At 62.7% G+C, this 115343-nt stretch carries 103 protein-coding genes, 8 tRNA genes and 1 pseudogene (2 of these 112 running past the window's edge); 30 read left to right on the forward strand and 82 right to left on the reverse strand.

Translation table 11 applies throughout. The features are described from left to right. The 3 genes from BLT26_RS09965 to BLT26_RS09975 form a co-directional block, all read right to left on the reverse strand. On the reverse strand, positions 1-491 hold the start of the coding sequence (locus BLT26_RS09965) for an acyl-CoA dehydrogenase C-terminal domain-containing protein (protein ID WP_091512948.1). 1303 nt of this gene lie to the left of the window's left edge; the window shows 491 of its 1794 coding nt (coding positions 1-491); it begins with the start codon at positions 489-491; its stop codon lies off the left edge, out of view. A 180-nt stretch (positions 492-671) separates the two neighbouring features. Beyond that, positions 672-1742 (reverse strand): AraC family transcriptional regulator, encoded by a 1071-nt coding sequence (locus BLT26_RS09970; RefSeq protein WP_091512950.1) that lies wholly within the window; start codon positions 1740-1742, stop codon positions 672-674. Between the two features lie 3 nt (positions 1743-1745). Continuing rightward, positions 1746-1946 (reverse strand): hypothetical protein, encoded by a 201-nt coding sequence (locus BLT26_RS09975; protein ID WP_091512953.1) that lies wholly within the window; start codon positions 1944-1946, stop codon positions 1746-1748. A gap of 142 nt (positions 1947-2088) precedes the next feature. On the opposite strand from BLT26_RS09975, the gene BLT26_RS16685 reads away from it, so the two are divergent. Beyond that, positions 2089-2211: a hypothetical protein gene (locus BLT26_RS16685; protein WP_281245469.1), complete on the forward strand. Its 123-nt coding sequence runs from the start codon at positions 2089-2091 to the stop codon at positions 2209-2211. Positions 2212-2247: 36 nt separating this feature from the next. Here BLT26_RS16685 and BLT26_RS09980 read toward each other — a convergent pair whose 3' ends face one another. The 7 genes from BLT26_RS09980 to BLT26_RS10010 all read right to left on the reverse strand — a co-directional run bounded on the left by BLT26_RS09980 (position 2248) and on the right by BLT26_RS10010 (position 13565). Then, positions 2248-3639: a class II fumarate hydratase gene (locus tag BLT26_RS09980; protein WP_091512957.1), complete on the reverse strand. Its 1392-nt coding sequence runs from the start codon at positions 3637-3639 to the stop codon at positions 2248-2250. A gap of 471 nt (positions 3640-4110) precedes the next feature. Next, positions 4111-4545: a hypothetical protein gene (locus tag BLT26_RS09985; protein ID WP_091512960.1), complete on the reverse strand. Its 435-nt coding sequence runs from the start codon at positions 4543-4545 to the stop codon at positions 4111-4113. A gap of 292 nt (positions 4546-4837) precedes the next feature. Then, positions 4838-6877, reverse strand: a complete 2040-nt coding sequence (gene ligA / locus BLT26_RS09990) for an NAD-dependent DNA ligase LigA (RefSeq protein WP_091512963.1) — start codon at positions 6875-6877, stop codon at positions 4838-4840. A 111-nt stretch (positions 6878-6988) separates the two neighbouring features. Then, positions 6989-8056 carry a cell division protein ZipA gene (gene zipA, locus BLT26_RS09995; protein WP_091512970.1) on the reverse strand — a complete coding sequence of 356 codons (1068 nt, stop codon included), beginning with the start codon at positions 8054-8056 and terminating at the stop codon, positions 6989-6991. A 24-nt stretch (positions 8057-8080) separates the two neighbouring features. Next, a complete protein-coding gene (gene smc / locus BLT26_RS10000; protein ID WP_091512972.1) occupies positions 8081-11584 on the reverse strand; it encodes a chromosome segregation protein SMC in 3504 nt (1167 codons plus the stop codon). 192 nt (positions 11585-11776) lie between these two features. Further along, positions 11777-13036, reverse strand: a complete 1260-nt coding sequence (gene ccmI / locus BLT26_RS10005; RefSeq protein ID WP_091512976.1) for a c-type cytochrome biogenesis protein CcmI — start codon at positions 13034-13036, stop codon at positions 11777-11779. Beyond that, on the reverse strand, positions 13029-13565 hold the full coding sequence (locus tag BLT26_RS10010) for a cytochrome c-type biogenesis protein (RefSeq protein WP_245720668.1): 537 nt from the start codon (positions 13563-13565) through the stop codon (positions 13029-13031). The genes ccmI and BLT26_RS10010 overlap by 8 nt, the downstream gene beginning before the upstream one ends. 191 nt (positions 13566-13756) lie before the next feature. On the opposite strand from BLT26_RS10010, the gene BLT26_RS10015 reads away from it, so the two are divergent. Both BLT26_RS10015 and BLT26_RS10020 read left to right on the forward strand, forming a co-directional pair. Then, positions 13757-13832, forward strand: a tRNA-Val gene (locus BLT26_RS10015). Between the two features lie 47 nt (positions 13833-13879). After that, positions 13880-13956 (forward strand) — tRNA-Asp (locus tag BLT26_RS10020). Between the two features lie 241 nt (positions 13957-14197). Here BLT26_RS10020 and BLT26_RS10025 read toward each other — a convergent pair. From BLT26_RS10025 to BLT26_RS10085, 13 genes are all read right to left on the reverse strand, one after another. Beyond that, positions 14198-14917 carry a DUF4197 domain-containing protein gene (locus BLT26_RS10025; RefSeq protein WP_091512980.1) on the reverse strand — a complete coding sequence of 240 codons (720 nt, stop codon included), beginning with the start codon at positions 14915-14917 and terminating at the stop codon, positions 14198-14200. A gap of 247 nt (positions 14918-15164) precedes the next feature. After that, entirely contained in the window at positions 15165-15599 is a 435-nt protein-coding gene (locus BLT26_RS10030) for an OsmC family protein (protein WP_091512983.1), read from the reverse strand. A gap of 130 nt (positions 15600-15729) precedes the next feature. Beyond that, positions 15730-16338 (reverse strand): IMPACT family protein, encoded by a 609-nt coding sequence (locus tag BLT26_RS10035; protein ID WP_245720669.1) that lies wholly within the window; start codon positions 16336-16338, stop codon positions 15730-15732. Next, positions 16301-16885 carry a DsbE family thiol:disulfide interchange protein gene (locus BLT26_RS10040; RefSeq protein WP_091512987.1) on the reverse strand — a complete coding sequence of 195 codons (585 nt, stop codon included), beginning with the start codon at positions 16883-16885 and terminating at the stop codon, positions 16301-16303. The genes BLT26_RS10035 and BLT26_RS10040 overlap by 38 nt, the downstream gene beginning before the upstream one ends. 33 nt (positions 16886-16918) lie before the next feature. Next, positions 16919-18904 carry a heme lyase CcmF/NrfE family subunit gene (locus BLT26_RS10045; protein WP_091512990.1) on the reverse strand — a complete coding sequence of 662 codons (1986 nt, stop codon included), beginning with the start codon at positions 18902-18904 and terminating at the stop codon, positions 16919-16921. Then, positions 18901-19350 carry a cytochrome c maturation protein CcmE gene (gene ccmE / locus BLT26_RS10050; RefSeq protein WP_091512994.1) on the reverse strand — a complete coding sequence of 150 codons (450 nt, stop codon included), beginning with the start codon at positions 19348-19350 and terminating at the stop codon, positions 18901-18903. Before ccmE ends, BLT26_RS10045 begins: the two co-directional genes overlap by 4 nt. A gap of 55 nt (positions 19351-19405) precedes the next feature. Next, the gene (gene ccmD / locus BLT26_RS10055; RefSeq protein WP_091512997.1) at positions 19406-19639 is read right to left on the reverse strand and encodes a heme exporter protein CcmD; all 234 of its coding nucleotides are present in this window, start codon (positions 19637-19639) and stop codon (positions 19406-19408) included. A gap of 1 nt (position 19640) precedes the next feature. After that, positions 19641-20384: a heme ABC transporter permease gene (locus BLT26_RS10060; protein ID WP_091513001.1), complete on the reverse strand. Its 744-nt coding sequence runs from the start codon at positions 20382-20384 to the stop codon at positions 19641-19643. A 12-nt stretch (positions 20385-20396) separates the two neighbouring features. Beyond that, a complete protein-coding gene (gene ccmB / locus BLT26_RS10065; protein WP_091513004.1) occupies positions 20397-21140 on the reverse strand; it encodes a heme exporter protein CcmB in 744 nt (247 codons plus the stop codon). Then, on the reverse strand, positions 21127-21798 hold the full coding sequence (ccmA, locus tag BLT26_RS10070; RefSeq protein WP_091513007.1) for a cytochrome c biogenesis heme-transporting ATPase CcmA: 672 nt from the start codon (positions 21796-21798) through the stop codon (positions 21127-21129). Before ccmA ends, ccmB begins: the two co-directional genes overlap by 14 nt. A 121-nt stretch (positions 21799-21919) precedes the next feature. After that, positions 21920-23647: an ATP-binding SpoIIE family protein phosphatase gene (locus BLT26_RS10075; RefSeq protein WP_175453079.1), complete on the reverse strand. Its 1728-nt coding sequence runs from the start codon at positions 23645-23647 to the stop codon at positions 21920-21922. 26 nt (positions 23648-23673) lie between these two features. Beyond that, the gene (locus BLT26_RS10080; protein WP_091513014.1) at positions 23674-24021 is read right to left on the reverse strand and encodes an STAS domain-containing protein; all 348 of its coding nucleotides are present in this window, start codon (positions 24019-24021) and stop codon (positions 23674-23676) included. A gap of 330 nt (positions 24022-24351) precedes the next feature. Continuing rightward, positions 24352-24534, reverse strand: a complete 183-nt coding sequence (locus tag BLT26_RS10085) for a PA3496 family putative envelope integrity protein (protein WP_139169484.1) — start codon at positions 24532-24534, stop codon at positions 24352-24354. Between the two features lie 366 nt (positions 24535-24900). Between BLT26_RS10085 and BLT26_RS10090 the strand changes: the two genes are divergently transcribed. The 3 genes from BLT26_RS10090 to BLT26_RS10100 all read left to right on the forward strand — a co-directional run bounded on the left by BLT26_RS10090 (position 24901) and on the right by BLT26_RS10100 (position 27084). Further along, positions 24901-24976: transfer RNA gene (locus BLT26_RS10090), tRNA-Arg, on the forward strand. Between the two features lie 321 nt (positions 24977-25297). Then, positions 25298-25999: a 2OG-Fe(II) oxygenase family protein gene (locus BLT26_RS10095; protein WP_091513020.1), complete on the forward strand. Its 702-nt coding sequence runs from the start codon at positions 25298-25300 to the stop codon at positions 25997-25999. 506 nt (positions 26000-26505) lie between these two features. Then, positions 26506-27084, forward strand: coding sequence for an HdeA family protein (locus tag BLT26_RS10100; RefSeq protein WP_175453080.1), 579 nt, complete (start codon positions 26506-26508; stop codon positions 27082-27084). Between the two features lie 77 nt (positions 27085-27161). Here the strand turns inward: BLT26_RS10100 and BLT26_RS10105 are convergent, their stop codons facing one another. After that, complete coding sequence (locus tag BLT26_RS10105; protein ID WP_091513026.1) at positions 27162-29180, reverse strand: mechanosensitive ion channel family protein; 2019 nt, start codon at positions 29178-29180, stop codon at positions 27162-27164. A gap of 336 nt (positions 29181-29516) precedes the next feature. Further along, positions 29517-30554, reverse strand: coding sequence for an isoaspartyl peptidase/L-asparaginase family protein (locus BLT26_RS10110; protein ID WP_091513030.1), 1038 nt, complete (start codon positions 30552-30554; stop codon positions 29517-29519). Between the two features lie 427 nt (positions 30555-30981). Between BLT26_RS10110 and murQ the strand changes: the two genes are divergently transcribed. Further along, on the forward strand, positions 30982-31947 hold the full coding sequence (gene murQ, locus BLT26_RS10115; protein WP_091513032.1) for an N-acetylmuramic acid 6-phosphate etherase: 966 nt from the start codon (positions 30982-30984) through the stop codon (positions 31945-31947). On the opposite strand, the gene glcF is transcribed toward murQ, so the two are convergent. The 8 genes and pseudogenes from glcF to BLT26_RS10155 form a co-directional block, all read right to left on the reverse strand. Continuing rightward, entirely contained in the window at positions 31944-33230 is a 1287-nt protein-coding gene (glcF, locus tag BLT26_RS10120) for a glycolate oxidase subunit GlcF (protein WP_091513035.1), read from the reverse strand. The genes murQ and glcF overlap by 4 nt on opposite strands. After that, the gene (locus BLT26_RS10125) at positions 33221-34297 is read right to left on the reverse strand and encodes an FAD-binding protein (protein WP_091513038.1); all 1077 of its coding nucleotides are present in this window, start codon (positions 34295-34297) and stop codon (positions 33221-33223) included. The genes glcF and BLT26_RS10125 overlap by 10 nt, the downstream gene beginning before the upstream one ends. Beyond that, complete coding sequence (locus BLT26_RS10130; RefSeq protein WP_091513403.1) at positions 34290-35756, reverse strand: FAD-linked oxidase C-terminal domain-containing protein; 1467 nt, start codon at positions 35754-35756, stop codon at positions 34290-34292. Before BLT26_RS10130 ends, BLT26_RS10125 begins: the two co-directional genes overlap by 8 nt. Positions 35757-35761: 5 nt before the next feature. Then, positions 35762-36952, reverse strand: coding sequence for an acyltransferase family protein (locus BLT26_RS10135; protein ID WP_091513041.1), 1191 nt, complete (start codon positions 36950-36952; stop codon positions 35762-35764). Positions 36953-36955: 3 nt separating this feature from the next. Then, positions 36956-38173 (reverse strand): exo-beta-N-acetylmuramidase NamZ family protein, encoded by a 1218-nt coding sequence (locus BLT26_RS10140; protein WP_091513043.1) that lies wholly within the window; start codon positions 38171-38173, stop codon positions 36956-36958. Positions 38174-38212: 39 nt separating this feature from the next. Beyond that, positions 38213-38398: pseudogene (locus BLT26_RS10145) on the reverse strand (M15 family metallopeptidase); the annotation flags it as partial. A gap of 60 nt (positions 38399-38458) precedes the next feature. Further along, positions 38459-40381: an aminotransferase class I/II-fold pyridoxal phosphate-dependent enzyme gene (locus BLT26_RS10150; protein ID WP_245720670.1), complete on the reverse strand. Its 1923-nt coding sequence runs from the start codon at positions 40379-40381 to the stop codon at positions 38459-38461. An 18-nt stretch (positions 40382-40399) separates the two neighbouring features. Next, positions 40400-41794, reverse strand: coding sequence for a Na+/H+ antiporter NhaC family protein (locus BLT26_RS10155; RefSeq protein WP_091513053.1), 1395 nt, complete (start codon positions 41792-41794; stop codon positions 40400-40402). A gap of 383 nt (positions 41795-42177) precedes the next feature. On the opposite strand from BLT26_RS10155, the gene BLT26_RS10160 reads away from it, so the two are divergent. Next, complete coding sequence (locus BLT26_RS10160; RefSeq protein ID WP_091513056.1) at positions 42178-42504, forward strand: antibiotic biosynthesis monooxygenase family protein; 327 nt, start codon at positions 42178-42180, stop codon at positions 42502-42504. 13 nt (positions 42505-42517) lie between these two features. Here the strand turns inward: BLT26_RS10160 and BLT26_RS10165 are convergent, their stop codons facing one another. The 4 genes from BLT26_RS10165 to BLT26_RS10180 all read right to left on the reverse strand — a co-directional run bounded on the left by BLT26_RS10165 (position 42518) and on the right by BLT26_RS10180 (position 47041). Next, positions 42518-43255: a 5-oxoprolinase subunit PxpA gene (locus BLT26_RS10165; protein WP_091513059.1), complete on the reverse strand. Its 738-nt coding sequence runs from the start codon at positions 43253-43255 to the stop codon at positions 42518-42520. A gap of 12 nt (positions 43256-43267) precedes the next feature. Then, a complete protein-coding gene (locus BLT26_RS10170) occupies positions 43268-44221 on the reverse strand; it encodes a 5-oxoprolinase subunit C family protein (protein WP_091513062.1) in 954 nt (317 codons plus the stop codon). Continuing rightward, positions 44214-44921, reverse strand: coding sequence for a 5-oxoprolinase subunit PxpB (gene pxpB, locus BLT26_RS10175; protein WP_091513065.1), 708 nt, complete (start codon positions 44919-44921; stop codon positions 44214-44216). Before pxpB ends, BLT26_RS10170 begins: the two co-directional genes overlap by 8 nt. A 185-nt stretch (positions 44922-45106) precedes the next feature. Next, a complete protein-coding gene (locus BLT26_RS10180; protein WP_091513067.1) occupies positions 45107-47041 on the reverse strand; it encodes a glycoside hydrolase family 3 protein in 1935 nt (644 codons plus the stop codon). A gap of 377 nt (positions 47042-47418) precedes the next feature. Between BLT26_RS10180 and BLT26_RS10185 the strand changes: the two genes are divergently transcribed. After that, a complete protein-coding gene (locus BLT26_RS10185) occupies positions 47419-48900 on the forward strand; it encodes a hypothetical protein (protein WP_217631412.1) in 1482 nt (493 codons plus the stop codon). An 11-nt stretch (positions 48901-48911) separates the two neighbouring features. Here the strand turns inward: BLT26_RS10185 and BLT26_RS10190 are convergent, their stop codons facing one another. Genes BLT26_RS10190 through BLT26_RS10215 form a run of 6 tightly spaced genes read right to left on the reverse strand, consistent with a single transcriptional unit; the run spans position 48912 to position 55700 of the window. Continuing rightward, positions 48912-49346, reverse strand: a complete 435-nt coding sequence (locus BLT26_RS10190) for a potassium channel family protein (RefSeq protein WP_091513072.1) — start codon at positions 49344-49346, stop codon at positions 48912-48914. A gap of 17 nt (positions 49347-49363) precedes the next feature. Beyond that, a complete protein-coding gene (locus BLT26_RS10195) occupies positions 49364-50884 on the reverse strand; it encodes an efflux transporter outer membrane subunit (protein WP_091513075.1) in 1521 nt (506 codons plus the stop codon). Next, on the reverse strand, positions 50859-51983 hold the full coding sequence (locus tag BLT26_RS10200) for an HlyD family secretion protein (RefSeq protein ID WP_091513078.1): 1125 nt from the start codon (positions 51981-51983) through the stop codon (positions 50859-50861). The genes BLT26_RS10195 and BLT26_RS10200 overlap by 26 nt, the downstream gene beginning before the upstream one ends. A gap of 3 nt (positions 51984-51986) precedes the next feature. After that, positions 51987-52199, reverse strand: coding sequence for a DUF1656 domain-containing protein (locus tag BLT26_RS16750; RefSeq protein WP_091513081.1), 213 nt, complete (start codon positions 52197-52199; stop codon positions 51987-51989). Between the two features lie 50 nt (positions 52200-52249). Further along, complete coding sequence (locus BLT26_RS10210; RefSeq protein WP_175453081.1) at positions 52250-54439, reverse strand: FUSC family protein; 2190 nt, start codon at positions 54437-54439, stop codon at positions 52250-52252. 25 nt (positions 54440-54464) lie between these two features. Then, entirely contained in the window at positions 54465-55700 is a 1236-nt protein-coding gene (locus BLT26_RS10215) for a cation:proton antiporter (RefSeq protein ID WP_091513087.1), read from the reverse strand. 423 nt (positions 55701-56123) lie between these two features. Between BLT26_RS10215 and BLT26_RS16310 the strand changes: the two genes are divergently transcribed. After that, entirely contained in the window at positions 56124-56351 is a 228-nt protein-coding gene (locus BLT26_RS16310; protein ID WP_139169486.1) for a hypothetical protein, read from the forward strand. A gap of 31 nt (positions 56352-56382) precedes the next feature. Here the strand turns inward: BLT26_RS16310 and BLT26_RS16690 are convergent, their stop codons facing one another. Continuing rightward, positions 56383-57228: an endonuclease gene (locus tag BLT26_RS16690; RefSeq protein ID WP_091513410.1), complete on the reverse strand. Its 846-nt coding sequence runs from the start codon at positions 57226-57228 to the stop codon at positions 56383-56385. A gap of 474 nt (positions 57229-57702) precedes the next feature. Here BLT26_RS16690 and BLT26_RS10225 point away from each other — a divergent pair, with 474 nt between their 5' ends. Further along, complete coding sequence (locus BLT26_RS10225; RefSeq protein WP_091513096.1) at positions 57703-58878, forward strand: efflux RND transporter periplasmic adaptor subunit; 1176 nt, start codon at positions 57703-57705, stop codon at positions 58876-58878. Between the two features lie 12 nt (positions 58879-58890). Continuing rightward, positions 58891-62034, forward strand: coding sequence for an efflux RND transporter permease subunit (locus BLT26_RS10230; protein WP_091513100.1), 3144 nt, complete (start codon positions 58891-58893; stop codon positions 62032-62034). A gap of 110 nt (positions 62035-62144) precedes the next feature. Here the strand turns inward: BLT26_RS10230 and BLT26_RS10235 are convergent, their stop codons facing one another. The 7 genes from BLT26_RS10235 to BLT26_RS10265 all read right to left on the reverse strand — a co-directional run bounded on the left by BLT26_RS10235 (position 62145) and on the right by BLT26_RS10265 (position 69150). Then, a complete protein-coding gene (locus BLT26_RS10235; protein WP_091513104.1) occupies positions 62145-62564 on the reverse strand; it encodes a type IV pilin protein in 420 nt (139 codons plus the stop codon). A 48-nt stretch (positions 62565-62612) separates the two neighbouring features. Further along, positions 62613-64601 carry a type IV pilus modification PilV family protein gene (locus BLT26_RS10240; protein ID WP_139169489.1) on the reverse strand — a complete coding sequence of 663 codons (1989 nt, stop codon included), beginning with the start codon at positions 64599-64601 and terminating at the stop codon, positions 62613-62615. Positions 64602-64631: 30 nt separating this feature from the next. Continuing rightward, positions 64632-65774, reverse strand: a complete 1143-nt coding sequence (locus BLT26_RS10245) for a hypothetical protein (protein WP_139169490.1) — start codon at positions 65772-65774, stop codon at positions 64632-64634. Positions 65775-65821: 47 nt separating this feature from the next. Beyond that, positions 65822-66601 carry a PilW family protein gene (locus BLT26_RS10250; protein WP_175453082.1) on the reverse strand — a complete coding sequence of 260 codons (780 nt, stop codon included), beginning with the start codon at positions 66599-66601 and terminating at the stop codon, positions 65822-65824. Position 66602: 1 nt separating this feature from the next. Continuing rightward, entirely contained in the window at positions 66603-67268 is a 666-nt protein-coding gene (locus BLT26_RS10255; protein WP_091513118.1) for a GspH/FimT family pseudopilin, read from the reverse strand. Positions 67269-68285: 1017 nt separating this feature from the next. After that, positions 68286-68373 (reverse strand) — tRNA-Ser (locus tag BLT26_RS10260). Between the two features lie 213 nt (positions 68374-68586). Continuing rightward, positions 68587-69150, reverse strand: a complete 564-nt coding sequence (locus BLT26_RS10265) for a nitroreductase family protein (RefSeq protein WP_091513121.1) — start codon at positions 69148-69150, stop codon at positions 68587-68589. A gap of 252 nt (positions 69151-69402) precedes the next feature. Between BLT26_RS10265 and BLT26_RS10270 the strand changes: the two genes are divergently transcribed. After that, a complete protein-coding gene (locus BLT26_RS10270) occupies positions 69403-70803 on the forward strand; it encodes an adenylate/guanylate cyclase domain-containing protein (RefSeq protein ID WP_091513125.1) in 1401 nt (466 codons plus the stop codon). A 60-nt stretch (positions 70804-70863) separates the two neighbouring features. Here BLT26_RS10270 and BLT26_RS10275 read toward each other — a convergent pair whose 3' ends face one another. From BLT26_RS10275 to msrB, 12 genes are all read right to left on the reverse strand, one after another. Further along, the gene (locus BLT26_RS10275; RefSeq protein WP_139169492.1) at positions 70864-72318 is read right to left on the reverse strand and encodes an alpha/beta hydrolase; all 1455 of its coding nucleotides are present in this window, start codon (positions 72316-72318) and stop codon (positions 70864-70866) included. 41 nt (positions 72319-72359) lie between these two features. Further along, positions 72360-72881 carry an HdeD family acid-resistance protein gene (locus BLT26_RS10280; protein WP_091513132.1) on the reverse strand — a complete coding sequence of 174 codons (522 nt, stop codon included), beginning with the start codon at positions 72879-72881 and terminating at the stop codon, positions 72360-72362. Between the two features lie 106 nt (positions 72882-72987). After that, on the reverse strand, positions 72988-73833 hold the full coding sequence (gene queF, locus BLT26_RS10285; protein WP_091513133.1) for an NADPH-dependent 7-cyano-7-deazaguanine reductase QueF: 846 nt from the start codon (positions 73831-73833) through the stop codon (positions 72988-72990). 36 nt (positions 73834-73869) lie between these two features. After that, complete coding sequence (locus BLT26_RS10290) at positions 73870-74643, reverse strand: ABC transporter permease (RefSeq protein ID WP_091513136.1); 774 nt, start codon at positions 74641-74643, stop codon at positions 73870-73872. Next, positions 74643-75575, reverse strand: a complete 933-nt coding sequence (locus BLT26_RS10295; RefSeq protein ID WP_091513139.1) for an ABC transporter ATP-binding protein — start codon at positions 75573-75575, stop codon at positions 74643-74645. Before BLT26_RS10295 ends, BLT26_RS10290 begins: the two co-directional genes overlap by 1 nt. A gap of 117 nt (positions 75576-75692) precedes the next feature. Next, entirely contained in the window at positions 75693-77057 is a 1365-nt protein-coding gene (locus tag BLT26_RS10300) for a patatin-like phospholipase family protein (RefSeq protein WP_091513144.1), read from the reverse strand. 259 nt (positions 77058-77316) lie between these two features. Next, a tRNA-Gly gene (locus BLT26_RS10305) sits at positions 77317-77392 on the reverse strand. Positions 77393-77432: 40 nt separating this feature from the next. Continuing rightward, a tRNA-Glu gene (locus BLT26_RS10310) sits at positions 77433-77508 on the reverse strand. 117 nt (positions 77509-77625) lie between these two features. Continuing rightward, positions 77626-77701, reverse strand: a tRNA-Gly gene (locus BLT26_RS10315). A 2-nt stretch (positions 77702-77703) separates the two neighbouring features. Then, positions 77704-77779: transfer RNA gene (locus BLT26_RS10320), tRNA-Glu, on the reverse strand. 161 nt (positions 77780-77940) lie between these two features. Continuing rightward, positions 77941-78696, reverse strand: a complete 756-nt coding sequence (locus tag BLT26_RS10325) for a DUF1499 domain-containing protein (RefSeq protein WP_091513148.1) — start codon at positions 78694-78696, stop codon at positions 77941-77943. A gap of 2 nt (positions 78697-78698) precedes the next feature. Beyond that, positions 78699-79115 carry a peptide-methionine (R)-S-oxide reductase MsrB gene (gene msrB, locus BLT26_RS10330; RefSeq protein WP_425435280.1) on the reverse strand — a complete coding sequence of 139 codons (417 nt, stop codon included), beginning with the start codon at positions 79113-79115 and terminating at the stop codon, positions 78699-78701. 46 nt (positions 79116-79161) lie between these two features. On the opposite strand from msrB, the gene BLT26_RS10335 reads away from it, so the two are divergent. Beyond that, entirely contained in the window at positions 79162-80376 is a 1215-nt protein-coding gene (locus tag BLT26_RS10335) for a pyridoxal phosphate-dependent aminotransferase (RefSeq protein ID WP_091513155.1), read from the forward strand. 14 nt (positions 80377-80390) lie between these two features. Next, the gene (locus tag BLT26_RS10340) at positions 80391-80789 is read left to right on the forward strand and encodes a hypothetical protein (protein WP_091513158.1); all 399 of its coding nucleotides are present in this window, start codon (positions 80391-80393) and stop codon (positions 80787-80789) included. A gap of 80 nt (positions 80790-80869) precedes the next feature. On the opposite strand, the gene BLT26_RS10345 is transcribed toward BLT26_RS10340, so the two are convergent. From BLT26_RS10345 to BLT26_RS10365, 5 genes are read right to left on the reverse strand one after another with little or no spacing between them, the layout of a single operon-like run. Continuing rightward, positions 80870-81832, reverse strand: a complete 963-nt coding sequence (locus BLT26_RS10345) for a class I SAM-dependent methyltransferase (protein ID WP_091513162.1) — start codon at positions 81830-81832, stop codon at positions 80870-80872. Beyond that, the gene (locus BLT26_RS10350) at positions 81829-82968 is read right to left on the reverse strand and encodes an ATP-NAD kinase family protein (protein ID WP_091513166.1); all 1140 of its coding nucleotides are present in this window, start codon (positions 82966-82968) and stop codon (positions 81829-81831) included. Before BLT26_RS10350 ends, BLT26_RS10345 begins: the two co-directional genes overlap by 4 nt. Further along, a complete protein-coding gene (locus tag BLT26_RS10355) occupies positions 82965-84092 on the reverse strand; it encodes a 4-phosphoerythronate dehydrogenase (RefSeq protein ID WP_245720671.1) in 1128 nt (375 codons plus the stop codon). Before BLT26_RS10355 ends, BLT26_RS10350 begins: the two co-directional genes overlap by 4 nt. Then, a complete protein-coding gene (locus BLT26_RS10360; protein ID WP_091513170.1) occupies positions 84089-85030 on the reverse strand; it encodes a 5'-3' exonuclease in 942 nt (313 codons plus the stop codon). The genes BLT26_RS10355 and BLT26_RS10360 overlap by 4 nt, the downstream gene beginning before the upstream one ends. After that, entirely contained in the window at positions 85027-85608 is a 582-nt protein-coding gene (locus BLT26_RS10365; RefSeq protein ID WP_245720672.1) for an elongation factor P hydroxylase, read from the reverse strand. Before BLT26_RS10365 ends, BLT26_RS10360 begins: the two co-directional genes overlap by 4 nt. A gap of 293 nt (positions 85609-85901) precedes the next feature. Between BLT26_RS10365 and BLT26_RS10370 the strand changes: the two genes are divergently transcribed. Then, the gene (locus tag BLT26_RS10370; protein ID WP_091513177.1) at positions 85902-86588 is read left to right on the forward strand and encodes a hypothetical protein; all 687 of its coding nucleotides are present in this window, start codon (positions 85902-85904) and stop codon (positions 86586-86588) included. Positions 86589-86629: 41 nt separating this feature from the next. Here BLT26_RS10370 and tusA read toward each other — a convergent pair whose 3' ends face one another. Then, positions 86630-86860 (reverse strand): sulfurtransferase TusA, encoded by a 231-nt coding sequence (gene tusA, locus BLT26_RS10375; RefSeq protein ID WP_091513181.1) that lies wholly within the window; start codon positions 86858-86860, stop codon positions 86630-86632. A gap of 139 nt (positions 86861-86999) precedes the next feature. On the opposite strand from tusA, the gene BLT26_RS10380 reads away from it, so the two are divergent. Beyond that, complete coding sequence (locus BLT26_RS10380; RefSeq protein WP_091513185.1) at positions 87000-87287, forward strand: antibiotic biosynthesis monooxygenase family protein; 288 nt, start codon at positions 87000-87002, stop codon at positions 87285-87287. On the opposite strand, the gene BLT26_RS10385 is transcribed toward BLT26_RS10380, so the two are convergent. The 4 genes from BLT26_RS10385 to BLT26_RS10400 form a co-directional block, all read right to left on the reverse strand. Continuing rightward, the gene (locus BLT26_RS10385; RefSeq protein WP_091513190.1) at positions 87262-87909 is read right to left on the reverse strand and encodes an alpha/beta family hydrolase; all 648 of its coding nucleotides are present in this window, start codon (positions 87907-87909) and stop codon (positions 87262-87264) included. The genes BLT26_RS10380 and BLT26_RS10385 overlap by 26 nt on opposite strands. After that, a complete protein-coding gene (locus BLT26_RS10390; RefSeq protein ID WP_091513194.1) occupies positions 87899-88123 on the reverse strand; it encodes a YheU family protein in 225 nt (74 codons plus the stop codon). The genes BLT26_RS10385 and BLT26_RS10390 overlap by 11 nt, the downstream gene beginning before the upstream one ends. A gap of 69 nt (positions 88124-88192) precedes the next feature. After that, the gene (locus tag BLT26_RS10395) at positions 88193-89146 is read right to left on the reverse strand and encodes a class I SAM-dependent methyltransferase (protein ID WP_245720673.1); all 954 of its coding nucleotides are present in this window, start codon (positions 89144-89146) and stop codon (positions 88193-88195) included. Between the two features lie 40 nt (positions 89147-89186). After that, complete coding sequence (locus BLT26_RS10400) at positions 89187-89492, reverse strand: MTH1187 family thiamine-binding protein (protein WP_245720674.1); 306 nt, start codon at positions 89490-89492, stop codon at positions 89187-89189. Between the two features lie 179 nt (positions 89493-89671). On the opposite strand from BLT26_RS10400, the gene BLT26_RS10405 reads away from it, so the two are divergent. The 4 genes from BLT26_RS10405 (at position 89672) to mnmC (ending at position 93322) form a co-directional block, all read left to right on the forward strand. Then, entirely contained in the window at positions 89672-90202 is a 531-nt protein-coding gene (locus tag BLT26_RS10405) for a glycine cleavage system transcriptional repressor (RefSeq protein ID WP_091513197.1), read from the forward strand. 107 nt (positions 90203-90309) lie between these two features. Then, on the forward strand, positions 90310-90774 hold the full coding sequence (gene trmL, locus BLT26_RS10410; protein ID WP_091513201.1) for a tRNA (uridine(34)/cytosine(34)/5-carboxymethylaminomethyluridine(34)-2'-O)-methyltransferase TrmL: 465 nt from the start codon (positions 90310-90312) through the stop codon (positions 90772-90774). A gap of 17 nt (positions 90775-90791) precedes the next feature. Next, complete coding sequence (gene fldB / locus BLT26_RS10415) at positions 90792-91316, forward strand: flavodoxin FldB (protein ID WP_091513205.1); 525 nt, start codon at positions 90792-90794, stop codon at positions 91314-91316. Beyond that, a complete protein-coding gene (gene mnmC, locus BLT26_RS10420) occupies positions 91313-93322 on the forward strand; it encodes a bifunctional tRNA (5-methylaminomethyl-2-thiouridine)(34)-methyltransferase MnmC2/FAD-dependent 5-carboxymethylaminomethyl-2-thiouridine(34) oxidoreductase MnmC1 (protein ID WP_091513208.1) in 2010 nt (669 codons plus the stop codon). Before fldB ends, mnmC begins: the two co-directional genes overlap by 4 nt. Before the next feature lie 18 nt (positions 93323-93340). On the opposite strand, the gene BLT26_RS10425 is transcribed toward mnmC, so the two are convergent. Beyond that, entirely contained in the window at positions 93341-94009 is a 669-nt protein-coding gene (locus BLT26_RS10425; protein WP_091513211.1) for a DUF502 domain-containing protein, read from the reverse strand. A gap of 12 nt (positions 94010-94021) precedes the next feature. Between BLT26_RS10425 and BLT26_RS10430 the strand changes: the two genes are divergently transcribed. Next, positions 94022-94807 carry a glutaminyl-peptide cyclotransferase gene (locus BLT26_RS10430; protein ID WP_091513215.1) on the forward strand — a complete coding sequence of 262 codons (786 nt, stop codon included), beginning with the start codon at positions 94022-94024 and terminating at the stop codon, positions 94805-94807. Positions 94808-94836: 29 nt separating this feature from the next. Here the strand turns inward: BLT26_RS10430 and BLT26_RS10435 are convergent, their stop codons facing one another. Beyond that, positions 94837-95259 (reverse strand): hypothetical protein, encoded by a 423-nt coding sequence (locus BLT26_RS10435; protein WP_139169494.1) that lies wholly within the window; start codon positions 95257-95259, stop codon positions 94837-94839. Between the two features lie 175 nt (positions 95260-95434). Between BLT26_RS10435 and recQ the strand changes: the two genes are divergently transcribed. Together recQ and BLT26_RS10445 are read left to right on the forward strand one after the other, a co-directional pair. Beyond that, positions 95435-97258, forward strand: coding sequence for a DNA helicase RecQ (gene recQ / locus BLT26_RS10440; protein WP_091513223.1), 1824 nt, complete (start codon positions 95435-95437; stop codon positions 97256-97258). Positions 97259-97484: 226 nt separating this feature from the next. Continuing rightward, complete coding sequence (locus BLT26_RS10445; RefSeq protein WP_091513226.1) at positions 97485-98981, forward strand: CoA-acylating methylmalonate-semialdehyde dehydrogenase; 1497 nt, start codon at positions 97485-97487, stop codon at positions 98979-98981. A gap of 86 nt (positions 98982-99067) precedes the next feature. Here the strand turns inward: BLT26_RS10445 and BLT26_RS10450 are convergent, their stop codons facing one another. From BLT26_RS10450 to djlA, 3 genes are all read right to left on the reverse strand, one after another. Continuing rightward, positions 99068-99898: an OmpW/AlkL family protein gene (locus BLT26_RS10450; protein ID WP_091513230.1), complete on the reverse strand. Its 831-nt coding sequence runs from the start codon at positions 99896-99898 to the stop codon at positions 99068-99070. A 365-nt stretch (positions 99899-100263) separates the two neighbouring features. Next, positions 100264-100569, reverse strand: a complete 306-nt coding sequence (locus BLT26_RS10455; RefSeq protein ID WP_091513233.1) for a BolA family protein — start codon at positions 100567-100569, stop codon at positions 100264-100266. A 25-nt stretch (positions 100570-100594) separates the two neighbouring features. Continuing rightward, the gene (gene djlA / locus BLT26_RS10460; protein ID WP_091513236.1) at positions 100595-101368 is read right to left on the reverse strand and encodes a co-chaperone DjlA; all 774 of its coding nucleotides are present in this window, start codon (positions 101366-101368) and stop codon (positions 100595-100597) included. 245 nt (positions 101369-101613) lie between these two features. Between djlA and BLT26_RS10465 the strand changes: the two genes are divergently transcribed. Beyond that, positions 101614-103821, forward strand: coding sequence for an NHL repeat-containing protein (locus BLT26_RS10465; RefSeq protein WP_091513240.1), 2208 nt, complete (start codon positions 101614-101616; stop codon positions 103819-103821). An 86-nt stretch (positions 103822-103907) separates the two neighbouring features. On the opposite strand, the gene BLT26_RS10470 is transcribed toward BLT26_RS10465, so the two are convergent. The 3 genes from BLT26_RS10470 to BLT26_RS10480 are packed head-to-tail and all read right to left on the reverse strand — an operon-like array spanning position 103908 to position 107317. Further along, positions 103908-105221 (reverse strand): sodium ion-translocating decarboxylase subunit beta, encoded by a 1314-nt coding sequence (locus BLT26_RS10470; RefSeq protein ID WP_091513244.1) that lies wholly within the window; start codon positions 105219-105221, stop codon positions 103908-103910. A gap of 11 nt (positions 105222-105232) precedes the next feature. Beyond that, positions 105233-107026: a sodium-extruding oxaloacetate decarboxylase subunit alpha gene (oadA, locus tag BLT26_RS10475; protein WP_091513247.1), complete on the reverse strand. Its 1794-nt coding sequence runs from the start codon at positions 107024-107026 to the stop codon at positions 105233-105235. Between the two features lie 57 nt (positions 107027-107083). Further along, positions 107084-107317 (reverse strand): OadG family protein, encoded by a 234-nt coding sequence (locus tag BLT26_RS10480; protein WP_091513251.1) that lies wholly within the window; start codon positions 107315-107317, stop codon positions 107084-107086. Between the two features lie 245 nt (positions 107318-107562). On the opposite strand from BLT26_RS10480, the gene BLT26_RS10485 reads away from it, so the two are divergent. The 5 genes from BLT26_RS10485 (at position 107563) to BLT26_RS10505 (ending at position 113574) form a co-directional block, all read left to right on the forward strand. Next, entirely contained in the window at positions 107563-108567 is a 1005-nt protein-coding gene (locus BLT26_RS10485) for a tRNA dihydrouridine synthase (protein WP_091513255.1), read from the forward strand. Positions 108568-108632: 65 nt separating this feature from the next. Further along, the gene (gene ligA, locus BLT26_RS10490; RefSeq protein WP_091513259.1) at positions 108633-110684 is read left to right on the forward strand and encodes an NAD-dependent DNA ligase LigA; all 2052 of its coding nucleotides are present in this window, start codon (positions 108633-108635) and stop codon (positions 110682-110684) included. Between the two features lie 112 nt (positions 110685-110796). Continuing rightward, a complete protein-coding gene (locus tag BLT26_RS10495) occupies positions 110797-110997 on the forward strand; it encodes a dodecin family protein (RefSeq protein WP_091513262.1) in 201 nt (66 codons plus the stop codon). A gap of 10 nt (positions 110998-111007) precedes the next feature. Continuing rightward, complete coding sequence (gene polX, locus BLT26_RS10500; RefSeq protein ID WP_091513264.1) at positions 111008-112726, forward strand: DNA polymerase/3'-5' exonuclease PolX; 1719 nt, start codon at positions 111008-111010, stop codon at positions 112724-112726. A 41-nt stretch (positions 112727-112767) separates the two neighbouring features. Continuing rightward, the gene (locus BLT26_RS10505; RefSeq protein ID WP_091513268.1) at positions 112768-113574 is read left to right on the forward strand and encodes an Fpg/Nei family DNA glycosylase; all 807 of its coding nucleotides are present in this window, start codon (positions 112768-112770) and stop codon (positions 113572-113574) included. Here BLT26_RS10505 and ftsH read toward each other — a convergent pair. Next, positions 113571-115343: the 3' portion of an ATP-dependent zinc metalloprotease FtsH gene (gene ftsH / locus BLT26_RS10510; RefSeq protein ID WP_091513272.1), read on the reverse strand. The gene runs 201 nt beyond the window's last position; the window shows 1773 of its 1974 coding nt (coding positions 202-1974); its start codon lies beyond the right edge, outside the window; the stop codon is at positions 113571-113573. The two genes, BLT26_RS10505 and ftsH, sit on opposite strands and share 4 nt — an antisense overlap.

The following is a 115343-nucleotide window of genomic DNA, read 5'->3' on the forward strand; positions in this document are numbered from 1 at the left end:
AGGCACATGGTGCCGGTCCAGGTTCCCTCTACCAGCTTGGTCAGGTAGGTGGCCTTCTGCTCTTCGGTGCCATGGGCTTCCAGGGTGTTCATGGCGCCGTGGGACAGGCCCGGGTACATGCCCCAGGACCAGTTGGTGGTGCCCACCATCTCGCTCATCAGGGTACCCAGGGAAGGCGGCAGGCCCTGGCCGCCGTACTCGACATCATGCGCCAGCGACGGCCATCCGGCCTCGACAAATTGCTGGTAGGCCTCCTTGAAGCCCTCCGGCGTGGTGACCTCACCGTCGTTCCAGGTACAGCCCTGCTGGTCGCCGACGGCGTTCAGCGGCGCCAGCACGTTTTCACAGAACTTGGCGCCCTCTTCGAGAATGGCGTCCACCAGGTCCGGTGTGGCCTCCTCGTAGCCCAGGGAAGCGTAGTGCTGGTCCCAATCGAGCAGTTCGCGCATGGCAAAGCGCATGTCGCGCAAAGGAATCTTGATGTCGGTCATCCTGCTACCCTCAATCTTACGGTTGTCTCACGCGCCGATACCAAAACCGGGCGGTCAGATTTGTGACTAGAACTTACGATTGGTTCATCATAGTAGCAGGTGCTCGATTCCCTCTATGGCGAAATCCGTCCAAAGCGCTGACAAAAACCGCACAGGAATGAGAGGAAAATAAGTGGACGATCAGTCAGCAGCGCTGGTGAACGCGCGCCCGCTCTTGCGGTATTCGCCCGGGGTGACACCGGTCCACTTCTTGAAAGCGCGGAAGAAAGCGCTCGACTCATCGAACCCGAGCATCTCGGCGATCTGCCCATTGGAAAGATCCGGGCAGCTGAGATAGTGGAAGGCTGCCTCCATGCGGCATTCGTCCTTCAACTTCTGGTAGGAGGTCCCCTCCTGCTGCAGGCGCCGGCGCAGGGTGGTTACCGACATATTCAGGCGTTCCGCCACCACCTCGGCCGCGGGCATTGATTCACTCACGTCGCGGTTGAGAATGGTCTTCACCTTGGTCTTGATGCTGTTGGCGCTGCCGTCGCTGATCACCAGGTGATAGGGTGCGGTGCGGATGAAATCCTCCACCGTCTGTGGATTCTGCACGATCGGGTAGTCCAGGTAGCGGCTGTCATACTCCAGGGCGTTGCTACGCTGCTCGAACAGCAGCTCGCCCGCCTCACTCTGCGCCAGGGAGCGGAACTCCTCCGGACAGGGAAAGGAAAAGTGCAGCCTCGCCAGCGGGATTTCCCGTCCGACCAGCCAGCAGTAGAAACGATGCCACACCGCCAGGGTGGTGCGGATGGTGCTCGGACTGGTTGCAGCGATCAGCTGGTCAAACTCTCCCTGCTGCAGGGAACTTATCCCACGGATGGCTACCCGCTCGCGCCCCCCGCCACTGTCCTCCAGGACCGGCTTGACCTTGAAACCACGACAGATTTCCATGAACTCGGCGCTGAGCTGGATTGCCTGCCGGACGGTTGCACAATTGACCACCGTCAGGCACAGCAGCCGGAAGGAACCCGAACGCACGCGCCCGCCACTGAGCATCCCGAACCACTCATCCTGCACCTGCCACATGACCCGCTGGTACAGCCGGCCGTATTTAAGTGCCGAGAAGGCCGCGGCGCCCTCCAGCTCCCGCTCCTCGATACCCACGGCCGCGAGCAAATCCTTGCGGTCACACCCGTGACGCGCGGCCTCCTCAAGCAGGCGCTCGAGATAGGCGATGGGGATGCGGATATCCTCTTCGGTAACGCTCATTGATTACTTGCGCCTGCGCCACCAGCTCAGCAATGCCCCTGCACCAAGCCCGGCGGCGATCAGGACCACGAGGAATCCCAGCAGCAGGACCAGGTAAGCGAGTACATCCTTTACCGGCAGGTCCCAGGCCCAGATGGCCGCAGCCACAAAGCCGATGCAGGCGAGCACACTGGTAAGGAACGAGCGGCGACTTTTCTTGGCCATGGAGTTTCCGGACTGCTTGCTAGGGCTGAACAATTGGTCATACCGGACTGCGGTACTACCATTCAGGGGTCGGCTACTATAGCCGATGCGGCCGGGAATCGTGAGGCATCGCCCCTTCCCTGTCAACGCCACAGGAGAGTTCATGGGCAAGAGACTACTCTATCGCCGCGAGGACCGCGTAATCCTCAAGCACTTGTTTATCTGGCTCGAATGCCTCGCCCTGTTCATGGCCGCAGTGCTGCTGGCACTCTGGTTACTGGCATGAGGGGGAGGAGCTGCTGTATCCGGGCGCTGCGCTGATTCAGTCCCCTCCCGGCACACCGCCCCGGATCAACTTGCGGGGGTCCAGCAGGCGCTTGAGCTCTTCCTCACCGAGATCACTCATCTCCACCGCCACTTCCAGTACAGGCCGCCCCTCCTTGTAAGCCCGCTTGGCAATTTCCGCCGCCTTGTCGTAACCGATGACCGGGTTCAGGGCAGTGACGAGAATCGGGTTGCGCTCGAGCGCCCGCTCTATGTTTTCGCGGTTGACCCGGAACGGCGCAATGGCCTTGTCCGCCAGCAGCTGCGCGGCTGACGTGAGCAGCTGGATGCTTTCCAGCAGGCTGGCTGCTACCAGCGGCAGCATCACATTGAGCTGGAAATTACCGCTCTGCCCGGCAATACCGATGGTGGTGTCATTACCCATTACCCGGGCCGATACCATCGCTACCGCTTCCGCGATGACCGGGTTCACCTTCCCCGGCATGATGCTGCTGCCGGGTTGCAGCGCCGGCAACTCGATCTCGCTGAACCCGGCCAGGGGACCACTGTTCATCCAGCGCAGGTCATTGGCAATTTTCATCAGAGCGACGGCGAGCACCTTCAGCTGCCCGGAGAGCTCCACCGCTGTGTCCTGGCTGCTGATTGCAGTAAACGCGTTGTCGGCCGGGCGGAACTGCTGGGTGGTATCGGCGCTGAGTTTCTGCGCAAACAGCTCGGCAAAGTCTGGATGGGCATTCAGCCCCGTACCCACGGCCGTGCCCCCCTGGGCCAGCTGCGCAAGGCGTGGCAATGTGGTGCGAATACGCTCCCGGCAATGCTCTACCTGCATTGCCCAGCCGGAAAGCTCCTGGCCCAGGGAAATCGGCAACGCATCCATAAGGTGGGTGCGACCGGTCTTCACTACTTCCGCCAGTGCGGCCGACTTTTCATCCAGGGTGCTGTGCAGGTGGCGCAACGCCGGCAACAGGCGGTCGCGCACCGCGAGCAGAGCCGAGACGTGTATGGCACTTGGGATCACGTCATTGCTGCTCTGGCTCATATTGACGTGGTCATTGGGGCTGACTTCCACGCCGCTGTCGCGCGCCGCAATATGGGCCAGCACCTCATTGACGTTCATATTCGTGCTGGTGCCGGACCCGGTCTGGTAGATGTCCACCGGGAACTGGCTCTCCAGCTCATCGCTGCCGACGGCATCGCAGGCTGCGACAATCGCCGCCGCACGCTCCTCGTCCAGCAGTCCCAGGTCGAGGTTCGCCAGGGCGGCGGCCTTCTTGATCACCAGTACCGCGCGAATAAACTCTTCCGGTAAGGGCTGGCCGCTTACCGGGAAATTATCCACCGCTCGCTGGGTCTGGGCCCCGTACAGGGCCCGGGCCGGCACACGGACCTCTCCCAGGCTGTCTTTTTCGGTGCGAAAATCATCACTCATTGGACATCCTTCCCAGACTGTTGGGGTGATCTATGGCCCGCGTTTTCACCCGCTAACCATTTTCACCCGTTAACATAGTAACTTTATGCGGCTCTCCCGGGTCCCTGGGGCAATTTGCAGGTAATTGCCCGGCGCCGGTGTGACCCCAGCTGGCGGGTGGCAACCACAGCAACGGATGATATTGTCGGAAGCGGGCAAATGTGACACCAGCTCCCCCATCCTGCCCGCCCCTGGGACCGTTAATCACAGCTTAACCCCACCTCACGGTAACGCAAAACCAGGGAGCGCATGGCTACTGGCAGCCATTTCTTGATTTTTGGGGTTGTTGAGGAAATGATTCCACCGCCGTCAGTCGCCGGTGCGGGGAAGGCATAAAGGGCAGGCCGGCAAGGAAATGCGTACGCGACTCGCTGAACGGCGGGGAAGCCAGCGTGAAGAGCACCTGTTGGGGGAGGAGCTTACAGGGAAGGATCAGATGCTGACCCGCCCCTCCTGCGTCCACTCACACCGGACCTGCATATCGCCACTGCCCGGCTCGTGGTACAGGCCCGTTGCTTCCCAGGTAAAGGAGTGCGTGCCGGAGAGCTCGGTCTCGAGATGTACGGTCGCAGATACCCAGTACATGCTGCCGAGCAGCTCCTCGAATTTCTGGATCCAGTGATTCCACTCGTATTCCACGGCGCGGTACGAGGCCCCAAAATGGATCACATCGGTCTGGTACTGGGACTGCTTCACCTTGATGGTGGGAATGGAAAACATATCGCGGCACAGGAAAGGCCACTCGTCGGCACTGGGCAGGGCCAGCACCGCTTCGCGATTCACGCGGCGACGGTCCGATCCCCCGGCGAGGCTGTTACTGTCCTTGATACATCCATAGACAATCGATTCCTGGTCACCCTGCACCACTATTGTGTCCCTCAGCACAGCAGAGCCGGACGAGCGCCATCCGGCCAGTTGAGAATTCGCCAACCCACTTTAACGGCGGCAACGCGAAAATGCCATAACGCTAATCGCAAATAAACGCGGGCCGGCTTCACTGCTCAAAGAGTGAGCGCGGCCTCGCCGGATGACCGCCATCCGGCGACAACTGTCTCCTTGCGGCCTGTAACCGCCCTTCCAGTGGTGCACCTCATGCCGGCATGCGATGGAAAAACAAAGGTGAGCAGCAAGTGGGGTACGCAGCAGCCCCCCTGCGCACTCAGATCTCAATTCCGCGGCTGCGCAGCATCGCCAGGAATTCATCTTCGTCGAGGGTGGCAATTCCCAGTTCGCGGGCCTTGTTCAGCTTTGAGCCGGCACCGGGACCGGCGACCACCGTATGGGTGTTTGCCGATACACTGCCGGCCACCTTGGCCCCCAGCCGCTGCAGGTAATCCTTGGCCTCGCTGCGCGAGAGTGTTTCCAGCTTGCCCGTAAGCACCCAGGTCTGGCCCGCCAGCGGCTGCGACTCTCCGCCGGTTTCTTCCGGCTGCCAGTGCACGCCCGCCTGTCGCAGGGCCTCGATTTCCTCCTGGGTGTGCGGCTGGCCGAAAAATTCGGCTACAAAGTGCGCCACTATCGGCCCCACATCCTCGACTTCTTGCAGGGCCTCTTCGTCGGCCTGCATCAGCGGCTCCAGGTCGCCGAAGTGTCGGGCCAGGTTGCGCGCGGTGGCCTCACCAACCTCCCGAATACCCAGCGCGTACAGGAACCGCGGCAGGGTGGTGTCCTTGCTGCGCTCGAGGGCGTCGATCAGGTTCCGGGCGGATTTCTCACCCATTCGCTCCAGCCCGGCCACCTCCGCGGCCTCGAGGCGGTAGAGCCCGGAAACCGAGTGCAGCAGGCCCTCGTCCACCAGCTGCTCCACCAGCTTGTCGCCGAGCCCGTCGATATCCATTGCCTTGCGCGACGCAAAATGCTTGATCGCCTGCTTGCGCTGGGCACTGCAGACAAGCCCTCCGCTGCAGCGCGCCACCGCCTCCCCGGGCGTTGACTCCACCGGGGAGTCACACACCGGGCAGTGGTCGGGAAACACGATATCCCGCGCATCTTCCGGCCTGCGGCTCTCCACCACGGAAACGACCTGTGGGATCACGTCGCCGGCCCGGCGAATCACCACCGTATCACCTATCCTGACCCCCAGCCGCTCGATCTCGTCCCGGTTGTGCAGGGTCGCATTGGAGACGGTGACGCCACCGACAAATACAGGCTCTAGTCGTGCTACCGGCGTCACCGCACCGGTACGCCCGACCTGGAACTCCACGTCCCGCAGCACCGTCATCTCCTCCTGGGCCGGAAACTTGTAGGCCGTGGCCCAGCGTGGTGCACGGGCAACAAAACCGAGGCGGCGTTGCAACGGGATACTGTTCACCTTGAACACGATACCGTCGATATCGTAGGGCAACTCCGGACGCTTCTCTTCCAGGCTGCGGTGATACTCGATGCAAGCCTGGATGCTGCTGGCTGCCGCCATCTCGCTGTTGATCCGGAATCCCCAGCGGTGCAGCTGCTGCAGTATCTCAGTGTGCTTCTCAGGCAGGCCACCGCCCTCGACCAGGCCAACTCCATAGGCGCAGAGTTCCAGGGGCCGCCGCGCAGTCACGCGTGAATCCAGCTGGCGCAGGCTGCCGGCCGCGGCATTGCGCGGGTTGACGAAAACCTTTTCCCCGGCAGCCCTTGCAGTATCGTTCAGGCGTTCGAAGCCCGCCCGGGGCATGTAGATTTCCCCACGCACCTCCAGCACTGCCGGCACATCATCCTCGATCAGCCGCAGGGGCACTGAACCGATGGTGCGTACATTCTGCGTGATATCCTCACCGGTCGTGCCATCGCCACGGGTCGCCGCCCGCTCCAGCACACCCTCGCGGTAAAGCAGGCTGATGGCGATGCCGTCGAGTTTTGGCTCGCACGCATATTCCACCGCTTCCGTCGTATTCAACCGCTCCCGTACCCGGCGGTCGAACTCCTGTAATTCGTCGTCACTGAACGCATTGTCCAGTGACAGCATGGGCACCTCATGGCGCACTTCGGCAAATTCCGTCAGTGGCTCGGCGCCGACGCGCTGGGTCGGGGAATCCGGCGTAACCAGCTCCGGATATTCCTGCTCCAGCTCCTGTAATTCACGCAGGCGGCGGTCGTATTCGGCGTCCGGCAGTTCAGGCGCATCAAGGACGTAGTACTGGTAGTTGGCGCGCTGCAGGATGGCGTGGAGTTCCTGGGCGCGTTCGCGTTTTTCCGTGGGGATCTTCTTATTCGTCATCGATTGTTCGCAAAAAACACGGCAAAAATATTCAGGGAAGGAATTCTACACGCAAGCGCGGCGACCGGCTCCGGTGAGGGGCTGTCGCCTCGCCTGGGGGAAAGAGGCCTGTCAGGCCTGCGCGCGCGCCAGGGCCCGGCGACGCTGGAACTCCATGACGCGCTGGCGGTAATGCTCCGCCGTCTGGGCGGTGAATACGCTGCGGTTTTCGTCCTTGAGCTCCCCGCCGAGATGCTCGGCAATTTCGCGGGACACCGACAGCATCAATTCGAATGCCTTGATCGCCTCGCCCTCAACCGGCAGGGCGAGAAACAGGCTTACCCCGGGAGTGGTGAACTCCTCCATCCTGCCCAGCTCAAATATTCCGGGAACCACCATGTTGGCAAGGCTGAAAATCACCGGGCCGTCATCGCCGCCCCCCAGGTGATAGTGGAATATATCCATATCCCCGAAGCGCATGTTGACCGCCATGAGGGCCCGCAGCAGGTCATTGCCCTCGAAAACGTCACCCTCGGGAGCCATGATATTGATAATCAATACCTCGTCCACCCGGGGCCTCTCGGCACCACCGGCCCCGGACCGTCGCTCCCGTCGGTCCACTCTCGATGTGACACTTGCCTCTTCCGGACGGGGCTCCGCGGCCCTGTTTTTCTTCAGCACGGGTTCGACCTGCTCTTCCTGCTCGGTTTCACTCAGGGCTTTGAGGCTGTCTGACTCATCAAGTTCCGGCTCACGCCGGATCTCTTCGTCCCCGCTCTCTGCGGCGACCGAGTCCATCAGGGTCGGGACCTGCTCCTCGAGGTTGAGTGAGGCCTGGCGGGGCTCGTCTCCCTCTCGGTCCGAATCCGGTGCGGCCGGAGATGGCTTTTCCACTGGCTGGGCTCCCTCTTGTACCTTGCGGTTGACCTGCAGCGCCTCTTCCAGTGCACGGCGTTGCACCACGCGTACGCTTCCGGGAAGCTCCCGAGCGATCTGGGCACGCTTCCGCGCCTCCTCGGGATCAACCCACTCACTCTCCTCCCGGGTGGCCTTGCCGCCATAGGCGTCGCCATACATCGCCCGCGTCAGGTTGCGCGAGGTTCGGCTCGCCTCCCGGTATCGCACAATCGTACGACGCACACCGTCAACCAGCGCCAGCACCACCACCAGCGCCAGGATCATGATCAGCCAGTTGTCCATAGCAAGCGTCTCTCCTTTACGCCCTTACGCGGATGCCAGCTCGGCCGCCTCTTCCACATCCACAGACACCAGTCGCGACACCCCCGGCTCGTGCATGGTCACACCGAGCAGCTGGTGCGCCATCTCCATGGCGATCTTGTTGTGAGTAATGTAAATAAACTGCACATGTTCGGACATCTCCTGCACCATGCGCGCGTAACGCCCCACGTTGGCATCATCCAGCGGTGCATCCACTTCGTCCAGCATACAGAAAGGCGCCGGATTGAGGCGAAAGATGGAAAATACCAGTGCGATGGCCGTGAGTGCTTTTTCCCCGCCCGAGAGCAGGTGGATAGTGCTGTTACGCTTGCCGGGCGGGCGCGCCATGATCGCGATACCGGTATCCAGCAGGTCCTCCCCGGTCAGCTCCAGGTAGGCATGGCCACCACCGAACACCTTCGGGAAGAGCTCCTGCAAACCGCTGTTGACCTTGTCGAAGGTCTCCTTGAAACGGGTCCTGGTTTCCCGGTCGATGCGCTTGATCGCATTCTCCAGGGTCTCGAGCGCGTCGGTCAGGTCACTGTACTGCCGGTCCAGGTACTCCTTGCGCTCTGACTCCTGCTTGTACTCGTCAATGGCGGCCAAGTTGATGGCACCGAGGCGAGAGATCCGCGCCGCCACCAGTTCCAGCTCCTCCTGCACCTGGGCGATGGTGAGGTCGCCGGGTAGCTCTTCCAGTACCTGGTCCACTTCGTAATCGGATTCGCGCAGCTGTTCAACCAGGCCGTTGCGCTGCACCTCCAGCGTCTGCGCTGCCAGGCGCTCCTGCTCGAGCTGGGCGCGCACGCCCTGCAGGGCAGACTCGACCTTGTGGCGTTCCTGCTCCTGCTCGCGCAGGCCGCTTTCTACCTCTTCCAGTTTCTTGCGCGCCTCGGACAACTCGGTTTCCACTTCCATGCGCTCGGCCAGCTTCTCTTCCAGCTCGGCCTGGAAATCCTGGGAGGGGTCCTCGCTCTCCGCCATCTGTTCCTGCAGCAGCTCGCGGCGACTGCGCAACCGCTCAAGCTGCTCCCGCATAACCTGCAGGGTACGCTCGAGAGACATCATCTGGGTGCGCACCGATTGCTCGCGCATGGCCAGCTCGTGAGCCTTGTCCTTGTCCTCGCGGGCCCGCTGGCGTGCCGCATCAAGGGCCTCGCGCAACTCGTCGCGGCGAGCCAGCAGTACTTCGCGGCGATCGGTATCGTCGCTCATGGCCTCGAGCGCTTCCTGCAGCAGCAGGCGGGCCTCGGAGAGGGACTCGCCCTCCATTTCCAGCTGCTCGCGCACTTCCGCCAGTTCCTGCTCGACGCGGCTGCTGCGCTCGTTCATTTGCTCGGCGCGGGCCCGCCGGGCGGACAGCTGGCTGCGCAGTTCGGACTCGCGACGGCTGAGCTGCTCCATCTCATTGCGGGACTGCTCGATCGCAGCCTCCACGTCCGCGGCTTCACGCCGCAACTCCTCGCGCTGCTCCGACAGGCTTTCGATCTGTTCTTCGCAGGCGGCAATAGTGGAATCCAGCTCCTCCAGCTCCTGCTTGCGCGCCAGGACGCCCGCTTCGGCGTCGGACGCCCGGCTGACCCGCAGCCAGTTCGGTCCCAGCCAGAGGCCGTCGCGGGTGACAATGGATTCGTGGGCCTGCAGTTGCGATCGCTGTGCCAGCGCCGCGGGCAGGTCCTCTGCGGTATAGATTCCAGACAGCAGGGCGGCCAGGGCGTCCGGCCCCTCCACGACCTCGGCCAGCGCCGGCAGGCTGCCGTCGGTAACAGGCGGGACGGTACTGCCGTCGACAAAGATTGCCTGGCCACTCTCGAGGCTGGCGAGCCCACCGGCCAGGCTCTCCAGCTGGTCGACACAGACCGCCTGCAACTGGCTGCCGAGCACCGTCTCCACGGCCTTTTCCCAGCCGTCTCTGGCACTCACCTGGTCGGCCAGGCGCGGGCGATCCGCGAGCGCCTGCTGCTGCAACCAGTTGTCGACTGCCTTGCCCTGCCCCAGTGCGGCCTGCTGCAGGGCCTCCAGTGAGGCGTAGCGACCGCGGCTGGTTTGCAGCTGCAAACGCAGCTGGTCGAGCTCGCTCGCAACGTCACTCTCACGGCTGCGCAGCTCGGCCAGCGACTCGTTCTTCTCCGCCACCGACTCGCGGCGTTCGCCAGCCTGCATCTCCAGCTCGGCCAGTTGCTCGCTCAGCTGCTCGAAATCCTCGTCCTCGCCGCTCTCGGCCAGGCGGCCCTGCTCTTCCTTCAGCTTGTTGATGCGTTCCTGCAACCGCTGGCCCGATGTCTCCAGGTGCTGGATGCGGGACTGCTGTACCTCGGCCTTCTGGCGTGAACCGGAAGCCCCGGCATTGAACTGGTCCCACTCATTCTGCCAGTCGCGCATCAGGTCTTCAGCGGACTGGAGCGCAAGGGCGGATTCCTCTTCGGCAGCCTGGACCATCTCCAGGTCGGGCGTAATGACTTCCAGCTCGGCTTCAAACTGGGCCGCCTTCTCGCGATCGGTTTCCAGCCCGGTCTCCGCCTCACGGTACTCCTGCTCGGTTTGCTGCAGGTCGGATTGCAGGCGAGTGTTGCGCTCCCGCGCGTGGGCGATGCTCTGTTCGATACGCGCAATATCGGCGCCGACGGCATAGAAGCGCCCCTGCACCTCATTGAAGCTGTCAGACAGCTCGTGATACCCGACGCGCTTCTGCTCGATATCCGTGTCGCAGCTTACCTGGCGGGTCACCAGCTCTTCCACGGTGAGCTCCAGCTCGGAAATCTGCTGCTGCTTACCGCTGGCCTGGTCGTTGAGATCCCGGTACTTCAATGCCTGCAGGTGGGCCTTGTGGCTGCGCTCCTCCTGCTTGAAGCGACTGTATTTCTCCGCCGCTGCGGCCTGGCGTTCGAGGCGCGACAACTGGCGATCAAGCTCGTCACGGATATCGGTGAGACGTTCCAGGTTCTCGTGGGTCCGGCGCATGCGGTTCTCGGTATCGCGCCGGCGCTCCTTGTACTTGGAGATGCCGGCGGCCTCCTCGATGTAGACCCGCAGCTCCTCGGGCTTGGCCTCGATCAGCTTGGAGATCATGCCCTGCTCGATGATGGCATAGCTGCGCGGCCCCAGGCCGGTACCCAGGAACAGGTCGGTCACATCGCGGCGACGGCACTTGTCGCCATTCAGGTAGTAATTGTTCTGGCCGTCGCGGGTCACACGGCGCTTGACCGAGATTTCGGCGAACCCGGCGTAGGGACCGGCCAGCTTGCCGGCGGAGTTGTCGAACACCAGCTCGATAGAGGCCTGGCCCACCGGCTTGCGGCCGCTGGAGCCATTGAAGATCACGTCGGTCATCGAGTCACCGCGCAGGTTCTTCGCCGACGATTCACCCATCACCCAGCGGACGGCGTCGATGGTGTTGGACTTGCCACAGCCATTCGGCCCCACTACCGCGCTCAGGTTGGAGGGAAAATGAACAGTAGTCGGGTCAACGAAGGATTTGAAACCCGCAAGCTTGATGCACTTCAGACGCATGTATTGTTAACTCGGTATTTTGTTATTCGCCGGCGCCTGGCAACCGGCCGGCGATGGCCGCACCAAAACGCCGATTGTACATGCCCGGCGCGGTGGTTTCAGCGGTAATTTTCGATTAGCAGCGGACGGCGGCACTGGCGGGGAGAACCCCGCCGGCCCCGGGGGAAAGGGCTCGCGGACGCGGCCCCGACCCTAGAGCTGCCGGTCGATGGTGATTGCCACCGGCCGGCTCCAGTCGGACTCCGGCAGGGATTCGATACTGCCCTGCCAGTCCCCGGGCGCGGGCCGCGCATCGCCATTGACCGCCAGGCGCGCCACCAGCTGCACCGCCTGGACACTGGCCAGGGAGCGCCCGGGCATCATCGCCCGGGATTCGTCCAGTACCACCTCGGCGGGCAGGTCACCGGCAGAGAGACGCACGATGGCGAGCGGCATGGGGCTCTCGGCCCCACGGGCATAGATGAATACCGGAGTGTCGTCCGCCGCCTCCACGCCGTCGGCCAGGCTCACGCTGACGCGGATCGCGGGCTCACTGCTGGCGGGATCTTCACTACTGACTGGGGTATTCGCTACGGTCGCGCTCTCGAGCGTCTCACCGCGCTCGACCAGGGCCTTTTCCGCGCGGGCAACGCCCGCGGCCAGGGCCTCGGCGGCTGCCGAGCCGGGCGCAAGCTGGTTGAGCGCGCGCTGCCACAGGGCCCGCGCCACGCGGAAGTTCTCTTCCTCGAACGCCGCGATCCCGGCCAGGCCCAGGGCGGTACCGTTGTCGGGCTGGGCCTCCAGCACCTCGCCAACCAGGCGGCGCACCTCGTCGGTGACGCGGGAGCCCTGCTGGAAAAACAGCGCCTGCGCCAGCTCTGCCTTGACGCCCGCCGCCTGCGGCTCGCGCTCGACGATGTAGCGGTAGGACTCCACCGCACCGTCAAGGTCGCCGCCCACCATAAGCCGCTGCGCAAGCACGTAGCGTGTGGTGAGGTCTTCCGGGTTGGCCCGTGTGCGCTCCAGCAGCTGGCTGGTGATGCGCGCCTCCGTGGCCCGGTTGGACTTACCCTGCTGGCTGGCGACGATATCGCGGTAGAGCTCGAGCTCGCCCACGTGGCCACTCTGGAAATAGATCGCCAGCGCCACCACCGGCAGCACTACCGCCAGCGCCAGTAGCAGCCCGCGACCACCCTGGCGGGACTCGCCATTCACCGACTGCTCGGCCTGCAGAAGGTTGCGGGCCATTTCCGCCTCCAGTTGCGTGAACTGGGCATCATCCATCGCGCCGCTGGCCCGGGCGGCTTCCAGCTCGGAACGCTGCTCGCGATACAGGGCAGCCAGGGCTGCCCGTTTCTCCTCCACCCCGGCATTCATTTTCCGCTGGGCGCCCGCACCCCTCAGGGCAGGCCACAACAGCAGGAACACCACCAGCAGAACCAGGGCCGCCAGGCCCAGCCATAACTCAATCATTGCGTTCGCTTCCACCTTCGCCCGACTCGCCGTCTTGCAGCCGGTCCTCTCCCAGGAGTGCCTGCAGGCGGCGACGCTCGTCGGCCGTCAGCTCACCACTCGCGTCGTCCTGCCGCGCACCAGTACCCGACCGCGAGCGCATCACTACCACCACGAGGGCCACAAGACCGATGGCGGCAAAGACACCGGGAGCAATCCAGAGAGCCATGGTGTTGCGCTGTACCGGGGGGCGGTAGAGGACGAAATCCCCGTAGCGGGCCACCATGTAGTCGGTAATTTCCTGGTCGGTGAAGCCTTCCTCCAGCAACCGCCGGATCTCCCGCCGCAGGTCCTGGGCCACCGGAGAGTCAGAGCCTGCCAGGTTCTGGTTCTGGCACTTGGGACAGCGCATTTCCTCTATCAGTACCTGGTAGCGCGCCTGCAGCTCAGGGGTCGACAGTTGCTCGACCTCCACCGCGGCCGCCACAACCAGCGACAGGCACAGGCCACCCAGGGCCGCCACCAGGGATAGCCACCTGGTCTGTTTCACAAGCTCTCTCACCCAGTCCCTCTCTATCGGTTCGCCCGGTGGAAATTTGCGCGATTATACCAGCCTCCCCCGCCCCCCGCACTCGTCCGCAGGCCGCGCCGGACCTGCTTAACTTATTGAAAGGTAAAAAAATTTTTCACAAAGCGTTGACGCACCGAAAAATATCATTACTATACGCAGCTCCTGACGCGGGGTGGTTAGCTCAGTTGGGAGAGCGACGGCCTTACAAGCCGTAGGTCACAGGTTCGACCCCTGTACCACCCACCACTTCCCCTTACCTGCCCGGCAGGTTAAAACAGGGAAGAAAGGAATGCGGACCGGTAGTTCAGTTGGTTAGAATGCCGGCCTGTCACGCCGGAGGTCGCGGGTTCGAGTCCCGTCCGGTCCGCCATATACAAAAAAGCCCTGCTCGCAAGAGCGGGGCTTTTTTGTATATGGCTGATCGGCGTGCAAGAACCCCCGTTCGACAAATTCGCTACCAGCGAATTTGGACGCGGGAGCGCAGCGACGGCGCCCATCACTCCCGTCCGGCACCATGAAAAGTAAAGCCCGCTATCAGCGGGCTTTCTCAGGTCCGGTAACTTTCTTCCCGCAGTGCCGCCTGCTCAATCATTATCGACGGTAGCGAGACGTTATCCCTCCCCCGCGCCGAATACCTGTCCAATCAGCACACTGCCCCGGGCCACCGGGTCTTTTCGGATCAGTGCTTCCTCCTGGCCAATACGACTGAACAGCATCGCCATGCTCCGGTCAATTACGTAGCGTTCAAGGTCCATGTCCGGCTTGTCGGCGACAGGCAGTTTTTCGTAGGCCGCCAGCAAAGTCCTGTACTGCTCGTAGAAACCGGTCTCACGGAGGTTTTCCTTAACAATCGGCTGATAGCGCAGGCGCAGGGCCCCTTCCGTCTGTCGCTGGAAGTAATCAGTTGCCGCTGTTTCACTGCCGCGGACAATGCCAAGTGCATCGTTGACAGTCATACCCGTAATCGCCTGCTTGAATACCGGTGCCGCCTCGGCGACAGCCTGCTCGGCGCCGCGGTTCATGGCATTTTCCAGCTGGTCTACGTAACTGCCAAACCCGAACCGGCGCAGGCCGTCCGCGATCGGGCGGGCAGCTTGCGGGACCTGCAGGTTGAATGCACCTGTCCTGGAAAGGTGGGTACTGGCGCGGTCGGTGCTGGTATAAAGGGTTTCCTTGATGCCCCTCGCGAGCCGGGAATCGGTATCGTAGCCCGCATTCCGGGCCACCTGGTTACCCACATCAATCCACGGGGAAACTGCCTCCATATTCTGGCAACCGGTCAGCGCCATTCCTCCCGCGAGCAGGCAGGCCAGTAACGGGCGATATCTCATGGTAAGTCTCCTGAATTCCAGATCGCCCGATACTAACCTATCCGACGCCTGCGGGAAGTGACGGGTGCCCCGATTCGCAATACAGCTGGTAGCCAGGCTCGGCGCTGAGATCACCCGGGACCGCCCGTCGGCTGGCGGGAATGGGCCTGCAGGGCGCAACCCGCATGAAAAAAAATCAGAAAGACGAGCCATCCCACGGGCATGGGCATACCCGCGGCAAGGGAGGAACCGGAAATGGTCGAGCGTGCTAGCCGGTCGAGACGTTGACCTCGAGCGTCACCTCGCCGGAAAGTGATGCGGTAACCAGGCAGTGACTTTCGGCCTTCTCCAGCAGGCGCTGTGCTTTTTCCCGGTCTTCACCCTCCGGTATTACCAGGTCGGCACGGACTTCGAACGCTGTGAAGCGCGGCACACCGTCCGCTTTCTCCAGGGTACCGTCGACGGTGCATTCAAGATGCTGCCAGTCCAGGTCCCCATGCTGGGCAATGGCACGGAACGTGAGCACCAGGCAGTCCGCGACAGCAGCCACCAGCAGGTCTTCCGGCGACCAACGGTCACCGGGGCCGTCGAACTGTCGGGGCGGCGCGGTGGCAATAGTATCCAGGCCTTCCGCCGTGACCTCGACATCACCCTCCTGGTCCGCACGGGCCGCTACGCGGTAATGATGAGGAAATTCCTGCATGGCTTGATGGCACCTGATGACTTTCTTTCAGACTAGGTGCGGGCCCCTGGAGCTTCAAGTTCACTCCGGGAAAACGGCGGCCGTATGCTGAAGCCATGACGCTGCGCGCTGGGGGAATGTGGCGGGAAACCTATTCGGCATCCGGTGCCGGGACCACACAGAATCCCTCGGCATCCAGCTGCTGGCGCAACCCCGGCCACCGGTCCTGCGGCAACTGTACCTCCACCGAGACTCCATTGCCGTACTCTGTCTCTCCAGCACGGCCACCGGCCTGCCCAACCAGGAAGCGCAACCGCGATTCCAGGGCAAAATCACAGGAAATCGTTACTTCAGTGAGAGGGATATATGGCGCCAGCTCGGCCCGCTGCAGTGCCGCTCCCACGGCACCGCGGTAGGCCCGCATCAGCCCCCCTACTCCCAGCTTGGTACCGCCGAAATAGCGCGTGACAATGGCACCCACGTTGCCCACACCCTGTTTCAGCAACAGCTCCAGCATGGGGCGACCCGCGCTGCCGCCCGGCTCACCGTCGTCATCCGACTGCATGATAGCGGGGTTGGCGGGATTGCCGATCACCAGGGCGGTGCAGTGATGGCTGGCATCCGGGTACTGGCTGCGCAGGGTTTCCAGCTGGTGGTGGAAGGCCGCCTTGTCCTCTACCGGTCCCAGCCAGCAGATAAAGCGGCTCTTCTTTTCCTCGGTCTCACTGACAACGGGAGAGCAGGGAATCTGGTAAGTCACCGGCAAACTCGTCCCAGGACTGGCTTTGCAGTTTTTCGTAAAGGGGCTGCAGCTTGGTCTGCCAGATGCGGTCGTCCACCACACCCACGTGCTTGCAGCGGATGGTCCCGCCCGCATCCACCAGGAAGGTCTCTGGTGCGCCGAACACCCCCAGGTCCAGGGCCAGCCGGCCTTCCTTGTCCGCAATGCTGAACAGGTACGGGTTATGGAATTTCTCCAGCCACTTTTGCGCCTCGGCGCTGTCATCCTTCAGGTTCACACCGATAATCGGCACCCCTTCGCTCGCCAGCTTGTTGAGGTACGGATGCTCCACCCGGCAGGCGATGCACCAGGTGGCCCAGACATTGAGCAACAAGGGCTCGGGCGGCAGGTCGGTGCGGCTGAGCAGGGCCTTACTGTCGGACACCTCTGGCAGCGAGAATTCGGGCACCGGCTTGTTAAGCAGTGCCGACGGCATCTCCTGCGGATCCAGTGACAGTCCGCGCCAGAACAGCAGGGCCAGTGCAGCAAAGATAATCAGCGGCAGGAAAAGTTTGAGTCTTGCCATGGTTGTATCAGGTCCCCTTTCCTTCCAGCAGCATCAGGCGCTCGCTGGCGCGGCGGTTATAGCGGGAGCGCGCGCCGCGCGGATTTTACGGTAGCGCTTGTCAGCCACGGCGATACCGCCCCCGATAGCCATCAGCAGCGATCCCAGCCAGATCCAGACTACGAAAGCCTTGTACTGCAGGCGCACCGCCCAGTCGCCATTGGGGTTGGCCTTGTCCAGCGGTTCGCCCAGCGCCACGTAAATATCGCGGAAGAGCCCGCTGTCGATTGCGGCCTCGGTCATGGTATTGCCACCGGAGAAATAGTTGCGTTTCTGCGGGTGCAGTTCCGCTACCGGTTTCCCGTTGCGAGCCACGTGGATCACGCCCTCGACGGCGCGGTAATTTGGCCCCCGCACCTGGCGTACTCCGTCAAAGCGGAAATCGTAGCCCGCAACGCTGTGGCTGTCGCCACTGCCCATCCGCACATCTTCCTCGACGCTGTATACCGTTGTCAGGGCCACGCCGAGTATGGTTACCGCCAGCCCGATGTGGGCCAGGTGCATGCCGTAATAGCTGGCACGCTGGCGCAGCAGGCCGGCCCGGAGTGAGTCCGCGTTGCGGGTCCTCGCAAGAATATCCGCGATGCTCGATGTCGTTACCCAGGCTCCGACAAAAATTCCCAGCGCCGCGCCCCAGTGGAAACCACCTAGCGCAAACGGCAGCGCCACTGCCGCCACGGCGGCCAGCGCCAGCGGCAACTGGCAGGCCCCGAACAACCGATCCCAGCGGCTATCCTTCCAGTTGGCGTGGATCCCCAGCCCCAGCAGCAAGCCCACCAGCGCCATTAAGGGCACGAAAAACAGGTTGAAGAATGGCGGTCCCACGCTGATCTTGCCCCAGTTCAGCGCATCAGCCAGCAATGGGTAGAGGGTGCCGGTCAGTACCACGCCAGTGATCAGCACCAGCAGGATATTGTTGGAAAGCAGGAAGGTTTCCCGCGAGCGGAATGAAAACACGCTGCCTGCGCTTACGGCCGGCGCGCGCAGCCCGAACAGCACCAGCGACAGGCCCACGACAATCACCAGGAAACCGAGGATGAAACTGCCCCGCAGGGGGTCGGTGGCGAAGGCATGTACCGACGTCAGCACCCCGGAGCGCACCAGGAAGGTTCCCAACAGGCTCAGGCTGAAAGCAAAAATCGCCAGCAGTATGGTCCAGCTCTTGAAGAGTCCGCGCTTCTCGCTCACCGCCAGCGAGTGCAGCAGCGCCGTACCCACCAGCCAGGGCATGAACGAGGCGTTCTCAACCGGGTCCCAGAACCACCAGCCTCCCCAGCCCAGTTCGTAATAGGCCCACCAGCTGCCAAGGGCGATACCCAGTGTGAGGAAGGACCATGCCACAGCAGTCCAGGGGCGCACCCAGCGGGCCCAGGCGGCATCCAGGTGACCGCCCAGCAACGCGGCAATGGCGAAGGCGAAAGCTACAGAGAACCCCACATAACCCATGTAGAGCAGTGGCGGGTGGATAATCATGCCCGGGTCCTGCAGCAGCGGGTTGAGGTCGTTACCCTCCACCGGGGGAAACGGCAGTGTGCGATCGAAGGGATTCGAGGTGAGCAGGATAAACAGGAAGAAGCCCACCAGCACGAAGCCCAGGACCGACAGCACCCTGGCCACCAGCTCTGCCGGCAGCTGGCGACTGAACAGCGCCACGGCGGCGGCCCAACCGGCCTGCATCAGCAGCCACAGCAGGATGGAACCCTCGTGGCCGCCCCATACAGCAGTGATCCGGTAGTGCAGCGGCAGGAAGCTGTTGGAGTTCTGTGCTACGTAATTGACGGTGAAGTCACTCTGCACGAATGCCGCCGTCAGGCAGAAGAAGGCAATAGCGGTGAACACCAGCACACCCACCGCCAGCGGCTTGCCCGCCTCCATCCACAGGGGACGTGCCGCAAAGCTCCCCGCCATTGGCACCGCGGCCAGGGCCAGGGAAAGCAGCAGCCCCATCACCAGCGCGAAATACCCCAGCTCAGGTGTCATATCTTGGCTCCATGGCCACAGCTGGCGTCGCCAGCCATGGACTCGGCAACTTCGGGCGGGGTGTAGTTCTCGTCGTGCTTCGCCAGCACCTGGTCCGCGCGCACAGTGCCGTCGCGCATCAGCTTGCCGGTCACCACCGCGGCTTCGCCCTCGGCAAACAGGTCCGGAAGGATCTTGTCGAACACCACTTCCAGGTCTGCCTCGCCATCGGTAATGGCGAAACGTACGTCCAGGCTGTCCCCGCTACGCTGCACGCTACCCGGCACCACGCAGCCGCCCGCGCGGATACGTTTCTCGAACGGCACCTCGCCCGCCCTGAAGGCACTCGGGGCGTAAAAATAATCCATATTGTTGCGCATGGCATAGGTAACGAAACCGACAGCGGCACTCGAGAGGGCCACCAGGACCAGTACCAGGATCAGGCGTTGTTTGCGAGCAGGATGCATGAGCTATCGTGTCCTTCAGGATGCAGGTTGGGAAGTAACTGTGCGGCCGCCGGTATCACTCTGCCGCAGCCGTCTCCATCACGGGGGCGGCAATCTGGCGGCTATCGGCGCGGCGCGCACGGATGCGCTGCTCGCGCAGGAACTCGCGCTGCAGCTGGCGCTTTCTCAGCACCGGTTGCAGCAGCAGGCCCGCCATCGTGGCCAGGGTCACCCCATAGGCCACCCATACGAATGGCCCGTGGCCATTCATGGCCAGGAAATCAGCCAGGCTGGCAAACTGGAATTCCATCTTAGCGCCCCTCCCCCATAAGTTTCTGGACCCACTGGGTGCGCCACTCGCGCTGCAATACCAGCGTGCGCGTATGCAGGATGAGAGCCCAGGCATAAAAACCGTAAAAACCGATGATCATGGTGAGCAGCGGGTAGAACATGCTCGGGTCGATGCTGCTGGACTCGGTCAGCTTGATGGTGGCTGGCTGGTGCAAGGTGAACCACCAGTCCACAGATTTGTAGATGATCGGAATGTTTACCGTACCCACCAGGGCCAGTAGCGCACAGGCCTTGTCGGCCAGCTGGTCGCGGGAAAAGGCTCGCGACAGGGCAATCACCCCGACATAGAGAAAAAAGAGTATCAGCATCGAGGTAATGCGCGCATCCCACACCCAGTAGGTTCCCCAGGTGGGTTTGCCCCACACCGCGCCGGTAAGCAGTGCGACAAAGGTCAGCGCTGCACCGATGGGCGCCGCTGCCCGCATAACGACGAAAGACAGCTTCATCTTCCAGATAAGGCCGATGGCACCACTGATGGCCATCAGGTAGTAGCCGGCCAGGGCCAGGAAGGAGGCGGGTACGTGGATATAGATGATGCGGTAACTGTTGCCCTGCTTGGCATCCTGCGGGGCGAATCCGAGCCCCCAGGCCGCGCCCACCAGCAGCAGCAATACACTGGCACCTGCCAGCCACGGCAGCCAGGCACTGGACTTCTCATAAAACCAGCGCGGCGAACCCAAGCGGTGAAACCATTGCCAGGCCAAGGGCAAACCTCCTCAAGAATCTGTACTGATGCGGATCGCACCCGCGGCAGCCAGGGGTGCCAGCGCCGCGGCGCCGGCCAGCAGGGCTGCCAGCACTGCCAGTTGTACGCCGTAGGCGTAGCCGTCAATCGCGGCCTGCACCGCACCGGCGCCGAAGATTAACACGGGCACGTAAAGTGGCATAACAATCAGCGCCAGCAACAACCCCGGGCGCCGCAGGGCCACGGTCAGGGCCGCGCCCACCGAACCGATCAGGCTCAGGCTGGCAGTGCCGAGTAGCAGCGACAGCACCAGGCACCCGTAGCCGGCCGCCGGCAGGTTGAGCATCAACCCCAGCAGTGGCGAAAGCAGCGCCAGCGGCAGTCCCGTAACCAGCCAGTGGACTGCCACCTTGGCCAGCACGGCGAAATACAGGGGCTGGGGGGACAGGGTCAGCTGCTCCAGCGAACCGTCCTCGAAGTCACTGCGAAACAGGCTTTCCTGGGATAGCAGCGTGGCCAGCAGCGCCATTACCCAGATCATGCCCGGCGCCAGCCGCGCCAGCAGCGCGGGCTCGGGCCCAACGCCGATTGGCAGCAGGGCCAGCACCGTGACAAAAAACAGCAGCGGGTTGGCGATATCACTCCGGCGCCGCAGCGCCAGCAGGAGTTCCACCCGCAGCAGGCCGGCGAAGCCCGGCCCGCACCGCTCACCCGGGGCAAGTATCGCTGGCGAACTGTAGCCAGGTGCGGGCGGGAAGCGATCAGCCCTGGGCATGACAGGCCTCCATCTCCCAGTCTTCCGCCGGCGCAAAAGCGGCCAGGTCGACACGGATCAGGTTGGCGAGCGCAACCGGCTGGTGTGAGGTAAACAGGATGGCGCCACCGCGGCTCAGGTGGCAGGCCATCTGTCCCTGAAGGCTGGAGACGCCGGCCACATCGAGAGCCGCCAGTGGCTCGTCGAGGATCCACAGCTGCGGTGAACCCGGCAGGTACAGCCGCGCCAGGGCCACGCGCCGGTTCTGGCCGGCGGAGAGGTGCTGGCACAGGCTGTCCTCGAAGCCGTGCAGGTCCACCTGCTCCAGGGCCGCCAGCGCGTCCGCCTCCGGGGCGCCGTACCAGGCCAGGTTCTCCAGTGGCGTAAGGCCGCGGCGCACACCCGCCTGGTGGCCGATATACAACAGGGAGTCCCGCATCTGCGGCAGGGCGCTGGGCAGCGGCACTCCGCACCAGAGGATCTCCCCGCGGTAGTCCCGGGCACTGCCAACCAGGGTGCGCAACAGGGTCGTCTTGCCGGCACCATTGGCGCCCTCGACCTGCACCGCAGCGCCCCCTTCCAGCGACAGGTTGAGACCGTCAAACAGGGGGCGACCGTCGCGCTCACAGCAGAGTCCGCGCAGTTGCAGGAGGGGTTGTGAACCTTTAGTCGCTGACATGTGCCGCTGCCGCCGCTGACCTCTGATAGGGGGAACTGATGAATTTCTGAGCGGCATTATACCGGCTATGGCGTCAATTGCATGGTTCTTCTTAATCAGCGCCCTATCCGGGGCACAGGGGCTAGGCCGGTAACGGGTTCGCTTCCGGGGAGGGCGCCCTGCCCGGCTCCTCCGGCCAGTCCAGCACCGCACGCACCTCGCTCACTCCGGGACTGAACTCCAGTCGCCGGCAGAGGCTTTGCACCAGTGCGAGTCCCCTGCCGGAATAGGCATTGGTCGCCTCGACCTGCCGGGGAAGCCCCGTCCCACTGTCAGCAACCAGCAGCTGCAGCGTCCGACGCTCGCCCTCCCGGGAAGTACCCAGCTCGATACGGACCCAGCCCCGGTGAAGGTTTCGTCGTCCGGCTTCCAGGCGCCGGTAGTATTCGGCAAAACCGCTTTCAGTCCGTTTCAGGCCGCTATCCAGCTCCAGCAGGCCATGCTCGATGGCATTGTTGCACAGCTCCCCGAGAACAATGGAAAGCGTATCGCGCAGCTCCCCTGAATCGGGGAACTGGGACAGGAAACGGTGCATCAGGGGCACCGGGTCCAGGTCGCGTAACTCTTCCGCCTCCAGGGTTATCGAGAACGACCAGTCGCCGAGAGACCTGGCCGGAGCGGCACGGCGGTGAACCTCGCCGATCGCCGCAGGATCTCTGGCCACCTCATCCAGGCAGAGTTCCACCAGCGACAGGTCGTCCTGCTGCTCGACACTGAAGTGATTCACCGCAGAAAGGATGTGCTCGAAGCGGTCGGCGGGGCGGGAGTTGGCCATTAGCGAAAGCAGCCTCTCTTCGCCAAACATCTCACCACTGGTGCTGCGGGCCTCGTGGATCCCGTCGCTCCAGAGGTACAGCCGGTCTCCCCGCTCCAGGGGCACATACTCGATGGCATTGTCGAGGGTGAGCTGGCGCATTACGCCGAGCGGCAGATGGCGGGACTCGAGCAACTCCAGCCGGCCGCCGGCCCTCGATAGACAGGCGGCCGGCATGCCGGCATTGAGGATACGCATGTGCTGCTTGCAGGCATCCAGCTCCAGCAGCACCGCACAACAGAACATATTCGATGGCAGCACGAGATGCAGTTTCAGGTTGAGCTCCCGGGCGATCTGGCTCAGGGTGAAACCCTTGGGGACCATCGAGTAAAAAATGGAAGTCAGCGGTACAGCCCCCACCGCTGCGGCAAGCCCGTGGCCGGTAAAATCACCCAGCAGCAACATCAGCTTGCCGCCCGGTGCCCAGGCAGCGGCGAGTACATCCCCGTTCAAAACGGCCCGGGGGGACAGGTGGTAGCGGATAGCGCCGGTCTCTTCGAGACAGCTCTCCCGTCCCATGTTACGAAAAATTTCACGGGCATCCGCCTGCTCCTTGAGAAGGTCGGCCTGGCTGCGGCGCATGCGACTCACCTGGGTGACGAGCGCCCGGTTAAGGCTGCAATAGCGCCGCAGCGCCACCAGCTTCATACGGATCAGCTGCAGATTGTAGGGTTTGAACAGGAGGTCGTCGCAGGTGGCAAACGGCCCCGCTGTGTTTGCCACTGCGGCCTCATCGCCCACGCCCAGGATCGGTACCGGCTCAAGGCCCGCTCGCGAGCGCAGCCGATCAATGCCCTGTGCAACCGGCCCCGCACCGGGTCCGATGATCACCACATGGGGGCGGAAACTATCGAAAACTGCGAGGCCGGAAGGCACCCCGTCCACCAGGCGCACCTCAACACGTAGGTCCCGGGCCTCGGCCCTGGTCGCAACCGGATCACACCCGGCAAGGACAGTTTCCAGGTCGGAGGCCTCGAGGGGATCTGGCTCGATCACCAGGATATTGAAGGAGGGTCCCACCACTAGCGGATGGTGAAAATCTGGTCGAAATTGGAAACTGACAGCACCTTGGCCACGCTGTCATTGGCGTTCACCAGTTCGACCAGGTGTCGCTCACCCCGGTCTTCCCGGCCTGCGAGGCTGTGCTCCCGCAACAGCAAGAGCATGCCCAGGGCGGCGCTGTCGAGATGCCTGGTCTCCGACAGGTCGACGCTATAGGTCTTCGGTGCCGGCTGGCAATCCTGGTAGGCGCGCTGGAATTCCCGGTGCAGGTTGAAATCAAAGTTTCCGTCAATGCGGATGGTGAGGGCGTCCCCGCCCTCGGAAAGGTGCGTGGAAATCCGGGAGGCTGTCGGTTCAAACACCAGCATTGCGAATCTCCTTATTCATCCGCTGCAGGCAGCGCCTGCCGGTTTAAAATACCCTAACGCAGGTCTCGCAGCGAGGCAACTTGCCGCGGAAGAAGTCGCTCCCCCCTGCACCCGGACGTGCGGAGCCCCGGCAGCGCCAGGTGCAGCACGGGCCACCCCGGCCAGCAAACTGCCACGATGCAACCTATGCCGGCAGCGGTAGTGAATGGCGCAGGTGTGCCGCCCTGCCTGGCAGACCCGGGCACCGGGACCGCTGCCACTGGCTGGCCGGCCACTATGCCGCTCGCCAGAACGCAGAAAGGCGCCCCAGGGGCGCCTTTCTGTTTCGCGTTAAAGGTCGAAATCGTAATCCATCAACTCGCGGCGAAGCCGCATCTCCTCGAGTTTATCCTCGACCATCCGGCGGGCATCGCGCGGTGGTTGCGAGGTGGCCTGCTTCAGTACCTCTGTTGCTATTTGGGGGATATCTTCGTAGTCAAAATCGTAGTTTTGTTCGCTAACGTTGCCGCTCATACGAAACTCCAATATCTCAACCTGCCAGGGCAGGCTCACCCTTGTTGTTTTTGTAGTGCCCTCGCAGATTAGCCAGCAGCGAGGATTCTGGTCAAGCAAAAAATTGCCCCCGGAAACAGGTTTTTTTCACGCCGTAACACACCTCCCGGCACCGAGGGAAAATGTCCCGGTGCGAGGGGATCCAGGGCGCAAAATTAACTGCCCGAAGTGACCGTTTTGCGACAAATTCTCGCCACCAGGATGACACCGCCGGGGCAGCCACGTGCGCACGAAGAAACAGGGGGTGTTACGACCGGTGACACTGGGCGCGCCAGGCGCTAGAATAGCGACCCGCCGGGCGACTTGTAGCCGCGCCCGGCCCCTTTCGCCCCCGTCGGTTAACAGGATAAACCACGGACCTCCTAAGTCCGCACTGCAGGTTCGAGTCCTGCCGGGGGCGCCAACTACCCCTTCGCCTACCCCCCCCGGGTTCACCCACTGGATCGCGCCACTGCGCCGGGGACCCCTCACCCTGCTCCAGCCGCGGCGGAGCCTACGGGAAGCAACCACCCCGGAACCAACCGTCACCCTTTCGGGCTCGTCGGCCGACAGCACCACGGCCGGAACCCGGCTGTAAGCGGCTGTAATTGGCTGATTAAATGCCGTTTGGTATGGTCCAGATATGGAATGACGGCAGTCAGCGATGTCTGGGAAATACCCTCGCACAAAACCCGCTGGCGAAGTTGCCTCGCTGCTGATTTCGACCAACTGCGGATTAACAATAATGACAACCGTTGTGACCGAAGCCGGCGAAAGCCTGCGCCCCTCTGCCCTGAAACACCCCGACACGCTGGTCCGGTCGGAGCCCTTTTCATTCATGGTCGCCAGGAACCTGTTATCCGCTGACCTGATGCCCTCGCTCGCGCAGGACTTCCCACGACTCAAGGCGCCCGGCTACCTGCCCTATGAGAGAGACCAGTGTGGGGACAGTGTCAACGCGCTGATCGACGAGCTGGTATCTCCCGAATTCGCCAACAGCATCGGCGAGCTTCTCAACATCGACAACCTGGCCGGGTACCCGACCTTCGTTTCCATTTCCCGGAGCCTTAAAAAACGGCACGGCAAAATCCACACCGATGGAAAGTCCAAGATCGCCACGGCGCTGCTCTACCTGAATGAGGACTGGGCGGAAACCGGCCAGGGCTGCCTGCGGTTCCTGAACCGGATAGATGATTTCGAGGACACAGTGGTACCCGAAGTAAAGCCTGTCTACGGGACCCTGGCCGCCTTCAAAAGGGCTGACAATTCATTCCACGGCCACCTCCCGTTCCAGGGCGAACGCCGGGTTATCCAGGTTGCCTGGCTGGTGAGCGCTGAAGACAAGTTGCGTAAGGCCAAGCGGGGGCGACTGTCCCACAAGCTGAAGCGCCTGGCCGGCTGGATCGGGACTAAACTCGGCGGGCACGGCCGTCCCGCGGCCCAGTAATTCCCCGAAGCACGAGCACCCGATCACCCACGCCCTGCTACCGACCGAAGGAGCGCCTGCTCCGATCCAGTAGCAGGGTCCAAGAGGGGCACCAACTACCTCCGGGCGCGGTCGCCGTGCATGCCCGCTCCCTCGCCGCTGCTCGCCCCGCTATCCGGAAGAAACGCGCCGAAAGAGATGCGCCACCGCTGGCGGTATTACGCACACGCGCTTACCGCGCAGCATTCCCTTCCGCTATCACTTCTGAATCAATGATTTCCAATGTGTCTAAGGCGCGCCAGCAGGAGGGTGCGCGCGGTAGAAATACGCGTCTATGCTTTTCGGTGAGTGGCTCCGGCTGGTTCCGGCGCCATATTCCCTCGACCGGCGCGGGGAAGCGGTGCCAGCAGGTACGCAGCCACCCACCGCAGCCGGCAATTCGTGCGTCCGGGCCTCATATCCGGGTCCGGGCACGGCATTGCAGTCAACCAGCCGGGCCTGATCCCGGTAACTCTGGAGGTCCCGAAGTGAAGACACGTCGTATCTTGCTGCCATTGATCATTGCCGGCCTTGCCGCGCCGACCGCCCTCGCACAGGACGAGCTCCCCAACGTAGAGGACCGCCGGCCGGCCACTCAGGACCAGGCCACCACACCGCCGGCGTCCCCACCGGATCGCCAGCCTGCTGTACAAGACCAGACAGCCACACAGGACCAGTCTGCCACCCCGCCAGGAGCACCCCCCGAGCAGCAATCCACCAGGAAGAGCCGGAAAGCGGCAAAGGACTGGACCTGCGCCGACTTTATTGCCGTCGATGAGAAGTACCAGCCGAAGGTCGTGTACTGGGCCACCGCCAACACTGAAGATGGCGACCCGGAGGCCGCGATTCTCGATATCGAGGCCACGGAAAAAGTGGTACCGATGGTGATCACCGCGTGCAAGAAGACACCAAAGGAGTCCTTCCGCAAGAAATTCAAGGAGGAGCGCCAGAAGGTTGACCGCGAAATGAAGCGGGACATGAAAAAGATGGAAGATCGCCACAAGGCTATGGAGGAACGCAAGAAGATGATGAAGGAGGAGAAGAAGGAGACCCGGGACCAGATGTAACTTCAGTACCCGTTAGTACCCATTCGGCCGGGCCCGCCGGGGGCCCGGCAGCTCCGCCGCCGCGTCGGTAGTGCGGCTCAGCCCTCCGAGTCGGGAGATCCCTCTGGCGGGTAATAAACAGTATTGCGCAATGCCGCGCGGCGCTCGGCGGAGAAGTAGGGGAATGGCATCTGCTGGGCGGCAGCCCATTCCCGCACCTGGTGCTCCGCCTCCTGCTGCCTCTCGGAATCGATTCCCCCGTCACGGGTAAAGTAGACCGTCTGCGAGGGAAAGGCGAAACCCGTTCCGGACTGCCGCACGATACGGAAGATGCGGAAATATATATCCTCACAGATGGCGCGGTACTCGGGAAAATCGTTGGTAAACACATCCACCCGGATCTCCACCAGCAGTGCGGAAGCACCGAAGCCACTGAAACGCACCGAGGGTTCGTCATCCGCCACCTTCGGGTGGCCCACCAGCATCTCGCGAATAGTCACCAGCACATAGCGCAGCTGGTCCTCTGTGGTCTCGAATCGCAGCGTCAGCTCGGTATGCAGGAGAATATGGCTGCGGGTGGTGTAATTGACAATATGCATCTGGCTGAAGTCGGCATTGGGAATAGTGGTGACGCTGTTGTCGATGCCCCGCAGGCGGGTCGAGCGCATGCCGATACTTTCCACCGTGCCGGTCCGCTGGAAATCACCGCCAGCATCCTCCCCGTAGCGGCAGAAATCCCCTACCCTGACCGGCTTGTCCCCGAAAAGGTTGAGACTGCCAATAAAATTCTCGAACGACCCCCGCATGGCGAGCGCCACTGCAATACCGCCAATACCGAAACCGGCCAGCAGGCTGTAGAGTGGCGCGCCCAGGCGGCTGGTGAGCAGGAAAGCCACGGCAATGACACCAGCCAGGCCGAGAGTCCGGGCGATAAAGCGGAACAGGTGCGCGTCCAGGCTTTCCCGGTGTACCGCCGAGCGGCGGATGTAGACTTCCATCATGGCCGGCGGCACCACCCAGGCAAGCCATGCAAGGGCGAGGTAACTGACGATCTCTGCCAACAGCGATACCGTGCCACCCACCGCATCGGTCAGTGTCAGTTGCTGGTGCAGGAAAGAGGCCAGTGGTCGCGTCAGCAACAGCAGGATCAATGGCACCAGGAAGCGGGTCAGTCGTGCAGCAACATGGGGATTCTCGCGAAAGCGCCCGGAAAACCGCTGCAGGAGCAGGAGCCCTCCCGCAAACAACACCAGCACCGCAAACAGCGCCAGCCACTTCCAGGTCGCCTGGCGGAAAATACTCTGCTTCATCCAGTCCGGGAAGGAATCGATGAGTCCGGGAGGAACGAGCCAGCCGCGCATGGCCATATAGGGGCGCATCTCGGCGTAGTATTTGAGGGGAACTTCACGACGATACGGCAGGTGCCGCACCTTCTGGTAGAATTCTGCGGCCCGCGCCACCGTATCGGCAGAGAAAATAAATTTGCCCGCCCTGGGGCCCTCGGCGACCCGGACCAGGGTGATCTCGGTGTGAGGTATGGTCCAGCTTACCGACCTGGCAACTCCCTCCTCTTTTTTCTGCTCGTCCTCTTCCGCAGCCGCGGGGGTGGGAATGCCCGGCAGCTTCTTCGGCTCGGCCTCCTCCTCCGACACGACGGTTGCCAGGTCGGGTACTTCATCGGCGCCCGGAATTTCCTCGAGCGGGGGGAGCTCGATCCTGGACAGGACCTCATAGAGATAAATCGCAGCGTCGCTTCCGGCATCCACACGGGCTGCCGGTGGAATCTGGCTCAGATCCAGCAGGCGACCAATCTGCCGCAGCTTGTCACCAAACTGCTCTGCCAGGGCCCGGCTGGGATCGGTCCAGTACTGCCCACGCGCGAGACTGCCCAGCTCATCGCCCAGGGCCAGGAACGTGGTCAGTGTCGCCCGCGGACTGGACATATCGAGCGGGTCGAGGGGGTTCCTGGGCTTTTCCCCTTCAGTTGCTTCCGGGGTATCCGTCTGGCGCTCGCCTGCCTCCGCTCCTGCATCCGGCGACTGGGCGAGGGGCGACTGGGCGAGTGGTGACAGGGCGATCACCAGCAGACTGGCGAGTCCAATCCATTTAAACCGCACGGCAACCTCAGTGGTGAGTCCGCTTCCTGCTCTATACGCGAAATGATGGTAACGATGGGCTAAAGAAAAGATAGTAGAAGCGGGGTGCACCGGCGGATCTGGGGCCAGCGGCGAGCCCCGCCTGGCGGCGGGACCCAGGGGAATTCAGCCCATTCCCTGGTACATCAGTAACACCGCCAGCAAGCCTGCCAGCATCACCCAGCACCAGAAAACCCGCACTGATCCCGGTGTGGGCCGCTTTTGTTTGCGTTTTGTTGCCCTGCGCGTCATTGCCTCCTCCCCGCGGGTAAGATTTCCCTGCAAATGTAGCACAGGGTGACAGATGGCCCGGGCCGGTCACTCACGGAAGATTGCGATCCTCGCCGGTTGCCCGCTCGAGCGGCTGCCGCGGTACATCCCCTTGGTGTTGAACACCAGCGCCATATTGCCCGCGGCGTCCAGCACGATGACACCACCGGTGCCACCTACCGGTTTGAGGACGCCATTGATCACCTCGCCCGCTGCCTCATTCACCGACCTGCCCTGGTACTGCACACGTGCGCAGATATCAGCGGCAACGTTGTACCTGATGAAGTACTCGCCGTGACCTGTAGCGGAGACAGCACAGGAGTTATTGTCGGCAAAAGTGCCGGCACCGATAACCGGCGAATCGCCAATGCGCCCGTAGCGCTTGGCGGTCATGCCGCCAGTGGATGTGCCGGCGGCAATATTGCCCTCACGGTCCAGGGCAACGGCGCCGACGGTACCCGTGCGGAACGGCACCGGCAGGCCCTCTACCGCAGCCTGGTAATCCCGCTCTTGTGCCTCCTCCCGCTGCAGCTTCTTCTTGGCCTTGTCCAGCTGCTCGCGCCGGTGGTCTGTGTCGAAGAGGGCATTATCGACCATCTCCACGCCCCGGGAGCGGGCAAACTCCTCTGCACCCTCTCCCGCGAGCATGACGAAAGGTGAATCCTCCATCACCAGGCGGGCCAGGTCGATCGGGTTGCGGACCCTCTTCACCCCGGCCACGGCGCCCGCGGCGCGGGTGCGCCCATCCATGAGCGACGCATCCAGTTCATGGGTACCGTCGTAGGTGTATACGGCACCCCGTCCGGCGTTGAATAGCGGTGAATCCTCCAGGATGTTGATTGCCGCAATGACTGCATCGAGACTGCTCCCGCCCTGTTCCAGCACCCCGTAGCCCCGGTCCAGCGCCTCGCGCAGCTTGGCCCGGTAGGCTTCCTCCCGCTCTGGGGTCATCTTGCTTTTCTCGATAGTCCCCGCGCCGCCGTGGATGGCGATGGCAAGGGGGCGATCGGCAGAGTCGGGTGCAGCCAGGGCAGGTGCGGCGGCCAGCAGGCTGAGCACGCCGGCCAGGGATAAAAATTTCTTCATCGAAATAACGCCTTATTCTCTTTATCTGGTCAGGCGATATTAGTAACACTTTGCCTCTGGCCGGAAAAGGCCTGCCCCTCGTATGCCGCGCCGGTACCGGGCAACCGCCCAGCCGGTGCGCCCGGCACATCCGCAAGGGGGTATGGCGACCCCGGCAGGTGATGGAGCGGGTTTTAGCCGTGTGAACCGGCACCGCGGAAACAGGCCCCTGCCGCACTATAATGCAGCCCGTGGGCCAGGTTCGTTCACCGATACAGGCACGAGGCCCCTTCCGGCGATTCAGACGGGCAATCCTGGCTTGAGAAATGCCTGTGCCGTCTTCCCTCGCCCTTGCGACTGGCCATGCCGGCGCGGGCGCCCCCCGCTTGGGGCAAATTGCATTGGCTGAAGCAACCCGGTTGGAAAAACCCAGGTGGAAAAGACAGCAATGAAGCAAGACCTGATCCAGGAATTAAGCCGCCTGACCAGCGAAGCCCGCAACCCCGACTCGCAGGACATCGACCTGCTGCCAACCCCCGCAGTGCTTGAGAAAATCAATCTTGCCGACCGCGAGGTGCCGGAGGCAGTGGGAAAGGTCCTGCCGCAAATCGGTGAGGCGGTCGAGAGTATCGTCGCGGCCTTTAAAAGCGGCGGCCGGCTTGTGTATATGGGAGCCGGCACCAGTGGCCGGCTGGGGATACTGGACGCAGTGGAGTGCCCCCCTACCTACGGCGTGCCGGAAGGCATGGTGGTGGCCCTGATCGCGGGCGGGGAGGACGCAGTCTATCGCGCCCAGGAAGGGGCCGAGGATGCCCCCCAGATGGGACGCAGCGACCTGCAGGACATAAGCCTCTGCCAGCGGGACGTGGTAGTCGGCATCGCGGCTAGCGGCCGCACCCCATACGTGATGGGAGGGCTCAAGTACGCCAATGAAATCGGCTGCACAACCGTGGCACTTTCCTGCAATAAAGCCGCCGCCATCGCCGCTGAGGCAGATATCGCCATACTGCCGGAGGTCGGCCCGGAAATCCTCACCGGCTCCACCCGCATGAAGGCGGGTAGCGCCCAGAAGCTGGTACTGAACATGCTGACCACGGCCAGCATGCTGCGTCTCGGCAAAAGCTTTTACAACCTGATGGTGGACGTGCAGGCCACCAATGAAAAGCTGGTGGGTCGCACGCGACGAATAGTGATGGAGGCAACCGGGGTTTCCCTGGAAGAAGCCGACCGTGTCCTGCGCCAGTGCGATCACAACGCCAAGCTGGCAATCATGGTGATCCTTAGCGGCCTTGATACCGACGCCGCCCGTCAGGCCCTCACCGAGTCGGATGGCTTCCTGCGCCTGGCCCTGCAGAAACTCGGCAAGGCCGAACCGCCACCGGAGGGAGGCTCCGGTAAAACCGCAGGCCGCTAGTGCGGCGCTTCTTCAAGGGTATCGGCGAGCGCCTCCAGCCAGTGGCGCACCGGAATTTCAGTCCCTGCCTGCAGGTGCAGCAGGCAACCGATATTGGCGGTCAGGATCTGCCCGGGCTCACTCGCCTCGAGGTTGTCGAGTTTCTCCCTGCGCAGGGCCCGCGCGAATTTCGGCTGCAGGATCGAGTAAGTCCCGGCCGAGCCACAACAGAGGTGCGCGTCCCTGACCGGCGGTAACTCAATCCCCCCGTCACGGAAAATCCTTTCCACTTCCCCGGCCAGGCCCTGGCCATGCTGCAGCGTGCACGGACAATGAAACACGGCACTGCCGGGCAATCGGGAAAGGTCCGCTTTCAGGCTTCCTTCCCCCAGCAGCTCATTGACCAGCTCTACCGGATCGCGCAGCAGGGCCGCGAGTCGCTCGGCACGGGGGCTGTAATAGGGATCATCTGCAAGCAGTGTCGGGTAATCCTTCAGCTGCGTGCCACAGCCGGAGGCCGTGGACACAATAGCGCGAATCCCCCCGCCGGCTTCACTCGCAGCTCCCTCGACCATTGGCCACCAGCAATCGATATTGCGCCGCGCGAAATCCCGTCCCTCCTCCTCTGCCCCGGTATGGAAGCTGACGGCACCGCAACACCCGGCAGCCGGGGGAGACAGTAACGGCACGCCGCAATGCGACAGGATCCTCTCGAACGCCCTGTCGATTCCCGGACGCAGCGATGGCTGCACGCAGCCCGGCAACAGGATTACGGCGCCTGTACCCGCTCCAGAGGCGATGCGTACGCGCATTGCACGCGCAGCCTTTCCGGAACCCGCACGGGCAGGGAAATATACCCGGCGCAACCGGGACGGCAACAACGGCGCAACGAAGCTTCCCAGGCGCAGCAGGCTCGGGAACAGGCGTGGCGAGAGCATCAGCCTGCGCAGCAGCGCGCGCACTGCCTTGCCGCCGGCACCGCGGGGGGCCAGCTGCTCGACGGTGGCGCGGCCTATTGCCACCAGCTTGTGGTACTCCACCCCTGACGGGCAGGTGGTCTCGCAACTCAGGCAGGTGACGCAACGGTCCAGGTGCAGGCGGGTGATATCACCGGCGGTGCCGGTTTCCAGCATTTCCTTCATCAGGTAGATGCGTCCGCGGGGACTGTCGAGCTCGTTGTATTCCTGCAGGTAAGTCGGGCAGGTGGCGGTGCAGAATCCGCAGTGTACGCACGCGTTCAGCACTTTCTCTGCCCGGCCGGCGTCACCGGGAGCCAGCAACCCGTCGATGATATTTACCTGCATGGCGGGCGCTCCGGGCAGCGAAAATGGGTCTCGTAAGTGGCCCGGTTGAACAGGCCGGCGGGATCGAACGCCTCCCTGATACGCCGCTGCCAGTCCCCGGTGTTGACACCTGGCTCAACCGCTGGGCCGCGCAATACCCGCACGAAGCCTCCCAGCTCCCGTGCCTGTCGCTGCAGCGCCCCGTGATCGCCGTCGCGCACCCATACCCGCGCCCCCTCCCACTCCACCAGTGCCCCACCGGCGTCCGCATGGAAATCTGTATGGGGAGGCAGGTACACACACGCGAGACGCTCGGCACAGAAGAACGGCAGGCGCAGGTTGCCAAGGCTCTCCCAGTCAAATGCACCATCTTCCCCGCCGATCGTGGGCAACACCTTTTCCACTGCGGCGCGCCGCCCGCTCAGGCGCAGGTAAAGGCGCCCCTCCATGTAGCAGGTACCCCGCAGCAGGGGACGCAGCAGGCCTGCCATCTGCCACCATCCGGGCAGGTCAGCCGCGGGCAACTCGAGCACGCGTGTCGCGCTGTATTCCGGCCTGGGGGCCAGGCGCAGGCTCACGTCGAGCAACACCCCCAGGGTGCCGAGTGCACCGACCTGCATTCGCGCCAGGTCATAGCCCGCCACGTTTTTCATTACCTGCCCGCCAAAGCTCACCAGGTCACCGCGGCCATTGACCATGCTACAGCCGAGTACCGTATCCCGCAGGGACATGCCGTAGGGACGCGCGGGACCATCCCAGCCGCAGGCGACGGCACCGCCCAGTGTGCTGCCGGTCGCCGGGCGGGGAATCTCGGCAGCAAATTGCTGGGCGTGGTCGGCGAGCAGGCCGTCCAGCTCCGCCAGCGACGTACCGGCCCGGGCCCGCAGTACCAGCTCATCGGGCTGGTACAGGATCACACCGCTATGGCCACCGGTATCCAGTGTCGTTGCCGCTCCGGCACCGCGCCGGGTGGCGAGCAGCCCCGAGCGGGTATTGCCGCCACGGATGTGCAGCCCGCCGGGGGGAGGTTCGCGCAGGGCCTCTCGCACCGACTGTTGCAACCGGCCAGTGATATCGTGCTCAGCCATTGGTGCCCTCCACCTGGCCCTCGCGCAAGGCGCGGTACTCCTGGCAGTGGGCCAGGCTGGGAATCAGCTTGTCCGGATTCAGCAATCCTTTCGGGTCGAGCGCCTGCTTTATGGCCAGGAACTGGCCGATCTCCGCGTCCGAAAACTGCACCGCCATCTGGTTGAACTTCTCGATGCCCACGCCGTGCTCGCCGGTGATGGTGCCGCCCACGGCGATACAGTACTCAAGGATGTCGGCGGCGAGCTGCTCGACGCGGTCCAGGGCGTCCCCCTCGCGACCATTGAACATGATGATGGGGTGCAGGTTGCCATCGCCCGCGTGGAATACATTGGCGACGCGCAGGTCGTAGCGCTGCGAAAAGGCCTGGATCGCCTCCAGCACGTCGCCGATACGGTGGCGCGGCACTGTCCCGTCGATGCAGTAATAATCGGGACTCAGGCGGCCGATGGCGGGGAAGGCACTCTTGCGCCCTTTCCACCACCGCTGCCGCTGTTCCCCGTCCCGGGCCAGCTGCACCCGCGTCGCACCGGAGCTGCCCAGCACCTCCTGCACCAGGCCCAGCTCTGCCGCCACTTCCTCCGGCGCCCCGTCCAGGTCGATGATCAGGATTGCCGCTGCGTCCAGGGCGTACCCCGCATGGCAGAATTCCTCGGTCGCCGAGATGGCCAGCGCATCCATCATCTCCAGTGCGGCCGGAATGACGCCTGCGCGCACGATGGCCGAGACAGCATCCGATGCGGCACGCACCGAGGAGAAGTCCGCCATGAGCGTACGGGTCTGCTCGGGCAGCGGGATCAACTTGACCGTGACTTCGGTGATGATGCCGAGGCATCCCTCGGACCCGTGCGCAAGCGCCAGGAGGTCATAGCCCGGCTGGGCCAGGCAATCACCGCCGATCTCCAGCACCTCCCCATCGATGGTGACCAGGCGCAGTGCCAACACATTGTGCACGGTGACGCCATATTTCAGGCAGTGCACGCCCCCGGCATTCTCCGCCACATTGCCCCCGATGGAACAGGCAATCTGGGAAGACGGATCGGGGGCGTAATAGAGACCGTGGGCCGCGGCGGCAGTGGACAACTGTTCGTTGAGGACCCCGGGCTGCGCCCGCGCGGTCATGCTGGCCGGGGACACCGACAATATCCGGCTCATGGCCGCGGTAACCAGCAGGATACCCCGACCGTAGGGCCTGGCGCCGGCAGAGAGACCGGTGCCCGCACCGCGGGTGACCAGCGGCACCCCCTTCGCATGGCACAGTCTTGCCGTGGCAACCACATCCTCTTCATCGCGAGCCAGTACCACTGCGAGCGGGCGCTCGCAGTAGACTGGCAGTGCGTCACACTCAAATGGCGCAACCTGCTCGCGGGCGGTCAGGATCCGGTCGGCACCTATTGCATCGCGCAGTGCCGCGACGATGCCGGCTCCGTGCCCCGCCTGCCAACTCTCCCTGTCGCTCATGCTGGTCACACCTTCCAGATTATCCGCCGCCGGTACATCTGCCACATGACCCAATAGAAGACCAGGACACAGGTGAGCGCAAATGCAAGTGAGCCGACGGGGCCACCGAACAGGGGCAGGTAAACGCTGTCAAACAGCCATCCCTTCAGGCTCGAGTCTCCCACAGGGATCATGATCAACAGCCTGCCCACCATTCCCGCCAGCATATAAAGCGCAATTGCGTTGACGCCGAATACCAAAAGCGGCGCCAGTGCACGGCGACGCCGCTGCACATCGGCCACGTAGTAGAACGCCGCCAGCAATACCAGGGAAACCCCACCGGAAAGGCACACGAAACTGGGCGACCACAGCGCCTTGTTGACCGGTACCCAGGGGTGCGCCAGCTGGCCTGCCGCGAACAATACGATTCCCGCCACAAGCCACCACCGGCAGAGCGCCCGTTGTTCGCCGTCGCTGTCTCCCGCGCGGCACCACTGCCGGGCCGCGAATACTCCCAGCAGGCAGGAGACTATTGCAGGAAGGGTCGTGAGGATGCCCTCGGGATCGAAGGCAAAAGGCTCTGCCGAACGATAGTAGACATGGTCAGCGCCGAGCAGGAGCTGGTCCAGCCAGGCGGAGAAGTTATTGCCAAATTCAAGCCGGCCGTGAAAGACCTGCCCGGCACTGTCCTGGTAAGGCGCGAACAGCATCAGGGCCCAGGGCACCGCGAGCAAGAGCACGCTCACTGTGAGCAGGGCACGCTCGCTACAGTAACGCATCAGGTAACAGGTAATGAGGTAGACAAGCGCTATCCGCTGCAGCACCCCCAACCAGCGTATTCTCTCGATTTGATCCTCAAGCCAGCTATAGGAGCTGTCGCGGAAATTGTAGGAAAACACGGCCAGGAACAGCCCCAGCCCGAACAGTTTCAGCGCCCGCGACCATTGCGGCCAGCCCACTGGCGGAAACCGTGCGCACTGGTGGTTGGACAGCACCAGCGAGAACCCGACCACAAACAGGAATAGTGGGAACACCACGTCCGTCGGTGTCCAGCCGTGCCATCCTGCGTGGGCCAGCGGCGGGTACACATAAGACCAGCTGCCGGGATTGTTCACCAGCACCATGGCTGCGATAGCCAGGCCGCGCAACAGGTCCACCGACATCAGCCGCCCCCGCGGTCGCAGGGCCAGGATCCGGTCGACGTGCTGCCTCAGCACCCCTCATTCCTCCGGATAGAGCAGGTAGGGCTTGCGCCTCTCCCGGTAGGTATTGAGGTCCGGCTGCCAGCCGCGCTGGATTTCCGCGGCGCCCTGCCCCTGCAGGATTGCGAGCCGCAGGGCGTCGGTTCCCGCCAACTTGTCGAAGAACGCCGCGCGGGAAAAGAACCGCTCGCCGCCCTCACCGGTGCGCCGCTGCCAGTCGATCAGGTAATCCAGGGTAAAGCGACTGGATTCGCCGACGCTTCGCAGGTCATCCCCGGACAGGCGCAGGCCCTGGTGCTTGGGGTTTTCACTGGCACCCGGGATGGGTCGCGGCGTAAAACTGAATTCACCCAGGGAATCGGCGGGGTGACCTGTCACCTGGAATGGAAATTCCGTGCCCCGCCCGATACTGACCGTGGTGCCCTCGAACAGGCCGAGGGAGGGATAAAGGCGAATCGCCACATTGTTGGGAAGGTTGGGCGAGGGTTTCACCGGCAGAGAATACTTCATGGATTTGCGGTAACCGGCCACCGGGATCACAGTGAGTTCGCAGCGCGCGCGCCCTTCCAGCCAGCCCTCGCCATTGATCATCTGTGCGAGCTCGCCCACGGTGAGCCCATGCACCAGGGGAATCGGGTGCATGCCGACAAAGCTGCGAAATTCCGGCTCCAGTACCGGGCCATCGATGTAGTCGCCGTTGGGGTTCGGCCGGTCCAGTACCAGCAGCGGCACATCGTAATCGGCACAGGCCTGCATGAGGTAATGCAGGGAACTGATATAGGTATAGAAGCGCACCCCTACATCCTGGATGTCGAACACCAGGCGGTCCAGGTCCGCCAACTGCTCGCGGCGGGGGGCGTAATTGCTCCCGTAAAGGGAGACGACCGGCAGGCCCGTGGGGCCATCAATGCCGCCCTCGATCTTGCCACCATTCTCTACGTCGCCGCGGATACCGTGCTCCAGGGCAAAGATCTTCTGCACGTCCACATCGTGCGCGCGGAGGAAGTCGATCAGGTGGCGGTCCCCGACGCGGGAAGTCTGGTTTACCACCAGGCCAACGCGCTGCTCGTGCAGCAGCGGCAGGTAGGTCCCGGCGCGCTCGGCACCAGTACGCAACGGCTGGCGGTCGTCCGCCTCGGCGCAACCGCCGGAGGACAGGCCGAGCAGTGCGCAGAGAAATAAACGGAGAACAGAACCGCTGGGTTGGCGGGGCCAGGATCGATGCTTTCTTATCATGGGACTCCCGGGTTGTCGGTGCAGAACTGAGTGCCGGTATCACTCCACCGGCATGTCGAAATAGCGATCGGGCCAGGGCTCCGGCTGGCAGGTGTAATGCCGCCATTCCTGAGGGTAGTTGTGAAAACCGCGCCCGGCCATTGCTCCCCTCAGCAGCCTGCGGTTGTCGCGCGCCGCTTTGTCTTCCAGCGGATAGGCTGTCGCGGAACGTTCATCCATAAAATCGAAAGCGGTCCCCTAATCCGGCCGCACACCTGTATCCAGGTGCTAAAGCCGAGTCCCAGATCACATTGCCTCGAACTCAGCGCGCGCGGCCTGGGCCTCGTCCTCTGTCATCACGCGCAGGGCCACCCGGCCGCCGGCGGTGCGGACACCGTGCATTTCCAGGTCCTCGCGCTCGAACACATAGGAAATGATCGCGGCCAGGATTTCGGCTGTGATTTCCTGGCCCGGCACCAGTAACGGGATACCTGGCGGATAGGGAACGATTTCATCGCAGGATACACGCCCCAGCAGCGGTGTTATTTCCTCGCGGTCCAGCGGTAGCTGTTCGCCGCGGGCAAAGTAGGCGGTGCGCGGCAGGGCCACAATGTCGCTCAGGGCCGGCAGGGACTGCCCCCGGCCCTGCGCGCTGGCGCCCTCGGCGCTCTCCGACAGCTTCAGCAGCGCCTGCTTGAGCCGCAGCAGCTTGCTCTCGGTGGTGCCGATGGTGACGAGGAAAGTCAGGGTATTGTGGGTGTTCTTTTCCACCTGGATCCCGAACTCATTGAACAGGGTGTGCTGGGCTTCGGGTGCCGACAGTCCCGCACAGCCCACATCGATGGTGACCTTGGTCGGGTCGAGGCGCACAGCGTCATCGGCAACTTCCGCGCTGCACAGGTCCTCGACACCCAGGCACCGGAAAAGCGTGGAGTCACGGACAAAAGTGCGGATTTCCTCGGCAAAGCCCAGCGTCCGGCTCATCACCTCGAAACCCTCGATGCTCATCTGCTTGCGCGCCACATCCAGGCTCGCAATCATGCCGTACTGCGGGCTGGTGGAGGTGTGCATGTTGATATCCTCGCGGAAACCCGCGGCATCAAAGTTCTCCACGCTCTTGCCCACATGGATCATGCTGGCCTGGGAAAATGCGGACAGCATCTTGTGGGTGGACTGGGTAACGAAATCCGCACCGCACTCCAGCGCCGTGGGCCGCAGCTCCGGGTGAAAACGCCCGTGTGCATACCAGGCCTCATCGATCAGCACATGGATTCCGTGCTGGTGGGCAAACTCAATGATCGGCTTGAGGTCATAACGCAGGCCATCGTAGGTACATGACGTCAGCACCAGCATACGCGCGGAGGGGTTCTCCTCGATCGCGCGGAAAATACTCGCCTTGGGTACCGGGCCGTAGATTCCGTATTTCTGGTTGACCGAGGATTCCAGGTAAACCGGCACGGCGCCACTCATGATCATGGCGTGGTGCACCGACTTGTGGCAGTTGCGGTCGACCACCACCCTGTCCCCCTCGCGCAACAGGTGCTGCAGGACCACCTTGTTGGAGGTGGAGGTGCCATTGGTAACAAAGTAGCTGTGGCGTGCACCGAAGGTCTTGGCGGTGAGGTTCTGGGCCTGGCGGATCACGCTGATGGGATCCATCAGGGAATCGAGCATCTTCACGCTCACCGACAGGTCGGTATTGAAAATGTGCTCGCCCATAAACCGGTAGAAATCCACTACCCACGGGCTGGAGCTCAGGCTGTCACCGCTGGAGTGGCCCGGCGTGTGCCATGAGTCCCGGGCAGCATAGACATATTCTTTCAGTGCATCGGCAAACGGCGTGGCGACACGCTCCAGCAGGATACGCCGCAGGGTGCGGTAGACCACACCGTAATTGGATTCGCCACGGGAGATCACACACTCGTAGATACGGTCTTCCATGGGCATCTTTGCGGTCGTCAACAGGACGCAGTCGATCTCGGCGCGGTGGCGACGAAGTTGCTCGTAGCAGTCCCTCAGCATCACGCTGTCCAGCGAACCGTCATCCAGCGCTACCACTTGCGTACAACCCTCGTCCAGGAAATCCGCCAGCTCCGCGCCGGGCTCGCAATGCGCGAATGCGAGCCCGAGCGGAGAGCTCTCGTCGCTCTCCGACACCTGCGCGAGCTCACTCACCCAGCGGCGCCCAAACTGCATGTCCGTCGTTACCAGTACAACCTTGCAATTCATTTCCATACTCACAATTGTTTACAGCAAGACCAGTCCCAGGAGCACGAAACCGGCGGCGCTGATGGCACCAGCCTGCAGCGCATAGGGCAACTGCGTCCTGACATGGTCAATATGTTCGGTTCCAGACGCCAGCGACGAGATGATCGTGGTGTCCGATATCGGCGACGAGTGATCGCCGAAGATGCCGCCGGAAAGCACTGCGGCCACAAACAGCGCCGGCTCGGCGCCCAGTGCCGCTGCCACGGGAATGGCAATCGGCAGCATGATCGAGAAGGTGCCCCAGCTCGAGCCTACCGAGAAGGCAATCAGGCCGGACACCAGGAAAATCGCCAGGGGCAACAGCCACAGGGGAATGGCATCGCCCACCATACTTGCCACATAGTCACCGGTGCCGAGCGTTTTCGCAACCGATCCGAGGGCCAGGGCCAGAACGAGGATTACCGCCAGCGGCAGCATGCGGCCGGCACCTTCCATCCAGGTGTGGCTCAGCTCATCCAGGTCCATGATGCGCTGTGCCAGTACCAGCACTGATACCACCGCGAGCCCGGCCAGCGAGGCCCACAGCACCGCGGTGGAGCCGGAACCCGCAAAGATCTCGCCGTTGCCTGTGATCCAGAGGCCCGCCGGCATGGCCAGTACCAATACCAGGATGGGCAGGATCATGTTGGCCGCGCGGGGCTTCGCGGTCTTTTCCTGGTCAATATGGACAGACAGCTCGATACCGTCCACGTACCCTGAATCGGTGCGCCTCTGGGCCGCGGCCATAGGTCCGGGGTTGTAGTCGCGCGCGATGGTGAAGGCGGTCATCGCCACCGCGGTGATGGCATAGAGGTTGAGGGGAATACTGGACAGCAGCACCGTCAGCGGCTCGTCGACTTCCAGCCCCTCGAGCAGTCCCAGGTTGAACGCCCCCCAGGCATTCAGCGGAATCAGCATGCAGATGGGGGCAGAAGTTGAATCGACGATATAGGCCAGTTTCTCCCGCGCCACCCGGAAACGATCGAACAGCGGGCGCGACACGGTACCGGCGACCAGCACCGTGATATTGGACTCGATGAAAATGAATACCCCCACCAGCCACGCCATCCACTGGGCGCGCCGCCCGCTGGTGACCCAGCGGCTGCGTTCGAGGAAACGCACAAAGCCGGTGACGGCACCGCTGCGCTCCAGCGTGAGGATAAAGGCCCCGATCACCAGGGTGAACATAACCACCCGCGCGTCGCCCGGGCTGGCCAGCACCGCCAGCATCCCGTCGAGCGCCTCGGCCAGCGACGGCAGCACCCCGGACTGGTTGAGCAGGAAGTAACCGAGCCAGGTACCCGCAAACAGGGCCAGGTACACCTGGCGCGTCAGGAGCGCCAGGCCGATGGCCACGAAGGGGGGCAGCAGGGTTATCCAGGTCAATTCAGTCATACGGGGTTCTAATACTTATTATCGATCTTGCCGGGACAGCACCGGTCCCCGCCGACCTTGCCCGCAGCCGCAGCCCGGGCAGGTCGCATCATAGAGCTTTTGTGATCACAAAACTACCGACTCGACCAGTCTGAGAGTGCCGGGATCGCCATCGAGTTCCGCCACTGCCCCTGCCGGACTACCTTCTGGTCGTGCAAAATATGACCCGCGCAAGGTGAGCGCTTGCGCAGAGGCCCAGGCCGGCGTGCTCGCCGGGCTGGAGCGTAACCAGCCGCCGGATGCGGGCGCGGCCGGCTGCCACCATTCCGCGAGCGGATTTCTGCGCGCCACGGAGATATCATTGCGCCCTCAACAGGAAACCCCGCGGGAGAGAAGGCCACTCCATGGATAGCATCGCCAACACCCCTGAACCGCCCTACTTCGCCGTCATCTTTACCAGCCTGCGCACCTCCGTCGATGAGGGCTACGGCTCCATGGCCGGGCGTATGCTGGAGCTGGCCGCGGACCAGCCGGGCTTCCTCGGCGCGGAGTCCGCGCGCGAGGGGCTGGGCATCACCGTCTCCTACTGGCAGGACCTGGAGTCCATCCGCGACTGGAAGAACCACGCCGAGCACAAGGTGGCCCGGGAGCTGGGACGCGGGAAATGGTACGCGGAATACTCCACCAGGATCTGCAGGGTGGAGCGCGAATACTCTTTCAGCGCAGGCTAGACCTTCCGCTTGCTCAACTCGCGCGGTGGCCAAGCACCTTGCGTATCTCAACGATAGTGGCCACCCCCTCGGGGTTGTCGCCGTGCACGCAGATGGTGTCCGCCGCCAGGGGATACTGGCGGCCGTCACTGGCGGTCACCTGCCCCGCGGCAATTTCCCGCACCTGCTGCAATATCTGCTCCCGCTCATGCAATACCGCGCCCTGCTCGGTGCGGGGCTGCAGTGTGCCGGCCGGGGTGTAGCGGCGGTCGGCAAACGCCTCCAGCAGCACATCCAGACCGTACTCCGCGGCAATGTCGCGATGCCGCCCGGCGTCGGGGGTGGCCATGAGCATGAGGGGAAGCGTGCGGTCGAAGGCCGCAACCGCGGCCAGTATCGCGCGCAGGACAGACTGATCGCGGAGCATGTCGTGGTACAGGGCCCCGTGGAGCTTCACGTAACGCACCCGGGTGCCAGCGGCTGTGCAGAGCCCCTGCAGCGCACCGAGCTGGTAGAGCACCATCGCGGTGATTTCCTCGGGCTCGCAGCTCATCGAACGACGACCGAAGCCCTGCAGGTCGGGGTACGCAGGGTGCGCCCCGATCTCCACCCCGTTCTCCACCGCCAGTTGCACGGTGCCCTGGATGGTAAGCGGGTCACCGGCGTGGAAGCCGCAGGCAATGTTGGCCATATCGATATGCGGCATTACCGCCGCCTCGTCCGCCAGTTGCCAGCGGCCGTAGCCCTCGCCCAGGTCACAGTTCAGTTTCATAGTTGTTCCCGTTCAACCACCATGGTTGCCCCCGGCCCCGCCGGCTGGTTTTTCAAAAAATTGGCGCTGGCGCACCAGCAACTCCTGCGACTCAGCCAGGGTGCCGAGGCAAAAGCGCACGGCATTGCCCGGCCGCGCCTGTGCCAGCAGGTCCAGGTCGACACTGTAGACGTGGCCGATTTTCGGGTAACCCCCGATGGTCTGGCAGTCAGCCATCAGTACGATGGGGCAGCCGTCGCTGGGCACCTGCACCGCCCCCGGGGCCACCGACTCGGACACCAGGTTGCCGGGCACATCGGCCATGGGCTCCCCCTGCAGGCGCACGCCCATGCGGTCGGACTGCGGTGACAGGCGATAGGCCTGTGACAGCAGTAGCCGGCGATGATCAGTGGAAAAAAGCTCGAACTGGTTGGACGGCACCAGGCGCAGGCAAATCTCCTCGTCGTAGGTGCGGATATACTCGTGCGGCGCGCCGGCGAGCAGCGTTTCCGCCTCCGCCACATAGGGCAGGCGGTCACCGGCTTGCAAAGGCCGGCCATCGATACCGCCGAGCCGCTCGCCGACCGTGGTGGCGCGGCTGCCCCAGACGGGTTCGGTGCGGATACCACCGGCCAGCGCCAGGTAGCTGCGCACACCAACGCGCGCCACCTCCCCCTCCAGCAGGCTGCCCCGCTCTGCGCGGTGCGCCGCCCAGTTGTCCACCGGGCTGCCATCCAGGCGCCAGTTGCACTCGGCACCGGCCAGGGCAAAGGTGGTGGCGGCGGAGAAGCGCAGCGCAAAGGGACCCATGGAGATTTCCAGCAACGCATCGGCCGGTGTGTTGCGTACCAGCCGGTTTGCCCAGCCGGCCGCGTGACTGTCGAGGAAGCCGCCGCGACTCACGCCCAGGTGCATCTGTCCCGGCCGACCGCTGTCCTGCACCAGGGCCATTGGACCGGCCCGCTCCACCGTCGCAAAGTCACTCATCGAGGCTGCCCCCCAGCCGCACAAACTCCTCCCGGCCCACGGGCACGAAGCGCACGCGGTCGCCCACCGCCAGCAAAACTTCCGGCGGGTTCTTGCTGCGGTCGAACAGAGTCACCGGGCAGCGGCCGATCAGGTTCCAGCCGCCCGGGCAGCTGTCGGGGTAAACCGCCGCCTGGGCGCCGGCGATCGCCACCGAACCCGCCGGCACCCGCGCGCGCGGCGTATCGAGGCGCGGCAGGCGCAACGGCTCCGGGGTCTTGCCCATAAAGGCAAACCCCGGGCGGAAACCCAGTGCATAGACACGGTACTCCGCGCCCGCGTGCAGGTTAACCACCTCTTGCGGACTGATACCGGCAAACTCGGCTACCCGCCCCAGGTCCGGGGCAACCTCCTCGCCGTAATAGACCGGCAACTCCACCAGCTTGTACTGCCCTGTCTGCTCGTCCCCACCGCTGTCGTCATGCAGTACCTGCCCGGCACAGCGTTCGAGCAGGCGCTGGATCTCGCTGTGGTCACAGCGGAGGGGATCGTAAAACACGGTGAGGCTGCAGTAGGACGGGACCACGTCGATCACGCGCTCCCCGCCCTCCCGGCGGATCAGTTCCACGAGGCGTGCAACCAGCGCCAGGGTGCGTTCGTCGTAATCTTCAGCGAGGTAGAGTGTGAGGGATTCATCGCCGGAATCGGCTATCCGCAACATCGGGTGCTCCCTGCGCAAATGTCGGTGTCCGCTTTCGGTGGCTCGTGGATTCACGCCCGCTTCTCTCGCCCACTTCTCACACCGGCCGAAACAGGCCGGGAGGAGACCCGGGCTCCTTTCCTTGAGAATATCGCAAAAGCTGCCACCGGCATAACAGCGCCGGCGGGGGCATGCAAACACCGGGCTCAGGAACCCGGCGGGGCTATCGGCGCCAAACCGGCCTGCACGGTAACCGGCAAGCGCCCGCCCGGCGGCGCCTTACGGGTCAGCGCCTGGGCCAGGGCCTCGTACACGGGGCCGTGCAGGCGATTGTCGCGATCGATAAAGGCCTTGTAGTTGAAGCTGGCAATATGCAGGTCAGCCAGCGCGCGAAACCTTGCCGCCTCGTAGGGCGAGCGCATACTGACGAACACCGTCTTGCTGCCGTTGGCCCGTGCGGTTTCGAGCACCCGGCGATACTCGCCATAGAGCCGCTCCGGCGACAGCGTCACCCGGCGCAGTGCAGGCAGGTCTTCCATGCCGCCGCGCTCCACGGCGCTCTCGCCGGGCATGATGCTGGCGACGATGACGAGGTCGGCTCCGCCCCCGGCCATGCTGGACGCCGCAACCTGCGGCGCCAGTATCTCTACCCGCGCCGCACTGACGGACTCCAGGGCAAGGCGAAAGGCCTCGCCCACATGTTCGGTAGGCGCAATCACCTGGATGGAATCCACGCTGGAATCGATGGCCGGCAGCACGCCCGGGCTAACCGGATAAATGGCACTCAGCGCCGCCTGAGCCAGCTCGCGCGCAACACGACGATGGGCCGGGCTCGCCATCACCTGGCGGGCAGCGACGACCTTTTCCGGCACCGCCCCGAGGACCCAGTCGCGGTCCACATAACGGCGCTTGAGTTCCGCAATCCGTGCCACGGAGGCGTCGATATCCCGCTCGGACAGTTCGCCGCGCCCTACCGCTGCCACCACGCCATCGATCAGCCGGTCGAGCTGGTACAGGTCGGTGGGAAAGCGCACCTTGATCGGCATCAGCGCGATATCGGCACCGGCAGCGAAGCTGCGCACCACCGCCTCCTCCTGCGTAAAGTAATCACTGATACCGGCCATGTGCAGCGAATCGGTGACAATCACTCCCCGGTAACCAAATTCACCGCGCAGGATGCCGGTGAGGATTTTCCGTGACAGCGTGGCGGGCACCACAATCTCCTCTCCGTGCCTGGATACCAGCGTCGTGTCGTCCAGGGCGGGATACTGGATGTGCGCCGTCATGGTGAGTGCGGGGGCCGCGGCATCGATCACCTGGCGAAACGGCAAAAGGTCGGTGGCCCGCGCCTGCGCCAGCGTGCGTTCCACCCGGGGCAGTCCGGTATGGCTGTCGACCGAGGTATCACCGTGGCCGGGGAAATGCTTGAGGGTGGCCGCCAGCCCGCCCTGCTGGAAGGCGCGCACGCTGGCGGCGCCAAGCTCCGCCACCACCTGCGGGCTCTCGGCATAGGAGCGTACATTGATCACCGGGTTATCCGGGTTGCTGTTGACGTCAACTGTAGGCGCAAAGTTGGTGTTGAACCCCAGCGCCCGAAGCTGCTCCGACATGGCAGCCGCCGAACTCCGGGCAAAGGCCACACCGTGCTCGGGATAGGTGGCGCCGATCGCCATATTGCCGGCAAAGGATGCACTCTCTTCCCGCGGCAGGCGGTTCACCCGGCCGCCCTCCTGGTCCACCGCCAGCAGCAACGGCCAGCCGCTTCCCGAGGCCAGTGCCGCACCCTGCAGCGCGTGATTCAGGCGTACGATCTGCGCGGTTTCCACCAGGTTATCCCCGAACAGGATCACGCCGCCGGGGCTGTTGCGCGTGATCATCTCCGCCAGCGCCGGCGCCAGCTCGGTCACGGGCCGGGTACAGTTTTTTCCCCGACCCATTCCGTCGCGCGCACCGCCGGCAACTGTCTCACCCACGCAGTAAAAGCGGACATCCAGCATGATCTTCTGGGCTATTTTCTCGCGCAGGGTCAGGTCGGCAACTGCCGCCGCGCCCTCGCCCTTGTCGTCACAGCCGACCAACAACAACAGGGCGGCAACAAGGGCCGTGGCGCGCGCGATACTGCGCAGGGTTGGGGTTACCATTGGTCCGGATAATCCATCAACTTGTTTTTCTGGCGCTGGAATATTTTATTCTGCCCAACCGGCACCCTGCGGACAAGGAATAAGTCCGCAGCGGTGCAGACAACCAGCGCACGGCCCACGCTCAACTCCGGTCCCATATATGGGTAATGCCGCCGGGGCCAGGGTTCCTGAACCTGCTGGCCGGCCGATCATCTATCCTGATCAGTGGTCGCGCGTATTTCCAGCGGCGCCTGCGGCCGCTGCTCACTCCCACATTTCCGCAAAGGACCATAAATCAATCCTTGGTGGCGGCAGCGGGAAACAAAGCGGATTCCGGCTGCAAAGACCCCGAATAACAGACCATCTTCTCCCCAGGCAAGGAATGCAAAGGAATGCATATGGAAGGCAGGGCTTATTTATCCGCGCTACTGGCGCTTACGGTCACCGTGCCGGGCTGGCTGCTCGCCCAACCCGGTCCCACCAGCCCCATGGATTCGCAGCCCGGTGAGCTACAGGAGTCAGAGCATGAGTCGCAGGAGGAACCCTCACCGCACGAGCCGCGTATCGACCAGCTGGCAGTCCGGGATTCCGCCAGCCATCCTGCGCCGGTAGCCTACCCCCCGGCTCCCTCGGCCGACCTGCCCACGGATATCCCCGGTAGCTGGGGACCCTACGAACCGGGCAAGGGCTTCGTGCTGGCGCGCTCGGATCTCGGCGAGGTGGGTTTTTCAATCTTTTCCTACGTGCGTTACGTCAACCAGACCGGCCTCAATGAGGAGTGGACCGACAGCTTCGGGCGCACCTTCGATGTCGAGATCCTGAACCAGGTGCAGCTGCAGAAGGTGAACCTGACCTTCAAGGGTTGGCTGTTCGACCCCAGGTTCCGCTACCGCTTCTACACCTGGACCAGCAACTCCAACCAGGGCCAGTCTGCCCAGGTGGTGGTGGCCGGCAACCTCTCCTACCTGTTTGACGAGCATTTCAACCTGGGCGGGGGTATCGACGGGCTGCCCACCACCCGATCCACCAGCGGCACCTTCCCCACCTGGCTGCGCACCGACCACCGCACCATCGCCGATGAATTCTTCCGCGGCTCCTATACCACCGGTATCTTCGCCTGGGGCGACATCACGGAACGATCCGATTATCGCGTCATGGTGGGCAACAACCTGAGCCAGCTGGGTGTCAGCGGTGATGAGCTGGACGATCACTTCAACACCATGTCCGGCCGCGTCTGGTGGATGCCCACCACCGGGGAGTTCGGCCCGCAGAATGGCTTAGGCGACTACGAGTTCCACACCGAGCCGGCGACGCTGCTCGGGCTGCATTTCACCCGCAGCCGCGAGGACGCCCAGGGGCAACCCTCGCTGAACAGCTTTGACAACAGCCAGATCCGCCTGTCGGACGGCACCCGTATCTTCTCACCGAACCCCTTCGACGTAGGCATCAATATCCGCAGGGCCACCTACGAGATGGCCGCCGCGACCGCCGGCCTCAAGTACTGCGGCTACTCCCTGGAGGCGGAGTTCTTCTACCGGGAAGTGGATAATTTCTCCACGGTGCCCTTCCCCGGTGCCGAGGAAGTGGGCGAGCTGCCCGTATCCCGGCTCACGGACCACGGCTACCAGCTGCAGGCCTCCATGATGGTGGTCCCGAAGACGCTGCAGCTATATATCTCGGGGTCGAAGATTCACGGGGAGTACGGCGACCCCTGGGATGTGGCGGTGGGTGCCAAGTTCTATCCCTTCCGGCGCCGCGAAGTCCGCTTCACCGTCCAGGGCCTCTTCCTGGAAGACTCACCGGTGGGCTACAACAGCGTACCTTTCGCCCTGGGGGGCACTGGCCCGGTATTCAATACCGAGTTCGAGGTTGCCTTCTGAGCAATTCTCTCTCAGTTGTCGCTTGCACCCGGCAGGTACAGGCGCTGGACCACGGCAATCACAATGGCTGTGGTCCAGCCGAAAATGATGATGCCGTTGGCAGCCTGCAGCGATGACAGCAGCCGCCAGCGCTCGTCCAGCACAATATCGCCAAAACCGAGGGTGGTGTACGAAACCATCGAAAAATACATAGCCGGCTCAAGCTCGCTAAAGGCACCGAGCAGCCGGTAGGCCGTGGCCCAGATCCAGACTTCGAGCGTCGACGCCAGGAACATCAGCAACACCGTGAGTGATACAACCGCGGGCCGTCCCGGCACCAGCAGCGGATGCCCGGGTCGCAACCGGTTGATGCGCTTGCTCCAGTGTATGGCGATTATCATGGCAATCGCGTGAACCACGGTCGTCATGATAATCAGCAACGATGCGATGAGGATCACTTTGAGCATTGTTTTTCTCGCCTTCCCTATCGCAGCACTTTCTTCCACTTCCCGGTACGATCGAGCATCTCATCCCGGACCGGCACCGGCAGCAACTGCTCAACGCTGCGGTTCTCACGTACTTCCCAGCCGCCGCCCAGTGACCGGTATACCTGCACCAGGTTGGCAGCCACAGCACCCTGGGCCTGGGCGAGCAGGTCCTGCTGCTGTGCGTCAGCGGTCAGGGTATTGATCACCGTATTGAAGCTGACCAGCCCGTTGGTGTACTGGGCCGACGACAGTGCCACCGAGCGGCTCGACGCCGCCGCGGCGCGGCGGTAGCTTTCCAACTGTTCGTGGGATTTCAGGTACGCCACAATCGCATTTTCCACGTCAGCCTGGGCCTGCAGCACGGCCTGGCGGTAGTCCTCCAGCAATTGCTGGAAGCGCGCATCCTGCAAGCGAACATTGCTACGCAGCCGGCCGTAATTGAACAGGTTCCACTGGAAGCCCCCAAACAGGTTCCAGGCTTCACTTTCCCCCTCGAACAGCCTACCGGCTTCCATCGCGCGCGAGCCGATCGAGCCACCGATTGAAAAGGCCGGGTACAGCTCAGCCTCGGCGACACCAATCTGCGGTCCCTGTGCCGCCAGGCGTCGCTCCGCCGCCCTCACATCCGGCCGCTGGCGCAATAGGTCCTGCGGCATACCGATGGCAATCTGCGCCGGGACAACCGGAATCGCGCCCGGCATCCCCGCAAGTGATGTGGCTGCCGCGGGCGGCGTTCCCAGCAGCACCGCCAGCGTGTTCTTCAACTGCTGCAGCGTGGTTTCCAGGCTGGGTACAGTCGCGCGGGTGTTATACAACAGCGCTTCGGCCTGCTCGGCATCGAGCGCGCTGACCTCCCCCGCCTCGAACTTCGCCCGGGCGATGCGCAGGCTTTCTTCCTGCAGGTCGATATTATTCCTGGCCACCTTCAGCCGTGCCTGCGTGGTTCGGATCGCCACGTACGTCTGGGCAACCTGGGCTACCAGCGAAACCAGGACACCGTCGTAATCGGCCACACTGGCGCCAAGGTCTGCGCTGGCGGACTCAACCTGGCGTCGGAATCGCCCCCACATATCCAGCTCCCAGGTGAGATTGAAGCCAATATCGTATTCCTCGATGATCAGCCCGCTCTCCTTCGTACGCGAGACAGAACCGGCCAATTCCTGCAGCTGCGGGTACTGGTTACCGACGGCAATAGCCAATTGCTGCTGTGCCTGCATTACCCTCAAGGCAGCCGAGCGAAGAGTGAGATTCCGGTCCAGCGATATGGCCACCAGCTGGTCCAGAACCGGGTCGCTGAATGCATGTTCCCACCAGAGCGGATCGACAGGCTGGCCGCTGTCCAGGCGCGCACTGCGCTCTTTACTCCAGCTTTCCTCGAGCGGCACCGGCGGGGGCCGATAGTCCGGCCCAAGGGTGCACCCCGCGAGGCAACAGACCAGTACCAGTAGGGTCCACGGGCTCTCAAGCCTCCGCACGGCCTGTGGCAAGGACCTACTTTCCAGGCGATATCGGTCCATTCTCTTCCCGGGCGGCGGTGCCGCTTTTCACCATCACCGATCCGGTGATTCCCACTCGCAGTTCGATATCATCGGGCACGTTGTCCAACACGATTTTCACCGGCACGCGCTGCGCCAGGCGAATCCAGTCGAAGGTCGGGCTCACCGCAGGCAACAGTTCGTTGCCGGTGCTGCCATCCTGCTGTGAAATCCCGTGGCTGATACTGTCTACCCACCCCGCCAGTGGCCGGTCCGGATATGCCATCAGGGTAACGACGGCACGATCTCCCGGCGCAATCCGTGCAATGCTGGTTTCCTTGAAATAACCCTCTACCCAGAAGCTGCCGGCATCGACAATTGCCAGGGCGGCCTTATTGGCGACAGCCTGGCTCCCATCGCGCAGCCTCAGGTTGGTGACGTAACCGTCCACTGGCGCAGTTACCCGGCTAAACTCCAGGTTGAGTTCCGCCTGCCGGACGGCCGCTCGCGCAGCCCGGATACTGGCATTTGCCTCGCCGACAGTACCCAGCCGTGCACGGGCCTCTTCCAGGTCAGCACGGGCCCCGTCGAGCGAAGCCCGCGCCTGTGCCAGCTTCGCCTCTGCCCCCTTTCGCTTTTCCCGCGCTATGGCGTGTTCTGCCTGCGCGCGCTCCAGCGATTTCCGTGACGTGGCGCGCTGCGGCAACAATTGTCGTTGCCGCTGCAGTTCGGCACGGCTCTTCTCGATCTCGGCATCAATTTCCTTTATGGCGCTCTCAGCCTGCCAGACAGCAGCCTCGGCTGCCTCAACCTGCGCCGCCGCAACCTGTACCTGCTGCTCAGTGGCCAGGTAGCTATCACCGGTCTTGTCGTATTCTGCGCGGGCACGCGCCAGTTCCGTCTCAAAGGGGCGCGGGTCGATCTGGAACAGGAGCGCGCCCCGCTGCACATACTGGTTATCACTCACAGGCACATCCACTACCTGCCCGGTCACGTTGGGCGTCACCTGAATAACCCAGGCTCGCACCTGGCCGTTTCGGGTCCATGGGTTTTCGAGAAACTTCCATACGGCCAGGAGTACGACCACCATTGCAAGCAGCAGGACCAGCCCGGAAAACAGGTAATTTCTCGCGGCATTCATGTTTCAGATGCCAATAAAAAAAAGGCCGAACAGCAGGGTGTATATGATCACCATGCCAATCAGGACCAGGGGGGGACTGGCAAAATACCGAGAGAGTCGATAATGATCGAATGCTCGTGCAGTCATCGTGGCCGCCCCGAACCCCAGGACAGCGGCAAGCAGCAGGGGGGGCAGGTAAATCCCTCCCAGGGATATTTCATGAGGTATTGGCAACATTGTGTATCTCACTCCGTGAGTTGCTGTGCCCTGGCAATTACAGTTCCTTGCTAGAAAAAACGCGGTTCACTCCATTTTCGCCAATCAATCCCGCTCAGCTGCTCGGTGAGGGAGGCCAGTAGCTCACTGACACTCCGGGACACCCCCAGCAGTAATAGTGCCCCTTCCAGCTGACGCCCGTCCGGCTTGCTGCTGGCAGGCGTCCCTGACGCGTCATGGTACTGGCGCAGCAGGTTTTCGATTTCCCGCAGTTGTGCACGTTCCCCTGCGCCGGAATTGGCGGGGGCTGGACGCTCCCCCTTCCGGGTAACAGCCGCCAATCGCTCCAGCGCATCAGCCGCGGCCCCCTGCCAGTTTTCCAGTGCCGCCCCTGTAGCGTTTTTGCCCGCAACATCGCCGGCGTGCAGGCGCGCCTCCACGAGCGCATTGATACGCGCGGCCAGCGCCTCGCACCAGGCAACCACGGCCCGCAAGTTAGCCTCACTATCCGCTGGCAGGTAGCGCCGCTCAATCACCCCCGCTAACAGGGAGAGTCTGGCAGGAATCCGGGCGACCAGGTTGCGGTGATAGCGGCTGCGCCAACCGGTGGGTCGGCCCGTGAGGAGCCACGCGCAGCTGCACATAAACTCCCCGAGTTGGCGCTGGAACATGCGCTCAGGGCGTGGCGAGAAGGGTATATAGGCAGCAAAGGACAGTAGTATCAGCAGGAGAGTGACAACGACCAGCATGTTGGCGACAGCGCTGAAGCTGTAAACCTGCGAGTTGCTGATACCCAGCACGGACACGAAAAATGCCAGCGCTATGGACCGCCCGGCAGCCCTGCGGGGACCGGAGAACAGCAGGCAGATGGCGAACGTCACGCCGAAGATCAATGGTCCCAGCGACCAGAAAGTTGATAAGTGTGGCAGCACCAGCAGGTAGACGGCCCCGGAACAGAGAATGGCCACGAACACCGGCAGGAATATTTTGCGCGGCGCAACAAAGGGCATTGCCGCCAGTGCAATCGACAGTGAAGCGGCCAGCGAGAGGATCAGTGGCCCTGCCGGCAGGCCGTCAACGTACAGATAACCCAGGTAAGCCAGCCAGATGGTGAATATTACCCGGGCAACCCCGCCGAGCCGGTCTGGATCGGGCATCAAGTTCCCCAGCATCCTCGACGCCGCACCCGTGTCGGCCACGGCCGGGAATTTACTATCGCGACTCTTAGCTTCATTACTAATCGCGCATGCGGCCAGGGCCACGCTATCCACCTGCTCGGAAACCCGCTGCAACAGCCTCCTGAGGACGGCGACTACAGCCGAATCCAGTAGCCGGGAATCGGGTATGCGCGCCGCCTCGACAGCGATCTTGCCGTGTTCTTGCGGCTCGCCGGGCTGTGCTTCCGCGAGGGGACCCGTCAGCGCCTGCAAGCGCCTTTCAACTCCGGAGCAGTAACTGTCGATACCGGGTAGCAGTTCCCGCAATAGCATGTCATCCACCTGGTAGAGACTTTCGCTCAGCCGCTCCAGTAACCCGGTCAACTCTGTCGACGATACCAAGAGCTGTTGCCATTCGCGGCGTCTCTCGCGGACCAGCTGGCTGTCTGCAAGGGCCGCATCCAGCAACGGACTGACCGCCGACTGCGCGTGGACAAGGGCGCTGCGCGCGTTCACCAGTGCCGTTGTTCGCCCGGCGCCGGCAAGCACTGCACGGCACTCCTGAAAAAGCGCCAGCTGGGCAGAATGTAACCGCTCGAAAGCCTCCCGGAGATCCCCACTACTGTTGCGTGGCCATATCAGCAAGGCCACCAGGGAGTACACCAGGATACCCAGTCCCGTCTGTTGGGCACGCAGCATTGCGATTTCAAAGGCGCCGCTCTGACTGGTGGCTGCGTTGACGCAGATGATCACACTGCCCCAGCCGCCAACCTGCCAGAAGTAGGAGTCTTTTGCCCCCAGTGAGAGATAAGTGCACACTCCCAGCCACGATGACAGTGCAGCCATAAACAACCACCGGTCCTGGGGAAAATGCGCCAGTATCACCAGCGCAGCCACCACAGCCATCAGCGTGCCCAGCATTCGTAATGCTGCCTTGTTGAGCGACATACCGAGCGACGACTGGCTCACCACTGCCACCGCGAGTCCCGCCCACGTCGCCTTACCCCAGTCGAGGCTGAGGGTAACGCCATAGACTGACACCACCGCCAGGGCGGTCTTTATTGATTCGCGAGTAGCGACGCTCAGTCGGGGCAATTTCAGCACCAAGGTAAGTCCTCCCCTGCCCCGCTCACCGGTCGTGGCGGTCGGTTTCGCTGCGCGCGAGCCGGCTGGGCTCACCGGCGGCCAGCCGGCGGACAAAGGAGTTGGCGGTGAGGCCGTGGGCAATGACGCTCAGCAGGATCGTACACACCACTGTCACTGCGATCGTCCCTCCGCCGGGCAGCCCCTCATTCAGCACGATTACGCCGAAGACAATGCTCGCTAGCCCGCGCGGACCGAACCAGCCTATGAATAGCTTCTCCGACGTCGAGGAACCGACGCCAGCAAGGCACAGGAAAACCGGCAACATGCGCACCACCGTCAGGCTCAGGACTGCATACCAGAACACCTGCCAGGAGAGCAGGTGAAGATAATTCCCGACCACGCCAGCCCCGAAGGCGACCCAGGTCAGGAGGGCCAGGGTATCCCCGGTCCCCTCCGCCGCCGTCAGGAGCGGCTCTTTCTCTGCCCGGGCCAGCCAGCCGAACAGCAACCCGCCGGAAAATGCTGCGATGAAGCCGCTACCACCAAGCCACTGCGCGGCGGAAAAGCATCCCAACGCCATGGCCAGTACCGGGACCTGGCCCCAGGTCTCTGTGACCCAGCCACACCCTGACGCAGCCCGGAGGAGATACGCCATCAGCAACGTCAATCCCAGCCCCACCAGCAACCCCAGGCCCAGCTCTTTCAGCACGAGCATGAGCGCAAGTCCTTTGGAGGCCTCCGGTGTCACCGCACCAGAGGCCAGTGCCAGGAATACAAACAATATCGGGACACAAATACCATCATTGAGCCCGCTCTCCGCACTGAGCCCCTGGCGGATATAGGGAGGTACCGCGGTATTGGTCACTACCGCTTTGCCCAGCGCAGCGTCTGTCGGTGCGAGCATGGTCGCCAGTACCGCCACTTCGAACAGGCTCAGTCCGTCGAACAGGAAAGCGCCCACGACAACACCCAGCACAATGGTCAGGGGCAGGCCCACAAGTAGCAGGCGCCGCGGCACCCTGATCGTCTGCCGCAGCACGCCCAGGTCGGCGTGGGCGGCATCGGTGAACAGCACCAGGGCCAGGGTGAGTTCCGCCAGCGCACGCATCCCCGCAGAGTCGACACTCAGTTCCAGGAGGCCCAGCCCGTGTGCTCCCAGTAGAAGCCCGCACAGGGTATAAACCAGCGCACCATTAATAGGGGTGCGGTCTGCGCGACCGGCAATAAGGCTGTACGCGAAAACAAACAGCGACAGTATCGCGAGGTTTTGGTAATTCATGGCTAATCCTGGCGTAACAGCGCACTCTTTAGCCCTCCACCCGCCACAGGGCAGCGACCCGGGGGCTGCTCCCAGTCTAGATGAACTTGCGTGCCAGCCTGACTGCTCAATGACTGCTGCGAGCGAATCGGGCGCCGTGTGCACCTGAGCCACCCGGAGTCTTTAACGATACTATTCTGCTGGCAGTTACCTCGAGCCTCAGGATGTGGCATTCCAGTGTCCACGATGCCACCCTGAAAAGTCACTGGCCTGGCCGGCGCGCTCCGTTTTGCACTACATTTCAGCCAGGTCTACGGGATTGGCCGCTGTCCCTTTGAGACGAGTTGAGTGAAGGCCCGGACAGCGGCCCGGCAAAAGCCGCAAGGCACCAGATCGCCTTCACCCCCACTAAAAACCAAACCAGCGCCAATATCGGATAGCAATATGGATCGGTGTGTAATTTGCGGCCGCGAGGCAGAGGTCACAGAAGGCTACTTATATAAAGTAATGTGCAGCGTCTGCTTTGGTGGCAAACCCTATGCGGTGGAGGGCGAGCTGTGGAAAAGCGGAATTCCTGTCGACGGTAGGCGGGCAGAGGAAATCCTGGGCGAAAAGTTCGCACAGGGGCAGGAGCTGCCGGTGCTTAGCTGGGACGGCACAGACTACTACTAGGCAGGGGCACCCTCCCCCGCCATGCCGGTATCTAGCGACAGGAAGCTACTACAAACGGGTTATGGTTGCCCTGGCTGTGCGCAATGCGCCGGTCCCGCTCGCACTCGGGAACGTCCACCGGATCCGCGCGATTCCAGGCGGCAAAGAGTTTCCGCTGGGCCGGGGAGATGGACAGCCCGTAGGTATCGGCCATATACATATAGATTCGCGCGATATCGCCGCGCCGGTGGCGCGGGGGCTCTACCGCCCGCTGCTTGAAATCCACCCGGAATTCCACCGCCCCGTACTGCCCCGACGGGTAGCCCCCACCCTTGCCGAACTCCATGAAGCGGTAATTGCTGCGATCGCCGTTCAGCTCACCGATGGCCGGTACCAGGTTGTGGAGGTCCGCCTCTGCCATGGCAAACAGCGGATCCGACCGGGTGCAGTTGCGCCGCCCACCCTGCTGCCAGCACTGCCGCTGGTGGCCGATCGCCCAGGCCGGCACCACGTGCTCCCATTCGATGCGGCCAGCGCGATTGGCATTCTTGCGCGGACTGAATCCGCAACTGGACCAGTCGGGAACCAGTTTCTTGCCCTCGGCGGCAAAGCGGCAGTTGGAATAGAAGCCATAATGCGTGTCGGGACTGGCGTAAACCTCGTCGCGCAGCACACCCTTGGCCTGGCGGAAGCTGCGGATGGAGTGGCCGCGGGGCGCGGCAGCCTGTTTTGACTGCAGGAGGGGGGAAGCGGACTGGCTTTCATTGTCGCCGGCCTTGCGGTGACAGTGGTACTCCGCCCGTGCGCGGTCGTTGTGGCAACCCCGGGCATCGAGCCCACCGCCATGGGCACCGACATACACAGGGAACAAGAAGAGGACGAACAGGGCCAGCCGCATATATTTATCCAAAAACATTTAACTACAATGTTTGTGGATTCTGCCGCCATTCAGCCGTTCATGCCAGTCCGGAACTCACAGTGGAAATGGAATTGCTGTCACATGGCATCTGGCCCGGAGCAGCCACCGCAACCAGATACAGGACCCCGCAAAAAGGCTGCTGACACTCGTCCTGTCCCATCACACCGGCATCCCGCCGGGACTCGATTGCATTCCTCAATTCCCAGGCTAATCCTGCCAGGTAGTAGATCCTCTCGGCGACGAAAGCCTGAATCCCAATAAATTTTTAACAGCCTGCATCCAAACTGCCCCCCGACTCCGTCAGAAGAAGTGGTGGTAACAGGCACGGCTCGCAGCGCCGGCTCCCCCGGCCAGCTAACCGTAGCCACCCCCTTGAATTCATGGTTCCATGGAACCCAACTCATACCAGCGACCGCCGCTGGTGTATTTAGCGATCCACGCAAGATGAGACCGATGAACAAGAAACATATAAAGACCGCCGCACCCGTACTGGTGTTGGCGCTGGGCCTCGGGGTTGTACAGATAATGAGCGCCACCAAGCCGGCGCCGGAAAAGAAAGAGGAAGAGCCTCGCCCGGTATCCCTGCTGTACAGCGAGGCCCATGAAGAGTCCGTCCATCTTGCCGTGGCTACCCAGGGGGAAGTCCGTCCCCATACCGAAATCGACCTCACCCCGCAGGTGTCAGGCCGCATCGTGTCCATTTCCGACAGTTTCGCCGAGGGCGCCGGCTTCGAGCCCGGCCAGGCACTGATCCAGCTGGACGATGCCGACTACCGCCTGGCCGTAGCCCGAGCGGAAGCCGGTGTGGCACAGGCGGAGGTACTGCTCCTGCAGGCGCGCGCGGCCGCCCGTATCAAGCGCCAGCAGTGGACGTCCATCAATCCCGGTAAGGAGCCGACGCCCCTGCAGGTCAACCAGCCCCAGGTAGCGGAAGCCGAGGCCAGGCTGCGCTCCGCGAAAGCAGAGCTTGCCGATGCAAAAGTGAACCTGGCCCGCACCAAAATCACCCTGCCCTTCCGCGGTCGCGTGATCAGCCGCAATGTGGGTGTGGGACAGTTTGTCACTGCCAGTACCCCGCTCGGCCGTGTGTTCGCCACCGACCGCGTGGAGGTGCGCCTGCCGCTGACCGACTCCCAGCTGCAGGAACTCGGCCTGCCGATGGGCTTCGTTGCCAGCGACAAGCATCCCGGCCCGCCGGTGACCCTGTCGGCCCGGGTCGGCCGGGATCAACACCAGTGGCAGGGGCATATCGTGCGGACCCAGGCCGCGGTGGACCAGCAAACCCGTTTGATCTATGCGGTGGCCGAGGTCACGGACCCCTATGGCGCAGGCGCCAGCAACGGCGTACCGCTGGCCGTCGGCCTGTTCGTTACCGCCGAGACCGAGGGCACCCAGGCACGCCAGGCGCTGGTCTTGCCGCGCGAGGCCCTGCGCAATGCCGACAAGATGTACGTGATCGATGCGGAAGACCGCCTGGATATTCGCACCGTGGAAGTCCTGTCCACTTCCGAGAACCGGGTCGTCGTTGCCTCCGGCATCGCCGAGGGCGAACGGGTGGTGACCTCCACCATCGCCAATGCGGTAGACGGTATGGAAGTACAACCCGTCACCCAGCTGGCCCGGAAGTAAAGGAGCACACCCATGAACAGCCTGATCGCATGGTGGGCGCGCAACAGCGTCGCCGCCAACCTGGCCATGATTGGCATCTTCGTGGCCGGCTTCATCGGCTTTGGCCTGATGGAACGGGAGATGGACCCGCAGGTGCGTTTCCCGGGCCTGGAAATCCGTGTCGCCTGGCCCGGTGCCGCCCCCGAGGAAGTGGAACAGCAGATCGTTACCCGCATCGAGGAGGCAGTCAGCGACCTGGACAACATCGAGTGGGTACGCTCCGCTTCGGGTGAGGGTTTCGGCGAGGTCTACATACTGGCGGAAACCTCGGTGGACTTCTCCCGCTTTATGAATGACGTCAAGATCCGCGTGGACAGCATTTCGTCCTTCCCACGCGACATCGAGCCGCCACAGGTGCACCAGTGGGTCAACCGCCAGGAATTCATCCGCGTTGCGGTGCACGGCGACCTTGGGGAACGGGAACTCAAGCGGCTGGCAGAACAGTTGCGGCGCGAGGCCGCCACCCTGCCTGCAATCTCCGTGGTGGAACTGTTCGGGACCCGCATGGAGGAAGTCTCCATCGAGGTCAGTGAGCTCGACTTGCGTCGCTACGGCATCACCTTCCAGGAAGTGGCGGACGCCATTCGTGCCAGTTCCATCAACCAGTCCGCCGGTACCGTGCGCACAGAAGTCGGGGCCTACCAGCTGAAGGTGCGCAACCAGGCTGATACCGAGGAGGAATTTGCCAATATCATCGTGCGCCAGACGTCAGACGGCGGCACCATTCGCGTGGGTGATGTGGCCACCGTGGTGGACGGCTTCGAGGACAACGAGATACTCGCCACCCTGAATGGCGAGCCGGCGGTGCTGCTGCAGGTGATGAGCACCGAAACCATGGATATCGTCACTGCGTCCGAGTCGATCCGCAAGTGGATTGCCGAACGCAAAGAGACGCTCCCGGCCGGTGCCAGGCTCACCCTGTGGACCGACAACGCCGAGGACTTCAAGAGCCGGCTGGATACCATCGGCTCTTCCGCCTTCCAGGGCCTGCTGCTGGTACTGCTGGTACTGGTATTCAGCCTGCGCCCCAAGGTGGCTTTCTGGGTGGCCATCGGCATCGCCACCGCCTACGCGGGTGCCTTTGTCCTCCTGCCGACGGTGGGCGTGTCCCTGAATATGCTGTCCACCTTTGCCTTCCTGCTGGTGCTGGGGATTGTTGTGGACGATGCCATTGTGGTGGGCGAGAACATCCACTCCGAGTCGCACAATCCCGAGCACGGCAGTGACCGCAAGGGCCGGCTGGATGCAGCGGTACTGGGCACCCAGCTGGTGGCCAAGCCGGTTATCTTTGCGGTGATCACCACCATCCTCGCCTTCCTGCCGTGGATCTTTATCAGCGGCGCCACCAGCGAGTTCACCCGCCATATCACCTGGGTAGTGATCCTGGCGCTGCTGTTCTCGCTGGTCGAGTCCCTGTTCATCCTGCCGGCGCACCTCAGCAACCTGAAGCCGCGCACAGAGCTGGGCCGGTTCGGGCGTGTCCAGAAGCGCATCGCCGACGGCATCGTTCACTTTGCCCACAACCACTACCGCCGTATCGGCCAGTGGGCGGTGGGCAGGCGCTACCTGACCCTGAGCATCTTTATTGCCGCCCTGATGATCGGTTTCGGTATGTTCGGCAGCGGCTGGGTAAAAAAGAGCTTCATGCCCGAGATCGAGTCCGACGAGGTCATCGTGAATGTGGTCATGCCCGAGGGCGCGCCCTACAGCCGCGCGCTGGAGATCCTCGCCCAGTTGCAGGACGCTGAGAAACGCCTCGAGCAGGAAGTGAACCAGCGCACCGACGGCCAGGGCGTGCTGATCGAGAACTGGTATACCCGCTCCCGGCGCGACAGCGTCATGGCCATCGTCAAGCTGGCGCCGCCGGAAGTACGCGATATGTCGGCCAAGGACGCGGCCCTGCGCCTGCGGGAGCTGCTGGGTGATATCCCGGATGCCAAGGAAGTCTCCGTGCAGTACTCCATGGGCAACAATGGGCCAGGCTTCGAGCTTTCCATCCGCCACCCGGACCTGGATGTCCTGCGCGAGGCCACCGCCGACCTGGAAGCCCAGCTGCGTACCTACGAGAGCCTGTACGATGTGCGCAACAACCTGGAAGGCGCCTCGGAGGAAATCCGCATCGACCTTAAGCCCGGCGCCGCCAAGCTGGGCCTGACCCTGGCCGACGTCAACCGCCAGGTACGCCAGGCCTATTTCGGTGAGGAAGTCCAGCGCCTGCCCCGGGCCGGCCAGGACGTGAAAGTGATGGTGCGCTACCCGCTGGAATCCCGTCGTTCCATCGAGAGCCTGAAGGACTTTCGTGTGCGCACCGCCGACGGCCGCGAAGTCCCGCTGCTGGCAGTGGCGGAACTGGAATACACACCCGGTATCAAGCGCATCCAGCGCTGGAACGGCAACCGCGCAGCACGGGTAATGGCTGACCTGAAGGACGATGTGCGCGGCGATATCATGAAGGACCTGAATGAGAACTTCTTCCCCGACTGGGAGAAGCGGTACCCGGGTATTATCCGCGGAGCCATTGGCCAGGCCGAGGGCCAGAAGCGCTTTATCCAGGAAGTACTGGGTCTCTACACCATGGCTTTCTTCGCCATGTACAGCCTGCTGGCGGTAGCCTTCCGCAGCTACTCCCAGCCGATCCTGATCCTGGTTGCCATCCCCTTCGCCTTCGTGGGCGCCATCTTCGGTCACGCGGTGACGGGCATGACCATGGCCATCTTCAGCTACTTCGGCATCGCCGCTGCAGCGGGCGTGGTGGTCAATGACAACCTGGTGCTGATGGACCACTGCAACCGCCTGCGCGACCGGGGCATGGAACCCCTCAAGGCCATCGTGGAAGCCGGCGTATCCCGCTTCCGCCCCATCCTGCTGACCACCGTCACCACCATTGTCGGCCTGATGCCGATGATGATGGAACGCAGCATCCAGGCCGCCTTCCTCCAGCCGATCGTAGTGGCACTGGCATTCGGGGTATTCGTGGCCTTCTTCGTCACGCTGCTGCTGGTACCGGCGCTGTATGGGATTGGTGTGGATATCAGTGCGGGTGCCGGTCGGGTCAAGGAGCGGGTGAAGTCTTACTTTACTGGGAGTGCCCGGGAAGGAATTGGGGCTACCGACTAATCGTTCCCGCTGAGTGGGCAGCGGCGCCGCTGCCCGTTGACCAGACAAAGAAGCCCGGCAGTTGCCGGGCTTCTTTGTCTGGTGATTTTGAAGAAGTATTTACACCAGGATTAATCCCAGCAACCCGCCGGGGATTTGGTACCTGCGGGATACACAATTTGGAGTGGATCACAAGCGCTGTCAGCGGCCTGACTTCCGACAGGGTCGGCAGTGATGGTGTAACTGTTTCCGCCAGCTGCTGTCACCGCGATGGTGTAAAAGCCTTCCTCGCTGGTTGTACGGAAATTCAGGCTGCTATTTGCAGCATCAGCTCCACAATTATCTGCTGCGGCGAGTGTCCAGGCATAGAAGCGACAGTTCGCACGGAATTTCTCCTGTGCAAGCTGGAGCTTTAGCAGTGCTGCTATGCCATCGGACCGCCGCGACTTGCGTACTGATTCCTGATATGAGGGAATCGCAATCGCCGACAGTATCGCGAGGATCGCAACGGCGACTAGCATTTCAATGAGGGTAAAACCTTTGCTGCGCATTTTTCTGACACTATCGAATCGTTGATAAAAGACCCGAACATCTAAAGCTCAAGGACACAAATCGAGATCGTTTTGAATATCGATATTCAGGGCGTTCTTACCACTTATTCCTGTGGCGGTGGCAACACCGCCATCCAGCACGAGGGGCCCCGGGGTACCGATCGCCGGGCAAGTGACACCACCACTGAGAGTAAATGTGAGCGCGCCATCCCAGCCCCCTCCCGCATTAGCATCATAGGAATCGGTGATACACTCATAGAACAGGCCTGCGTTGCCCCAATAGCAGGAGCCACCGCTGATCGCTACACTCGCCAGGACCTTGTTTTCATTAGCCGTATCGACCCGACCTGAAATCAAGGCATAGTTTCCTGCAACACAACCAATATCGTTACCGGAACTATCACCTTTTACCGAAAGCAACTCCAGCGGGCTTGGACTACAGGATAGCTCCAGCTCCTTTCCCGGTGCCTCGGCATAGATCATCCCATTCCAGCCGGAACCCCAGTCGTAAACATCGCACTCATACTCTGCCTGGTTGTTGACAAAACCTGATAACAAGCAATTTCCCGGGCCATCCGAGGTATACACCTCAATGGCATCGAGAATTCCCTGGGTAACGGCTGCGCCACTGTTAGCGGACACAGATATCGATCCACGGACAATATAGCGCTCAACGGGCGGGGCAGTTGGGTCAAACGGACAAGTGGCATCATGCCCGTATTTATCGCTGGCATAGCTATCCAGATAGTCGCCGTTCAGGCATACGAAGTCGTCCGGGTTTCCGGCAAACAGGTCTCCCGGATCTGCACTGGTTGCGTCCGCTCGAACCATGACCCCTTGCGAGATGCAGTTACTGCCGCCCGTGCTGTCCGCAGACAATGATGAGATAACAAAATCGTGCGGATGATCGCCATTAGCGGAATCGCCTAAGACAGCTCCATCGGCAATGCCATGGGATTTATAGGCAATAACGCCCTCTTTAGTAACAGGCTCGCCGCCGTCGTTAAGGGTATAGAGCATACCGCGGTAGGCCCGGCGAACCGCAATTACCGGTGCCTCCCAGTTATTTGTCGAGACAGGATCACCCTGGCACACCTTGTCGGTTTGCTTTATGCCACCAGAGAGCAGTAGCCCTATATTGCCGTGCCAGCCCCCGCCGAGATAACAGGTGTAGTGAAAGTAGGCGTAATCGCCGCTTTTGGTAAGCAAATCAGAGCTGGTGGCTTTATCGATCGCTATTCCCTCTTTTTCATCAGCCGAGGAGAAGTAATAGCGAGTGCAGAAAGCGGCATCCGATGCGTGCACAAAGACGTCAGCCGGAGCAAGCTTGCCTTGCGTAGCCTTATCGATATAGACCCGCCCCATAATTCGCACAAAATTTAGACACTCCGCATTATCCGCCTTACATGCATCCTCCAGGGTCAATACGATCTTGTTCCCGAAGACCAGCTTTCGCTCACCGTCGGCAATATACATTTTTGTCCCGTCGTTATTGGACGGGGGGTCCACGCCTTCCGGTACCGTGCCCTCTCCCAACCTTGCTCGCCCTGTCGGGGAAGGCACCAGGAAATCATTACGGACAGCTGCCAGGGCACCCGGGGCACCCGGCGCCGTGTATGCCAGCTCAGTATCCAGGCTGACGGCCTGTGTCTTTCCGGCAGCATCCATCCACTCCACGCTCACCGCAACTGAACGAAGCTGGCCGTTTGCCACAATAGTCTCTTTGCGAGCGAAGCTGGCGTTCACTCCGTCAATTTCCGCCAGATTGGAATCTGTGCCAACAGGATAGAGGGCATAAAACTCAGCAAGTGACCCGGCTTCATGCATGTAATTACGCATCTCTTCGAGGCGGCCCTGGGCAATCGCCAGCGCCTCTGTCCTGGCTTTGCTCGCGGCGCTAACACCATAGAAATCTCCCTGCAGCTTCCCCAGGGCCAGGACACCGACAGCCAGGACGAACATGGCGATCAGCACCTCAATAAGACCGATACCCCTGGCCTGGCTCATCACCTCGAGTGCTTTTCTTGCTCTACCCATGAAGCTCCCCACCTCGCCAGTGGATCATTTTTAAAAGTCTTTCCACGTGCCAGCCATTCCTATCCGTGCCCCGGCGTTCTCCAGATCATTTAAAACATCGGAGTTATACCAGATATCCATGCTTCCGCCCGCACTGCTGGAAATATCGCCCGCGATGACAATCGAGCCCACTACGGTCATATTTCCCTTGATATTCGCATTTCCAGTTACAAAGACGAGGCCATTAAAGTTAGGCGTGCCCTCGAATGTGGCATCTCCATTAATAATAACGATCGATGGCTCGCTGTCGTCGGCCTTGCAGGTCTTATTGCCACTGAGCGCAACTGTGCAACCGACTGACGTATTGTTTTCGAAGGTAGCATCCCCTTCTACCCAGACAACCTCGTGCGTTGCGAGCTGAACATCACTATTTACCTCCGCAGAATTCGTCTCCAGTGTTACCAGGCCCGAATTACGATATGCAGCCGGAGTCATGCCAAAGTAGTTCTGGAACATTTGCGTCGGGGTAAGATTAGCCAGGCTGGAATCGTTCTCAATCACGTCCAGCCCAACGGTGAGCTTATTGGAGGAGGACACGGTCTTGCAGGTCATTGAGGTATCCATACATAGGGGATAGCCGGAATCCCCCATATCGGGCACATTGGTGGCCGTACTGTTATTTGAGCCCAGGTCAACCTCGCCACCGCTCCAGACGGTACTGTGGCCCTCCGGGTTGTGTATTGTGGCAGACCCATCGATTACAACAGTACCTTTGGATATCATTGGATTTGACGGATCGTTGGCTAGCGGATCGGCGACACCCAGCAGCTGGCTGATCGAATGTTTTGCAGTCCGGTCATCACTGAAGCCAGTGGAAATGACTTCTATCTGGAAGCCCTTCGGGTTGGTCTCTACGCTTACACTAGCCTGACCAATGGCTACCGAGCTGCTGTCGCCCATACCGTCATTATCGGTATCAAAGACCGGATCGATAGAGCCATCTCCGTCCCGGTCCGGCCCATCGCCAAGATATTCAAGCGCTGTCGCGAGGCCAGCCTCCGCAGCTTCGAATGCCTGCTTGGCCCGGCCGTCATTGTTAGTGAGAACCTGTTCCTGTCGTACAAAGTTAAATGTCGTCAGGGTCGCGATGGCGGTCAGGGCCAAAATCAGTACGGAGAATATCAGTGTCGACACTCCCCGCTGCTTGCATAGGTACACCGATGTAAAAGTCGCACTCCTCACTATCGTTCCCTCACAAGATCATTCCTGACCCTGACAGACTGCCTTACTGACACCCTCACATCACTGTCACCGGTCAGCACTCCCGCCATGGTTATCGCGATCTGTCGTACCTCTACTGTGATATCTCCCATGGCTGGTGCTGTTTCAATGCAGTCGAATTCCTTTGCATCATCAATTCCATTCTTTCCATCGTTATCCAGGCCGTCGGGCTCGCGAAGGTTTAAGCAAGTTGAGGGGGCGGCGGGATCAGCTGAATCGAATGTCAGCTGGGTGATCTCGATCAGGTTTCGGTCGGTAATATCCTCCCACTGCCCCCCAGCATCATCGCATTCATCATGCCGGGTGTTACTCGTATCGCCACTCAGGCGCATTTGGACAACGCCATTGTTTAACCGGAAGCCGTGAATATCCTCGCCGTCCAGGACACCACTATCGCTGGAGTCATATGCATACAGGATGCATTCACCGGAGTCAGCATCTCCCGCCGGGGTACTGATCGACGTCCGCACAGCCAGTGCAGTCACATCCACTGTATTAAAAGGGTTTTTCAACGGGTCGGTTGCGGCGTCGCGCCAGTAGCCGGCACGTCGAATATCCTGAACCATCACACTCATCAACGTCATCAGGTCCTGATTCAGGCGACTGGCCGCTATCGAGGACCCACTATTGATAACCGTGGTCAGGTATACCGACGAGGCTGCTCCGAGGACGACAAGGCCTATGGTCAGCGATATCATCAATTCGATCAGGGTAATCCCCCGCTGTTGCTTAAGCCTCATGTCAGCAGTCCGTGTCATCGGCCGGAGCCCTGTCCGCGTAACCATGCATGCTGCCATCCGGTGAGCAGATCCTGACCTGGCCCAGCAGTCCCACCTTGACCATCAGCTGCCGGCCACCATTTGACTGCAAGAGGATGCGACCGGTGCTGGGGTTGCCGAAACTTTCCATGGCAGTGCCACGCACCGGCTCAAATACAATTCTGCTGCCATTGGTAAAGTCGGAAAGCGTCATATCAATACCGTCATGCTCCGTGGCGCGGAATAGCATCAACACCTTATCTTCAGCATCGATGGCGCCACCCAGGTCATGGACATTTCCATCCCCGTCATCGACAACCAGAGTGCAGGCATCAATCTGGGATGCAACTAGCTGCGCGGTGTTACAACTTCCGTCATTCGCGTCGCTGACCCCATAAGCCCAACCGCCAGCGCCATCAACCGTGAAATTGACCCCGACCTTCTTTTTTCGACTCAGGGCCTCGACCCGCGCCCGCTTTATATGCGAATAGACCTGCTCACTGGCACCTTTCAGCTCCTGTGCATCGAAGAAATTCCGAAAGCTCGGTACCCCCATGGCTAGCAAAATGGAAGCAATTGAAAGCGTTATCATCAATTCCAACAGGGTAAATCCCGGATCCATCGCTTTATTCAGGTTTTCACGGGGCACGAGAGATGTTCCTTATCTAATCGTTTTACGGGCCATCCTGCCTGGCTTGCAGTAACCCCCTCCCGTAATGGCTGGCTATTTTCCAGCCTTGCTGCTGACTCCCCCTCCACCCTTCACTTCGAATCCATTGAAGCTTAAATAGGTTTAGGCGCCGCTCTGCCGTCGGCGTGATGAAGTGCACAGTTCGTAGATCGACTAATCAAGGTAGTAGGGAACGGCCGTTACGCTAGCGCTAATCGATGATCGTCGCGGCAACAGGAGTGGATAGGTGCCAATTTTTTGAAGTAGCTTCCAGAAACGGCTTTTGTTAATGGAAGATCTGGCAACAACAAGCGCTTTCCAGCAGCAAATATCGGGAGGGATGCGCCAAACTATCTTTATCTAAAAGGCGAAGAGAGGCCTGGCCGGCTAAAGGGCAGACCGGGGAGAATACGGAAGGGATGGGACCTAAATACGCACAGGCGTGTTTCACCCGGGCTCGACGTGGTCCTCTTGGCCCAACTCGCTTACGCGAGTTGGTCGAACCACGAGGGTTCTCACCCTCCCCGCAACGCGGTTAAACAAAAAAGCCCGGCGATTGCCGGGCTTTCATTCTGTGCCTCAAGGAGCGTCAAGCGGGTATCGCCCCTGAAGGGATTAGCTTCGCTTCGCTCGCTGGTCTCCGGCAGCTCCGCTGCGTGGACTCGCACTGCGTGCTCGGGGCTTTGCCCCGCCGTCGCAGGCTCCGGCGCCCTGATTCGGTTCGCGAATCGGTCGGCTCGAACGGGGGTTCTCATCCTAGTCCCCCTCGCCGTCGTTAAACAAAACGGTCCGGCATGGGCACAAAATCAGATCGGAGCGAGGATACGGGAGGGATGGACTCAAAACACGCTACGGCGTGTTTTGACCCTACGGGCTCGGCGCAGGCGCCTCGGTCCCAACTCGCTTACGCGAGTTGGTCGAACCACGAGGGTTCTCACCCTCCCCGCAACGCGGTTAAACAAAAAAGCCCGGCGATTGCCGGGCTTTTTTGTTTAATGGCGGTGAGGGAGGGATTCGAACCCTCGATACCTTTCGGTATACACACTTTCCAGGCGTGCTCCTTCGGCCACTCGGACACCTCACCGAAACTGCTTGTCGCGTATTGGGCGCTGGTTGCTGCCTCTGCACGCCTGCATCAATCTCCCCGGCCGGTGGACGCTCGCAGGGAAAATTGTCTTGCTAATCAGGAACATAGCTCCCGTTCAGCGAGCGCGCACTTTACATAATGGGAAGCCCGGACGCAAGCTTTTGGGGCAAAAAGAGTGAAAAATCGGCCCCCTGGGGCCTGTTCGCCCCCCTACTCGCCCGTCCAGGAGCTGAAGAAGTCCATCAGGGCCAAGTCCGGGGCCTCGCGGGGGGGCTTTTTCGGGGTGCCAAGGTAGATGAAGCCCTCGATACGCTCATTGGGGGCGAGACCCAGGCCCTCCGCAACCAGCGGGTCACTGGCCAGGGGGCCGGTGCGCCAGTAGGCACCGACGCCCTCGGCGAAGGCGGCAGTGATCATGGCCTGCACGGCGCCGGCCGTAGACTGGCGCTGCTCGATATGGGGCACCTTGGGGTGGTCCTGCAGGGTGGTGATGGCCACCAGTACCAGGGGTGCACGCAGGGGCATGGCGAGGGTCTTCTCACGCTTGGCCTCCGAGAGCGGCCCTTCGGATTGTTCCATCGCGCGTAAATAGACCTGCCCAAGCCTCTCGCGGGCGTCCCCCTCTATTTCCAGGAAGCGCCAGGGGCGCAGGCAGCCGTGGTCGGCGGCCCGCAAGGCGGCGCGGTAGATGTTCTCGCGCTGGCCGGCAGAAGGCGAGGGATCGATCAGCTTGCCGGAGGATACCCGGTTGTGCAGGGCGAACAGCGCGTCCATGGACTCTCCTGTTGTGCTTGTTATCTGAATCTAGGCGTATTCTACCCCATGCAGACAACGCACTCATTGTTCTAAGCTGTCCCACCTGTCACCATAAAAAATGCAACAGGTTTCGCATTTTCCCTTGTTGGGGAGTACACTGCAGCTCTGTCCTTAAGGGACAGGTACCGAATAAAAAGATGCCAGATAATAAGATAGATGCCAGTAAAAGATGCTGGTTATTTTTCATTCAAGGACAAAAGATAACCACCAATGTCGATCCTGGATGAGCCGGAGATTACGCCGGGGCGCAGCCTGGAATCTCTGTATCCACTTTATTTCCGCACCCTGATCTGCTTTGCCTCCGCAGGCACCCTGGTCAATGCCGTCAACTGGTCGTCGCAGTGGCAAGGTGATGACTGGTTGCTCGCCGGCATGGCGGTGGTACTGCTGGTCTATACCGGCGTGGCGTTTTACATCGCGCGCCAGTCGAGCCCCGGCTCCGAAGACCTGGTCAACCGCTGGCTGTCCTTCTTCGATAGCGCCCTGGTGGGCATCGTGCTGGCGCTGGTGGACTTCAGCCTGCTGCCGACCATGCTGTTCGTCACCATGATCCAGTTCAATTCCCTCACCCAGGGCGGGGGGCGACGGTGGTTTGAGCACAATACGGGGCTACTGGTAGGGGTAGCTATCGGTTACCTGCTGCACCGCCCCGCCCTGGTGATCAATGCAGACCTGAATATCAGCGCCGCCAGCCTGATTAGCGTCTTCACCTACTTCTGCATCTATGCCTTTTACACCCATACCCAGCTCGACCAGCTGAAACGCGCCAACCGTTCGCTCACCGCCGAGCAGCACGTATCCAAGATGCGTACCTACAAGCTGTCGAAGTACCTGCCACAACGCCTGTGGCGCGCTGTCACCACCGGCCGTGAGGAAGAGCTGGTCACCGAGCGCAAGCTGCTTACTGTATTCTTTTCGGATATCAAGGACTTCAGCCAGCTCACAGAAGAGCTCGAAGCCGATACCCTGACCCAGCTCCTCAACAGCTACCTGTCGGAGATGGCCCGTATCGCCGGCCAGTACGGTGGCACCATCGACAAGTTCATCGGTGACGCGGTGATGGTGGTATTCGGCGATGACGAGAGCAAGGGGCCCAAGTCGGACGCGCTTCGCTGCGTGGCCATGGCCCTGGCCATGCGCAAGCGCGTGCGCGAGATGAAGCAGGAGTGGTACAACAAGGGCATTGCCCGCCCGCTGCAAGTGCGCATGGGCATTAATACCGGCTACTGCACAGTTGGCATCTTCGGCACCGCCAACCACCAGTCCTACACCGTGATGGGCACCCACGTAAACCTGGCCGCCCGCCTCGAGGGCGCCGCCCAGCCTGGCGAGATCCTGATCAGCCACGAGACCTGGGCCCTGATCAAGCAGTCAGTCATGTGCCGCGACAAGGGCCATGTAACCGTCAAGGGCTTCAGTACACCGGTGAAGGTCTACCAGGTAACCGACCTGCGCAAGAACCTGGGCGGGCAGCAGAGTTACCTGGAGGATCACGCCCCGGGCTTCTCCATCCATATGGACCTGGACAAGATCCGCAACTACGACAAGGACAAGGTGCTGCAGGCGCTGGAAAAAGCGGTCCAGACGCTCAAGAGCAAGGTTATTATGTGATAACACCCTCCGCCGGCTGGCTCGACTTCCTTGCTGCCGGCGGTGCCATTCGACTACCCATCACTCCAGCCCCATAAACTGCACAGTGCGATTTTCCAGCCAGTCATAAAAGGGATTCCAGCGCAGGCGCAGCTGCGTCGCTGCACTGATGGCCAGGACCCCGCGCTCACCACGCAGGGCCAGGTTGCCGAGCTGGATGCCCGGGCCGGGATCCGGATCACCACCGTAAACCGGGTCTTCCGGGGAGAATGGCAGGGCCACATGGGAGAGCGAATACACTCCTGCTGGCCACTGCAGCCCTACCGGCAGTTCTCTGGCCCTCCCCTGCCCCGGTAGCCACTGCCGGGCCACCACCTGCGGCGCAGCCGGGTCGGCATTGGTCACCAGTGTCAGGGCGTAGCGCCGCTGCGGCACCTGCCTTAATGCATCGATCATTTTCCCCGGGTCCCAGGTCAGCAGGTGCTCCACCTCCGCCTGGCGGTTGATATCGAACAGGACCAGTTCATTCCCGTCGGCAGGCAGGAGATTGAAAAGGTGACTGATCACCGCCGGGGCCTGGACGGTGGCATCCACCACCGACGAAAATGACAACACGCGGGGCATGTCCTGCAGTCCGTCCCCCTTGGCGAGCTCGCCCAGCCGGCGCTGGATCTGCCTGGTCAGCTCATGGGTTAAGGTGCCCCCGTTTACCGCGAACGAGCCGTACTTGAACGGCTCGTATTCCAGCAGCTTGACGCTGTCCCATTCCAACTTTTCGATTCCCAGCAGGCGTCCCAGCCGGGCCTGCCATACGGCGAGCGCCGCCACCCTGGCGACCCCGATCTCCGGCGAGAGCAGGACCAGGGACTGCACCGGGGGCAGGCGGGCATCATCCAGCGCGGCCAGCGCATAGTGGACAGCCAGCGCCGCACCGTTGGAGTAACCGACGATATGAATTGGCCGCCCACCTACGGATGCCGACAACTGGTGCATGGCCAGCTGCACCGCAGCCGCCATGTCCTGCCAGTCCACGTCCACCAGGCCCGAGGGCACAGTGCCGTGGCCGGGAATCCGCAAGCCCAACACGGTAGCACCCGCCCGATGCAGCCTGTGGCCAAGGTGCCGGAGGCTATAGGGGGCATCAGTCAACCCGTGTAACAGGAGCACCGCTGCGCGGGCATTTTCTGCCTGCAGCAGGAAGCTGCGGTTCCAGTTGGTTGGCCAGCGGGCGGGATCCGCCAGGCTGCCGCGGCGGTAGCGGTTGATGCTGAACGCGCCGGCGGGCCGGGTTTGGGCGTACACCTCCCGGTCCAGCTGTGCAAACAGGCGGTCTTCCAGGGCCAGGTATTCGGCAAAGGAGGTAACCGGGGATTCCCGGGTGTATTCGGCATCCAGGACGGCGGTATGCCAGACCTGCAGGTCCGGCAGGCGCTTTACGTAGAGCGACAGCAGCACCAACAGTGCCAGCAGGGCACCCATGCCGGCGCAGCCCAGTAGCCGCACAGCCCTGTGAGCGAGGCGAGGAAGTATGTTCACCCTTGCTGGGGCTTCGCCGGCCCGGCGGGGGCTGGCATGGCTCAGGCGCGTACGGCCCTGCCGCCGACGACCATGATCATGCCGATAAAGAACAGCTTGATCCCGAACAGGATGCCGAGGGCCCAGACGCCGGAGAAGGGAAACTGCGCCCAGAGCAGCACGCCGAGCAGTATCGATACTATGCCGCCCAGGATCAGCCAGCCGCGGCTACCGGCACCCCGGGCACTGACTCCCACTGCCAGCTCGGCAATTCCATCGGCAATGAAATAGATAACCAGCAGGATCGTCAGCAGGCCGGACAGCAGTATCGGGTTGGCAAGCAGGATGACCCCGGCAACGATCGTCAGCACACCCAGGGCCAGGTTCAACAGGCCCTTGCCAAGGCTGCCGGCGCGGAAAGACCAGATCAGGCGGAATATACCGCCGACCAGCACCAACACACCGATCAGCATGGCAATGGAGAGGCCGGTGAAACTTGGGGCGAGTATTGCAAGGATGCCGAGAATGATCGTGAGAACGCCCAGGGCCGTCATCGACTTCCCCGCACCGCCTGTGTCAACCATAAGAACCTCCCAGTTCGACCGGAATAAAGAACCATACCGATATTAAAGACCCTCGGGGGGCATTCGGCAGGGATTGCGCGACCGGCGCCAGCCCGGGAGCTCGGAGTTACTGTCGGGCTAGTCGCCCCGCCAGCTCCGCCACGGCTTTCCTGCTTCTCAGCGGATTGATGTCCAGCCCGCCACGGCGGGTATAGCGCGCGCACACGGTGAGCGCCTTGAAGTCCGCCAGGCCCATCAGGTCGCAGAACATCCTCTCCACGCAGTGTTCATGGAAATCCTGGTGTTCGCGGAAAGAAATCACATAGGCGAGCAGCGCTTCCCTGTCCAGCGCCGGGCCCTGGTAGTGGATGAAGACTGTCCCCCAGTCGGGCTGGCCGGTCACCGGGCAATTGCTCCGCAGCAGGTGGCTGTAAAGGGTCTCCTCCACCAGCCGCCCCTCAGCCTCCCCGTCATCGCAATCCAGGCGGAGCAGCGCGGCATCGGGTTCGTAGCGGTGGGTTTCGATATCCAGTCTGTCGAGGCAAAAGCCCCTCGGTGCCTGCACCGCCAGTTCGTCACTCTCGACGTCGAAGAGGGTAACCCCGACCTCGGCACCGGCGGCCGCCCTCAGGTCGCTGGCGAGCGTGTCCCGCACCTCATCCAGCGAACCGAACTCGGTCTGGTTCAATGAATTCAGGTACAGCTTGAACGATTTGGACTCCACCATGTGGGGACTGGTGGCAGGGAAAGTGAAGCGGCCCACCGCCACCTGCGGTACGCCCCGGGGATTGAGCCACGACAGCTCGAACCCCCACCACTCATCGTGGCCACAGAACGGCAGCTCGCCCTCCATCAGGCCCAGGTGGGCGCGCGACACATGCCGTGGGATCGGGTGCAGCAGATCGGGATTGTAGCGGCTCTCGTAGGAGGTCTCCTGCCCCAGGGGCAGGTCCTGCCAGTCTTCGCGGTCCATGGTGCTTCTCTTAGTGCGGTTACTTGCCGGGGTTGGTTAGTGACGCAGCCGCTTGCCGTGGCTCATCAGGTGCAGGCCCCAGCCAAACAGTAGTGCGATAAAGACCAGAACACCAACAAACGCCCAGGCGACATTGATGTCGGACACGCCGAGCACGCCGTAGCGGAAGGCGTTGACCATGTACAGCACCGGGTTCAGCTTCGACAGTCCCTGCCAGAAGGGCGACAGCAGTTCGATCGAGTAAAACACCCCGCCCAGGTAGGTCAGCGGCGTCAGCACGAACGTCGGGATAATGGAAATATCGTCAAAGCTGTTGGCAAAGATGGCGTTGATGAACCCCGCCAGCGAAAACAGGACCGCGGCACAGAATACGATGGCCACCGTCAGCCCCAGGTGCTGCACATCGAGGTCGGTGAAGAACAACGCGATCAGCGTGACCACAAAGCCGACAATCAGCCCGCGGGAGACGCCGCCCAGCACGTAACCGGCCATGATGATCCAGTTGGGAGTGGGCGAGACCAGCAGCTCCTCCACGTTGCGCTGGAACTTGGCGCTATAAAAGGACGACGCCACGTTGGAATAGGAATTGGTGATAACCGCCATCATGATCAGGCCCGGCACCACGAATTCCATATAGCTGAAGCCGCCCATCTCACCGATGCGGCTGCCGATCAGCGAGCCGAAAATCACGAAATACAGCGACATGGTAATCACCGGTGGCACCAGGGTCTGGGGCCAGATGCGGGTAAAGCGGCGCACTTCCCGACGCAGGATAGTGGCAAACGAGGTCCATACGGCAGACGACATCATTACTCCTCTCCCTCCTGCCTTTCCTCGGCGAGGAGTGACACAAACAACTCCTCCAGCCGGTTGGCGCGGTTGCGCATGCTCACTACCGCCACACCCTGCTCTCCCAGCCGCGTGAACAGGTCATTGAGGGACTGGCCCTTCTCCACTGTCACCTCGAGGCTGTTCTCGTCCAGCAGCCGCCCCTCGAAGCCGCCGAGATCCGGGCACTGGTCGAGGGTCTCGCGCACATCCAGGATAAACACCTCCCGGTTCAGGGTTTTCAGCAGTGCGCGGACGGATGTGTTCTCGACGATATCGCCCTTGTCGATGATGGCGATATTGCGGCACAGGCTCTCTGCCTCTTCCAGGTAGTGGGTGGTGAGGATGATGGTGGTGCCCTGCGAGTTTATCTCCTGCAGGAATGTCCACATGGAGCGGCGCAACTCGATGTCCACGCCGGCGGTGGGCTCATCCAGGATCAGCAGTTTCGGCTCGTGGATCAGCGCGCGCGCGATCATCAACCGGCGCTTCATACCGCCAGAAAGCATCCGCGCCTGGGTGCTGCGCTTGTCCCACAGACCCAGCTGTTTCAGGTACTTCTCGGTGCGCTCTTCCGCCAGTTTGCGCGGCATACCGTAGAAACCGCCCTGGGTGCAGACGATGTCGTACACCTTCTCGAACTGGCTGAAGTTGAATTCCTGCGGGACTACCCCGAGCAGTCGCTTTGCCGCGGCGAAGTCCCGGTCGATATCGATCCCGAAGATGGAGACGCTGCCACCAGTCTTGCGCACGAGGGAGCAGATAATACCGATGGTGGTGGACTTGCCGGCACCATTGGGGCCGAGCAGGGCAAAGAAGTCGCCCGGCTGCACATCAAAGCTGATGCCCTTGAGGGCCTGGAAACCATTGTCGTAGGTTTTTTCGAGATTGCGGATGGAAAGCGCGGCTGTCATTACTTCCTCCAGACGATGAGGGCGCTTATTCAACGCGCTTACGCCACATATTGCAACCGGACAAACAGTGCGGTTATACGCAGCGAACCGGCTTCGCCCTGCCCCACCGGCGAACGATCATTCCAGTCCCTGGACCAGCTCTACGAAATCCTGGTATGCACCGGACTGGGCCAGCAGCTCCCTGCCCGCGGCGATCAACCGGTCCACCTCGGTATCTGTCAACCTGAAACTGGTGCCGATATTGTTGAGGAACTTCCGCTCCTCACTGTTGCGCACGCGGTCGAAACTCACCTCCACGAAGTTGAACGTATGCGGCCGCTCGGGCGTCGAGTTATCCCTCGCCCATTGCTCGAAGATCTTGCGGGTGATCAGGATGGTGTCGTCGCTGAAGCGGGCGATCTGGCTACCGCTGACACTGCTGATAACCTCGAGCAGCGGCGGGGAATCGGGAGTATGCGCCCAGTCCCGGTGGGGATGGGAATTGGCATTGACCAGTATCACCAGTACATGGCGGGCATCGACATGGGGCAGCAGCCGGGCATCCACCGACGGATCCCGGGTCAGCGCCATGGTGCGGTAGTAGCTGCGCAAGCCCAGATTGTCAGAAATCCCTCCGTCCACCAGATGCAGCCAGGGCCGCCGGTCCCGGTCCAGATAGCCCTCCAGGTTGCGCGCGGCCACTTTTTGTGAAGTCAGCTCTTCCGAGGCAAGTGCGACGTCTACCCAACGGGGCTGCTGGAAGCCGCAGGTACTTGCGTAGCTCTGTATCGCGATGGGGGAAAATACCACCGGTACCGCCGAAGACGCCGCCACCGCCCGGGACAGCGGGTAGCGCGAGAGGTCCACACAGAAAAGGTCGAACATCTCCTGGATGAAAGGCACCCGCACACCGCTGGTGAGATCCGTGCTGTTGATTACCACCCAGGGCGAGTCCGGCCTCGTCAGCGCCCCAAGGGGGGCGTCGTCGAACAGCAGCTCGTCGTAATATTCCGCCGCCAGGTCAGCGCGCCCAAAGGTGGGGCTGGCGAGTCGCTGCCAGTTGGAAGGGGCGAGCGTCCGCCGCACCAGCTCGGCCTGAACGTCCCTGCGCAGGAAGCGCTCCTCAAAGTCCAGAAAGATGCGCCGGCCATAGAGGCCGTAGTAGGCGGCGGTGAAGCTGCCGCCGGAGACGGACGAGATCACGTCCACCTCCTGCAGCATGGTGCGCACGCCGCGACTGGTACGAATCCGTGTACGGTCGAGCTCCTGCAGCACACCGTAAGACAGCGCAGCCGCCCTGGTGCCACCGCCAGAAAACGCCAGCAACACAGCGATCTCCGGGGATCGGTCGCGAGCCATCATTTCCCGCACCCGGGCGTTGCGCTCCGGCGACCACTCTGCCAGTGGCGCCGCCTGCTCCGGCAGGTAAGAGCAGCCCGCCGCCAGGGCCATCAGTACTGTCACTAGCAGCCGCCACACCTCACCGCACCTGATTCCGCTCACTGTCGCGCTCGCCCTCCCTGGGTCCGCTGCCACCCGGCAGCCTTGTCCGGCCGCAAGTATAGGTGGCTGGCCGGCCTCACGAAGCCGGCCCGGCGGGAGCAGACATCACCGGAGGCGGCAAGGGTGACGTGAACCTGGGGGAACCCAGGCCCAAGCATTGCCGGCGTTACAATGGCAATGGGTGGCGCGAGGCGAAGAAGTGATGAATATGATGGTGTCGCAGGCAATAAAAAAGCCGCTCAGTGAGCGGCTTTTTATCTGGAGCGGGAAACCGGGTTCGAACCGGCGACCTCAACCTTGGCAAGGTTGCGCTCTACCAACTGAGCTATTCCCGCGATCCTGTGTCGCGGGGTTGCCGAAGCAACCCCGCTGCATTGGCATCCCCAAGGGGAGTCGAACCCCTGTTACCGCCGTGAAAGGGCGGTGTCCTAGGCCTCTAGACGATGGGGACAGAAAACTTGCACTTGGCGTTACGCCTCGCGCTACCACACTGTCGTGGCATTGCCTCGGTTGCCCTCGGCATACTTCGCACCGACACGATATTGCACCACATCGTCACGAAAGAAACTGGAGCGGGAAACCGGGTTCGAACCGGCGACCTCAACCTTGGCAAGGTTGCGCTCTACCAACTGAGCTATTCCCGCAATGGCGTCCCCTAGGGGAGTCGAACCCCTGTTACCGCCGTGAAAGGGCGGTGTCCTAGGCCTCTAGACGAAGGGGACCCGGATCTCCTTCCTCAGCTGGCGTCTCAGTGATCCGCTGTGCTTCAGAAGTGGGGCGCATTCTATGGAGCACCCGGTAAGCTGTCAACACCCGATCGAAAAAAAATTCCTGTTTTTTTCTTTTATAGTCAGGCACTTACCCGACTCACAGGTTCGCGCCCCTACCGCTCCCGTTCCAGTGACAATTCCTCCAGTTCGGTCAGGAACCGGCGGATGCGCTCGGCGTTGGCCCCCAGGTCACTGACACCCACGCGGGAGCTGGAGCGGACATCCACCCGCGAGCCACCGTCCTGCGTGGTCACCCTCACCACCACATCGTCACGGAACCCCAGCAAGGGGGTGCGGTCGACAGCCTCCAGGTGCCCTGCCCGGTCGTCCCGCGCCACTATTCTCCAGCCCAGGTCTTTTGCGGCCTCGGCCGCCATTGCGGTCACCTCTGCGACCGACTGGTCCAGCTCCAGCGGGCGGATATCCTCGTAGATATCGGCTTCCCGCTGCTGCCGTGCCACCTGCTCGCCATCGTACCGCGCGCTGTTGTCGCCCTCCTCCCGCAACGCCAGCACCGCGCGGTAGCGGGGCGGGTTTTCGAGGTCGGTGGTGATATCGTGGATCGGCGGAACGCTGAAATTGTCCCTGCCCACGGTGAGCAGTGGCACCGCCACCGGCAGCAGCCCCAGGACCACTGCCCACAGGGCGGCGGTGCGGGTCGCCGGCTGGCGCTTCACCAACCCCCAGATAAAGACCAGCATACTGGCCAGTGCCACACCGAGCATTCCCAGCCCCGCGTACTTGAATACCTGGAACACCGGCCGGAAGTGCGCCAGGTCCAGCCGCAGGGCCAGGCCGGCCACAAGGATGGTCCCGACCAGTACCAGCTGGGCCCGGACCAGCCAGCCACTCCAGTGGGTTGCGCCCATATTCAGCTCCCCTCTTCCTCCTCGCTCTCCGGATGCAGCCTGACCGACAGCGAATTCACGCAGTAGCGCAGGCCGGTTTCGGTGGGTCCGTCCGGAAACACGTGCCCAAGATGGGAGCCGCAATTCGCGCAGAGGATCTCCGTGCGCCGCATTCCCAGTGAATTATCCGGGCGCTCTTCCACGGCACTACTATGGGCCGCCGTATCAAAGCTCGGCCAGCCGCAGCCGGCATCGAACTTGGAGTCGGAATGGAATAACAGCTCGCCACAGCAGCGGCAGCGGTACGTGCCGTCCTCGAAGCAGTCCCAGTATTCCCCGGAAAAGGGACGCTCGGTGCCGGCCTCGCGGCACACGCGAAACTCTTCGTCGGTCAGGCGTTCGCGCCAGTAGTTATCGTCTTTCTCTTTTGACATACTCACAGTCCCCGTTTACCGCAGTAGCAAAGCAAGAGTCACCACACCTACCATGAAGGACATCCTCAAATCGGAAAAGCTGCACGGCGTCTGTTACGAAATCCGCGGCCCCGTGATGGAGCACGCCTATCGGATGGAAGAGGAAGGCCACCGGATCCTGAAGCTGAATATCGGCAATCCGGCACCCTTCGGTTTCGACGCACCCGATGAAATTATCCAGGATGTCATTCACAACCTGTCACTTGCCCAGGGCTATGTGGAATCCAAGGGCCTGTTCGCCGCCCGCAAGGCCATCATGCAGGAGTGCCAGACCCATGGCATCCAGGGCGTCGATATCGATGATATCTACCTCGGCAACGGTGTCTCCGAGCTGATCACCATGGCCACCCAGGCTCTGCTCAACAACGGCGACGAGCTGCTGCTGCCCATGCCCAACTACCCGCTGTGGATGGCTGCCACCAATCTGACCGGGGCCAGCCCGGTGCTGTACCGGTGCGATGAGCAGGCGGACTGGATGCCCGATATCGACGATATAAAGGCAAAGATAACACCGCGTACCCGGGGAATTGTAGTCATCAATCCCAATAACCCCACCGGGGCGGTCTATTCGCGGGAGCTGCTGGAGGAGATTGTCGAGCTGGCACGCCAGCACGACCTGGTGATCTTTGCCGACGAGATCTACAGCAAGATTCTCTACGATGATACCGAGTTCACCCCCATGGCCAGACTCGCGGAAGACGTGCTGTGCCTGAGTTTCAACGGCCTGTCCAAGTCATACCGCCTGGCCGGGTTCCGCTCGGGCTGGATGATCGTCAGCGGCGCCAAGCACCGCGCCCGGGGCTTTATCGAGGGTATGGACATTCTTTCGTCCATGCGCCTGTGCGGCAATGTACCCGCCATGTTCGCCGTGCAGACCGCGCTGGGCGGCTACCAGAGCATCAATGACCTGGTCCTGCCCGGCGGGCGCCTGCGCGAGCAGCGCGACATGGCCTGGCGCATGCTGAACGACATCCCGGGTGTCAGCTGCGTCAAGCCGAAGGGCGCCATTTACCTGTTCCCCCGCCTGCACCTGGACCGGCACCGCATCGAGGACGACGAGCGCCTGGTGCTGGACTTCCTGCGCCAGGAGAAGATCCTGCTGGTACAGGGCAGCGCCTTCCACTGGGACGCTCCCGACCACCTTCGCATCGTCTTCCTGCCCCGTGCCGACGAGCTGGCAGATGCCGTGGGCCGGCTGGGCAACTTCCTTGAGCGTTACTCGGCGTAACCGGGATTCCCGAGATGCTGGACGACCTGCACATACACGACTTTTATCGCGATGCCGCCCGGATACTGCTGGCGCTGTTCAACCAGTTCCCGGCCCCGGCGACGGTATATGTGGAAGATATTGCCGGGCCGGATACCCCGGATGAATTCGGCCTGCATTCCCCGCGGCACCTGGCCTGCCTGGGTGCAATGACCTGGCTGAAGCACAGCGGCTATATCCATTTCAGCCAGCTGGTCCGTCAGGAGGCGGTGGAGGAAGCCGCCCTTACCCACAGCGCCTTCCTGCTGCTGATACAGCGCGACCGGGATGGGGTCAGCAATGCCCAGCGCCTGGACCAAATAGTGCGCGGTGGCTCATCGCCGCAGGTGCAGGAACTGGTGGAGCACCTGATGCACGAGATGGCGCGGCTCTGATGCGCACACTTTCCTGAACCACCCAATGCCTGACCGGCTCCCCGCCACCAGGCCCGGCCCGGCCCGCTACCGGGAAAGGCTCAGCGGCGAAAACGCACGTGCAGCATTTTCAGCGCTGCGTCGGGATCCCGGTCGGGGAAATCCGGGTTCTGCGGCAGCCGCGCCACCACCTCGAAGCGCCGGTCGGCACCCTCGATCATCTCCCGGAACAGCTGCTCGCTGTGGCGGGGTGAGTTCATTACCAGCAGCAGGTCCGCCTCGTCGGCGAGGCAGGTAGGCAGCAACGGCAACAGTTTCTCGTAGTGCTCGTTGACATCGAAGCGCCCCTTCTGCCGGGTGGGCGGATCCACCACCGCCAGCTGGAAGGGGCCGCGCCGGTCAAAGCGGTCGAATTCACGCAGGGCATCCATCTTCAGGAACTGGATGCCCTTCTGCGGCAGGTCGTTGAAGGCGTGGTTCTCCCGCCCGCGCTTGAGCACGCCCCCGTTCAGGTCCACGTTAACCACCTTCAGCTCGCCGCAGGCCCGCGCCACCACCGAAAATGCGCAGGTGAACGCAAACAGGTTGAGCATCTTCAGGTCGGTGCCGGCCTCCAGGTGCGCGCGCACCTGTCGCTCGAGCCACTGGCGGCCCGGCTCGATATCGAGAAAGAAACCCACGTTCTGGCGGGCGAATGTCAGGGGAAATTTCAGCTCGCCGCGCCTGGCCACCGGCGCCGGCACCGGCTGGCCGCAGGGCCACTCCACCGGGGCGCCCTGCAGGTAGCGACGCTGGACGGCCACGCCCTGGTACGCGTACGGCCGGGCGATCTCCCACAGTTTCGCACACAGCCCGTCCTCGCCCTCGTGCGGCTCGAAAAAGGTCACCAGCAGCGCGGGGTGGAAGCTGTCCACACACACCTGCTCCAGACCCGGCCAGCAGCGGCCCCGACCGTGGAACAGGCGGCGGCTGTCCGGGACGCCCTGCCCCTGCTCGTCCGCGGACTGTTGCTTTAATTTCTCCGCGACCAGCTCCAGCAGCGGTTCCCAGTCAGTCTCACTCACTCGAAATCTCCATTGCTGAGCGGGTACAGGATGGCATCCCGGTAGCCGGTGATTACCCGGATAAAACCGCTCCACTCCTCATCGAGCGCCGCATCGCCGCTGTCCACCAGTAGCGGCCGGCCACCCAGCTCGGTTATCTTGGTCTTGGTAGCCACCACCACCAGGTTCTCGCGGCCTACCGCGCGCAGCACCGCCGGCGTCAGCTGCTGGTTGCCGCGGCCGATGAGGTGGCCCTGGCCACCGATGGCCGTGAGGATGATCTTCACCGGCCCTTCGTGGTCGGCAATGGCCTGCTCGATGTCCGGCGCCCCTACATCTGCCCGAACCAGTTCGCCATCGCGCAGCAGGTCCACCCCCAGCAGGGTACCCTCGCAGCCCACCTCCCTGAGTACTGCCAGGGTGGTGGAGCCGGGCCCGACGATGTAGAGGGTGTCCGGGTCCATCTCTTCGACCACCTCGGCGGCGATATCGGCCACCGCCAGCTCCTCCACCTCGCGGCCCGCGTTCTTCACTGCCTGCAGGAAATGCCCCTCTTCCGGGACCAGCAATTCGCCGTAATGGCGGGTACTGACGCGCCCCTCGCGGAAGGACCTCTCGTCGATATCGCGCACCTCGCGCTGGTAGAGGTCCACCAGTTGCGCATTCAACAGGCGCCGCAGCACCTCGCCGCCCGCGCGTGGCGAGATGGCAAAGCAGGCAGAGTGCATTTTCACCCCGGCGGGAATACCCAGCACGGGGAAGTGATCGCCGAGCGCATTGACCATATTGCGGGCGGTACCGTCGCCGCCGACGAACACGATCAGGTCGGCACCGCTGGCGCGGATCGCCCGGGCTGCGCGTTCGCTGTCCGCGGGCGTGGAGGGATCCGACGCGGCCTCGCCCACCACTGTCACCGTAAGGCCCGCGGCGCGCGCGACATTCGCGCCCATATCGCCGGCGAAGCAGAGGATCTGCACCCGGTCGCGGAACTCCGCCAGTGGTGCCAGGGCGGTGGCGGCGCGCTGCTGCGCGCGGGGCTCAATACCCGCCTCCAGCGCGCGCTGCACCGTCTCGGCGCCGTCGCTACCCTTGAGCCCGGCCGGACCGCCAACGCCCGACCATGGATTGATTACCAGTCCCAGTTTTGTCAGCTTCACAGCAATCCCAGTACTGCCAGTTGGCGCCGCTCGGCCTCACCGAGCCCGGCGTCTTGAATATGAAAATGAGAGAATTCCAGCCGCTCCGGATACTCCTTGCGCAGCCGGTCGAAGCCCTGCGCCATGGGCTCGGAGCCCGCTGCCGCCCTCTCGGCCGCGGCGCGCAGGCGCAGGTCGTCTGCACGGGGATCATAGGCCTGCAGGAGGAGCCCGGCCATGGCCGCAAACCCCTGCCCTTCGGTCGACAGCGGGAGCGCTGGTGCGCCGTCGGCAGTCGCTTCGTCCGGCGCCGAGCTGCCGAGAAACCGGTCGAGCGCCGCACGCACCATGCGTGTCCCGGCCAGCTTCCCGTCCATGCTGTAGCCGGCAATATGGGGGGTGCCGATATCCACCAGCTGCAGGAGATCCAGGTCAATATCCGGCTCGTTCTCCCATACATCCAGCACCGTGGCCGGGCCGTCGCCATCCTGCAGGCGGGCCCGCAGCGCCCGGTTGTCCACCACCGCCCCGCGGCCGGCGCTCACCAGCACGGCATCGTCGCGCAGCAGCGCTATTTCGTCCGGCCCCAGCAGGTGGTGGCTGGGATGCGGCCCACCGCCCACCAGTGGTGCGTGCAGGCACACCACATCCCGCTCCAGGACGGTGTGCAGCGAGGCGGAGTCGGGGTTATCCGGCAGCCAGGGGTCGTAGACCGCGCACTCGATGTCGAGGGAATGCAGGCGGCGCTGCAACAGCCCGCCCACATTGCCACAGCCGACGATGCCAAAGCTGCGCCGGCGCCAGTCGACGCCCAGGGCCGCCAGCGCGCAGAACACGTATTCCACCACGGAATTGGCGTTGCAGCCCGGTGCCGCGCTCCAGGCCACGCCGTGCTTTTCCATCCAGTCGATATCCAGGTGGTCGGTGCCGATGGTGCAACTGCCGACGAAGCGCACCGGCGAGCCGGACAGCAGCTCGCCGTTCACCTCGGTCACGGAACGCACCAGCAGGATGTCTGCACCTACCAGCTGGGAGGCCTTGAGATTGCGCCCGGCCACCCGGGTGATCTCGCCCAGATCGCCGAAGCACTCCTCCACGGCGGGAATATTCTCGTCGGCGACGATACTCAGCGGTCGCTCGCTCACACTGCCTCTCCTGTGTCCGTGGCCGCACAGTCCCGTGCGGCGGTAATCCGCCCGATTTTAGCGCCCAGGCCGCCAATGCCGAACTCCTTTGCCAGCGCCCGGGCCGCTTCGGTGTCTGCGCCCTGCCACAGCAGCTGTTCCGCGCCGGCGCCGAGCGGCACCCGCTCGTCGAGCGCGGCCAGGCGACGGGCCAGGCGGATCTGGCCCTCGTGCTCGGCCAGCTTCAGCGCCAGCCCCCTCGCGCCGCGCAGTGGCAGCGTTGCGACCCGGGCGGGATCCTCCAGTATCGCCTCAACATTCCCGAAGTGGGCCAGCAGCCCCGCCGCGGTCTTCGGCCCAACGCCGGGCACCCCGGGGATGTCGTCGCTGGCGTCGCCCACCAGGGCGAGGAAGTCGGCGATCTGTCCCGGCGCCACACCGAACTTGGCCCGGATTGCTGCCTCGTCCAGGTGCCGGTCGCCGGCAAAGTCCCACAGAGATATCGCACCTCGGTCCAGGAGCTGGCCCAGGTCCTTGTCCCGACTGACGATCACCGGCCGGTGATCGCAGCAGGCGCGCGTCAGGGTGGCGAGGATATCATCTGCCTCGTAGCGCTGGCTGGAGAAGCTGGCGATGCCAAGAACCTCGGCCATTTGCCGGCAAGCCGCCAGCTGATAGGCCAGCGCCTCGTCCGGCAGCGCGCGGCTGCACTTGTAGTCGGGGTAGATCTCGTTGCGAAAGCAGCTTCCCAGTGACTCGTCGAAGGCGCAGGCGATGCGGGCCGGGGCCAGCGCCAGCAGGTCGAGCAGGAAATTGCTGAAACCGTAGACCGCCTCGGTGCTGTAGCCGTCGCGACTGCTCCAGTTGGGCGGCAGGGCGAAGTAGTAGCGGAAGATATAGACCGAGGCATCAACCAGCAATGTGCTGCCCCGGGGGCCCCCGCCCGGAAAAGTGCTCACGATAGCTGCTCCAGGCGATAGAGGGACTCGTTGAACGGATCCGGTCGGGCGAACCCCTGGGCCAGCGCCCGGGCGAACAGTCCTGCCCGCCCGTTCACGCCCTCGCGGCAGAAGGCCCGCGCCTGCAGCCAGATATTGCGCCTGAAAGCCTCGCTCGGGCCCAGGCCGCTCTCAAGGTTGTCTGCACTGACCCGGAATCGCAGGCCGCAGGCGCGGGCGAAAATCCATTCCAGTGCCTGGGGCTGCACCTCCACCTGCTCGAACAGGGCCTGCTGGAACTCAGTGCGGCCATCGGGCGCATACCAGTAGCCATAGTCCGGCAGCAACCGGCGGGCCGGTCCCGCCACACACCAGTGAGCCACCTCGTGCAGGGCGCTGGCGGGATAGTCGCGGGTGAATTCGATCCGGTGATAGGGAAACTCCGCACCTGCCGGCCGGTAATAAGGCTCCTCCGCCCCGCCACACAGGCGGGTGTTCTCGCCTTCCGGTGCGGAAAAGCACCGGTCGAAGACAGTGACGATCCGCCGTGCGGCGGGATCAGTCACGGCAACTGCATCGACAACAGGCTGGGCGGACAAGGGCGGCTCCATGGTCAGGTGAACAGAAAAGCGGCGGACTATAGCAACCGCGCGGCGCGGCGCAACCCCGCGCGGCACCGGTGGCAATAGCCGCAAAGTCTAAAGGAGCGCCAGGCGGGGTCAAATGGCTCTATCGCCGGCGAACGTCGCCTGTTGTATTTAGGGGGGCCAGCATATACCTTTAGTTGCAGGGACTCCGGAAACGGCGCCCGCCGACCCCGGGGTCCTGCATGGGGGGAACAAGTAGTAAAATGCCCTCCGGCACCACAACCGGCCCTGCAAGGAGGTGCTCCATGACCGACCACAGCTATTCCAACGTGGTTGACCTCTTCACCGGCGAGCCGATCGAGACTTCCGCCAACAGGCGCTTTATCCGCCTGTCGCCGGAGCTGGACGGCCTGGAAATGCTCTACTCCAATACCTCAAGCGGCTCTGACCTCTACAGCCTTAAAATCCTCTGCTGGGGCCTCCGGGCAAACGGGGAGATTGTCGGCCTCGTACCCTGGCTGAATTCCATTGTACCCTGTCCCGAAATCAAGGATCCCCTGGACGGGCGCTTCGAGGGCTACTACGACCCGGGTATCGAGGAGATCTTCCACGAGCCCCCCATCCACAAGATCGTCGAGCTGGAGACTGCGGCGGAGTATTTCGAGTACGAGAGCAACAAGGCCGACGAGGTGATGCAGGAAATCCCCGACACCATCGGCACCCACGGGGTATTCATGGATGAGCAGCGCGAGAACCTGACGCTTACGGAAGTGGTCAGCTGGCGGCTGTATGCCAGCGGCGAGATTCACGGCATGCTCATCGACCACGACAGTGTGGTGACCACACCGGTACTGCCGGGGGACAGGTGCCTCTACCCGGCGCAGGAAGCGGAGGACTTCCGCTATTTCTTCCAGCACCATATTGCCAACAAGATCAAGGCCGAGGACCCCGAGGCCCTGGCTGCTATCGCGGCCCTGGTGACCGGGCCTTAAAACTGCTCACGCGGGCGATCTGCCGATCGCCCGCGCCGGGCCTAGCCGGCCTTCCTGATCCAGTAGGTGAACTCGTCGTTCTCTTCCCTGTGGTCCACCAGTTCATAGCCGAGGAACTGGCAGAACTTGGGTACATCCCGCTGGGTGGACGGATCGGTGGCGATAACCTGCAGTATTTCGCCCGGCGCGACCTTGCGCACTGCGGCGTGCAGCATCATGACGGGCTCCGGGCACAGCAGGCCGCGGGCATCGAGAGTGTGATCTGACTTCATGGCGCTATTGTCCGGAATTTACCGGGGGACGTCACCTGCAATTTTGCCCACCTCCCCGGCCAATATGCCCGGCCTGCAGTGCCGTGGCCGGGGTAGAATCCGGGGTTGCCTGGCCTGACTGGCATACCGAGAGTAAGAGATGATCTACGTATTGATCGAGCGACATATTGCCGAGGACATGCGCAGCACCTATGAAGAGGCGGCGCGCAAACTGCTCACCCACGCCTACCGCACCGTCGGGTTTATCGAGGGGCATACCTACCAGTCCAAGGACGACCCGCTGAGGCGCTTTACCCTCTCCAAGTGGCAGTCGGAGATCCACTGGCAACACTGGTACACCAGCGAGGACCGCCGCGCGCAGATGTCACTACTGGGACCGCTGCTCTCCGAGCCCGAGCGCATCACGATTCTCGAGAGCGCAGAATAAACCCCGCCGCGGCCGCAGCCGCGGACTGCCAGTGCTGCTCCCGGGTGAAACCGCTCGCCCGGCGAGGCTTGAAGTCGTGATCACCATCCTCAAGCCAGTGCAGCCGGATCGCCGGCGACAGGGCATAGGCTTCCACCTCTTCCCTGTTCCCCAGCGGGTCCCGCGTCCCCTGCACGACCAGGGCAGGACAACCCAGCTCCGCCAGGTGCGCGGTGCGCAGCTTCTCCGGCTTGCCACGCGGGTGGAACGGATAGCCGAAACAGACCAGCCCGGCGACAGCCCCCTTTCCGAAATACTCGTCCGCCAGCAGGCTCGCCGCGCGCCCGCCCATGGACTTGCCGCCGATAAACAGCGGCAGCCCGGGTTTGCGCGCCTGCGCCAGCACCTCGCGGAAGTATTCCAGCAACTGCGGCATCGGGTTTGGGGGCCGCCGGCTGCCTCCCGTGCGCCGCTGCGCCATATAGGGAAACTCGAAGCGCAGCACCTCGATCCCGCGCTCCGCCAGCGCGGCACTGATTGCCGCCATGAACTCGCTGTCCATGGCCGCACCCGCACCGTGGGCGAACAGGAAGCGGGCCTCCGGTTCCCCCGGCGGGGAGTCCACAAGGAAGTCAGGCGTCATCCGGCAGGTCCCTTGCGAGCAGCAGGTTGATGGACTCGTCGCCGGGCTCAAACCAGATCACCACCTCGCCCGACTGCAACTGGCGTCGGAGGCTGGCCACCTTGTCCGCCAGGCTTACCTCGCGCTCGCCATAGTCGGTACCATCGCGGGTGGCGTACTCCTCGAGCAGGTTCTGCAGGGTAGCGGGATCGAGCTGCTGGTGGGGAACAATCATGTAGGGGATATTTTATTACTGCGGTTGGAAATGAAGCCGGCACCGGGAGGCCCGGTGCCGGCAGCGTGGTTACTCGGCGGGCTTGCGGAAGCGCAGGGTCATGCGGTCGCTCTCGCCAATGGACTGGTACTTCTCGCGGTCCTCGTCGCCCAGGCGCAGGGACGGCGGCAGGGTCCAGACTCCCTTGGGATGATCCGCGGTGTCTTTCGGGTTGGCATTGATTTCGCTTGCTTCTTCCAGCTCGAAGCCGGCCTTTTCAGCGAGTTCCACCACGTAATCCTGGGTCACGTAACCGCTTTTCACCATGTCCTCACGGCTGGTGCCCGGCTTGGCCCGGTGCTCGACCACGCCCAGGATACCGCCCGGCTTGAGCACGGCGAAAAAGCTCTTGAAGGCGTTTTCCTCGTTGCCGCGGCTCATCCAGTTATGCACATTGCGGAAAGTCACCACGGCATCGGCACTGCCCTCGGGTGCGATTTGTGAGCCGTCAGCGGGATCGAATTCCGTCAGCTTGACCGCGCCGTATGCGTCGCTGTCGCCCTGCAGTTTCTCCTCGAAAGCCTTGCGTGATTTCTGGAAGTATCCGCTCTCGGACTCTGCCGGGAAGTGCGCGGCATAGAGAGTACCGGACTCCTGCAGGTAAGGCGCCAGGATCTCGGTGTACCAGCCGCCGCCCGGCCAGATCTCCACCACGGTCATGCCCGGCTCGATGCCCATGAACTCGAGCGTCTCGGCGGGATGGCGGTACTGGTCGCGAGCCTTATATTCCGGCGTGCGGTGATCGCCCTCGATCACTGCCACGAACTCGCCATTACCGCTCTCCGCCCGCTGCTGGCCGTTCGCTCCGGCATCGCTACCCGTGCCGTTTTCCATGCCGTTTTCTGCAGCGGCACTTTCAGCGGCCTGCGTGTCCTGGGTGCCTGCCTCCTGAACCCCGGTGCCCTCTTTTTTCTCGGCACAGCCAATGCTGGCCAACACCAGTGCGGCACAGGCGATTCCCGCCGACAAGTTCTTTATTTTCATATACCCCCCTCCTGAGAGTGATTTCCTGTTGATGGCCGCCCTATCGGGCCAGCCTCGATTCCACACTGTCGAGTTTATCCTGTAAAGACTGCGGGCGATCGGTACGGGTTCCCAACTTTAGGCTGGTACTGATACGGGGCGCGCCCATCGCGTGGATCCGCTCATGGCAGCGTTTTACCGCCGCCATAACCTGGTCCCAGTCTCCCGCGATATTAGTGCCATAAGCATGCATCCGGTGCTCGAGCCCCGCCTCTTCCAGCACCCGCTGGCACTCCGCCACATATTCGCCGACAGATACACCGACGCCAATGGGAATTACGCAAAGGTCCGCGTGAACTTTCATCATGTCTGTCCCTTCATTGCAATCCGGCCGGCGACCTGCAAGGCTGGCTGTTATCAGTCACGCCTCCAGTCGCTACAATAGCTTCAGTGTAACCCGGCCAGCTACGCCATACTAAGTGTGCGGGCCGGCCCGCACCCGCTGCGACAGGCACAGGGTAACGAAGACAGCCAAAGGATTTCGCCATGCAACAGCACCTCGTCATTTCCCTTATCAGCGACGACAAGCCCGGCGTCGTAGAGAAGCTCTCGGCGGTAATCGCAGACAACGGGGGCAACTGGGAAGACAGCCGCATGGCGCACTTTGCCGGCAAGTTTGCCGGGATTCTGCGAGTCAGTGTGCCCAGCGATGCCTGCCAGCCCCTGAAGGACGCCCTCGGCGCCCTGTCCGCCGAGGGCTACAAGCTGCAGGTGGAGGAGGCCAGCGCCGTCTCTGCCGGCCCCGTACAGACACTGACCCTGAAGCTGGTGGGCAACGATCGCCCGGGTATCGTGCGGGAGATTTCCCGCGCCCTGGCTGCGCGAAATATCAACATGGAACAGCTGAACACCGGCTATGACAGCACGCCCTGGAGTGGTGAGCCGCTGTTTACGGCCGAATGCATCATCCAGGTAGCGAGCGACCTGGACCTGGATGGCCTGCAGGACGAGCTGGACGGTATCGCGGACGAGCTCGGGGTGGAAATCGACTGCGAAGAGATCGCCTCCCCCATGTAACTGTGAAATAATCCGCGACGCGAAGGGCCCGGCATCCCGGCGGGCCCACGACATGAGCCGGCCGCCGAAATGTCGGACCACCGAAATGCCGCCGAGCGCCCGCTGTAATGTTCAAGATAGTCCTGTACCAGCCCGAGATCGCCCCCAACACCGGTAACATAATCCGCCTGTGCGCCAACACAGGAGCGGAACTGCACCTGATTGAGCCGCTCGGGTTTGCCATGGACGACAAGCGCCTGCGACGCGCGGGACTCGACTACGGCGAGTACAGCCGCGTATCGCGCCACCAGGACTGGCAGGCTTTTACCGAGAGCGTACAGCCCGGCCGGGTGCTGGCGCTCTCTACCAAAGGCAGCCGCCGCCACACCGATATTGACTTCCGCGATGGCGACGCCATCGTGTTTGGCCCGGAAACCCGCGGCCTGCCGGAAGAATTCCTGGCGCGCACCGGGCCGGAACATACTTTGCGAATTCCCATGCGCCCGCAGAGCCGCAGCATCAACCTGTCGAATGCGGCGGCGATTGTCATCTACGAAGCCTGGCGACAGCTGGGTTTTGCCGGCGCCCAATAACACAGACCACCTATACCATGCTTGCACCCATCGGACTTTTTTACGGCTCCAGCACCTGCTATACCGAAATGGCCGCGGAAAAGATACGCGACCGTATCGGTGCGGAGTGGATCGACCTGCACAATGTGGCCGAGGACGATATAGCGCTCGCCCAGCAGTACGATTTCCTGATCTTCGGCATCCCCACCTGGGATTACGGCGAGCTGCAGGAAGACTGGGAAAACATCTGGGACGAGCTGGCGCAACTGGACCTTCACGGCAAGACGGTCGCCCTGTTCGGCCTCGGCGACCAGGAGGGCTACCCGCAGTGGTTCCAGGATGCCCTGGGCTACCTGCACGCCCAACTGGTAGCGCTGGGCGCCCGTGCCGTGGGCTACTGGTCGGCGGACGGCTACGAATTCGAGGAGTCCAAGGGACTGACCACCGACGGCAACCATTTCGTCGGCCTGGCCCTGGATGAGGAAAACGAATTCGACCTGAGCGATGACCGTATCGCGCGCTGGTGCACGCAGGTCATGCGCGAGTTCGGACTGCAACAGTGAGCGACTGGGACCCGGGCGCACACCCCCATGCGGAGATCGTCTGGCGCGACGATGGCCAGCCGCTATCGCAGGCTTTTGACGACGTCTACTTTTCCAGCGCCTCCGGGCTGGAGGAGAGCCGCTATGTGTTCCTGCAGCAAAACCGGCTGGCTGAACGCTGGCGGGAGCTGCCACCCGGGGCGCGCTTTGCCATCGGCGAGACTGGCTTCGGCACCGGGCTGAACTTCCTCGCCGCCTGGCAACTCTGGGACCAGACCGCCCCGGCGGATGCCCGGCTGCACTTTATCTCGGTGGAGAAATACCCGCTCCGCAGCCGCGACCTCTCCCGCGCGCTGTCGCTGTGGCCGGAACTCGCCCCCTTTTCTGAACAGCTGCTGGCCGCCTACCCGCCCCTGTTGGCCAGCGGGGTGCACCGGCTGTTGTTCGGGCGGGTCAGCCTGACCCTGGTGATCGGTGAGGCCAGTGGTGCGCTGCAGTCCCTGCGCCTGGAGGACAGCGCCCGCGACCGGCAGGTAGACGCCTGGTTCCTGGACGGTTTTGCGCCGGCAAAGAATCCCGCCATGTGGAGCAGCGACCTGTTCCAGGAAATCGCAACCCTCAGCCGCCCCGGCGCCAGCTTTGCCACCTTCACCTGCGCGGGCCTGGTCAAGCGGGGCCTGCAGGGGGTCGGCTTCGACATCGAAAAAGCCCCGGGCTTTGGCCACAAGCGGGAGATGCTGCGTGGCCAGCTCTCCGCCGCCCCCGAGGCTCCCACCCGGTTCGCCTATTCCACCACACCCTGGCACCTGCCGGGCCGCCCCGGCCGTGTGGTCCGGCGGGTGGCCGTAATCGGTGCCGGCATTTCCGGCGCGAGCGTGGCGCGGGCACTGGCGCAACGGGGCCTGCAGGTTTCGGTTTTCGAGCGCGGGCCACATGCCGGCGCCGGCGCGTCCGGCAATGACCAGGGTATCCTCTACGCAAAACTGTCACCCAAGCCGGGCCCAAACGGCGACTTCAACCTGCACGCGCTGCTGTTCGCACTGCGCTACTACCGCGAATTCTGCCCGGAGGCGTTCCACGCCTGCGGCATGCTGCAGCTGGCGCAGGACGAAAAGGAGGCAGCCCTGCAGGCACAGGTGGCCGAGAGGCTCCGCCACCAGGACGCCGGCGCGCTGGCCCGGCCAGTGGATGCCCGCGAGGCAAGCGAGCTGGCCGGGCTGCCGCTGGATTTCGGGGGGCTCTATTTCCCTGGTAGTGGCTGGCTGGAGCCACGCCGCGTCTGCGAGTCGCTGCTGCGCCATGACCGTATCCAGCTCTACTGCGACAGCGGGGTCGATGCACTTGAAGGCGGGGAGGATGGCTGGCAACTGCGCGTCGGCACCACGAATCACAGTGTCGATGCGGTGGTTGTCTGCAGCGCAACCGGCATGGCGCAGTTCGGCGAGACCGCCGCCCTGCCCCTGAATCCCATCCGCGGGCAGGTATCGCGCGCCGCCGCCGGGGAACATTCCCGGCGCCTGGCGAAGGTACTCTGTGGGGAGGGTTACCTGACACCGGCGGCCGATGACTGGCACAGCTTCGGCGCAACATTCAAGTTGCGCGAAACAGCAACTGAGACAAGGGAAACGGAGCACCGCGAGAACCTCGAGATGCTGGAAGCGATGCTCCCCCGTGTGGCCAGGGAATTCGCACCGCAGCACCTCGGCGGCCGCGCGGCGGTGCGCGCCGCCACGCCCGACTACCTGCCGCTGGCCGGCCCGGTGCCGGATTGGGAAGCATTGGAGGAGAGCTATGCCGGGCTGCGCAGGAACCGCAAGCAGCTGATCCCCCGCACCACGCCCTACCACCCGGGGCTGTTTGTGCTGGGCGGGCTGGGCTCCCGCGGTTTCACCTACGCCCCGCTGGCCGCAGAAGCGGTGACGGCATGGGTGACGGCGGAACCGATGCCACTGGATTCAGGCCTGGTCAGGGCCCTGCACCCCGCCCGCTTCGCCATCCGGGCGCTGGGCCGGAACCGCCGGCACTGACTCGCGGCCCCGGGCCCCTCAGGCCCCCTGGGGCTCCTTGCCGATTTCACTGGCCAGGGCGGTGTCGAGCGGAACGGTGCCCGCGGCCATCAGGGCGCCGCTGCCGGAGCCACAGGCGACGATGGATTTCATCGCCGCCTCCACGGTCACATGGGGCAGGAATTCCACACACTCCGGCGGCACATGAAAAACGAAACCCGAGGTCGGCACGGGCGCGGTGGGTACATACACCGTGTACTCCCCGCTGTCATGGTGGGAGGTCACGATGGCAGTCACGGAAAGCGGGTTGTCGGCCCCGTGGATACGCACCCGCGCCACCTGGCCCGACAGGACCCCCTCCCCGCCCCCGCCACCGATAAACTGGAGCACCAGGTCCTTGATGGTGTTGTAGCCGGGCGCCAGCCGCCCCAGCCACAGGTCGATATGCCGGTGCAGCCAGCGGCCGACGCTGGTCTTGACGATCAGGCCGATCAGGAAACAGGCGCCCAGGATCAGCGCTATTACCATCAGCCGGGCCACGGTATCCTTGAACTCTGTGTTCGCCTCCAGCCAGATGGCTGCAGGGGACACCAGTTCACTGACCTGCCCGAACAGCCACTGGAACAACAGCACCAGGATGGCGATGGGCAGCACCACGGCCAGTCCGCCGAGGAGCGTGAGGGTGAGAAATGTCTTTATTCTGGTCATAAGCTGATTCTGATGCGCAGACTGATCATTGTTTTGGCATTGGTGGCCGCCTGTGGGGCCAATGCCGCACAGGCGATACGCGAGGTCGGCTACGAGCTGCTCGAGCAGCGCGAGCGCCCCGGCGACCATTTTACCCAGGGATTGTACTTCGATGGGGAGCACTGGTGGGAGAGCAGCGGCCGCTACGGGCAGTCCTGGCTGGCCCGGTATAGCGACCCGGCCCGGCCGCCGGTGCGGAGGCAGTGGCTGGCACCCAATCGTTTTGCCGAGGGACTGGCGGTACTCGGTGACCGCCTCTTTCTGCTGACGTGGCGCGCCGGGGAGCTGCAGGTTTACCGCCGCGATGACCTGGCCCGGATTGCGACCCGCCACTACGCCGGTGAGGGGTGGGGGCTGACCACCGATGGCAAGTCCCTGATTATGAGCGACGGGAGCGACAAGCTCGCTTTCCGCGACCCGGATACCTTCGCGGTCTCCCGCCGGTTGCGGGTCCACGGTGGCGACGCAGACTGGTCGAACCTGAACGAGCTGGAGTATGCCCACGGGCTGGTGTGGGCCAATATCTGGCAGGACACCCGCATTATCGCCATCGACCCGGCCAGCGGGGAGGTCCGCGCCCAGGTGGACCTCGCCGGGTTACAACCGCGAGCCAGCGGCCCGGGTGCGGTCGCCAACGGCATTGCCTGGGACAGGGCCCGCGACGGGCTCTGGGTCACCGGCAAGTTGTGGCCGCGACTCTACCTGATCCGCCCTGCCGGCCTGGGATTTGGCGATCCCCGGGCCGGGGACGACCGGTAACCGGGATACATCCCCGGCTCCTCCCCGGCTCAGCCCCGGTAGTAATCGATCACCGTCAGCATGCCGCCGGCGCGGACGATATCCAGCGCCTCACCGGCAATCCGCAGGCGAAAGCCGTGCGAGCGGCGCTCCAGGGTGACCCCGGCAGCCTCCGGCACACCGCTGTATAACAGCGCATGATTGCCATCAGTGCCGGCCCACTGCACGCCCTCGACCTGCTCCATCCCCGGCATATCCAGCGTCAGGACCTCGAGGTCGAGCGGGAGTTGCAGCAGTTCTACCCGGGCGATACCGGAAGCGGTGGCGACGGAAAAAGCCAGCTGGTTTTCCGGCGCCGGCTGCCAGCCCAGGTGGGTATCGGCGAACGCCGACTGGACCAGGGTGTGAGGCTGGGAACTCATGCATCCTGCGAGGCTCCCCGCCAGTAACAACGCAACAATCACAGCGCGCATAGGCTTTTCCTTGTCTATGTCTGCGGGCGACCATTATAGACCGGCGCGATACTGCCAGAGATGCATATCCCGCCAACATTGTGATGCAGGTCCACCAGACTCAATAAACGACCGACTTAATGAAGCTGTCGGATGGCGGCGACGCAGGCCGTCCCATCGCGGTATACTCGCGCCCATGAGTACCCCAGCGCCCCCTTCTCCCCGCCATATCCTCGAACACACATTCGGCTACACGGCTTTCCGCGGTCCGCAGGAGGCGGTGATCAATACGCTGATGGCGGGCGGGGACGCGCTGGTGCTGATGCCCACCGGCGGTGGCAAGTCGCTCTGTTACCAGATACCCGCGCTGGCACGTCCCGGCTGCGGTGTGGTCGTATCTCCGCTTATCGCCCTGATGCAGGATCAGGTGGAATCCCTGCAGGCTGCCGGTGTCAGGGCGGCATTCCTAAATTCCTCCCTGCCCTACGACGAGGCACAGGACATAGAGGCGAGACTGCTGCACGGCGAGCTCGACCTGCTCTACCTGGCCCCGGAGCGACTGTTGCAGCCGCGCACCCTGTCCCTGTTGCAGCGCACACATATCTCCCTGTTTGCGATTGATGAAGCCCACTGCGTCTCCCAGTGGGGACATGACTTCCGCGCCGATTACCTGCACCTCAACTGCCTGCACGAGCAGTTTCCCAATGTTCCCCGCGTGGCGCTCACGGCCACCGCAGACCAGCGCACCCGGGAGGAAATTGCCCGGCGACTCGACCTGCAGCAGGCACAACACTTCGTCAGCAGCTTTGACCGGCCGAACATCTGCTACCGCATCGAGCAGAAAAACAACCCCCGCCGGCAACTGCTGCAGTTCCTGCAAAACGAGCACCAGCACAACGCAGGCGTGGTTTATTGCCTGTCGCGCAGCAAGGTGGAAAATACCGCCAGCTGGCTGTGTGAACAGGGTTTCACCGCCCTGCCCTACCACGCGGGACTGCCAGCAGAAGTGAGGGCAGAGCACCAGCGGCGCTTCCTGCGGGAAGAAGGCGTGATTGTGGTGGCAACCATCGCCTTTGGCATGGGCATCGACAAACCGGACGTCCGCTTCGTTGCCCACCTGGACCTGCCCAAGAGTGTCGAGGCCTACTACCAGGAAACCGGCCGCGCCGGTCGGGACGGCGAGCCCGCCACCGCCCTGCTTCTTTACGGGCTGGAGGACGTGGTCAAGCTGGGGCAGATGGCTGCGGGATCTGACGGCAGCGAAGAGCACAAGCGCGGCGAACGCTCCCGGCTCAATGCCATGCTGGGCCTGTGCGAAATCACCACCTGCCGGCGCCAGGCCCTGCTGCGCTACTTTGCCGAGGAACTGCCACAGCCGTGCGGCAACTGTGATACCTGCCTGGAACCGCCGCAGACCTGGGACGGTACCCAGGCTGCGGCCAAGCTGCTCTCCTGTGTCTACCGCACCGGGCAGCGCTTTGGCGCGGCCCACGTGATCGACGTGCTGCGCGGCAGCAACAGTGAGAAAATCCATCGCTTTGACCACCACCAGCTGTCCACCTGGGGTATCGGTGCGGAGCACAGCGCTGCGGAGTGGCGCGCAGTGGTACGCCAGCTGGTGGTGCGTGGCTTTCTCGAGGTGGATAGCGAGGGTTTTGGCGCGCTGAAATTGACCGAGGCCTGCCGCCCCCTCCTGCGTGGCGAGGAATCCATCCAGCTGCGCAAGATGCCCGCCGCGACAGCCCCGGCAGGCCGCCGGGCGCCAGCCACGGACATTCCCACGGGAGACCAGCCGCTATGGGAGGCCCTGCGCGCCTGTCGCAAGCGCCTGGCCGACGAGCTTGGCGTCCCGCCCTACGTGATTTTCCATGACGCCACACTGCGCGAGATGGCGGCCGCCCGCCCGCAAAGTGAACCGGCGTTGCTGGCTATTTCCGGCGTCGGGGACAGCAAGCTGGCCCGGTTTGGCGCCGCCTTCCTGGAGGTGCTGCGGGAATTCGATAACGTGCCAGCCGAATGATGGTTCTGGCCCCCGCAATTTCCGGCCCCGCCACAGGCACTTTTCCCCGCCGCCTGTCCCACCGCAATCCTGCCGATTTGACCTAAACTCGGCTCACCCCAGCCACAAAGATATCCCGGCGGCCGCCAGGTACCAGCGGCGTTACCAGCTGCGACCCAACAGGTCGCGGCGACGGACCACTTCCAGTGGGATCAATGCATACCGGATGTATCCGGGGAGGCAGACCATGCACATCATCGGCCACCTGATCGGCGGCAAGATCGTCAGCGGTATCGACCGGGAACAGGACATCATCAACCCCTCCACCAACAAGACCATCGCACGGGTGTCGCTGGCGAGCCGCAAGACGGTGGAAGAGGCCATTGCCGCAGCCGCTGCAGCCTACCCGGAGTGGCGAGATACCCCACCGCTCAAGCGGGCGCGCATCCTCTTTCGCCTGAAGAACCTCCTGGAGGAAAACGCGGACAAGATCTGCGCCCTGCTGACCCGGGAGCACGGCAAGGTACTCGGGGACGCCATGGGCGAACTCCAGCGCGGCATCGAGAACGTGGAATATGCCTGTGGCGCACCCGGCCTGCTGAAGGGCGAGCACAGTCGCAATGTGGGCCCCGCCATCGACAGCTGGAGCGAGTTCCAGCCCCTGGGTGTCTGTGCGGGAATCACCCCTTTCAATTTCCCGGTCATGCTGCCGCTGTGGATGTGGCCGATGGCAATCGCCTGCGGCAACACATTCGTGCTCAAACCGTCCGAGCGGGACCCTACCGCGGCGTTGTATATCGCCGAGCTAGGGCTGGAGGCGGGCGTGCCGGAAGGAGTGCTCAATGTGGTAAACGGCGACAGCGAGGCTGTGGATACGCTGCTGGCGGACCCACGCATCCAGGCGGTCAGCTTTGTCGGGTCCACGCCCGTGGCCGAGCATGTCTACACCAGCGGCACCGCCAGCCTCAAGCGTGTCCAGGCCCTGGGGGGCTCAAAAAACCACGCCATCGTCATGCCCGATGCCGATCTCGACAACGCCGCCACTGCGCTGATGGGGGCAGCCTACGGCTCCTGTGGTGAGCGCTGCATGGCGATCTCCGTGGTTGTCGCTGTCGGCGATGCCACTGCGGACGCGCTGGTGGGCAAGCTGCAGGAGCATATCGCCGGGCTGAAAGTCGGGGACGGCTTCGACAACAGCAGCGACATGGGCCCGCTGATCACGCGGGCCCACCTGGAGCGGGTAACGGATTACATCAACAGGGGGGTAGAGGAAGGCGCCGAGCTGGTGGTGGATGGCAGGGGCCTGACAGTGCCGGGGTTCGAGGAGGGCAATTATCTCGGTGCCTGCCTGTTCGATCGGGTAGAGCCGGGGATGGCCATCCACCTCGACGAGATCTTCGGCCCTGTGCTGTGTGTCATGCGCGTGGATTCGATGCAGCAGGCCATGGATATTATCGACGCCCACCAGTATGGCAACGGCACCTGTATCTTTACCCGCGACGGCGAGGCGGCACGCTATTTTTCCGACCACATCCGGATTGGCATGGTGGGCATCAATGTGCCGCTGCCGGTACCGGCGGCCTACCACAGTTTCGGGGGCTGGAAGAATTCACTGTTCGGCGACCTGGGCGCCTACGGGCCCGACTCGGTACGCTTCTATACGAAGCGCAAGACCGTCACCCAGCGCTGGCCAGGGGGCGGCGTGCGTGAGGGTGTGCAGTTCAGTTTCCCCGCCCATGACTGAGCCAAACAGGCGCCCGCAGGCCCACTTTTAGAGGAACGAAAACGAAAAAAGGCGCCGAAGCGCCTTTTTCCCGGTTGGGGCCAGAATCAGAACTTGTAGCCGATGCCCAGGTTGAATACCCAGGGATCGATATCCAGGTCAGAGCGCACGGTATTAACGAACTGGCGGGCATCACCCTGATTATCCAGGCCGTCAACGATGTAGCGCAGGCTGGCGGTGGTTTCTACGTCATGATACTGGACGGCCGCATTGGCCAGCCAGTTGCTATCGCGACCGAACATGACATCCACACCGATCTGGCCTGCCCAGCCCCAGGTATCCTCCACGGCTACACGGGCGTTACCTCCGGGTGCTGCGTCCGCTATATCCTCGAGCAGCAGGTACACCGGCTCACGAACCGTAGTATTGTCAAAGTCTGTGTAGACCCCGCCAAAGCCGATATAGGGCTGGACCCAGGATTCCGGGCATACCGGGAACCAGTTCACCATGATGGTACTGGAGGTCCGCTCCAGGCTTCCCAGCCGCAGCTGGTCTCGCCTGAGATCGGACTCACGGAACACACCGAAACGGCGGAACTCGAGATCGTGGTCAGACTCACCGACGTAGCCATACTCAACCGAGAAATGATCGATTGGCATGAACATGGCACTCCACTGCCACGTGGTGTCATCTTCTACATCGAACCTTGTACCAGCGAACTCCGGGAAAATATCCGGGTTTCTCAGGCGACCGTCGGATTCATCCGGGTCCACATAGCCTGCACCCAGGCGTACCACCGCAGTACCGGCGTGGTAAATGGGTTCAGGGCCTGTGGGCATTGGCGGCGCGTAGCCAGACGGGCCGGCCACAGCCTGCTGCGCTCCAACGATGGCGGATACAGCAACAGCCAGGGGTGTCAGAATGCGCGTCATTTTCATAGGTCGTACTCCATTGATATTCGGCAAATTGAACAGCAATTAACCCAATCACTTCTCAGTCTAGACAGGCAAAAGCACCCCTGTAGAAAAAACACCCAACCGCTCACCGAAAAAGTGGAACTTTTGCGTATTTTTGTCAGCTAAAAACTCTTTTTGGCGTGCAATGCATTTTGCGCGGTAAGTAAGCGCCACTCCGAAAAATTATTCATGCGCCAGAAAAATAATTTCGCTGCCAGGCATGGCGTGACATATCCCAAAATGGCTCTCGAAGCCACCGAATGAGAAATAAAAAACGCGCCCGGAGGCGCGTCTGCAAGATTTAGGGGGAAGCGTGCACTGCACGCAGTGTCGGTAAGTGCCGGGCGTTATTTCTTGCCACCGCCGAGGCACTGGGGACTGTCTGGTGCCTGCCCCCGCCACTCTTCCGGCGTATATAAATGGAGTGCCAGGGCGTGGACCGGCCCCGCCATCTCCTCGGCCAGAGCGGCGTAGACTCTCTGGTGCCGGTGTACTTTCCTGAGCCCCTCGAAGGCGTCGGAAACCAGCACCACGCGAAAGTGCATTTCCGCACCGGCGGGTACATTGTGCAGGTGGCTCTCGCACTGTACTTCTATATGTTGCGGCGCAAAGGCATCTGAAAGCTTTTGTTCAATCTGCACGGCCAGGCTCATAAAACAACCCCGTCGGTAATTATGCTCAGGATACGGCGCGACTCTTGCGCGCCTCCATAATGCTGTCGTAGGCCAGCGTCACGCTCTTCATCTGGTCTTCCGCATATTGCATGAATTCATCAGGCAAACCCTTCGATGCGATCTTGTCCGGATGGAACTCTGCCGCCTTCCGCCGGTAGGCCAGTTTGACGTCGCGATCGCTCGCGTCCGGCGAGCAGCCCAGGACCGCATAGTGCTGTTCAAGGCTTTCGCTTGCCGAAGAGTTGCGCCGGCTGAACTCACCCTGCATGGCGGCAAAAGCGGAGGCGTGAAGTCCCAGGTATTCCGGGATGCGGCGCAGTATTTCCTCTTCCGCCGCGTGCAGCTCGCCGTCGGCGTGGGCCACCGCGAACAGCAGGCGATACACCATCTCGCGCATGGCCTCGTTTCGCACCAGCTGCCGGTACTGCTGGGCGTAGTCGTAAATGCTGTAGCCATCGCTCTTGGCATTCTGGAAAATCTTGATCGCCTGCTTGCGGTCCTCGGCATTGAGGCGCAGGTTCTGCGCAATAAATTCCTCGATCAGGTTGATCTCGGCGCGGGACACCTGCCCGTCCGCCTTGGCCATCTTGGCCAGCATCGAGAACACAGTGACGATAAACACCGCCTGGGCGCCATCGCGGCCCAGGGCTTCCGGACCGCCGATTCGCTTGAGGCCGGAACCGAAAGAACCGCCAATCCAGGCGCCGAGGGCCGCTCCAATGGGGCCGCCAAACATCAACCCGATTCCGGCCCCAATGCCGGCGCCAAGCCAGGACATAAACTCTCCTCTCGGCACCCAGCGGCGCCTGCTCTGCTAAAAGTCGGGGGCATCTTAACATGACAGCGGGCTTTTCCGGCAGGCAGGCCGACCACCCGGTCAGCGCACTGCTCGAGGGGTCTTGAAGCCGGCAACCGCCATCCGCCGCAGAGGCTTTTCGTGGAAACTGCTGTGCCATACTCAGGGTAATCGCACACGATGCGGCCCTTCGCGGTCGTGAACCGGAAATACAGGAAGTCAGGTTCATGGAAGGCCAACCCCGCTCCTCCGCCAGCAGTATCTGTTTCTCTGTTTTGTTCCTCCTCGTGCTCGGCGCCTTCACCGGCGTCGACCCGGCCAGGGCAGATACACTCGCCGGCGCCGCTTACGGCGGATCCCCGGCGGTGGCCGACCATTACACCCCCAACCTATTTCCCGGCGAGCCCGGACTGCTGCCGGGCCGGGAGCGGCGGTTACACGGGCGGGTCGAGGGCAATGGCAATCCCCAGCCCGGCTACCGGGTCTCCCTCTATGTAAGCTATGCCGGGCGGGACTATGCCAAGGTGCTGGCGACAACCCGCACCGACAGCTACGGAAAGTTCCGCCTTCGCTACCGGCAACCATTCGGCCTGTCGCTCAAACTGCGGCCGGTGTATTTCGTCATTGCAGACAGAGGCCCCGCCATGCTGGCCAGCGCCATCGGCACGGGGCCACGGGTACCTGGGAGTGTTGTGGTCAACGAGCGCACGACTGTTGCCACGGGAACCGCCTTTGCCCAGTTTATAAAGGGACGGCAAATCACCGGTAACCTGCACGGGATGCTCAACGCGGTTCACATGGCAGCCAATATGGCGAACCCGGAAAGTGGTGAGCTGGCGGCCGTGCTCGCCAGCCCGCCGAACGGAACTGATACCGAAACCCTCAGGACTTTCAACTCCCTGGCCAATGTAGTGGCATCCTGCGTGGCCGACCCGGGGAACTGCCTCGCCCTGTTCTCCGCCACCAGCCGCCCCGGCGAACCCCCTTCCCGGACCGTTGTGCAGGCGCTGGCCAATGCCACGCGGTTTCCGGCCTACCCGAATTACCCGCGCATCGCGGACGATCCGCTATTCCTGCTCTCGCTGGCGTCGCCGATTTACCAGCCGACGAGGCGCGCCCGTCCCACCAGCTGGTTGCTGTTCCTGAAATTTACCGGCGGTCAGTATTCCGCGCAGGACAGCGATAACCTGATAAACGGTCCGGGTAATATTGCCATCGACAGACGAGGCTTTGCCTGGATCAATGACAATTACGTCCCGGCGAAACCGGACGAGTTCGCCTGTGCCGGGCAGCGGCTACTGAAGTTTTATCCCTGGGGTGAAACCTTCCCCGGAGTGCCATATTTCGGCGGTGGGCTCAGCGGGGCCGGCTTCGGTATTACCCTGGACCCACGGGGTAACGTGTGGGTGGGGAATTTCGGGTTTGAGGCGGCGGCCTGCGCCGACGGCACCGTGCCGCCGGACCCACGCGACAAGATCCCGGCGACCCACAACAGCGTTTCGCTGTTCCACCCCAGCGGCACGCCGCTATCGCCTTTCCGCGGCTTTACCCGGGGCGACATCTTCTGGCCCCAGGCAACGGTTTCCGACCATGAGGGCAATATCTGGGTCGCCAACTGCGGCAACGACAGCGTCACCATCATCCCCCGGGGCAATCCGGCACGGGCACGCAATATCCCCTTACCCGGGGGAGGCACCGAGCCGGACTCCGACTCGCCGCTGCTGAAGCCCTTTGCCATCGCCATTGATCCCCGGGGACGCGCCTGGGTGACCGGCAACAAGGCCCAGCAGGTATACATCGTGTCGCTGGATGGCAGCGTGGAGCCGGTGAGGACGTCCCAGGCAGTACTCTCGTGGCCGATGGGCATCTCCGGGGACAGCCGCGGCAACATGTGGGTGTCGAGTTCGGATACAGTCAATATCGTCTGTATCGATCCGCTGGATTCACAGGGCGGGGCTAATCCTTCCATCGTTTTCTTCCCCGCCGACGGCGGCGAGCCGCAACAATTCGCCGGGACCGGCGGCCTGACCATTCCCTGGGGCAATGCAGTGGACGGCGACGATACCGTGTGGGTATTTAATTTCGGGCGTGTGCCGCTGGAGAGCGCCGACGACGACCAGGTATGGCCGGATACAGGAGTATCGCGCTTCTGCGGTAGCGGTAACTGTCCCCACGGCCTGGAGCTGGGGGATCCCATATCCCCGGATACCGGCTATACCAGCGACGCGCTGGAGCGCGTCACGGGTGGAGCGGTAGACCCGTCCGGCAACCTCTGGCTGCTGAACAACTGGCGCAAGGACGGTCCGCTGTTTTACAGCACCAACCCCGGGGGCAACTCCTTTGTCATAGTCCCCGGCGCAGCGAAGCCAGTGAAGACACCCCTGATCGGGCCCCCGCGCTCATTCGCTGCTTCACACCTGACTGTGAAGCAGTAATCAATCGGGGCTCACCCTTCCGGCAATAAAAAAGGCGAGCCATAAGGCTCGCCTCTTCCAACTATCGCCCCGGCGGGGGAGGCGTATCAGCCGGTCATCGCCCGCACCATGGTGATCATCACACCGGCCGCTACCGCAGAGCCGATCACGCCGGCCACGTTCGGGCCCATAGCGTGCATCAGCAGGAAATTCTGCGGATTGGCCTCCAGGCCCAGTTTGTTGGACACCCGCGCGGCCATCGGCACCGCGGACACGCCGGCCGAGCCGATCAGCGGGTTGACCTTGTGGCTGCTGAAGACGTTCAGCAGCTTGGCCATCAGCACACCGGTAGCGGTACCGATCGCGAAGGCGATGATACCCAGCGCCAGGATTCCCAGTGTCTTCGGGTCCAGGAACTTGTCCGCCGCCAGCTTGGAGCCAACGGAAAGGCCCAGGAAGATGGTAGTGATATTGATCAGCGCGTTCTGGGCCGTATCGGACAGGCGCGCCACTACGCCGCACTCCCGCATCAGGTTGCCGAAACAGAACATGCCCAGCAGTGGTGCCGCGTCCGGCAGGAACAATGCCACCAGGATCAGGATCAGGAGCGGGAAGGTGATCTTCTCGCGCTTGCTCACATGGCGCAGCTGGACCATCTCAATACGGCGCTCTTCCGGTGTGGTCAGCGCGCGCATGATCGGGGGCTGGATCAGGGGCACCAGCGCCATGTAGGAGTAGGCCGCCACGGCGATGGCACCCAGCAGGTCCGGCGCCAGCAGGCTGGAAACATAGATGGCAGTGGGTCCGTCGGCACCGCCGATAATACCGATGGCAGCGGCATCGGCGATGGAGAAATCCATGATCCCGGCGGCCGACAACCCGACAGCACCCAATACGGTAGCGAAGATACCGAACTGGGCCGCCGCGCCCAGGAACAGGGTGCGCGGGTTGGCAAGCAGTGGGCCAAAGTCCGTCATGGCCCCCACCCCCATGAAAATCACCAGCGGCGCCACGCCGGAGGCGATGGCCACGTTGTAGAAGTTGTACAGCATGCCGTTATTGAACCCGGCATCGGTTGCCAGCTCGGCCGCCCTTGCCTGCACGGCGGCCGGTGCATTGCCAAGCGCCTCCTTGAGGGCATAGAGCGAGTCCCCGGCAGCGGTACCCAGCAACTGCGCCATCTGCCGGAGTATTTCCGGGTCGCCGGATACCAGTGCCGTCTCAGCCGCGGAGAGCGCCAGGTTCGCACCGGGGATATTCGCCAGGATACCGCCGAAGCCGATTGGCACCAGCAGCAGTGGCTCAAAGTTCTTGCGAATGGCCAGGAACAGCAGGCCCAGCCCCACCAGGATCATGATGAACTGGCCGCTCGCCATCTTGTAGGCGCCGGAGGCCAGCCACAGGTTAAGAAGATTATCCACTGGCGCCCCCGTTATGCGATTGACAGCAGGGCGTCGCCGACGGCGACGGCATCGCCCTCTTTGACCGTCACTTCAGACACGGTGCCCGCACGCGGTGCGCTGACGGCGGTTTCCATCTTCATCGCTTCGAGCACCACGATAGTCTGCCCCTCGGTTACCTGGTCACCGGGCTTTACCAGCACCTTGAAAATATTACCGGCCAGCGGTGCCGACACGGGTTCGCCACCGGAAGGTGGCGCCGCAGCGGCGCCTCCGCCCGCCCCGGCCCCCTGGGAAGCGCCCACGGGTGCAATGCCGGTAAGGTCACCCCCATCGGCAACAGTCACGGTATAGCTCTGCCCCTCGACAGTAACGGTGTAAACTTCCTCGCCCTGCTCGTTGGTTACCGCGCTGCCCTCGTTTCCGGTGGGGACCGGCTCGAAGGCATCGGGGTTATCCCGGTTCTTGAGGAACTTCAGCCCGATCTGGGGGAAGAGCGCATAGGTGAGCACGTCGTCGATCTGGCGCTCGCCCTCCTCCAGCCTGATATCTTCATCTTTGGCCTTCTGTTGCAGCTCGGTGGTGAGCTTGTCCAGCTCGGGCTCCAGCAGGTCCGCAGGGCGGCAGGTTACCGGCTCCGAACCCTCCAGCACCCGTTGCTGCAACTCCTGGTTCACGGGCGCCGCGGTAGCGCCGTATTCGCCCTTGAGCACGGCTGCGGTTTCCTTGGAGATCGACTTATAGCGCTCACCGGTAAGGACGTTGAGCACCGCCTGGGTACCAACGATCTGTGACGTGGGCGTAACCAGCGGGATAAAGCCCAGGTCCTCGCGCACCCGCGGAATCTCTTCCAGCACCTCGTCGAGGCGGTCACCGGCGCCCTGCTCGCGCAGCTGGTTCTCCATATTGGTAAGCATGCCACCCGGCACCTGGGCGACCAGGATGCGGGAATCCACCCCGCGCAAGGAACCCTCGAATTTTGCGTATTTCTTTCGCACCTCGCGGAAGTATGCGGCGATCTCTTCCAGTAGGTTGAGGTCGAGGCCGGTATCGCGGTCGGTGCCCTCGAGAATCGCGACCACTGACTCGGTCGGGCTGTGGCCGTAAGTCATGGACATGGAGGAAATCGCCGTATCGATATTGTCGATACCGGCCTCGATGCACTTCAGCGCCGTGGCAGTGGACAGACCGGTGGTGGCGTGGCACTGCATGTGGATCGGGATATCCACCGCCTCCTTCAGCCGCTTCACCAGCTCGTAGCCCTCGTACGGTCGCAGCAGCCCGGCCATGTCCTTGATGGCGATGGAGTCCGCACCCATATCCTCGAGCTGCCGGCCCAGGTCGACCCACAGTTCCAGCGTATGAACCGGGCTCACGGTGTAGGAGATGGTACCCTGGGCATGCCTGTCCTGCTTCTTCACCGCCTTGAGGGCAGTCTGCAGGTTGCGCATGTCATTCATGGCGTCGAACACCCGGAAAACATCCACGCCGTTTTCCGCCGCCCGCTCGACAAATTTCTCCACCACATCATCGGCGTAGTGGCGGTAACCCAGGATATTTTGCCCGCGGAACAGCATCTGCTGGGGGGTATTCGGCATGGCTTTCTTGAGCTCGCGAATCCGCTCCCAGGGATCCTCACCCAGGTAGCGAATACAGGCATCGAAGGTGGCCCCGCCCCAGGACTCCAGTGACCAGAAGCCGACCTTGTCCAGTTTCTCCGCAATGGGCAGCATGTCATCGAGGCGCATGCGCGTGGCGAACAGAGACTGGTGAGCGTCGCGCAGGACTACGTCGGTAATCCCCAGTGGCTTTTTAACCTCAGTCATGGGTGATCTCTCTCGGCAATAGTTCGGGTTAATTTTGCAGTCGCTTGAAAAAACCGGTCAGCGTCGTTTTCGATGCTGGTCGATAGCGGCCTTGATAATCGCGCGGAGGCGCGCGTCGTCGGCAGCGGGACTGCTGGCAGCGGGAGCGGCGGGCTCCGCTTCGGGGAAATTACGGATAATAATGCGGGACATGATGCTGGTCCCGATGACCAGCAATAGCAGGAATGTAAAAACAATTCCCATACCGAACAGTGTGATGTCCAGCCCCTGTTGCAATAGCGTTTCTTCCACGCTTGCCCCCTGATTTCCACTTTGGCGGGCGCTATTATCAATACAACAACCTTTTAAAATCAAATACTTATTAGTTACAGGCGCAACCAAGAATCCCTTACCCGCAACCGCAATTTGCGTGCCGCAAACCTATATATCGTGACATTCAAAACTTTTTATTAGCCGGAAGGGAAGCACCGCTGATAAAATCCGCACTCCCAGATTCACCCTGCCATCCCACCCGGCAAACCAGACGACCAGAACACATGACCACAGAGTCGAACACATTCCGGCCCCGTATCTACCAGGCACCCATGGAGGGCGTTATCGACCACCATGTCCGGGCACTCCTGTCGGCGATCGGCGGGGTCGATATCTGCGTCACCGAGTTCGTGCGAGTGACCCATACGCGACTGCCGCGCAAGGTCTTCACGCGCCTGTGCCCGGAACTGGTGGACGGTGCGGTCACCCCCAGCGGAGTGCCGGTCCGGCTGCAGCTGCTCGGCGGCAACCCCGAGTCCATGGCAGTCAATGCAACGCGCGCGGTGGAGGCGGGTGCGGCAGCCATCGACCTCAACTTCGGTTGCCCGGCCAAGTCAGTCAACAACAGTGACGGTGGCGCCTGCCTGCTGCAGAGCCCCTCGCGGGTCGAAGGTATCGTCAGCGCGGTCAGGCGGGCGGTGCCTTCCCAAATTCCAGTCACGGCCAAGATCCGCCTGGGCTACCAGGATCGCTCGAGCTACCTGGACAATGCCCGCGCTGCGGAAAACGGCGGCGCCAGTGAGCTGGCGGTACACGCCCGCTCCAAGGTAGATGGGTACCGGCCGCCTGCCTACTGGGAGTATATCGGCGAGATTCGCAGCCAGCTGTCGATCCCGGTCATCGCCAACGGGGACATCTGGACCGTGGCGGATTTTCGTCGCTGCCGGGAGGTCACCGGTTGTGACTCTTTCATGTTCGGGCGCAGCCTCCTCGCGCGGCCGGACCTGCCGCTACAGATCAGGGCCCATTGCGCGGGGCTCGATCACACCCCCCTGGACTGGTCCGGGGTGGTCCGGCTACTGTGGGACTATTACCGAATTACCTGCAACGAATACCCGGCCAAATATCTCGGCAACCGCGTCAAGCAGTGGCTGGCCTACCTGAAACTGGCCTACCCTGAGGCACAGGTATTTTTCGAGACAATCAAGCGACTCCGCGAGCCCGGTCCGCTGGAGGATGCCTTCGCCAGGGAGCTCTCCGGGAAACCCGCGGCCAGCGCCGCCGCTTAAACCCGGGGCCGCGCTACTTCAGCACAGGAATAGCGAGAGCCCTGTCCAGGCTCCCGACACGCGAAATGGACTTCACCAGCGCCCCGGATACGGACTTCACAGCTGTCGGCGATCTCGGCAAAAAGGAAGCTGCCGCGGAGATCCGTGCGCTGCGAGAGGGCGTCAATTACCACGACTACCTTTACTACGTTAAGGACGCACCGGAGATTTCCGATGCGGTGTATGACAAGCTTTTCCATCGCCTGCAGGAACTGGAAGAGGCCTTCCCCGACCTGCAGGACGACGATTCCCCCACCCGCCGCATAGGTGCCGAGCCGGTCAGCAAGCTGAAAAAAGTTTCGCACCGGGTGCCGCTGCTCAGCCTGCAGGCCCAGCTCGACGCAGAGAAGGTCCGGACCTTTATCAAATCTGTACAGAAAGCTGCAGAAAGCAAGTCGCCGGCCTTTGTGCTGGAGCCCAAGTTCGATGGGCTGTCCGTCGAGGTCATCTACCGCCAGGGTAAATTCGAGCGGGGCAGCACTCGCGGGAATGGAGAGGTCGGCGAGGATATTTCCCACAACCTGAAAACGATTCGTACCCTGCCCCTGACCCTGCAGGAAGCAGGCCACATCCCAGCTTTCCTGGCCGTGCGCGGCGAAGTGTATATGGACAGGAATGGCTTCACTGCCCTCAACCGGGAACGAGTGGAAAATGGTGAAGAGCCGTTTGCCAACCCACGCAATGCGGCTGCAGGACTGATGCGTCAGTACGAATCCAGGCGCGCCGCCGGTAAACCGCTACGGGTGTATTTTTATGAAATCCTGGCCACTGACGGCGAGTGGCCGGACACTCACCGGCAGGTACTGGAGCAGCTCACTGCCTGGGGACTGATAACGAGCCCCCTGAACAAGTCGGCGGGCTCATTCCAGGAGATCGAAGCCTATCACAAGCGCCTGGCCGGTAAACGGGACGACCTGGATTTCGAGATCGATGGCATCGTCATCAAGGTCGACAAGATCAAGCTCCGGGAATCCCTGGGAAACCGGGATCGAAGTCCCCGCTGGGCGCTGGCGTGGAAGTTTGAACCACGGCAGGAAGCCACACTCGTCGAAGACATCGTGGTACAGGTAGGGAGGACCGGTATCCTGACCCCGGTCGCCCTCCTGCAACCGGTGGATGTCGGCGGCGTTACCGTCAGTCGCGCCACCCTCCACAACGAAAACGAAATGCGCCGCAAGGATATTCGCGTGGGGGACTGCGTCCACGTGATTCGCGCGGGCGATGTGATCCCCGAGATCGAGGAGAGGATCAAGCGCCCGGGCAAGAAGCGCCAGCCTCCCTTCGAGATGCCGGAGCGCTGCCCATCCTGCGGCAGCCCGGTAATCAGGGAAGGGGCCTACTGGCTATGCCCGGCAGGGCTATCGTGTCCTGCCCAGCTGCGGGGGCGTATCCAGCACTACGCCGGCCGCGACGCCATGGATATCGATCACCTGGGAGAGAAAGCCGCAGGACAGCTGGTTGAGCGCGGCCTGGTACACGACCTGGCGGATCTCTATGCCGTCGGTGTTGATGACTTACAGTCCCTCGAGGGCTTTGCCGAGCGCTCCGCCAGGCAACTGCATGAGGCCATACAGGGAGCGAAAGAGGCGCGGCTCGACCGGTTTCTCTACGCGCTGGGTATCCCCCTGGTAGGCCGCCGTGTGGCCCGTCAGCTGGCGGAAAAATTTGGCGAGCTGGAGAAGGTCTCCAGCGCGAACCGGGATGCGATTGAGGCTGTTTCCGGCCTGGGCAGCGAAATCGCAGCCGCCACAACCGACTTCTTCGAGGACAAGCGCAACCGTAAGACCCTGAAGCGTATGCAGGCCGCTGGTCTCAAAATCAAGCCGATGCCCGGGCGGGGAAAGCAGCCACTGGCGGGAAAGACATTCGTATTCAGCGGCGGCCTCGACAGCCTGACCCGCGATGAGGCCCACGAGAAAGTCGAGTCGCTGGGAGGCCGCGCCACGTCCAGCGTCAGCAGTGAAACGGACTACCTGGTTGTGGGCGACAGCCCCGGGAGCAAGCTGGATGAAGCACGGGACCTGGGCGTTTCATGCATCGACGAGCAGGAGTTCCTGGACATGCTGAACGACAATTGAGCACTCCCATCAAAGGCTGGTCGGGCTCTTCTATACTCCACTGGCACTTCAACCTGGCCCACAATCCGTGGCGGGCGCACCAACGCAACAATACTGCAAAAGGAGTTCAAGTATGGCCATCGTCAAGGTAGTGGAAATCCTCGCACAGTCTGAAAAGGGCTGGGAAGACGCCGCCCAGCAAGCCGTCAGCAAGGCCGGCGAGTCGATCCAGAATATCAAGTCGGTATACATCAATGAGATGGAAGCCACGGTGGAGAACAACCAGATCGCACAGTACCGCGTCAACGCCAAGATTTCCTTCGAAGTGAAGTAACCGCGCACTGATGACGGTCCACAACAGCGAGATCGCCGACAGCTTCGAAAAGCTCGCCGACCTCCTGGAAATAGAGGGCGCCAATCCTTTCCGGGTCCGAGCCTACCGCAACGCAGCGCGCACGGTAAGGGGTTATCCCCGCAGCATGGCCGACCTGCTGAGTGACGGGGAGGACCTGACTGAGCTGCCCGATATAGGCGACGACCTCGCCGAGAAAATCCAGGTGCTGGTTAAAACCGGGGAATTGCCCCTTTTGCAGGAGGTTGAGCAGCGAACGCCGGAGGCACTGAGCGAGTTGATGAAGATTCAGGGGCTCGGCGCCAGAAAAGTAAAGAGCCTCCATGATGCCCTTGAGATCAACAGCATCGAGGACCTGGAACAGGCCGCCGCTGCGGGCAGGATCCGCGATGTATCCGGCTTCGGCGAAAAGAGCGAAGAAAAGATTCTTCGCCGTCTGGAAAAGTATTCCGGGGAGGAGAAACGAACCCGGCTGATTGATGCCGAGGAAGTGGCCAGGCCCCTGGTGGAATATCTAAAGGAAGCTGAGGGACTGAAAGATATTGTTGTGGCCGGGAGCTATCGCCGACGCAAGGAAACCGTTGGCGACCTGGACATACTGATAACGGCGAAAAAAGGCTCCCCGGTGATGGATCACTTCACGGCCTATGAGGACGTCGAGGAAGTGGTCTCACGGGGCGAAACGCGCTCTACTGTTTATCTCCGATCAGGCATGCAGGTCGACCTGCGGGTGGTGCCCCAGGTGAGCTTCGGTGCCGCCCAGGTCTACTTCACCGGATCCAAGGCGCACAATATCGCCGTACGCAAACTGGGTATCAAGCGAGGATACAAGATCAACGAATATGGTGTCTTCGAGGGAGATAAGCGTGTGTCCGGCAAGACTGAAAAGGCAGTCTATGAAAAGGTCGGCCTGTGCTGGATTCCCCCGGAGCTGCGGGAGAACCACGGCGAGGTCGAGGCGGCAAAGAAAGGCAAGCTCCCTCAGCTGGTCACCCTGGAAGACATTCGCGGCAACCTGCACGCCCACACCACAGCAAGCGACGGTCACAATACGCTCGAGGAAATGGCCCGGGCCGCCAGGGAACTGGGTTATGAATACCTGGCGATTACCGATCACTCACGCCACCTGACCGTAGCCAATGGCCTCGACGAGAAGCGCCTGTTAAAGCAGATCCAGGAAATCGACAAGCTCAATGAAAAGCTCGACGGCATTGTCCTGCTCAAATCCAGTGAAGTGGACATACTGGAAGACGGAACTCTGGACCTCCCCAACAGCGTGCTCAAGGAGCTGGACTTCACCGTCTGCGCCATCCACCACAAATTTGACCTGTCACGCAAGAAGCAGACCGAACGCGTCCTTCGAGCCATGGACAATCATTACTTCAATATACTGGCACATCCCAGTGGTCGCCTGATCAACGAGCGGGATCCCTATGAAACCGATCTCGAAAGAATTCTCCAGGCTGTGAAAGAACGCAGTTGCATCGTGGAACTCAATGCACAGCCCAAGCGCCTGGATCTTACCGACGAGGGCTGTCGCATGGCCAAGGACCTGGAGATAAAGGTCTCCATAGCCACTGATGCGCACAGCACCACGGACCTGCAACATATGCGTGGCGGGGTATACCAGGCACGGCGTGGCTGGCTGGAGCCTGAGGATGTGGTGAACTGCCTTCCGCTGGACAAGCTGAAAGCACTCTTTAATCGCTGAGCGGCGCGCCAGCACGTGCAAGCCATTACCGGTGTGTGCGTATGCCTGAACTCCCCGATGTCGAACGCTTCCGCCGGTACCTTGAGGCCACAGCGCTCCATCAGCGTATTGTTCACCTCCATGTACCGGGCCCGGAATTACTGGTGGATACCAGCCCCCAGGGGCTGGGGCGCACTCTGGGTGGTGCCGAGTTTTCCTCAGCCACACGCCACGGCAAATACCTGTTCGCATTGACGGACACAGGCAAATGCCTGGTACTGCATTTCGGCATGACCGGCGAGCTGGCGTACTCGGGTCGCGAAAGGCCGCTGCCAGACTACACACAGCTGGAAATTGACTTCGAGGGGGATAACCGGCTGGCCTACATAGCTCCGCGCAAGCTAGGGCGCATCGCCGTGGTGAACTCCCCCGATGAATGGATCTCCAGCAGGGAACTGGGACCGGATGCCCTTGAGATCAGCGAGGAGGCCTTTCTGGAACAAAGCTCCAGGAGTCGCAGCAAGGTGAAGTCCTGGTTGATGGACCAGCACCGGCTAGCCGGTATCGGCAATTATTATTCTGATGAAATCCTCTTCCAGTCGCATCTTCACCCGTGCGCCTCCATGGGCGATCTCAGGGAGAGCGAGCGCAGGGTTCTGTACCAGAACATGCGCCGGGTACTGCAGCTGGCAATCGACAGGGATGCAGACCCGGCCGCCCTGCCCCGCTCTTTCCTGCTACCACATCGCATAAAGGGTGAGCGCTGCCCCCGCTGTGGGGGCACGTTGCAGCAACTGGAAGTGGGTGGGCGCACGGCTTATTTCTGTCCTGCCTGCCAGCCCGACGTGAGTGCCGGAGGGAATGGCTAGGCGCTATCTTCATTGCTCCGGTTCCCGGCTTCCTTCCCGTGCTTTGCAGCAGCGTTCCCTTGCTTTGCAGTAGCCTTCCCTTTGTTTGCGCCGTGGATAATCGCCTGTATCTCGGCCGCTTCCAGGGTCTCCTTCTCCAGCAGTGCCTCAGCCAGGGCATCCAGCTTGTCCCGCTGCTGCTCCAGGAGCTCCCGTACCCGCTCCTCGATCTTGCTGATAAGCTCACCGACCTCTTCATCGATCACCTGTGCGGTGTGCTCACTGAAGTCCTTCGGCTGGGCGATCTCGCGGCCGAGAAAGACATGCTCTTCCCCACGCCGGAAAGCAACCGGGCCCAACCGATCGCTCATGCCCCACTGGGCAACCATATGCTGGGCCAGGCTGGTCGCCTGCTTCAGGTCAGATTCAGCCCCTGAACTCACCTCACCGAAGACCACCTGCTCGGCGACCCGCCCGCCGAGCATCACCCCGATCCGGTCATACAGATAACTGGCCCTCAGGCTGTGGCGCTCCTCCTCTGGAATCTGCTCGGTGGCGCCAAGGCTGTGGCCACGGGGGACGATGGTGGCCTTGTCGAGAGGGTCCGCGTTGGGCAACAGGCTGGCGGCCAGCGCATGGCCCGACTCGTGATAGGCAATAAGCCTCTTCTCCTCCTCACCGATCACCATTTCCCGCTCGCTGCCCAGTACTACACGGTCGCGGGCATTGAGCATGCAGTTCATGTCGACTTCGGACATATCCTCGCGCCCGGCGAGCAGCGCGGCTTCATTGACCATGTTTTCCAGGTCCGCCCCGGAAAAACCGACCGTCAGGGCCGCCAGCCGCTCCAGGTCAACGTCTCCGGCGAGCGGAGTCTTCCTGGAATGGGTCTTGAGAATAGCCAGGCGCGCCTTTTTATCCGGCAGGTCCACGGTGATCTTGCGATCAAAGCGTCCCGGGCGCAGGAGGGCGGCATCCAGTACATCCGGCCTGTTCGTGGCAGCGATGACTACCACCGTCTCATGGGGATCAAAGCCATCCATCTCTCCGAGGATCTGGTTGAGCGTCTGTTCCCGTTCGTCGTGTCCCCCGCCAAGGCCTGTCCCGCGCGCACGCCCGACCGAATCGATTTCATCGATAAAGATAATTGCGGGGGCTTCCTTCTTGGCACTGGCAAACATATCCCGCACCCGGGATGCCCCCACGCCGACGAACATCTCGATGAACTCTGAGCCGCTGATACTGAAAAAGGGGACATCGCTCTCCCCCGCCAGGGCCTTGGCCATAAGCGTCTTCCCGGTTCCCGGGGGCCCCATCAGCAATATTCCCTTGGGAATCTTCGCCCCGAGCTCGCGGTAATGTTCCGGGTTCTTCAGGTAGTCGGCGATCTCCCGAAGGTCGCGCTTGGCATTCTCCAGACCCGCCACATCGTCAAAAGTCACACTGGACTCACCCCGCTCAAAGCGTTTCGCCCGCGACTTGCCGAATCCGAATGCGCCAGCAGCCCCGCCACCGCCCATCCGGGCCTGCATGGCGCGCCCGGCAAACCAGAACAGGGCGAGTATCAGCAGCAGGGGCATCAGGCTGATGATCAGGGGAGTCCAGTTGTCTCTCTCAACCGGCTTGGCGTTGATCTCCACATTGCGCTCTTCCAGCAGTGGGATCAGGTCCGGATCCTCCAGCGGAGGCTTGGTGGTACGGAACTCCATCGTCGCGCGCTCCTCCCCACGAGGAGCCGGATAACTATCAGCCCCGACAAACTTGCCGGTGATATTTTCGCCACTGAGGGT

Origin of the sequence: Microbulbifer yueqingensis (genome assembly GCF_900100355.1) — a bacterium.
Taxonomy (GTDB): domain Bacteria; phylum Pseudomonadota; class Gammaproteobacteria; order Pseudomonadales; family Cellvibrionaceae; genus Microbulbifer; species Microbulbifer yueqingensis.

Excerpts from the sequence above, each read along its gene's own strand:
- BLT26_RS10140 (WP_091513043.1), bottom strand. The coding sequence starts at position 38,173 with ATGATAAGAAAGCATCGATCCTGGCCCCGCCAACCCAGCGGTTCTGTT.
- BLT26_RS10190 (WP_091513072.1), bottom strand. The coding sequence starts at position 49,346 with ATGCTCAAAGTGATCCTCATCGCATCGTTGCTGATTATCATGACGACC.
- BLT26_RS10425 (WP_091513211.1), bottom strand. The coding sequence starts at position 94,009 with ATGACCAGAATAAAGACATTTCTCACCCTCACGCTCCTCGGCGGACTG.
- BLT26_RS16685 (WP_281245469.1), top strand. The coding sequence starts at position 2,089 with ATGGGCAAGAGACTACTCTATCGCCGCGAGGACCGCGTAATCCTCAAG.
- BLT26_RS10265 (WP_091513121.1), bottom strand. The coding sequence starts at position 69,150 with ATGGACGCGCTGTTCGCCCTGCACAACCGGGTATCCTCCGGCAAGCTG.
- BLT26_RS10110 (WP_091513030.1), bottom strand. The coding sequence starts at position 30,554 with ATGAAGAAATTTTTATCCCTGGCCGGCGTGCTCAGCCTGCTGGCCGCC.
- BLT26_RS10235 (WP_091513104.1), bottom strand. The coding sequence starts at position 62,564 with ATGCGCAGCAAAGGTTTTACCCTCATTGAAATGCTAGTCGCCGTTGCG.
- BLT26_RS10230 (WP_091513100.1), top strand. The coding sequence starts at position 58,891 with ATGAACAGCCTGATCGCATGGTGGGCGCGCAACAGCGTCGCCGCCAAC.
- ccmD (WP_091512997.1), bottom strand. The coding sequence starts at position 19,639 with ATGGAATTCCAGTTTGCCAGCCTGGCTGATTTCCTGGCCATGAATGGC.
- BLT26_RS10150 (WP_245720670.1), bottom strand. The coding sequence starts at position 40,381 with ATGAATTGCAAGGTTGTACTGGTAACGACGGACATGCAGTTTGGGCGC.
- BLT26_RS10160 (WP_091513056.1), top strand. The coding sequence starts at position 42,178 with ATGGATAGCATCGCCAACACCCCTGAACCGCCCTACTTCGCCGTCATC.
- BLT26_RS10430 (WP_091513215.1), top strand. The coding sequence starts at position 94,022 with ATGCGCAGACTGATCATTGTTTTGGCATTGGTGGCCGCCTGTGGGGCC.
- BLT26_RS10395 (WP_245720673.1), bottom strand. The coding sequence starts at position 89,146 with ATGAAAATAAAGAACTTGTCGGCGGGAATCGCCTGTGCCGCACTGGTG.
- BLT26_RS10505 (WP_091513268.1), top strand. The coding sequence starts at position 112,768 with ATGCCTGAACTCCCCGATGTCGAACGCTTCCGCCGGTACCTTGAGGCC.
- BLT26_RS10295 (WP_091513139.1), bottom strand. The coding sequence starts at position 75,575 with ATGACAGCCGCGCTTTCCATCCGCAATCTCGAAAAAACCTACGACAAT.
- BLT26_RS09975 (WP_091512953.1), bottom strand. The coding sequence starts at position 1,946 with ATGGCCAAGAAAAGTCGCCGCTCGTTCCTTACCAGTGTGCTCGCCTGC.
- glcF (WP_091513035.1), bottom strand. The coding sequence starts at position 33,230 with ATGCAGGTAAATATCATCGACGGGTTGCTGGCTCCCGGTGACGCCGGC.
- BLT26_RS10465 (WP_091513240.1), top strand. The coding sequence starts at position 101,614 with ATGGAAGGCCAACCCCGCTCCTCCGCCAGCAGTATCTGTTTCTCTGTT.
- BLT26_RS10380 (WP_091513185.1), top strand. The coding sequence starts at position 87,000 with ATGATCTACGTATTGATCGAGCGACATATTGCCGAGGACATGCGCAGC.
- murQ (WP_091513032.1), top strand. The coding sequence starts at position 30,982 with ATGAAGCAAGACCTGATCCAGGAATTAAGCCGCCTGACCAGCGAAGCC.
- BLT26_RS09980 (WP_091512957.1), bottom strand. The coding sequence starts at position 3,639 with ATGAGTGATGATTTTCGCACCGAAAAAGACAGCCTGGGAGAGGTCCGT.
- BLT26_RS10125 (WP_091513038.1), bottom strand. The coding sequence starts at position 34,297 with ATGGCTGAGCACGATATCACTGGCCGGTTGCAACAGTCGGTGCGAGAG.
- fldB (WP_091513205.1), top strand. The coding sequence starts at position 90,792 with ATGCTTGCACCCATCGGACTTTTTTACGGCTCCAGCACCTGCTATACC.
- BLT26_RS16310 (WP_139169486.1), top strand. The coding sequence starts at position 56,124 with ATGGATCGGTGTGTAATTTGCGGCCGCGAGGCAGAGGTCACAGAAGGC.
- BLT26_RS10280 (WP_091513132.1), bottom strand. The coding sequence starts at position 72,881 with ATGGTTGACACAGGCGGTGCGGGGAAGTCGATGACGGCCCTGGGCGTT.
- ligA (WP_091513259.1), top strand. The coding sequence starts at position 108,633 with ATGGACTTCACCAGCGCCCCGGATACGGACTTCACAGCTGTCGGCGAT.
- BLT26_RS09970 (WP_091512950.1), bottom strand. The coding sequence starts at position 1,742 with ATGAGCGTTACCGAAGAGGATATCCGCATCCCCATCGCCTATCTCGAG.
- BLT26_RS10370 (WP_091513177.1), top strand. The coding sequence starts at position 85,902 with ATGACCGACCACAGCTATTCCAACGTGGTTGACCTCTTCACCGGCGAG.
- BLT26_RS10225 (WP_091513096.1), top strand. The coding sequence starts at position 57,703 with ATGAACAAGAAACATATAAAGACCGCCGCACCCGTACTGGTGTTGGCG.
- ccmE (WP_091512994.1), bottom strand. The coding sequence starts at position 19,350 with ATGCATCCTGCTCGCAAACAACGCCTGATCCTGGTACTGGTCCTGGTG.
- BLT26_RS10165 (WP_091513059.1), bottom strand. The coding sequence starts at position 43,255 with ATGAAACTGAACTGTGACCTGGGCGAGGGCTACGGCCGCTGGCAACTG.
- smc (WP_091512972.1), bottom strand. The coding sequence starts at position 11,584 with ATGCGTCTGAAGTGCATCAAGCTTGCGGGTTTCAAATCCTTCGTTGAC.
- BLT26_RS10485 (WP_091513255.1), top strand. The coding sequence starts at position 107,563 with ATGACCACAGAGTCGAACACATTCCGGCCCCGTATCTACCAGGCACCC.
- BLT26_RS10185 (WP_217631412.1), top strand. The coding sequence starts at position 47,419 with ATGGAAGGCAGGGCTTATTTATCCGCGCTACTGGCGCTTACGGTCACC.
- BLT26_RS10155 (WP_091513053.1), bottom strand. The coding sequence starts at position 41,794 with ATGACTGAATTGACCTGGATAACCCTGCTGCCCCCCTTCGTGGCCATC.
- recQ (WP_091513223.1), top strand. The coding sequence starts at position 95,435 with ATGAGTACCCCAGCGCCCCCTTCTCCCCGCCATATCCTCGAACACACA.
- BLT26_RS10195 (WP_091513075.1), bottom strand. The coding sequence starts at position 50,884 with ATGGACCGATATCGCCTGGAAAGTAGGTCCTTGCCACAGGCCGTGCGG.
- BLT26_RS10385 (WP_091513190.1), bottom strand. The coding sequence starts at position 87,909 with ATGACGCCTGACTTCCTTGTGGACTCCCCGCCGGGGGAACCGGAGGCC.
- ccmI (WP_091512976.1), bottom strand. The coding sequence starts at position 13,036 with ATGATTGAGTTATGGCTGGGCCTGGCGGCCCTGGTTCTGCTGGTGGTG.
- BLT26_RS10435 (WP_139169494.1), bottom strand. The coding sequence starts at position 95,259 with ATGCGCGCTGTGATTGTTGCGTTGTTACTGGCGGGGAGCCTCGCAGGA.
- BLT26_RS10180 (WP_091513067.1), bottom strand. The coding sequence starts at position 47,041 with ATGGTAACCCCAACCCTGCGCAGTATCGCGCGCGCCACGGCCCTTGTT.
- BLT26_RS10450 (WP_091513230.1), bottom strand. The coding sequence starts at position 99,898 with ATGAAAATGACGCGCATTCTGACACCCCTGGCTGTTGCTGTATCCGCC.
- BLT26_RS10400 (WP_245720674.1), bottom strand. The coding sequence starts at position 89,492 with ATGATGAAAGTTCACGCGGACCTTTGCGTAATTCCCATTGGCGTCGGT.
- BLT26_RS10270 (WP_091513125.1), top strand. The coding sequence starts at position 69,403 with ATGTCGATCCTGGATGAGCCGGAGATTACGCCGGGGCGCAGCCTGGAA.
- BLT26_RS10200 (WP_091513078.1), bottom strand. The coding sequence starts at position 51,983 with ATGAATGCCGCGAGAAATTACCTGTTTTCCGGGCTGGTCCTGCTGCTT.
- ligA (WP_091512963.1), bottom strand. The coding sequence starts at position 6,877 with ATGACGAATAAGAAGATCCCCACGGAAAAACGCGAACGCGCCCAGGAA.
- BLT26_RS10250 (WP_175453082.1), bottom strand. The coding sequence starts at position 66,601 with ATGAGGCTTAAGCAACAGCGGGGGATTACCCTGATCGAATTGATGATA.
- pxpB (WP_091513065.1), bottom strand. The coding sequence starts at position 44,921 with ATGTTGCGGATAGCCGATTCCGGCGATGAATCCCTCACACTCTACCTC.
- BLT26_RS10455 (WP_091513233.1), bottom strand. The coding sequence starts at position 100,569 with ATGAGCCTGGCCGTGCAGATTGAACAAAAGCTTTCAGATGCCTTTGCG.
- BLT26_RS16750 (WP_091513081.1), bottom strand. The coding sequence starts at position 52,199 with ATGTTGCCAATACCTCATGAAATATCCCTGGGAGGGATTTACCTGCCC.
- BLT26_RS10030 (WP_091512983.1), bottom strand. The coding sequence starts at position 15,599 with ATGCAGGAATTTCCTCATCATTACCGCGTAGCGGCCCGTGCGGACCAG.
- trmL (WP_091513201.1), top strand. The coding sequence starts at position 90,310 with ATGTTCAAGATAGTCCTGTACCAGCCCGAGATCGCCCCCAACACCGGT.
- BLT26_RS10170 (WP_091513062.1), bottom strand. The coding sequence starts at position 44,221 with ATGAGTGACTTTGCGACGGTGGAGCGGGCCGGTCCAATGGCCCTGGTG.
- BLT26_RS10390 (WP_091513194.1), bottom strand. The coding sequence starts at position 88,123 with ATGATTGTTCCCCACCAGCAGCTCGATCCCGCTACCCTGCAGAACCTG.
- BLT26_RS10335 (WP_091513155.1), top strand. The coding sequence starts at position 79,162 with ATGAAGGACATCCTCAAATCGGAAAAGCTGCACGGCGTCTGTTACGAA.
- BLT26_RS10040 (WP_091512987.1), bottom strand. The coding sequence starts at position 16,885 with ATGGCAAGACTCAAACTTTTCCTGCCGCTGATTATCTTTGCTGCACTG.
- BLT26_RS10025 (WP_091512980.1), bottom strand. The coding sequence starts at position 14,917 with ATGAGATATCGCCCGTTACTGGCCTGCCTGCTCGCGGGAGGAATGGCG.
- BLT26_RS10405 (WP_091513197.1), top strand. The coding sequence starts at position 89,672 with ATGCAACAGCACCTCGTCATTTCCCTTATCAGCGACGACAAGCCCGGC.
- ccmA (WP_091513007.1), bottom strand. The coding sequence starts at position 21,798 with ATGTCAGCGACTAAAGGTTCACAACCCCTCCTGCAACTGCGCGGACTC.
- oadA (WP_091513247.1), bottom strand. The coding sequence starts at position 107,026 with ATGACTGAGGTTAAAAAGCCACTGGGGATTACCGACGTAGTCCTGCGC.
- BLT26_RS10085 (WP_139169484.1), bottom strand. The coding sequence starts at position 24,534 with ATGAGCGGCAACGTTAGCGAACAAAACTACGATTTTGACTACGAAGAT.
- BLT26_RS10325 (WP_091513148.1), bottom strand. The coding sequence starts at position 78,696 with ATGGGCGCAACCCACTGGAGTGGCTGGCTGGTCCGGGCCCAGCTGGTA.
- BLT26_RS10095 (WP_091513020.1), top strand. The coding sequence starts at position 25,298 with ATGACAACCGTTGTGACCGAAGCCGGCGAAAGCCTGCGCCCCTCTGCC.
- zipA (WP_091512970.1), bottom strand. The coding sequence starts at position 8,056 with ATGGACAACTGGCTGATCATGATCCTGGCGCTGGTGGTGGTGCTGGCG.
- BLT26_RS10045 (WP_091512990.1), bottom strand. The coding sequence starts at position 18,904 with ATGACACCTGAGCTGGGGTATTTCGCGCTGGTGATGGGGCTGCTGCTT.
- ccmB (WP_091513004.1), bottom strand. The coding sequence starts at position 21,140 with ATGCCCAGGGCTGATCGCTTCCCGCCCGCACCTGGCTACAGTTCGCCA.
- BLT26_RS10495 (WP_091513262.1), top strand. The coding sequence starts at position 110,797 with ATGGCCATCGTCAAGGTAGTGGAAATCCTCGCACAGTCTGAAAAGGGC.
- BLT26_RS16690 (WP_091513410.1), bottom strand. The coding sequence starts at position 57,228 with ATGCGGCTGGCCCTGTTCGTCCTCTTCTTGTTCCCTGTGTATGTCGGT.
- BLT26_RS10080 (WP_091513014.1), bottom strand. The coding sequence starts at position 24,021 with ATGCTGGTGTTTGAACCGACAGCCTCCCGGATTTCCACGCACCTTTCC.
- djlA (WP_091513236.1), bottom strand. The coding sequence starts at position 101,368 with ATGTCCTGGCTTGGCGCCGGCATTGGGGCCGGAATCGGGTTGATGTTT.
- BLT26_RS10130 (WP_091513403.1), bottom strand. The coding sequence starts at position 35,756 with ATGAGCGACAGGGAGAGTTGGCAGGCGGGGCACGGAGCCGGCATCGTC.
- polX (WP_091513264.1), top strand. The coding sequence starts at position 111,008 with ATGACGGTCCACAACAGCGAGATCGCCGACAGCTTCGAAAAGCTCGCC.
- tusA (WP_091513181.1), bottom strand. The coding sequence starts at position 86,860 with ATGAAGTCAGATCACACTCTCGATGCCCGCGGCCTGCTGTGCCCGGAG.
- queF (WP_091513133.1), bottom strand. The coding sequence starts at position 73,833 with ATGGACCGCGAAGACTGGCAGGACCTGCCCCTGGGGCAGGAGACCTCC.
- BLT26_RS10445 (WP_091513226.1), top strand. The coding sequence starts at position 97,485 with ATGCACATCATCGGCCACCTGATCGGCGGCAAGATCGTCAGCGGTATC.
- BLT26_RS10215 (WP_091513087.1), bottom strand. The coding sequence starts at position 55,700 with ATGAATTACCAAAACCTCGCGATACTGTCGCTGTTTGTTTTCGCGTAC.
- BLT26_RS10340 (WP_091513158.1), top strand. The coding sequence starts at position 80,391 with ATGCTGGACGACCTGCACATACACGACTTTTATCGCGATGCCGCCCGG.
- BLT26_RS10290 (WP_091513136.1), bottom strand. The coding sequence starts at position 74,643 with ATGATGTCGTCTGCCGTATGGACCTCGTTTGCCACTATCCTGCGTCGG.
- BLT26_RS10240 (WP_139169489.1), bottom strand. The coding sequence starts at position 64,601 with ATGGGTAGAGCAAGAAAAGCACTCGAGGTGATGAGCCAGGCCAGGGGT.